This window comes from Marinomonas sp. TW1 (assembly GCF_001625355.1).
In the GTDB taxonomy this organism is placed as follows: Bacteria; Pseudomonadota; Gammaproteobacteria; order Pseudomonadales; family Marinomonadaceae; genus Marinomonas.
In genome coordinates this window covers 1-115,343 of the sequence record NZ_JSEE01000007.1, presented here as the reverse complement: position 1 = coordinate 115,343, position 115,343 = coordinate 1, and the positions used below count along the sequence as shown (strand labels likewise).

Below are 115,343 nucleotides of genomic sequence, written 5' to 3'. Positions count from 1 at the left end.
GGCAGTCAATTACTTACCGAAGAAGTAAGCAATTTCACGAGCAGCTGATTCTACAGAATCAGAACCGTGTACAGCATTCGCATCGATAGAAGTTGCGTAGTCTGCACGCAATGTTCCAGCCGCTGCTTCTTTCGGGTTAGTTGCACCCATTAGTTCACGGTGACGTAGAACCGCACCTTCACCTTCAAGAACAGAAACCACAACAGGGCCAGAGGTCATGAAAGCAACCAAATCTTTGTAGAAAGGACGCTCTTTGTGCTCAGCGTAGAAACCGCCAGCCAATTCGTCGTCAAGTTGAATCATTTTCGCTTCAACAATTTTAAAACCAGCACGCTCAAAACGAGTGTAGATTTCACCGATTACATTTTTAGCAACCGCATCAGGCTTGATGATAGATAGAGTGCGTTCTAACGCCATGGTATAACTCCAAATTAATTTTTTATGGGTGATGACTAATTTGATAAAAGCCATGACCCAGGACTTAAAAGTTTCAGCGCGTGGATTATACGCATCAATTTATGAAAATTGTATGCTCAAACCAAGATATTTTTCGATTTATGGATTTTTTCCGTTTATTAAGCCACTCTAAGCGCCGTTACAGCATTTTTAATCGTTTGAACGGCAAAATCCACCTCTTCTTCCGTGGAAAAACGCCCAACGGATAGACGCAACGAACTGTGCGCCAAATCTTCAGCCAAACCAATGGCACGCAACACATACGAAGGCTCTAAACTGGCTGATGTACAAGCAGACCCAGATGACACCGCAATGTCACTCAAGGACATGAGCAAGACTTCACCGTCTACATCAGCAAAACCCACATTGATCACACCAGCGACTCGCTGCTCAGCATCACCATTTAAATGAACACCTTCCATAGTAGACAAGCCATTCCATAATCGCTCACGCAAGACTTGAATACGCGCACAATCACTTTCCATATCTTGCGCAGCAATACGAAACGCCTCACCCATACCAACAATTTGATGCGTCGCTAAGGTACCAGAGCGCATACCACGCTCATGACCACCACCATGAATTTGTGCTTCCAACTTCACCTTTGGTGAACGTCGGACAAACAAAGCCCCGATGCCTTTTGGCCCATAGGTTTTATGTGCCGTTAATGACATCAAATCCACATTCATAGCATTCACATCAATGGCAATTTTACCTGTGGTTTGCGCGGCATCCACATGAAAAAACACGCCCTTTTCACGAGCCAAGTTTCCTATTGCCGCAATGTCGGTTAAAACCCCTAATTCATTATTACCATGCATTAGAGAGATCAGTATCGTATCTTCTTTGATGGCCGCTGCGACTTGCTCTGGGGAAATGACGCCATGCACGTCTGGCTGCAAATAGGTCACCTCAAAGCCTTCTTTTTCAAGCTGCTGACAAGGATCCAAAACAGCCTTATGCTCAATCATCGAGGTAATAATGTGACGGCCTTTTTGACGGTAAGCATGCGCCACACCCTTCAATGCCAAGTTATTCGCTTCTGTCGCCCCCGAGGTCCAGACAATTTCACGCGCATCAGCATTAATCAGGCTCGCAACCTGTAACCTAGCCTCTTCCACCGCCTCTTCCGCTTTCCAACCAAATAAATGTGAGCGGGAAGCAGGATTACCAAAATTACCATCCTGCGTCAGACAAGCCATCATTTTCTCAGCGACCCTTGGGTCCACTGGTGTCGTTGCTGAATTGTCTAAATATACCGGTATATTCATTTACTCTTCTCCACCACCGACTCAAGCGGCCGCTTGAGCAATCGACTGGATACGCGTCACAATGGAACGCAAGCCATTACCACGGGTTGGGCTTAAGTGACGCTCCAAATCCAACTCTGAGAAATATTGCGCAATATCAAAGTCCAAAATTTCTTGCGGTGTTTTTCGATCAAATGCCGCTAACACTACCCCCAACAAACCACGCACGATAATGGCATCACTATCCACAGCAAAGGTAAGCACTTCGCCTTTTTCAGCATCTTTGTCATTATCAGGCTGAATCCAAACACTACTCTGGCACCCTTTCACCAATCGCTCGGACGTTCGCCATTGCGCATCAAATTCAGGTAAAGATTTCCCAAGATCAATGATGTATTTGTACTTATCTTCCCAATCATCAAAAAAAGAAAGGTCATCAACAATCTCGTCTGTGCTAGGTAAAGACATATATCCTCTCTGTTCATACCCCGAAAAAATGGGGCTTACTAAAAATAAAACGACCTTAATGATACCATTAAAGTCGTTCTAATTTGTGTCAGTCATTAACACCTAGTATTACGAATACCAAGTACGCTTACTAAAAAAACAATCCGGCTTCTAACTGAGCTTCTTCGCTCATCATATCGCGAGACCAAGGTGGATCAAAAACCAGCACGACCTTCACCTCTTTAACATTGGGTACTTTTTCAACGCGATATTTGACGTCACTGACCAATACCGGCCCCATACCACAACCAGGCGCTGTGAGGGTCATGTTGATCGAGACCGATTTACTCGACTGATCCAAGGTTACGTCATAAACCAAACCAAGCGATACCAAACTAATCGGAATTTCTGGATCATACACCGTATCTAATGCTTGCCAAACCTGCTCTTCATTGATGTCAGACGACCCTAAATCGTCAAATTCCAATATCTCTGCTTGTTGGCCAATCGCCTCAGCATCGGTGCCATCAATGCGCAACATATTGCCCTGCCAAGTCACCGTATAATTACCACCGAGACTCTGATTAATGGTAATAAATTGACCTTCTGGAATCACCGTCGGCTCACCACTCGGCACTCGACGAGCGGGACAATCCCGCTGTGTTACGACCATTTTTTGCATGAAACTTAACTCACACTAAAGCTTTCGCCACAGCCACATTCTGCTACAACGTTAGGGTTATTAAATTTCACCACCTGATTAACACCTTCACGAACCAAATCGATCTCGGTACCACTCAACATAGCCATGGATTTAGCATCGACAGCAAGCGTCACATCACCAAACGACAGAACGGTATCTTGCTCTTCTGCTTTTTCAACAATATCCAAAACATAAGCGAAGCCGGTGCAGCCACTTTCTTTGGTACTTAAGCGAATTAAATTACCCGACAAAGCAGCTAACTTCGCTGCAAAATACTTTTCAGCCGCTACAGTCAAAGAAACACTGGTCTCAGGGTCAAATGTAGTTACTGTCATAAAACCTCCTATGCCAACATGCTGCGTACTTTTTTCAACGCAGTAAACAAGGCATCTACTTCCTCTAACGTATTGTAAATCGCAAACGAAGCACGCGCCGTACCAGGAACATTAAAACGCGCCATCAGAGGCTGAGCACAATGATCCCCTGTTCGAACTGCAATACCTTGGCGATCTAATAAAAAGCCGATGTCTGCTGGGTGACCTTGTTCCATCACAAAGCTTAATACGCCAATCTTATTTTTTGCTCGACCAATCACGGTCAAACCGTCAAACTCATCCGCCAGTTTCGTCGCATGAGCCAACAAAGCTTTTTCATGCGCGGCGACAGCTTCTTGATCCAATGCAGAAAACCAACGTATGGCTTCCCCCATGGCAATGGCATCCGCCACATTCGGTGTGCCTGCTTCAAAACGGTAAGGCAAGACATTCCAAGTAGCGTCTTGCAGCGTCACAGTGGAAATCATCTCACCCCCCGTACGCCACACAGGCCAATCGGCTAAGACTGACTCTCGCCCCCACAACACACCGATCCCCATAGGACCATATAATTTATGTGCGGAGAAAGCGTAAAAATCACAACCGATGTCTTGAACATCCGCCCAGCCATGTGCCGCACCTTGCGCCCCATCAATCAATACCAAAGCACCCACGGCTTTGGCTTTAACCGTCATCTCTTTCACCGGATTAATGGTGCCCAGAGCATTAGAAACATGGGGAATCGCGACAAACTTAGTACGCTCATTTAACAGAGACTGATACGCCGCCAAATCCAACTCACCCTCATCCGTAACAGGCACGGTTTTAAAGGTTGCCCCTGAGGCTTTACAAGCCTGCTGCCAAGTCACCAAATTCGCATGGTGGTCCATCCCAGTTGCGATTACCTCATCGCCCGGTTGCAACAACGAAGATAAGCCATTAGCAATGATGTTAATGCCTTCCGTCGTCCCTGTCGTCCAGATAACTTCTTCACGCTTAGGGGCATTCAGAAACGCGGTCACAATATCGCGAGCTTCTTCAAAATGGCGAGTCGCTTCGTCCGCCAGACGATGCGCTCCACGATGAACATTGGCATTGCAAGTGGTGTAATAATTCACCAGAGCATCAATAACACATTGCGGCTTTTGCGTTGTCGCAGCGTTATCAAGGTACACCAAAGGATTCCCATCGATTTCACGCTTTAAAATCGGAAACTCGTCACGAATGGCAGAAACATCAAAACTCATTCTATTCCTCGCTTACTTAACTTCCATTTGCGCAAAACGCTCACGGATAATAGGACGAACCCATTCTGCTAAGGCTTCATTTGGCATCAAATCGATCAATTCATTAATAAAACCAAAATTCAGCATCACTTGTGCTTTTGATTTACTAATGCCACGTGTCTCTAAATAATAAAGCGCCTGCTTATCAATTTCGGCAATGGTTGCACCATGAGCACAACGCACATCGTCAGCGTAAATTTCCAATTCGGGCTTAGTATTGATTTCCGCTTTATTCGACATCAACAAATTGCGGTTATTCAACTCAGCCAAGGTTTTCTGTGCATCACGATGAATATGAATACGGCCGTTAAATACCGCGCGTGCGCGATCTGCCACAATACCGCGCACATTCTCTTCGGTGGTGCCATTTGGCATTGCATGCTCAACCGTCGCATGCAAATCAAACAACTCTTTACCATCCAACAGATACATTGCATTGAGTTTGGCATCGGCAAATTCACCAGCGTGAATAATGTCCGTATCCAAACGAGACAACTCACTACCAAAGCCAACAATCGTACTGTGCATTTTTGACTTATCGCTCAGTTGGAAGTGACTGCCGCCAATGGTGAGATTCGACCCTGTTTGCAATGCAAAACGATAATGCTCTAGAGACGCGTCTGCGGCCACATCGTATTCAACAAATGCCGTACTGAGACTGTCACCCTGCGACTGAACATCTTCAATCACGGCTAACTGAGCACCTTTCTCTAAACGCACTAAAACACGAGTATGAGATTCCGCCCCAGTGCTTAACAAAGAACTGATTCGCAATGGCTCAGCAATCTTAATACCTTCCGCCACGGTAACCAGCAACACGTCTTTCGCGAGAGCATCATTCACCAAACCGAACAAGTGACGCTCCGGCTTAATGTTTGAAAAAGAACGCAACGCTTCCGCTTGTTGCTCTGCGGACAGATCTTGACCAAGCTGCACCGTCAAACCGGTTGGCAAAGTTTTGGCTGACTGTAAGACGTCAAATTGACCATTTACAAACACCAACTCAATCGCAGAGACATTCGGAATCGCTACGGGGGTCAAGCCAGACTCACGATCTAATGCTTTCGCCGAGCTACGTTCAACGGCTCTTAGAGGCGTGTAGCGCCAAGCTTCTGTTTTGCGTGTTGGCCATTGAGTATTCGCCAGAACATCAAGTGCTTGAGCACGCTTTGGTGCGAGCCAGTCTTGATTTTCCTGCCCTCGAGCGATGGCACTTTCTAACCATTCACTCATGCGTTACCCCTCTAACTCATCTTCAGCTGGTTCTGTTTGCAACCAAGCATAACCTTGCGCTTCCAATTCATGAGCCAAAGAAGCATCACCACTTTTCACAATTTTTCCATCTGACAAAACATGCACAAAGTCAGGCTTAATGTAATCTAACAAGCGCTGGTAGTGAGTCACAACAATGAAACTACGCTCCGCTGAACGTTGACTGTTAACGCCTTCTGCGACCACTTGCAATGCATCAATATCCAAACCTGAATCGGTTTCATCCAAGATGCAAAGCTTCGGCTTGAGCAACAACATCTGCATCAGTTCGTTACGTTTTTTCTCACCACCAGAAAAGCCTTCATTGACGCCACGCTTTAGGAATGACACAGGCAAATTAACCTGTTTACAAGCCGCTTTGGCTTCTTTCAGGAACTCCGCCGAAGTCACAGCCTCTTCGCCACGCGCTTCACGTTGAGCGTCAACGGCGGCTTTTAGGAACTCAAGATTGCTAACGCCCGGAATTTCGACTGGGTACTGGAAAGCCAAAAACAATCCAGCGCGAGCACGCTCTTCCGTTTCCATATCAAGCAAATCTGCGCCGTCTAAAGTCACACTGCCACTTTCGACAGAATAACCATCACGACCGGACAACACGTAACCCATGGTACTTTTACCGGCACCATTTGGCCCCATAATGGCATGCACTTCGCCCGGCTTAACCTCAAGGTTAAGGCCTTTAATAATGTTCTTTTCTTCCACGCTGGCGTGTAAATCTTTAATCGTCAATAAATTCGACATGCTAAACAATTCCTTAACCTACAGAGCCTTCAAGGCTAATTTCTAGTAACTTGCCCGCTTCTACGGCAAATTCCATCGGTAATTCTTTAAAGACTTCTTTACAGAAGCCGTTGACGATCATCGAGACCGCTTTCTCTGGATCTAGGCCACGTTGCTGACATAAAAACATTTGCTCATCACTGACCTTAGACGTCGTGGCTTCGTGCTCAACAATGGCAGAAGGGTTGCGACTCTCGACATAAGGGAAAGTATGTGCGCCACATTGATCACCGATCAACAAAGAGTCACATTGAGTAAAGTTACGTGCGCCTTCTGCTCCTGGATTCATTCGAACCAGGCCACGATAGCTGTTATTACTCTTACCGGCTGAAATGCCTTTCGAAATGATGGTCGACTTGGTGTTTTTACCAAGATGAATCATTTTGGTACCGGTATCCGCTTGCTGACGACCTCGCGTCAAAGCAACCGAATAGAATTCACCAATACTGTTATCGCCTTTCAGTACGCAACTAGGGTATTTCCAAGTGACGGCAGAACCCGTTTCAACTTGCGTCCAAGAAATCTTGGCATTGGTATGACAAACACCGCGTTTGGTCACAAAGTTATAAATACCACCTTTGCCTTCTTCATCACCTGGGTACCAGTTCTGAACCGTCGAGTATTTAATTTCTGCATCATCTAATGCAACCAACTCAACCACAGCCGCATGCAACTGATTTTCATCTCGCTGAGGCGCCGTACAACCTTCCAGATAACTCACATGGCTACCTTCATCCGCGATGATCAAGGTACGCTCAAACTGACCGGTATTTTGCTCATTGATACGGAAGTAAGTAGACAATTCCATAGGACAGCGAGTCCCTTTTGGAATGTAAACAAAGGATCCATCTGTAAACACCGCACAGTTAAGCGCCGCGTAATAATTGTCTTTTTTAGGCACCACACTGCCTAGGTATTTTTTCACTAGATCAGGGTGTTTGTGAATGGCTTCCGAGATCGGACAAAAGATCACACCCGCTTCTTCGAGTTTTTCTCGAAAAGTGGTAACAACAGAGACAGAATCAAATACGGCATCAACCGCAACACCGGCCAGCATTTGCTGCTCAATCAACGGAATACCAAGCTTTTCATAGGTTCGCAATAACTCAGGGTCCACCTCGTCTAAAGACTTAGGCTTATCTTTCATACTCTTTGGCGCGGAATAGTACGAGATCGCCTGAAAGTCGATTTTGGGGTAATCCACCAAAGCCCAATCAGGCTCGTCCATTTTTAACCAATCACGAAAAGCACTTAAACGCCATTCGAGCATCCATTCAGGTTCACCTTTCATTTCTGAAATACGACGAATGACATCTTCATCCAATCCTGGCGTAAATGTTTCTGATTCCACATCAGACACAAAACCCGCTTCGTATTCCCGTGCCAGCGCCTTATCTATCTGCTCTGTCATATAAAACTCACTCATTATTGGAACCGACTAAGGGGACATATTCCCAGGAAGGCTCCACACCATTAATTGATTATCTAATCGAGAATAGCCGCACTAATTTTGCTGCTATCAAAGCCAAGCGGTCGACTTTCAAGATTTTGTCGCTCCGCTACTTGGCGCACATCATTTCGGCGCACCAATTGCTCTAAACTAATTTGACTTAAAAAGTCATGTATTTGATCACTCAAGTCACACCACAAATGGTGGGTTAGACAAGTATGGCCACTCTGGCAGTCACTGCGCCCTTTACAGCCTGTCGCATCGACTGACTCATTCACCGCATCCACAATTTGTGCAACGTAAATGTCATCATTAGAACGACTCAAGCGATAACCTCCGCCAGGGCCACGTACACTGATAACCAAAGCCTTCTTACGAAGTTTGGAAAACAATTGCTCAAGATAGGAAAGGGAAATCCCTTGTCGCTCAGAAATATCCGACAAAGAGACCGGCCCTTTGCTCGAATGTAATGCCAGATCTAGCATGGCGGTTACGGCATAGCGACCTTTTGTTGTAAGACGCATAAGCTACCCAATTAATACTTTCTGTGAGCCTAAATAATACACAAAACCAAGTGTTTTGATCAAGTATTTACCCGACTAAAATACTAGGTTATTAACCAACCAACCAAATTTTCGTGCGCATTTTACGTGGACTTGCATAAAAACTAAACCGCAGAATGCATTTTGAGCCGAAAATCATCGACAAACAGTCCCATAAAAAGCCTCCTAATTATCCAAAAATCGCTTAGAATAAATAGAAATCCATTCATCGATAGAAGAGTCATTATGAAAGACAACAACGACAATTCATCAAACAGCGCAGGACAGAAACCCAAAAGCGTCCTTGTACCCTTTCTGCTCTGCTTTATTCTCAGTGTCGGGGCGTCTGGAGGCATCAGTTATTTTCTCGTCAGCTCCTCTAAGGACGATCCAGAACTAGAGAGCACTTTAAGTAAGTACGATGCTCGCATCACCGATGTGCAGAATGCTCAAAAGAAATACAGCCTTCAAATTGATAAAATTGATAAAGACAGCGAAGAACTCAAACTGTATCTTCGACACAGCAGTGCAACCGCCCTAAAAAACATCCTGATTAATCAAGAAGAGAACATTCAGTCTTACCTGAAAGTCATGAAATCGGCTATGAACGATTTATCACGCATCACGCCAGACAGCGCAGATTGGAACAGCCAATACCAATACCGTTTGGACTTGGCCTTGAAAAGCAGTTTAGAAAGAGAAGATTTGTTGCGTTTACTGAAAACGGGCGAGCCCAACGAAAAAGCCTCACAGTAATGAGGCTTTTCTAAGGCAATGAATGAGGATCGTGTCCTTCATTATTGACAGTCTGGTTAAATACTCGCCGCCAAAGTCGTACCTTGCTTGATGGCGCGCTTAGCGTCTAACTCAGATGCCACGCTCGCCCCACCAATCCAATGCATCGGCTTGTTTAATCCTGCTTCCAATAAGCGGTTTGATTCTTGCCCTGCACAAATAACCACATTATCCACTTCTAACACCTGATCTTTGCCGTCTACAGACAAATGTAAGCCCTGGTCATCAATCTTGTGGTATTCACAACTGGACAACAGAGTCGCCCCTTTTTTCACCAACTCAGTGCGATGAATCCAGCCAGTGGTTTTACCTAAATTCGCCCCAACTTTACTCTTCTTACGTTGTAACAGAAAAATTTCTCGTTCAGCAGGTTCAAATTTTGGTGTCATACCTTCAACACCACCACGAGCCCCTAAGCTCATATCCACCCCCCATTGCGACATAAAGTCTTCGATCTTCTGGGTTTTATAGGTTTCAGCATGAATAAGGAATTCCGAAATGTCGAATCCAATACCACCAGCACCAATCACCGCTACTCGCTTACCGACGGGGTGACCATCCATCACATCGAGATAACTCAGCACTTTTGGATGATCGATACCATCAATCCCTGGGGTGCGAGGCAAAATCCCCGTGGCTAACACCACTTCGTCCGCATCAGACTGATTCAGAAAATGCGCATCCACTTTGGTATTCAACTGTAAATTCACCCCAGTTAATGCCACCTGACGCTTAAAATAGCGCAAGGTTTCATAAAACTCGCCTTTACCAGGAATACGCTTGGCAATATTAAACTGCCCTCCAATCTCACTCGCAGCATCGTACAGGGTCACATCATGACCACGCTTAGCCGCCGTTGTAGCAAACGCTAAACCAGCAGGACCAGCCCCTACTACAGCAATGCGTTTCTTTTCTTCTGTAGGCGCAATGATCAATTTGGTTTCATGACACGCACGAGGGTTCACTAAACAGGAGGTTAATTTGTTGGCAAACACATGATCTAAACACGCTTGATTACAACCGATACAAGTATTGATCTCGTCGGCTCTGTTTTCTTGCGCTTTTACTACAAATTCAGGGTCCGCCAAGAAGGGTCGCGCCATCGACACCATATCCGCATCGCCTCGAGCCAACACCTCTTCCGCCACATCTGGCGCATTAATTCGATTGGACGTGACCAAAGGCACATTGAGGGACTGCTTTAATTTCGCCGTCACCCAAGTAAAGGCGGCACGCGGTACTTTTGTCGCTATGGTTGGTACACGTGCTTCATGCCAACCTATTCCAGTACTGATGATACTGGCACCGGCTTTTTCAATCGCTAAACCAAGCTCTACCACTTCTTCTAACGTACTTCCGCCCTCAACAAGATCCAGCATAGACAAACGATAGATGATAATAAATTCTGTACCGACCGCTTCGCGTACACGACGCACAACGTCGACAGGTAAACGAATGCGTTTTTCATATTCACCACCCCACTCATCTTCTCGCTGATTAGTACGGGACGCGATAAACTGGTTCAAAAAGTAACCTTCTGAGCCCATGATCTCCACACCATCGTAACCAGCCTGTTTGGCCAATTTAGCCGCGTTCACAAAGTCATTGATTTGCTTTTCAATGCCTTCATCAGTCATAGCTTCTGGTTTGAAAGGATTGATCGGAGCTTGAATAGCAGATGGCGCCACCAGCTTTGGATTATAGGAATAACGACCAGTATGTAAGATTTGCATACAAATCTTACCGCCTTCTTGATGTACAGCCTTAGTAATGACCTGATGCTCTGCGACATCTTTTTCAGACGCCATGACCGCCGCCCCTGCGTACACAACACCTTCAGCATTTGGCGCAATACCACCTGTCACAATTAAGGCAACACCACCTCGAGCACGCTCTGCATAAAAAGCCGCCATACGCTCAATGCCACCTTTGACCTCTTCTAGACCTAAATGCATTGAGCCCATTAGCACACGGTTTTTTAGTTGAGTAAAACCAAGATCCAAAGGCTGAAATAAATGTGGGTAAGTTGCGTGACTCATAAGCGACTCTCTTATTATTTTGGCTTAAATTTTAACCATTGCAGCTGCCCGCTCGCAATGTTGACACCGTCAAGATAAGTTTTCATTTTGACATTGTCAAGTTAGCCGGATAATAATCACCACATGACAAACTCAAAAAAATATCATCATGGTGATCTCACCAAGTCGTTACTGGATTCCGCTTCCAGTTTAATCAAAGAGCATGGCGTAGAAAGTTTAAGCATGCGCAAACTGGCCGATGTCGTTGGCGTATCACGCACTGCGCCTTACCACCACTTTAAAGATAAAAATGCTCTCTTATGTGCCTTAGCAGAAAAAGGCTTTTACGAGCAGGAAGAACTGCTTTGCCAGCTACTCAAAAAAACGCTACCAACAACAGACCTGTTTAAACAGTATGTACACCTTTACTTAGAATACGCGCAACAGCACAGTGAAACTTATGACCTCATGTATGGACGAGTCATCTGGAAAGCAGGCACTCCGACCGACAGCTTAGTCGCGGCCTCGCGACAAACGTTTAAAACCTGGATTGATTGGGTAGAGACACTGCAACAGGCAAACATCTTACCTGCGGACAACAGCCCCCTAAGAATTGGCCAAACAACTTGGGCCAGCCTGCATGGATTGGCGAGGTTCTATCTAGATGGGATTTACTTAGACAAAGAAGATTTAAGCGGCATGGTCGATCAGATGATCAAAAACCTATGCCGCTCAACTCATTGAACCCTTAAATTTAATTAAGGGCTTGACGAATAAACTTAATGAAACAAACGCGCTTCAAATAAATGAGATTGTTTGAAGCGATCTAGTGTCTTCGCACCAGCTAACACCGCCAGATCCAATACAGGTTCCAATAACACAACACTCATATACGCCACACCAAAGCTGGCAACGGAGCTAAAATTTTCTGCCCCAAAGCCTTGCCCATAAAAAGCCCAGAAAGCGACCCAAGCCACAATACCGCCTTGGTACATAAGGGACAGCTGCAATGTTTGTTTATAAGAAATATCAACATACGCCGTATTAGGTGAAATGATTCGTTTCGCCACCATGGACATAGCAAACAATGGCAACAATAAGGTCGTCATATTCATACCATATTGCGGCAAATCAAACGGCGCAAAAAACACCCCTTGAATCAATAAACCTGATGCCAAACCAATGGCCGCCGCAGCCGGACCAAATATGAGGAATAAGGTCGAGCCCAATATAAAGTGAACTTCTGACACCCCAACGGCCTGATGAGGCAGCACTTCAAAAAAGAATAAAACCAACAAACTGGTCATCAGGCTTCTTCCCAATAGTGAGAACAAACCGGACTGTTTCATTAATTCCACTGCCGACTTGAGGGTTAATCCCGCTGCCGCCAAAGCCGTACCATAACTCAATAACATCTTGGCGCCGTCAACTACGCCCGCTTCAATATGCATGTTTTATCTCCTAATATGCAACACACTCACCCGTATGCGCTAAATCAGTGTCTACTTATATAGACGCTCTCTATGAAGGCCGGTCTCCGGACTTGTTAGCCTATTAATCGATCAACATTCGCGACTCAACTCCTTCCCACCTTCGCAGTGCAATTGAATCTGTTAACCAAAGCGTAAACATACCGTTGCGGGGGCAGCACAGGCTTAGTTTTCACGTACCTGTTTCCCGTTTACTCCGTCGCCAGCTTTTAGGTTGCGACATGACACCTTCATAATCCATTACCCTGACGTACTTCAATTAAGCGACAGAATACGCCAAAAAGACTACTGCCTCTGTCTTCATTAGGCAATTTTAAATCGGTATTATTTTTATTTATGGGAAAACCATGTGATACCCAGCCTAAACAACAACAAGATGTAATTTTTCGTTACCAGTTTGTACTCTGAATCGTCTCTAGATGATCATTCAAGCATCAGAAACAACCACTCATAAAACCTTAACGCTTTGATTTAATTTGTATTTTGAAAAAACATGAAAAAGCGTACAACAAATACATCAATGATATTTCCTTGAGCGGAACCGCCATTCACAAAAAGACACTATTTCATCGCAAATAAAACACTAGAATTTACACTCTATTATTGCGATGAAATTTGCGAGTTAGCATGCCTCATAGGAAAGTGAAGATCACACTGGTTAGTTTGTTGTGCTCATTTGGTTTAGCCTTCTTTTTAGGAGAAGCCGAAAGCAAACGACTATCACAACAAGCCTCCGCCGAACTAACGCAAAATAACGAAAAACAAATCGCCTTCCTAGAGAATTTATTCCATTCCATTTCTCTGGTGCTAAATCAGACATCAGGCCTCTATAAAGGGCAATGCAATACCGACGTTCTAAACTTCATGCGAAAGTCTATTTTTAATATTGATGGTGTGATCGAAGTTGGTATTGTGAAACAAGGTAATAGTAGAGGCACTTTAACCTGCAGCTCATGGGGCGAAAGTGAGATTCAAGTTCGTAATCCTGAGCCTCATGAAGGGTTCAAGTTTTCAGGCCCACACATTTCCAATTTGTATAACGAACAAATTTATGTAATAAAAAAATCAACTCAAGAAATTGAATTCAATGCTTTGATCAAACACTCCTCCATTGATAATTTACTGCAAAACATCAAGATCGATACCCAGCCCAAAGGGATAGAGCTTAAAAATAATGAAGCGGAATTGCCTTCTGAATTCATAAACAATCTTTATTTCAGTTACCAAGACAAACAAGACCTGAGCGCGTCTTCTGTGTTTTATCTTTCTATCTTTGTGTTGTCGTTTTTGTTTTTTCAATTTGTCTCGATTCCTTTTTTAATCTTCTTATCAGACAAAAAAAGGTTAAAACGCAAAATCTATTCCGATACCTTTTTTAATGTCTACCAGCCTATTATTGATTCTCAGAGTGGCTCTATTTTTTCATATGAAATTTTCACTCGCTGTCAAGATCAGGAACACGCTACAGGTATTATTAACAGCATCAAGAAACATAACCTCTACGTCGACCATACCTTGTGGCAGCTGGATAAGCTTTCGACAGAACGCAGCCATTTCCATTGTAAAAACTTTCAAATCAATCTGTCTGCCAAACATCTGGTCAATAGTAAAATGATGGTTTATTTATCTTCCATTGAGGCCGCCGCACGACAAGAAATCATCATTGAAATCACCGAAGACGAGGACTTGTTTCTCAATCGAGAAAAAATCCAAACGACCATAAAAATGCTCAAAGAGCTAGGTTACCGTTTTGCTTTGGACGACTTTGGATCTGGCTTTTCGAACTTCTCTTACATTTTCGAGTTTGACTTCGATTTCATTAAGATCGACAAGAGCATTCTTAAATCAAAAAATGGCGAGTTTTTAGTGCCTTTCATTGAAATCTTCAAAACCCTCAACATCCCCTGCATCATTGAAGGCGTAGAAGACAAAGAAGACCAAGATAGATTAACCAGTCTTGATGTGCGTTATCACCAAGGCTGGTTCTATGGCAAACCGCAAAAAGCCGGTATGGCTTAATAAAAAACCGAATAAGATACAACTTGATAATAGAAAAACACTTCTATTAAGAGGAAAGGATTACTGAGGCGGCCGACGTCCAGACAGAGAACGACGTTCGTTCATTCTCGCTTCTATACGTTTAAGCAAAGACGTACGATGGAAAATAGTACCGCCAATAATGCCAATGGAACTGCCGATAAAAATGTCCAATATCCTGTGCTGCAACAAGATATCAGTCGACATGTCGGCACTGGTGAATTCCGCCATAATCACAGTCAAAGGGGTAATGAAAATCACCGCCGCCGCGTAATTTTTAACGATAAAAACCTCAATTAAAAACTGAAACACAAACATGAAAAAAGCCAAATGCCAGTAATTTGGCTGAATGGAAAAAACACACCAAGCCAACCCCATGCCAATCACAGTGCCTATGATTCGATGTACATTTCGATGCCAAATCATTCGATAGGTCGCCCCTTGCAGAATCGCCGCACAGGAAATAGGTACCCAAAGAGCATTGGCTAACTGCAACCACATGGCAATCAAATAAGACAAGCCGATGAAAAAAGCGACTAAAAACCCTTCCAGTAAAATCGCATTCACTCGAGAATCCGTTTCAAATTGACTGAGGGGAAGATCGTTTGCTCCCGTCATTAAGCTGTAAATAAAAGCAATAATACATGCCATCATACCGCCCAAAGCCACCATTCCGACATTGGCTGGCAGCTTAGCCAAATCAAACGGTAAGTAAATAGCCAATGCCGACACCAAAATAAAGAAGAAACTCCCCGGTGTTGGCAAACAGTAGTATCGAGTGATCACGATGGCGCCGAAGGATAAAATAGCCAAGGCCAAGGCTGCAGTATAAGGATTAAAACTCGACAAAGCCCCCACGCTGAAACACAACATAAAGCCGAATGAACACATTGCCATGGTCACCATACGATGTGCCATACGAGTTTTCGGTAAATATAAAATCACCATGGCGCCCAAACTGGCTAAGGTCGCTATGGCAAACTGCCCTAATGCCGCACCAATAAGAGGAGGAATCCCCACACAAATCGCCGCCACGACCGCAATATGCCAAGGGCGCTTCACGTCACTCCATGAAAACAGACTTCCTACTTGCTCTTTAATTGACTTCAGCAATGAAACACTCCTTTATTGGTCTGACTGAATGAACGGATTAACGATAAATTCGCTCGGCCCACACGCTTAATCCAGATGCCACACTACCAAAATGATCGCCATCCACCACAGGAATACGACCAATTTCAGCTTCAATGGCAGCCCGAATAACAGGGGATTGCGCTGAGCCGCCGGTAATATAGATAAGGTCAGGTTGCTCCCCGGCTTGCTCAATGGCTTCAGTCATTAGAGACAACATTTTCTGCAACGGCGGCGCGATGGATTTGGCCATGGCTTCGCGAGGCAAACTTAACCCCAATTCAGCTTCAATGTAATCCAATGACACTTGATGAGATAACGAACTTGATAAAGCTATTTTAACCTCTTCCGCATTACGAACAATGTGAAAGTTTTGCTTATCTTCTCGCAATCGAGCAAAACGAGAGATCAATTCAGGCTGCTTGGCATCTCGTAACAACTCTTCTATCTGCTGCTGAGTTTGCTGACTATTGAAGGTAGAAATAGCCGACACATCATTGGTAGTCACGGCATTCCAATACAATTGCGTCGGCATTGGCAGACCGGTTTTAAGTCTCGAGTCCATTCCAAACAATGGCATAAAATGCTTACCGGCAATGCGTATGTCTAAATCATTTCCCCCAACACGCTCACCAGTATGAGCCAGAAAATCCTCTTTACGATCGAGTTTTTCAGCATAACTTGGCCCCATTCTCACCATGGCACAATCCGTCGTACCACCACCAATGTCGACCACTAAAACCGTTTTGTCTTGCTCGAGTCTGGTTTCAAAATCTAACCCTGCAGCAATCGGCTCATATAAGAACTCAACGAACTCAAACCCGGCTCGTTTACTGGCCGTTGTCAGAATATCCAGGGCTTGACGATTACTTGCTTCCGCATTGATACCTTGAAAATTAACGGGACGGCCGATGACGGTTCGAGTCAAACGCTGCCCCAATACGGCTTCGGCTTTTCGTTTAACATTCTGCATCATGCACGCCACCACATCCTCAAAGAAATGAATGTGTTCACGACGTAAACCCGACCCGCCTAAAAAAGACTTTGGCGATTTAACAAAATAGCCCTCTTCTGGAAAATCATAATATTCAGCAAAGGCTTTTCGGCCAAAAAACAACACTTGATCGTCCTGCCGGATATCCTCTTCTCGACGCACTCGCTGTGCTCGTAACAGTGCGGCTTGCCTATCATGAAGAAAGGCTTGGCGTTGCGCTTCATCAAGCATATTATGGCCAACGGATTCCGTTATTAAGTCTCGATCGAGTGCGTATAACGTCGATGGCAGAAACGCGTTGTTTTCTTCCAGAGGAAGTAAACGAGCTCCGTTATCTGACATAACACTCATTGCGCAATTAGATGTGCCATAATCGAAACCACAAATCATTTGATAAACCTGACCTTATATTCACTAACGTTTCAAAAACAGCGGACGATAACATAGAGAGAATGGACTGTCAGCTAAGCGGATCCAACAAAAAAATGTGTCAATGACATCATAAGAATAAACCAGACAAGCGCAACGAAAGAATAAAAAACGCACTCAAAGGAACAATGCTGAGACCACCATAAATTTAGTCTTTATGGATAACACACTAACTACCCAGGAGCAGATGATGCACCTTTCACTACAAAGCAAAATCATGTTACAAGCTATACTCGTTGCCGTTATTATTGCAATCGGAGTCGGTGGCGTATCCTTCTACGATTTCACCACCAGCAGTGAAGCTAAAATCAAATCGGAAGCGAGTTCACAGGCGGAATCCATCTCCACATACATTAACGCTTGGTCAGATGATCGTTCAAACACGATGAAGGCCGTCAAACAAAAAATTGAAAGGGCATTAACGGCCAACCCACAAGTAAACGAACAACAAATTCTCGATATATTGCAACAAGCACAAACCAGTTTAAGTTTTGGCATGACCTTTTTAGGGCTTGAAAATGGCGCTATGTATCGACACGATCCCTCCTTAAACAGTGCGGATTACGACCCGCGAGTTCGCAGCTGGTACAAAGACGCCAAGAGCAAAAAATCGGCTTATGTCACCGCACCCTATATTTCTTCGTCAACAAAAAAACTCTCTATGACCTTTGTTGAACCCATCATAGTCAATGGGCAGTTTAAAGGTGCCATTGGTGGGTTGGTATTTTTAGACGACTTATTGAATAAAATCACCGCGTTGAAAGTGCTTGGTAATGGCTATAGCACCTTACTTGATGGCAACGGAAAAATCATTGCGCACCCAGACAAAGCGCTTATTCTAAAAGAAGCCACTGAGTTATCCCCTAATCTAACAGCCAACTTTTTAAATGAGGCCCGACGCACGGCTAAATTCACCAATCTAACGATCCAAAATCAAGAAGTCTTAATGTACGCCAGTAAAATTAAGAACAGCCCTTGGGTATTAGGATTGATGATGGACCAAAAAACCCTAGATGCCCCACTTTACAAACTGGGAATGAACATCCTCTTTGCAGTGGTGATTTTATTGGTGCTGGTGTCTCTCGTCGTGATGCAAATTTCACGCATTTTATTAAAAGACTTACGACGCGTTTCTGAAAGTATGGCGCAAATCGCTCAAGGTAATGGAGACCTTACTCAGCGTTTAACAACCCATTCAAAAGACGAAATTGCAGAACTGGTCAACAACTTCAATCACTTCGTTGCCCTACTACAAACCACCATTTCACACTTAAAAAAAATCGGCGTGGATTTATCTGACCAAGCCAATGCCTCTTATCGTTCATCGCAACAGAGTGCTGAAAAACTGGAAGAGCAACAAGGCAATATTTCCATGGTGGCCACAGCCATCCATGAGATGGCCCAAGCCACACAAGAAATTGCCAGCAATGCCACTAACACAGCCAATAATGCAGATGAAACAGTCAACGCAAGCACTCTAGGACAACAACAAGTCCTGAAAAGCCAAAACAGCATTCGTGCTTTAGCTTCAGACATAGAAGGGGTTGCAGAGGTTATTAATAACTTGAGCCAAAACGCCGATGGTATTAATACCATCCTAACCACCATCTCTGGAATCGCTGAGCAAACCAATTTACTGGCACTAAATGCCGCAATCGAAGCCGCTCGAGCAGGTGAACAGGGTCGAGGATTTGCCGTCGTCGCAGACGAAGTTCGCGTCTTGTCACAACGTACCTACAGCTCCATTGAAGAGATTCAGTCCATGATTGAGGCACTTCAAGGCATTACGAAAGACGCAGTAGGTAAAATCGAATTAAGTCATAACAAAGCGGAAAGCAGTGTATTGGATGTCAATGAAGCAAAAAACAGCCTAGACCAGATCCAACACTCGGTTGCCATGATCAATGATCGTGCAGCACAAATCGCCACCGCAACGGAAGAACAAACCAGTGTTACAGCGGAAGTGAATCAAAACACGGCTGACATTCAACAAAGTGCCACCGAACTGGTCACACTGGCTTCAGACAGTGCGACCCGCGCTGAAGACCTCAAAACACTTTCAGACGACCTAATGAAAAACATTAATCACTTTCGAACCTAATCTTGTTTTTCACTCTTTAAAAATAAAAATGCCTGACAGTTTCGCTGTCAGGCATTTTTTTGATCACCCATCAATTATGTCTAGTAAAATGTTATACCAAAGGTGATACACCAATGACCGCTTTATGTAAGAAGAACACAATGGCAAACCAAGACACCATCGCAAAGACAAACGCCATTAGGTTATATTGCACGCCACCTTCTTCACGTACCACCCCGTTACGACGATCACGACGTCGATAAACAGCAAAACTGACCACAGACCAAACCAATAAACTGCCGAATAAAATGACGTCCGCTAATGTGCCATTACTCATCAAGTGCGCAAAAGCCCACAATTTAACAGCAATTAAAAACGGGTAACCCATTTTAGATTTCAAGCTTGTCTTTGGTATCATCGCCGATCCAAGAGCAAATAAAGCCACTAACATCACTAAGGCGGAAATATGCTGAACAACGATCGGAGGGAACCACAACCAGATAGGCTCAAGACGCATTTTCTGGTAACCCAAAACAATCAACGCTAACGACAACACACTCAACAAAATAAAACGCGTGCGCCACTGCACCAAGCCCGTTTTCTCTAGGTGCATATCACGCCAGTTTGGCGCCACTACACGTATCGAATGAACGCAGATAAAAATCACCAAACCCACAACTAACATCAACATTAAACATGCCCTCTCATTATCCCCACTCGCTATAAAAGCCACCTAGCCTATAGCAAAAAAACGAACAGGATTATAAAGCAGATCACTGAATAAGGATAACGACTAAATTTGCACAAAAATCGCACATTGGCGTTACAGACAGAAAAAACCGCTAAATGACGTTAAAAAGCGATTAAAAGACAACCAGAAAGCTAGAAAATCCTCACTTGTTTGCTAGAATACCGACTTTTTTACAATCGAGCTGGTGCCATGATCAAAACCCCCTACTACCTCATAGACAAAGCGGCTTTATTAAAGAATTTAGAGAAGATTGCCTATGTGCGAGAAAACTCTGGTGCCAAGTCTTTATTAGCGTTGAAATGCTTTGCAACTTGGTCTGTATTTGACCTGATGCAAGAGTATATGGATGGCACCACATCTTCCTCTCTATACGAAGTGACATTGGGCAAAACTCGTTTTCAAGGGGAAACCCATGCCTACAGTGTGGCTTACTCTGATGAGGAAATCGAAGACGTATTGGCACACTCTGACAAAATCATTTTCAACTCGATTGGTCAATTAAATCGCTTTAAAGACATAAGCGAAAACAAGACTCGCGGTTTGCGCGTCAACCCACAAGTCAGTACGTCGGAATTCATCATTGCCGATCCAGCCAGACCCTTCAGTCGTTTAGGGGAATGGGACCCTGAACAAATCAGCAGCGTCATTAATGACATCTCTGGCTTCATGTTCCACAACAACTGTGAAAACGACAGCTTTGAACGTTTTGACGAGATGCTTAATTTGATCGAACAACGCTTTGGTCACCTGATTGCACAAGTGAAGTGGGTGAGCTTAGGCGGCGGCATTCACTTTACAGGGGAAAACTACCCACTTGACCGCTTTTGCCAACGTCTAAAAGCTTTTGCCGAACAGTACGACATTCAAGTCTATCTTGAACCAGGTGAAGCCAGTATTACTAACAGCACAACCCTTGAAGTCACCGTGCTGGACACCTTATTCAATGGCAAAAATTTGGCCATCGTCGACAGTTCCATTGAAGCCCACATGTTGGACTTATTAATCTATCGTGAAAACGCCAAAATGCAGCCTAACGACGGCGAGCATCAGTACATGGTGTGCGGAAAATCCTGTCTTGCAGGTGATATTTTTGGGGAATTCAACTTTACTAAACCTCTTAAGGTGGGAGATCGCTTGTCTTTTCAAGACGCAGCGGGCTACACCATGGTGAAGAAAAACTGGTTTAATGGCGTCAAAATGCCATCCATAGCCATACGCCAACTGGATGGCAGCATCGAACTCGTCAGAGAATTCGACTATCAAGACTTTGAACAGAATCTGTCTTAACTCTACAGACTCAATTTTTGGAGAGAGTGTTACTATGAAAAAAAATGTCCTCATTATTGGTGGCGGAGGCGTGGCGCGCGTCGTCGCTCACAAATGCGCTCAACACAACGACACACTGGGCAATATCGCAATTGCTTCACGTAGCGTTGCGAAATGCGACGATATTGTAGCCAGTGTCCTAGACAAAGGCAGTATGAAAGTCGAAGGCCGCATTCAAGCATTTGCCCTAGACGCTCTAGACGTGCCAGCCACTGTGAAATTGATTCAAGACACCGAATCTCAAATCGTCATCAACGTCGGTTCTGCCTTCATTAATATGTCTGTTTTGGAAGCCTGTATCGAAACCGGTGCCGCTTACCTAGACACGGCGATCCACGAAGAACCTGAAAAAATCTGTGAACAGCCACCTTGGTACGCCAACTACGAATGGCAACGCCGTGAACGTTGTAAAGACAATAGCATTACTGCCATCCTTGGTGTTGGTTTCGATCCAGGTGTCGTCAATGCTTATGCTGCATTGGCCTACAATGACTACTTTGACAGCGTCAGCGATATCGACATCATCGACATTAACGCGGGTAGCCACGGTAAATACTTTGCCACGAACTTTGACCCTGAAATCAACTTCCGTGAATTTACTGGTCGAGTTTACTCTTGGCAAAACCGCCAGTGGCAAGAAAACAAAATGTTTGAAATCAGCCGTACCGATGATCTTCCTGTTGTTGGTCAGCAAACCGCTTACATGACCGGCCACGATGAAGTGCACTCGTTATCACAGAACCTAGACGTACCAAATGTACGTTTCTGGATGGGCTTCGGCGAGCATTACATCAACGTCTTTACGGTATTGAAAAGCTTGGGACTCTTGTCTGAGCAACCAGTAAAAACCGCAGAAGGCCTAGAAGTTGTGCCATTAAAAGTGGTTAAAGCGGTATTGCCAGACCCTTCTTCTTTGGCACCGGAATACACAGGTAAAACCTGCATTGGCGATGTGGTGAAAGGCATCAAGGACGGTGAAGAAAAAGAAGTCTTCATCTACAACGTGGCCGATCACAAAGACGCTTACAACGAAGTGGGCAGCCAAGGTATTTCTTACACCGCTGGTGTGCCACCGGTAGCGGCAGCCATTTTGGTGGCCAACGGTACTTGGGATGCCAAAGAAATGCGCAACGTTGAGCAACTAGACCCGAAACCTTTCCTAGGTTTGTTGAACGACATGGGTCTGCCAACTCGCATTAAAGACGAAAACGGCGACCGCCCTTTTACGCTTTAAGCCTCCCTTATTTCAGGAAAGCTTATCGTTAGCAAATGAACATCCCCAGTGAGTCTTCTCTCTGGGGATTTTTTATGCGTGATGACGGATTAACCAGCTCATTTAGGGATGCGATGCAAAGAGGCTTTCGTCTTTTCCAAAGCTTGCCTTGGCGTCATTTCCCATACCCTCACAAAGGCTTTATAAATCCCCCACAAAAACAGCAAAGGCATGACCAAGGTTTTGAGAAGAAACAGCGCCATCAAGTTTAAAAACATATCCATGGAAGCATTCAATGAATCCACATACCCCAAAATTTTATTCTTTGCGGCCATGGTCACACGGCTAAAACCAGTGGTAAGACTTTCAAAGGTACTCATTGAGTTATTCATGCGCTCTGTTAATGAAATCATTTCATTGGCAACGTCTCGCTCCTGATCAAGCAAACCAGTCAGACGGATACGTTGACGTCGAATCTCATCGTTCAATTGATCTAACTTGGATTGCACGGCTTTAAGCTCAGCTGAGCGATTAAACAAGCTGTTAAAGGTTCCTTCTTCTGTCGCCAACGTCGATTTTTGTTCGCTCAAGGCTGCTTTTTCTTCATCAAGTCTGGATAACGCTTTACGCAGCAAAGACATTTGTTCTAACAGTGCCTCCTGCTTTTGCCTTTCTCTCTGTAAATCAAGAGCCGCCTGCGCCTTTAATTCGGCCGTTAAATCCAAAGATTGATCGAGTTGATCTGGTGCAACCGGAAAGCCTTCCAGCGCCAAATTGTTTTGTTCAATACGCGGTTCTACAAACGCGCTGTCCACCCAACTGCTCGCCAACGCCACTAAGGCAATGGAGAACTTACACAAACAGGCAAATAAGAACACACGATAGATAAAAACCAAGCCACTGAGAGAAAAGTAATAGCAAACTAAGTAGAGCACACCAGACACACTGATAAAGACTTTGAAATACAGAGTTTGGAAGATTTCCACGAGAAATTTTTGAATCAATAACGACGAAATGGCGTACTTCATGATCGTGGAAAAGTCTTCCACCAAATCGTTCAATGGATCCAGCATTTCACCAATCTGAATCGAGCCAACAATGGGAACATTGAGTGTGACGGTCGACAACACAGACACAGTGGCATTGAACAATCTGGCCAAGCCAAAGGACACAGAAGACGTCACTAACGAGGCATTTATGTAGTCTTCGGCGTAACTGTCTACCACTCCGACCCAAGCCAGCACAATCACGACTGACACAAGTAACAAAGCGCGCCATCTTGTAAACCACTGCTCCATACCCTTCCCTTCATATCGTAATTTTTCGATTCAAGATAAGGACATTAGCTTATTTTTTAATCGATTGCGAAGCATGCGTGGGGACTTACGTCTGAACCTATCTCCCAATGCGATGATAAAAATTCGACAGGGAAAGTAGACAAGAGCCGAAGCCGAATATTCGATGACAACACACCGATATTGCACATTGAAGGCATGATCTGCTGACCAAACAACCAAAGAACAGGGCTGACTTCTAGCCCCCCTGTTCATTGTTTTTAGGTGAAGTGGTTTGCTGAGGATAGGTAAAGCGTATAGAAGTTGTGGGGTTGGGAGTTTGACGCCTCAAACACCAGCAGCGTTTACGCTGTCTGAGTGCTTTGACTTGTTAGCATTATTACCTACTACCGGTGACTCTGGGAGTTTATATTTATTTCCTTTTCCTAATATTTTGTAAGAAACTTTATGTACCTTTTCGATAGGTATTTCAATGATGACCGAAGAATTATTGCTCATTAATATCAAAGACTTAGTTGTTCTTAAAAGCATGTAGTAGTCGTCAGAAATACTATCATCTTCCTTGAAGGAAATTGTAACCTTGGAACCACCGCCATAACCAACAAGCCTTAAAAATTCTGAATAATAATTGACGTTAAATAACAGAAAAAATGAAAAGGCATAGAACAGTATTGCCGATGATATTGAAACCCACCACACTGCCTTTTTGCTCCATGTAGTAAGAAGAGCAATCAATATATAAATACCAGCAAAAACACCAATTTTTAATGCATCAGGTTCGCCCTCTACTCTAAAGAAAATATAGAATCCCAGAAAAAAGCCAATCGCCACAATAAATGAAAATAAAATTGCTAGTTTTGATGAAAAGCTTTTTAATTTAGAAATAGCATCGCCATGTTCGAAGCTTGGGATTTTAATCAGTCCCAGTGTGATTTTCCTAATTAAGCTAAGGACTGAATTTACAACCCCAGAAATCTGTCTTAGATAACTCGCTAATTGCACAGCAATTGCTGAAGCAATAAATCTAGAAATCAGAAATATTAGCGCTATAATTACAGTTAAAAAGAGACTTCCAGCTGTGACTGCAGTTTTTAAATAAGGTATCCCCTCTAGTGGGGGTCTTATCCCAAGCTGTATTGCATAGCTGTAGGTTGCATACTCACTTAAGAAACCAATAAGACCTGGGCCTAAAATAATCCCTATAATAGCCCCAAGAATTAGCTTCAGTGGAAGAGCCAATCCAATATATTTTTCCCAGAGTTCTTTGATCAAAGATATTTCCTATCCTGTATGCTAACGCCTCAATAACCGGCGCAGCTATGCTGCGTCCGGCGCCGTAGGCGCGAAGTTGATTGACTTGTTATGTTGTTGTGGCACTTTCTTCCGTCTCTTCATGACTGTTATTACTTTGCGGTACAGCTGGAAAGTCAACTAGACCAACTGAACCAAAAATGGCTTTGCGGCACTTAGTTGCAAATCTTGCATCTTTATTATCTTTTAAATACTTGGCCACTTTAAATAAGTCTGGAGTAAAAACTAGAGCAGTAGAGCTTGTAGTTGAGGCAGAAAGACATTTTTTCGTAAAGGGGTCGGACCTGTCTTCCAATGGAAGTAACCGATAAGCATTACCAAAAAGCACTGGTTTGGCGGGCTCGTCAACATCCTCTCGTTCGAGATCTTCATGGATATTTAGAGCCAGCTGGCGCAACTTATCAATATTTATTGCTTTGTTATCCTTCCCTTCGGCCTCTCCAATTAATCTACCTTCCTTGGATTCAAATACTGCATCAAATTCAGATTCCCCGTCGTCGAATTGAGAGACTTTGAACCCTATTACTTGCAGAGCGTCAAGGATAGCGAACTCCAATGGCTTTCCTTTCTCGAATAATAAATGCCTAAATCGTTCAAGCTCCCTAACCTCATCCATAATGGATTCTTTCTCTGCTTGCACTTCTTCAAGTTTCTTTTCTACTTTTAATAACTTTTGAGCCTCGCCCTGTTCTTTCTCTAGTTTATATGCCGTATCCTTAGCCCAGTCAGGTTCAGGAGTTAGTTCCCCCTGTGAGTTTATAGCCTTACCTAGTGATACTATGCTTTTAATAAACTTCGCAGAAAACTGCAGAGCCTCAGCTGTCCAATCTCCTTCATTTTCTTCGTCTTCCTCTCCAACAAAAAATGATTCAGGATAAAAATCTATATCAGGTAAACATACCAACGCTCCGTTCGAATTTTTCGAACGAATTACAGTACCAACTGTTTTATCTCCGTGCTTGGTAACCAGGCACGGAGTAAATTCACCCTCAAGAATTACGTTGTACGATGAGACGCTAGAAAACTCACTCCAGTATGCAGATATGATTTCAGAGGCTTTTGGGGAAAGTTTTACTTCTTTGCCCTTAGAGATGAAAGGCTTAAGGTTTAGAGGAATTGACTGATAGTTGTCATAGCCTGTTACGATTCGTGTAGTTTTTTGATTTCTGCCTGTGCCTGAGAACTGTTTTTCGCCTGTCGCAATACTTAGTTGTTTGAGTTCACTCAAGAATATAATTACTAGTTTACCGTGATCTACCGCAGACTTAATTTCTCTTCGCCAATGCTCTGACTGGGCCTTGAGTTTGAATGACGCATCATCAGACAAGCACGGCTTTCCTTGGAACATGCTCTCAGCGCTGAAAATGTAATCATTTATATCAAGTTTAAAAAGAATTATGTCCCAATCCAACAATGAAATATCTGAGTCAAATTCACTAAACCCAATGTCTTCATCCGCGAGACCGAACCCAATAGTTAATATATTTTTCTTTGCCATGGATTATCCATATCTATGAGTACAACATAACGCCGCATTCAGCGGCTTGTCCGCTGCAATGCCTTGTTAGTTTTCGTGTTTAGTTACCGCTCGAATTATTTCTGGGATATCGTCATACGTTTCATACCATATAATTGTAACCCCCAGTTCCTTCATAAGTTCCTCGTTAAGAGTATGATGGCGCTCTAAGAACTTATCAGCAGCGTCCGTATTTTGTATGACTTTTGATTTTTTCCCATTTTTATTCTCATAACAAAATTCACCAGAAGAAAGTCTTTTCATAAACGCAAAATGCTTACTTCTTTCAATATTTTTTGAAGATATATCGAGTAGCCGCCTCAAATTCGGATCGGTCATTGATAAGCCAACCATAAGACAATTGCTTTCCCTAAAAGAATTGAGTTGAACTAGATTTGACCAATGGTATGAATCTGAATAAATTTGATGATAACCCTCTTCCGAAAAAACTAAGGTTGAATTATCTAATCCATCATATGCTTTCCGATCTTCCGGCAAGAAACCATGGACATGGTAGACTGGAAGCTCATCGGGGTCATAACTTTCATTATCTGTATAAATGCACCTATGTAATATTGCATTGTTACTTAACTGCCTTTCGAGAAGGTCATCGAAATTGTAAGTAACAACTGATTTCACTTTCGCTCCTGTACGTCTCGGTAAACACATGGAGGCAATTGACTTAATTAATTCAGAATCTATTGGAAACTTATTATTTCTGAGCTTGTAGAGATTCTTTGTTACTGCTTCTATAAATTCTTTTGCTTCACCATCTCCCTTCGACAGCCCTTTTCGGAGATACCTAGCCGCCATTAATGCCGAAGGCTCATCAATACTATTCAGTCTACTGACAAGATCACTAATATCTTTATCTCCCATTGCAACATCATCATCAAACTCCTGTGTAAGATAAGTAACAAACAATGAGTTCAGCAATGTATTCCAATCTGGCATCCCGGCACTACTTGAAACACCTGCGCCTAGAAATAATGAGAATTGACCTTTTTTATAACAGCTTTTAAGGTTTTCAACTATTTCTTCTCTCTCATGCTTCCAGTCTCTAATAGGCTTAGATATAGCTGAAGATAACCTCAGGGCAAAAAGGTTATTTGCAATTTTATTAACTACCTTCCTGTTCTTAGAGGCAACCTTATTTAGCTCTGCTGGCCCCCAAAATGTTACTTTAAAAGGCAGGTTATTTCGGCTTAATTCATCTTCTACGCGAAATAAAAATTTTTCCGATATCGGCTTAGCTGAGACGATGAGAACGTTTTCGAAATTATTCTCGGTATATTCGTTCAAAAGCCTGTATATCGACCTCTCTATAAAATGCCTTACAGGCAGCCTTGCTAGATTAAATTTTATTTCTATTAATGTTGGGCCAACAAACTGATCAAATCCATCAGGTGCAAACGCATCTCCATATTTCATCGAGTCAGTAGCAATCAAAAGTTTCTTTTCTTGACTCTCAATATGATGCTTTAACAAATGCTGGACGAAAGTTTCAAAGGAGTAATAGCTTTTAGGCCCCCCTTCGTCAATACCAGCAATAATGTCATCAATTATCATTAAATTCGCATCCTTTCTAGAAAACTAACATTTTTAATAGTGCGCATGCGCGTTTAGACAATTCCAAAATTTCGCCAAGACCTTTATAAACAACTGAAAAGTAATGTTTTTATTAACCTATTCACAAAATCCAAATCTGGAAAAACGAGCATGCGCGTTATTTTTGCTGGAGATATTCTTATCCATTGATACTAAAAGACTTTTTCTTTTTCTACCAGCGTAAACGTGCAAAACTGTGATTATTTTTTAGACAAAGCGAGCCAATCATTGGCAACCTCAAAAATAAACTTTATCAAAGTATAGTTTTTGATGACTGCTCACAAGGTTACGTCTGATGGCGCTGCGCTGATCAGACCTACGTTTCGTTGTTAGTGGTGAGCCAATTTGAGGCTGCTGGACTAACCCCATCCTAACCTTCCCCTTGAAGACATAAGGGGAAGGAACAGGAGAGTTCGTCATGTGTGAAACGCTTTTAAACGTAAAAAGAGATAATGAGCCTGTCAGCAAAAAATGCTCGACACGTTCCTGAATGTGCGAAAGGATTTAAGCGACTTTTTGGTTACTTTTGTGGCGCTAGACAAAAGTTACCCGCCTAGCAGGGCGGAAAAAAGCTCCCCGACCAAAGCTAATGAGAAGCACATGAACAAACCTCAGGCAAAGATAAAGAAGCTCCCCCAACCAAAGCCAACCAGAGGAAACGAACAAAATACCGGGCAGAGAGAAAAACTAACTGAATACCGGGCAAAGAACAAAGCTGCTAACATAAACGCTCAAAAGTCGACCAAAATAAGGAAAACAAATGAGTCTGATTTGCGAATTGAATGATTTACGACGCTTATATCACCAACGCGTTCCTAAGATGTTTCAAGGCTATTGCGAGTCAGGTTCTTGGACACAACAAACCCTTAAGTTAAATACCTCCGACTTCGATCACATCTTGTTTCGCCAAAGAGTGGCACGAGATCTAGAGCCACGCTCACTCGCCACTCAACTGGTGGGGCATAATGTGAAAATGCCATTGGCCTTAGCCCCAGTCGGTTTATTGGGTATGCAGCATGCTGATGGGGAAATCCTCGCCGCCCAAGCCGCAGAAGAGTTTGGTGTGCCTTTTACCCTATCAACAATGAGCATATGCTCAATAGAAGCCGTCGCCGCCAAAACGCAATCGCCTTTCTGGTTTCAGCTTTACGTGCAGAAAGACCGTGAGTTCACCAAGAAACTGATCGATCGAGCCAAAGCCGCCGGCTGCTCTGCATTGGTCGTAACATTAGATTTGCAAATGATTGGCCGTCGCCATGCCGACCACAGAAACGGCATGACAGCACCGCCGAAATTAACCATTCCAAACTTGCTCGACATTGCCCGCCGCCCTCGTTGGGCAATGAATATGCTAAAAACCAGCAATCGAGGATTTGGTAACATTCAGGGCTGTGCCACCGGCGTGGACGACATGAACGACCTAATGAAATGGACAGCGAGTTCATTTGATACCAAGTTAAGCTGGGAGGACATCTGCTACTTCCGCGACCTATGGCAAGGTCCACTCATCATCAAAGGCATTATGGAAGTGGAAGACGCTAAAGAGTGCGTCAAATTAGGCGCTGATGCGATCGTTGTATCCAATCACGGCGGTCGACAGCTGGACGGCGCTCGTTCTTCTATTAGCACCCTACCTGAAATCGTTGCGGCAGTTGGCGATCAAATTGAAGTCTGGCTAGACAGCGGCATTCGCAGTGGTCAAGACATCATCCGAGCAAAATCCCTCGGCGCGAAAGGTGTGATGGTGGGGCGTCCTATGGTGTATGGCCTTGGTGCTATGGGCAAAGCCGGTGTTACCCGTATGTTAGACATCTTTCACGAGGAAGCCGAACTCACCATGGCCTTCATCGGCCACCGAGACATCGAAAAAGTTTGTCGTGACGACATCGTGTTTCAACATGAAAAATTTCGCCATACAACGTAAGTTATAAGTACAAAACTCGATCAATATCCCCTAACGAAGAAGGCCCAACTTGCTCACAAGTCGGGCCTTCTTTATATGGCAATTCGAAGTCTAGTCAATCTCCATTCTCTTGACGACGGTCTAAACCTTAAAGGCTTGCGCTTTAGCTTGATAATCATGTGTCACTCGAGCAATGTCATCACTCTTACCTGCTAGGTCACTCATTAAGTGAGACAAGGACTCAATGGCTTGGAAGTTTTCACGAATTTTGGCATTAATAGACAGAATCACTTGCTCTTGCGCAATGATTTCATCCGCAATGTCCTTGCTTGAAGAAGACACTTCACCGGCATTTTTCGAGCGCAACATCAACCCCTCAGACATGGTCAAAGCGTGCTCCACATTCACACTGGTTCTGGCTTTACCCGCTTCCATAGAGGAAACCGTCTGGCTGACACTGTAATTTAGACGATTTAATACCGCTTCAATTTGATCTGTCGAATCGCTTGAGCGTTGTGCCAAGGTTCTAACTTCATCGGCCACAACGGCAAAGCCTCGTCCAGATTCCCCAGCCCTAGCGGCTTCGATTGCGGCATTCAATGCCAACAAGTTAGTTTGTTCGGAAATACTTCGAATCGACTCCAGTAATTGAGTGATGGCTCCTACATCTTCCGTTAGAGCTTGCAGATGATTAGCAACTTGGCTGATGTCTTGCTCTAACAACTCAGTGTCTTTCATGATAGTGAGTGCTTTTTCACTGTCTTGTACTGTTTCATTCTCCAACGCACCCACAATGTCAGCAGAAGCACGACTGCTTTCCGCAACATCCTGCATGCTTATTGCCACACTTTCCGTTGACTCTGCAGAATATTGCGAGCGTTGCTTACTTTCATGGGTACTGGTATTCGCTTCATCGGCAGTATCATGAATCGACTTACTGGTACTAACCAAGACTTCTGCGATACGCTGATATTCCACAAACAAACCGGACAAACGATCCAGTAAAGCGTTCAGTGAATGTTCTGCACTGGAAGAAGGCCCAACCACACGAACAGTCAAATCACTAGTCGCTGAAATGGTTTCAATGGCATCGGCGATTTTGTAGTTAGCAGAACTCTCTTTGCTCATCAAATACGCCATGTAAATCAATACACCAGCTTCAGCACCGGCAAACAAGCAATGCACTAACATCAACCACATACTATGATGACCAGCAAACACAGTGATTGGCATATCACCTAACATCACACCGTTCATTTGCACAAACATGAAGCCAATATGGTAAACCGCAGTGGTTAACAAAGCGGCAACAATTGGCTGCCATTTTTGATAAATCAAAAAGATCGCCATGGTGGCAAAAATATGGAAATGCATTTCAACCAAACCCAACTGACTTTGGATCAGCAAGGATGACACGCACATCATGAGCACGGCTGAAAGGATTGAAAAGATCAACTGCCCCTTGAATAGGCTGTAGATTATTTGCGTAGCAAACAACACAAACACGGCGGACGCTAAACTAAAGCCAAGCAGTTGTTGCCCCACCATGCCGCTGATAGCGAGGACGGGGACTTGAACTAACAAGCCACAATAAATAAAAAAATCGTTTTTCAACACTCGATTATGAGTCATTACCATCACCACAACAGCCAGATTAAAAGATATAACTCAATGAATTATATACAAGATTCCTCGATCACGTAATAAATTTCGAAGCTTCCGTATTGAGATACGCTGACGTCGTTACGTAACAAAACACATAAAAATTTCAGTCTGTGCACGAGGTTTCCATGAGCATGAAAAACTTAAACTGTGAATAGGAAACTTTCTACTGAATGGTACAAGCCGTTGTCATTGAATCAATTCTCTTTTCAAAAAAATTTGTTTCCTATTGAAGGCAAGACTAAAACAAAAATGCTTTGATTCGATTTAGATTACTCTTCATAATTTTCTTTTATCTTAAAAAAATAGGGCACATCATAAAATACTAAAAAAACTCAACGATAAGACTTGACACAAAAGCATTTCATAAAAAAGGGTTAATCAAATAGATATTAAAATTTATAAAGCAACATATCCCCTAATAACTTTTTCTGCCATTATTTGAGAAGAATAAATTACTAAAAAGCAGTTTATTTCAATCCTATTTAAGGCTTTTTACGCTTTAGAATATCTATATTTTCATCTGAGATATAAGCGATATTTTGCCCTGAAAGTATGAAAAATAATTTTGCCGTTTCTTCTAATTCTTCAGCGTTATCTACAGCATCCAATAAGTCTTTTCCTGAAACAATTGGCCCATGATTAGCTAATAAAAAAGCACTATTATTCTTCGCCAACTCACCAACACTAACAGCAATCTGTTTGTCTCCTGGATTATAATAAGGAATTAAAGGAAGCTGGCCTACTCGCATGACATAGTATGGAGTAAAAGCTCGCATCACGTTCTCCGAGTCCAAGCCTTTTAAACAAGACAAAGCGGTTAAGTAAGTGGAATGTAGATGAACCACAGCATTGCAGTCAGGACGATTACGGTATAACTCTAAATGAAAAGCGACTTCTTTGGACGGTCTATTACCGGCTAAATGCTCTCCACTCATAGAGACTACAGAAAGGTTATCTGGCTCTAAACGCCCAAAAGAAGCACCTGTTGGCGTAGTAAGGAGTCTATTGTCATCAATTTTAACCGATAAATTGCCTGCGCCCCCCGTAGCATACCCTCTATCAAACATGGATTTTGCCAAGGCAACAACCTGTATTCTTTGTTCTTGTTCTGTCATGTTATTTCGCCTTTCACTCAAGCTAAACTTAAAATTTTTACAACACCTTACGATGCTAACGGTTAGACATTAAGGGATTCTTTATCATACAAATACAATGATGCGGTTTATTCCCTTGGATATTTACTGCATCATTTCTAAGGCTTTTTCAAAGAAAAACTCATCGCCAAAATTTCCAGACTTTAGAGCGATCAATTTTGGAACATCACCCACCATTTCAGTAAGAGGCACGCCCGGAGCAATACTGCCCCCTATTTTTAAGACACTTGGATTAAGTGCTTTAACCACGGCACCAGAAGTTTCGCCACCAGCCACAATAAATTTCTTCACCCCTCTTTGAGAAAGCGCGGCAACCAATTCCGCCATAAAGTTTTCCACTAATTCACTCGCTTCTTCAACGCTCAATAGCTCTTGGGCACGGCGAATATTGTCAGGGGTATCTGTTGCGTAAAACATAAGCGCACCAGCATTACGATTTTTCTCAAACCAAGCCAGAGCGTTTGCTAATGAATTCTGACCAGATTTGAGCTCAAGCGGGGATATTTTCATGGATAAAAAGCTTTCTTTAAATCGCGCAACTTGTTTTTGTGTCATCTCCGAACAGCTGCCCGATAAAACTACGGCTTCGCCTTTTACTTTACTCAGTTCTGCAGAATTGTTTCGGATTTCAAACAAACCTTTATCAACATAGTTTTTAGCAAGACCAACTGATAACCCTGAACCACCAGTTAATAATTTAAGATCCGCACAGGCTTCGCCAATTGTGTGTAGATCCTCATTGGATATAGTGTCAACCACCGCGTAACGATGTTTTTTAGCCAATTCCAAGAAGGCTTTTTTCACATTTTTGGCCCCTTTTGAAATAATCTCAAAAGGCACTAAACCAACAGGACCAGATGACTGAGATGCCATGACACGAAGTAAATTGGCGTCTTTCATAGGGGTTAAAGGGTGATTGCGCATACCACTTTCGCTGAGTAATTCATTGTTAACAAACAAATTTCCTTTGTACACAGTACGGCCATTCACAGGTAATGAAGGACAAAGCACCGTGAAGTCTTCTTGCAAATTATCCAGCAAAGCGTCCGTCACAGGACCTATATTACCTTTATCGGTGGAGTCAAACGTCGAGCAATATTTAAAATAATACTGTTCACAATTAAGTGCTTTTAACCATTCAAGCGCTTCAATAGATTGCGTAACCGCTTGTTGAGATGGAAGTGTTCGTGATTTCAGCGCAATGACTATGGCATCCACATTTGACAAATCAACAGGTTCTGTTGGGACACCGATCAATTGAACGGTTCTCATGCCGGATTGCACTAAAAAGCTTGCTAAATCTGTCGCACCAGTAAAGTCGTCTGCAATGCAACCTAATAAAACGCTCACAATAAACTCCTTATTTATAGACAGTCCTAACAAAAGTAGGAAAATCTAACTTAATTTATTTTATTCCATGCTTGCACATCTTTTTTAACAACCATGCTGGCCGTTTTATCACTAAAATCACTAAAGTGATCTGAGGCTAAGTGCGCATCAAAACTGGCTTTTGTGCTGTAAATTTCATATAGGAAAAAAGGCACCGTTGTTCCGTTTCCTTCTCCTACTGCGACATCAAAAAGATGACACTCACTTTCTTTTGTTAATGAATCCACTGCTTGCTTATTTACCAATGTTGAAAATTCTTCCATATTTTCTTGATAAACAATAAACACCACCGTAATTACATACATCGAAAACCTCAGCCATGAAATAATAAAAAACCATCGCGAAAGGGGTTGAAAGTGAGACAACCCCACACCTTTTTGTTCTATATAAATGTGTATCAAATATACTGTTGCCCTCACTATTTTTTGAATAATGAGATCAGCGATTTTTTACAACTTTGATAAAACGGCATTTTTGTCATAACAATTAAAACGATCACAGAGATCAACGCGATGGAAATAGGACGTTCAATGAATGGCATTAAGCTACCTTCCGACACCATCAATGCTCGACGTAAGTTCTCATCTGCCATTGGTCCTAAAATTACACCGATAACCAGCGGAGAAATGGGGTATTTCATTTCGTCTAAGAAGTAGGCAAATACACCAACAATGACCATGAGGTATAAATTAAAGATATTTAGACCCAACGCGTAAGAACCCAAAATACACATCAAAGTCACGACAGGAAGGAAAATAGACGCAGGAATTTGTAAAACCTTAACCACTTGTTTTGCCAAGAACATGCCGTTTAACCACATGGCGACGGAACACAAAATAAGAATGGCGGTAACTTCTATTAAGAAATCAGGGCTTTCTATAACAATCATAGGGCCCGGTGTAATGCCATGAAGCATCAAAGCCCCTAATAGCATTGCCGCTGGAGGGCTACCAGGAATCCCCAATGTTAATAAAGGTATTAATGCGCCACCAATACAAGCATTGTTAGCCGTTTCAGACGCGATAATGCCTTGAGGCTCACCGGTACCAAAGGTTTCAGGATGCTTAGAAGTATTCTTCGCGGCCCCATAAGAAACCCAACCAGCAATGTCTTCACCAATGCCAGGGACTGCACCAATCCCAATACCGATCATTGAAGAACGAGTGATATTCGTGCGGTTTTTAAACAACGTTTTCCATTCCGGTAAAATACGCCCAAACTGTTTCATTACCCCTAGGCTTTCTTTGTTACGTAACGCTTTAATGACCTGAGGAATACCAAATGCACCAATCAAAACAGGCACGACTTCTAAACCTTGATCAAGGTCTGGCATATCGAATGTAAAGCGAGGGAAGAACTGTAATGGATCACGACCAATTGTCGACAAGCCAAGTCCGATTAAACCTGCAATCCAGCCTTTAATCACTAAATCAGAGCTTGTTAATGTGCCACTAATTATGATGCCAAATAGAGCCAACAAGAAGAATTCAAAAGAGGTAAATTGCAACGCCATTTTTGCCACCATTGGAGCTGCAACAACCAGAACCAAAATACCCAAGAAAGTGCCGATTAATGATGCCGTTGTGGTCAAACCCAAGGCACGACCACCCTCACCTTTTTGAGCCAAAGGAAAGCCATCTAATGCCGTCGCCGCCGCCGCAGCGGTACCAGGAATATTGATTAAAATCGAAGGGTACGATCCGCCATAAATGGCACCGACATATAAGCCCAGTAACGCAATTAGCGCGGTACTAACGTCCATTCCATAGGTCAAGGTTGTTAATAGCGCCACACCCAACGTCGCCGTCAGTCCGGGTAATGCGCCAAAAATAATGCCACAGAACGACGCCCCCATCAGAATCAGTAAATTTGTTGGCGATGATAAAAGAGTCAGTAACGTGTTACCAAAAACACCAAAAGAAGCCATAATTTCCATTACATATCTCTCCACACATCACGGACAACATATTTGAGATCGACCATGGGATTAATGACGATACCTTCCGTTGGTAGAGGAACAAGCATGCCTAATCGGAACATAGGACATACAATAACCGTCACTATGAGTGCCGTTTTCCAACTGATTCGCCATACTTTCATTTGCTTTGACTGTTTAGCCCATTTGAATAAAGTAACCACCATGACACCAATAAACAGCAATGCAGCCCAATCAAACAGAGATCGAGTTTCGTCCGTCAATTCCGTGCTAAACGTCACGGTCGCAAGCAGTACGCATACTACTGACCAAATCATAAAAATACGTTTTTGAAACATCGCATTGTCTGAATAAAATGCAAAAATAAAAACGAAGAGGAAGATAAATGAAGACAGCGCAAAATCCACTAATGGAACAAAACCATAAACTTGCCCTGCAATTAAGGACACTAATACAAAAAAACGCCACCAGCTTGCCGTACTTTCTTTGGCTGTCGCTGTAAGTGCATTCTTTTTAATAAAAATGATGCTCTTGATCAGCATCACAAGACCACATAAAAAAAGAACTGAAAAAATAATAATAGGAAACAGTGCGGGAGACACGTACCAAACGTTCTGTACTCCAGCATAATTACCCGTCAATGGAAAGTTCAGGCTTTCTATCATCGCAAAAGCAGAAATCCCCATTAATACTAATGCCGTTTTCATATCCGAACGACGTAAAGCCATTAACTGTTCAGGCTGCATACAACCACCTCTACACGTCCAAAACAGGACTATTGAACACGAAGAAAAGAGGAATGCTGGCGCATTCCTCTTTTATTTAGACAGTACTAATTTAGTTCAGAGACTTTAGAAATGCCTAGTTTAGAAGGGATAACCTTCGCAGCACCAAGGTCGTGTAGCGTCCATGAGAACAAGGACTCTAAGAAAGCAAATTCTTTGCTTGCTTCTTCACCACTTAGACCTGACAACACGTAGTAATTATCTTCAGCCCATTTATGAATGACTGGGCTTGCCATAGCCATTTGGAAAGCTTTGGTCAACTTAGCTTTCACGTTATCTGGCGCCTTTTGACTAACCGCTAAACCAATTGCCTGCATGATTGGCAAGTGTTTTTCAAGACTCGGAAAAGCGGTAAACGCAGAAGGAATTGTGCCGTAACCATCCAGTTTTTGATCACTTGCAACCAACATAGCCAGAGGTCTTAATTGGCCACCTTTGATAAGTTGCTGCTGCTCAGCTAGAGAAGTAATAACCAGCTCAACTTCACCTGTCATTGCTGCGGTTTGAGCCGGTGCAGAACCTGGATAAGGAATGTAGTTAAATTCAGCGCCCGTACCATTCATTAGAGCCAATAGGTTCAAATGGTGAATTGAACCTGCACCACCCGCACTGGCTTTAACTGAACGAGGGTTCTTTTTCACATCCGCTATCAACTCTTTCAAAGAGGTATATTTTGAATCCGACGCAACAGAGATTAGGTCTGGTGATCCTCCAACAATGAAAGGGTACCAAACGCTCATTTTCTGATTCCACCCACCTTGCACGGCAGAACCCACAACCGATTCAGACAGACCAACTAGCGTGTAACCGTCTGCTCTTTTCTTATTTACATAGCTCATGCCTAACGAACCAGCAACACCACCAGGTCGGTTAGTTACATTGATATTTACATCTAAAGACTTGGCCATTTCAGCAGAAATCATACGGTTAACAACATCCGTACCACCACCAGCGGACCATACAACGACGTTTGTTATATCACGCTCTGGGTAACGGTCAGCCGCTAACGAGCTGCTGGCTAACGTTGTTGCCATAATGCCAGCCGCTAATGTTGTAATGAGTTTTTGCATGTTCATCTCCAATTGATTTTTATTGTTATCGTTAGATAGAAACATCCCCCCTAACTCTCTTAAGGTCGGATTGAAATTAATTTATACATTAATAAATTTATTTTGCAATATTTTTTCAAACTCGTTATTGTTATTCAATCTTCAACACCAAATTAAAATAAGAAATGAGGGTTAGTAATGCACACTTTAGATGACATCGTTTTTTTTGGGGAAAAGCTAAAACGCCCTGAATGTGTACTAACAAATTCAGCCAATAGAATATTTACTTCTAACTGGGACGGTGGTGTTAGTATCATAGAGCCAGATGGTCACCAATGGTCCCTGTTAGCAAAAAACAGCGATTTTGAACTAAAACCTAATGGTATTTGCCTACTAGAAAATGGCGACTTTTTAATCGCTCATCTTGGTAATGAAGCAGGCGGGGTATACCGCTTAAAACAAAACGGTGAACTTACTCCTTTTTTATTAGAGATTGATGATCAACCACTCCCCCCAACTAACTACGTTCATCTAGACTTTCAAGGCAGAATTTGGATAACGGTAAGCACTCGTACCAAACCAAGGGCGGATGCCTACCGATCAGATGTTAACGATGGTTTTGTCATACTCTATGACAAAGGACAAGCTCGCATCGTTGCGGATGAATTGGGCTACACAAACGAGTGCATTGCATCACCAGATGGCCGATTCTTATACGTTAACGAAACCTTTTCCCGTCGCCTGTCACGCTTCGATATTGATGAAGACGGAAATCTCACAAACAAAACGGTGATTGCCACATTTGGCGCTGGGGTTTTCCCTGACGGTTTAGTATTAGATGATGAACACAATTTTTGGATTACCAGTATTGTCAGCAACCAAGTTATTCGCGTATCCAAAGACGGCAAAACTCAAGCAACCATGTTGATCGACGTAGACCAAGCTCATCTCGCTTGGGTAGAAGAAGCATTTAAGAACCACGTTATGGGTCGACCTCATTTAGACAATGTAAACAGTACCCTTTTGCAAAACATCTCCAGCCTAGCCTTTGGTGGAAATGACTTAAATACTCTTTATTTGGGGTGTTTGCTGGGGCATCAAGTAGCATCATTAAAGCAATCTATAAAAGGGTTAGCACCAAGTCACTGGAACTTCAAAGGCCCTAGTAGACCTAACACTAACGCATAAATTTAATCATAGCTAAAAGACTCAACCTACAATAATGAGGTTGAATTCATACTCAAACATCCATGCTATTACAATGAAAAACGCAACTAAAACAGTTAACTAAATTAAGTCGCCGAGGAGAATCAAGTGCAGAAAAAGAAGCTTCGAGTGGTCACTGTCGGAACCGGTTATTTTAGTCAGTTCCACTATGACGCATGGCATCGGATGCAAGATGTGGAAATCGTAGCACTCTACAATCGTAGTAGTACTGGAACGGCTGACACAGCAAACAAGTATTCGATTCCAGCTGTCTATACTAATTTTATTGAAATGCTAGATTCAGAAAAGCCAGACCTTATCGATATTATTACTCCGCCAGAAACGCATACAGAGTTTGTTACAGCTGCAATTGAACGTGGTATCCCTTGTATTTGCCAAAAACCTTTCACCCCTTCTTTTATGCAAGCAGAAGAGTTGACTAAGAAAATTGAAGAAAAAAAAGCCTTGGTTGTAATACATGAAAACTTTCGCTTTCAACCCTGGTACCAAGAAATAAAAAAAATGTTACTCGCGGAAAAATTTGGCCAACTATACCAAGTAACATTTATGATGCGACCGGGAGATGGGCAAGGCAAAGAAGCATATCTAGAAAGACAGCCCTACTTCCAACAAATGGAACGTTTTTTAGTTCATGAGACAGCCATTCACTGGGTTGATGTATTTCGCTACCTCTTAGGCGAAGTAAAAAGCATTTACGCGGACCTATTGAAGCGCAATCCGGTAATTAAAGGGGAAGATTCTGGGATTATTTTGTTTGAATTTGAAGACCAAGTTCGAGCAACATTTGACGGCAATCGTTTAGCTGATCACGCAGCAGAAAGTACGCGCGTAACAATGGGTGAAATGCTTATCGAAGGGAGCAAAGCTTGCTTAAAACTAGAGGGCAGTGGCAAAATAAGCACACGCCAAAAAGGTGATAGCCATTGGACACCTCATGCCTATGCTTTCACAACCAATAATTTTGGTGGCGATTGTGTCTATACTCTTCAAAGGCATGTGGCGGATCATTTACTATATGACTCAGACCTTCAAAATTGCGCACAAGAATACATCCAAAACATAAGAATAGAAGAATGTATCTATCGTTCAGCACAATTAAAACAGAAATTAAATTTATTTTAGAGCATATTACTTAAGAATCGAGCAGTATTAATGTCCATAAAAAAACCAAGAAATAAAGAGTCGTTATCAGACAAAGCTTATAGACAATTAAAAGCTAAAATTCTTGATAATGAGCTTCATGCCGGTCAACAGATGATTGAAGCTGAAGTCTCTGAGCTATTAAAAATGAGCCGAACGCCAACACGTGAAGCTATGTTAAGAATAGCGAATGAAGGGCTAATAGAATTAAAGCCAAGACATGGTATGCGCATCAAGCCCATATCGGTCACTGACATGCAAGAAATATACGAAATACTGACCGGAATTGAAGCCACGGCTGCCGCGCTATGCGCTAAAAAAGGACTAACAGAAAATCAATTAACCTTGATGCGTGATGCAGTAGAAGAAATGGATCAAGCTTTACTAGAAGATGACCTGAAACGCTGGGCCAGCTCGGATGAGCGTTTTCACCGTTATCTAGTTGAATTTAGTAATAATAAGCGCCTCAATGTTTTAGTTGGTAATTTTATTGAACAGTCTCATCGTGCCAGAATGATGACACTAAAATTTCGCCCTAAGCCGACAAACTCAAACAAAGACCATTTGGATCTTATATTAGCAATTGAGGCCCGTGATGCAGAGAAAGCGAGATTGATACATCATAATCACCGCGATGCAAGTGGCAATATGCTTATAGAGCTATTGAAAAAATACGGACTAGATAATATTTAAGACACATTTGACTAAAAAACCTCATTTTTTAGAACAATGAGGTTTTAACTCCTCCTTCCCCCCAGTAAATACTGAGCCAGTTCAAACCATATATTTAGTTAGAAGCCAAAAATAAAACTATAATTCCACATGAAAAAAATAATTCAAATCAAAGTAAATATTAAAAGTGGTATTGTAATGACAGAAAAAACAGTTGTAATTAACACGGCCGTAGAGGCTTGCTGAACAAGCACTTTATGCTCAGCCGCTATAACGCCCAATACAGCGGCACAAGGCATAGCGGCACCCAAAGTTGCAACAATCGTCCATTCACGGTCTACTGAAAACCAACTCATAAATAAGTAAACGATAGATGGCGTAACAATGAGTTTAAGAACGGACATAGAAACCGCTGCAATTGGCTTTTTATTAATGTCTTTACCGTATAGCGCTGTACCAACTATAAACATTGCACAAGGGCCAGCAGCACTGCCTACCCAGTCAAGACTATGAATTAATACACCTGGTAATCTAATCTGAAAAAACGATAGAATCCCCCCTATTAGAATAGACAGTATAAGAGGATTGATAAAAGAACGCTTAAATGCTTGTGTATATGTAATATTATTTAAGCTGTTAGTACTATTAAGTTGTAGCAAGAAGGTTGTCACCGGTAACAAAATAAGCAAATCTAATGTGAGTATTAGTGCAAGAGGGACAGATACCCATTCTCCGATGATCACAGTAAGGACTGGAATAGCAAGAAACCCTACATTTCCATAAACACCACCAAGCCCCAACATTAAGCTGTACTTCATACCTTTCGAAAAACACAAATAACAAATTAATACCGAAACCATCATCACTGTTGTAATGGATAAAAGATATGCAAGCAAAAAACTGGAGTCAACCAGTGCATTATAATCTGTGATTGAAATTTTTCCCAACAGAACGGCAGGTAATGATAAATACAATACAAATCGGGTTAGATATTTCACAAAACCATTAGCAAAACTGAACTTACTTTTAAACAGATATCCGATTAAAACCAAAGAAAAAAAAGGAAGTAATTTTAAAAAAATGTCGATCATAAACACTCCCAGTAAAAAAAACACACCGAAAAATAAAAAAGTTGAAAAAATTCACTCTGAAATAAGTATGTTTTTAATCTTATAAAACATCAGAAATGAAAAATTTCAACCTTAAAAAACTATTTAGATAATTTTTCAGCGATCAACTCACTAATATCATAGAGGCCAGATTGGCCACCTAATTCATATGGAAGCAGACGTCTCGTTTCATAAGCACTCTCAACGGCAAGCTCTAAATTTTTAGCCGCTGTTAGTAATTCAGGTGAGTTTTCTTTATCCGCTAAATATTCCAACATCATAACCCCTGATAAAATCATCGCAGTTGGGTTGGCTTTACCTTGCCCCATAATATCTGGAGCCGAACCATGACATGGTTGAAACACCGCATGAGTATCTCCAATCTCTCCAGAAGGAGCCATCCCCATTCCCCCCATCAAACCAGCGGCAATATCAGATAAGATGTCTCCATATTGATTTTCAGTAGGCATAACATCAAAGACCCAAGGACGACGGACCATATCTAACGCAGCAAAATCAACATATTGATGATTGGCAGTCACATCAGTATGACAACCAGCAACGTCATAAAACCATTGCCTTGCAACATGCTGCGAAGACAACACATTCGCCTTATCAATATGTGTCACTAGATTACGACCTCTACCTTGTTCAGCACGACGTCGAGCCAAATTAAAACTGAAATCATACAATTTTTTACTGGTCGTTTTAGAAATGCGCATCAAATTATGAGCATATTCTTCATCATCCAATTCATGACCTCGTGAAAATGCAAATAGCCCCTCAGTCGATTCTCGAATAATAACAAAATCTAGTGATTTACTACGCTCATCGACAAGTGGTAATGGTAGCCCTGGTAAAGTACGACAAGGACGAACTCCAGCATATAAATTTAATCGTTTACGTAAATCATGCTGTGGCCCTATTTCTGTGCCATCAGGATAACGAATATCAGGATGTCCCATTGCAGATAAAAAAATCGCATCCGCTTTTATTGCTTCTTGAAAATGATCTTCAGGAAAAGATTCTCCCGTATCAGCATAATATTGAGCACCTGCATCTATGTGCTGAAAGTTAATATCTACTCCCTGCTGTCGAGCGGCCTCTTTGACCAATTCTATGGCTGGAGGGGTTACTTCAGTTCCAATTCCATCACCTGGCAATACAGCAACTGTAAATTTTCTCATTGAAATTTCCTTTTATTCTTATATGAATCGTTAGAAAAAATTACGATTTTTAGACTTTAATTTTTAAAGACACAGTAAAGATAAACAAACACAGTGTCAATGTATACATTAAGAAATTTCTTATTGTGGTCTTAATGAGTTTCTTCTACAGTTAGCCAAAATTAAATTTAAATCATTTAAAATCAATACTTTAATAAATTAAAAACAGAATCGACATTAGTCATTTTGTCTAAACCACCGCCACAGAAAGGCTTACGATGAACTTAAAATACTCATAACGGGCCACCCTAGTTTTACTAGACACGCATTAACATTGACATCCAGTTAGACAAGAGGTGTGAAGTTCAAACGTTACCCAGAAGAATTCAGAAGCGAAACGATCAGCTTACTTAAATATGCCCCCTGTCAGATCGGTCCCTTGCAGAGCAGCGGTTGTTAGCGTGAATGCCACCTCGCTAGCAATGGAACCTATGGAAGCCAATGAAGACATCGCGATCTCAGGGATGAGAAAGAAGTTTGTCGTATGTATGGTGTCGCCAAGAGTCAGTGTAATCACAAGGTTAAAAGGCTCAGATTGGCTATTAACATCGTCACTGCCAAAACGGCAAAGTCAGCAAGAGGACGACGACAGATTAAAGGGTCAGTTTCATTACGATGTCGCTAAACGAGAGGAAGTAACATCACCTATGTTAGAAACTATGAAGGTTTTTTGTACGTAGCGGCCGTCATTAAACTATTTTCACGGCACGTTGTTGGCTGATTAATGGACAAAACGATGAATAGGCATCCATGGATCAATATTGTATTGACGGCTATTTGGCAGCAAAAAGTGGGGGATTTAATGTTACAGAGATATTCTACAATCCAATAAAAAACCATTCACATACAAGTGGCGTACCACGGCTAAAATTCGAAGAAACGTTTTTTAGAAGCCTCTACTAATTAGCAAACTCAGATAAATACAGACTGGATTTACCTGAGTTACAAAGTAGACATTAGGAATGAACCACAATCGTTATTTTATGGCAGAATCTTTTTTAACTTCGTTTATAACAGATTAACGCTTGGCCATTCTAAGCCATCATTTTGAGTGGTACGTTAAAAGTATTTTCTGATTTTTAGGTATTTTATTTGCTAAGATCTTCAAGGTTAGCGGTGAATCGTAATAAGAAATCACAAAATACCTTTACCTCTGCTTCATCAAAACCTTTCATAAGAAAGTGGTGCTGATCTAGCGTCGCGGCAAGAAGTTGATCATGCATCTCTCGACCAGAAGAACTTAGAAAAAGACCTCTGCTACGCCCATTAGCATGAAGATCCCCAGAAACAATCAAGCCTCCCTTAGTCAAACGGCTAACACTTCTACTCACTGTGCCTTTGTCGACACCAAAGGTTTTAGACGCTTCAGCCGCCGTTGCTCCTGGTCGAAGAGCCAATAAAAACAGCATTCGCCAATCAACACCACCAAGGCCAAAGAGTTGCTTAAAATAATTAGATGCATCCTCTGTAAACTTACTGGCGGCAAATGACAACAACATAACTGGAGTATGCGAGGGGCTGAGTGTTTTATACGCTTCTTTCGTGTCGTCATCTTCGACATCCACTAAGAAAAAGTCATCAGGTAATAGGGAAAACTCCGTACTCTTCATAAAATCAACTGCAATAGTTTATGTCGTAAATTGATCCACAGCATATGTTAAAAGAGGTAGTAGCTCAAGTCGGTAGATGGGCTTAAGCACAGGGGATTTCTATCAATACGGCAAACTGTTTGCTGATGCATAACCTTCTAAAAATCCGTCAAAGTCATCGTTATTTAACCCTCTTATCGACAAACCTTCAGACAAGCTGTTCAATTTTTTTACTAATTAACCTATTGAAATACTTAATAAATTAAATTTATAAATAAAAAACAATGTTGCATTTGCAACAAATTAGTTGCACGTGCAACATTACTTGTTTATCTTTTAGTCAGTTGTATGCGGATTTCGCTCTTTAGTTGGACAAAATAGTGTCTCGATAAATGACTGCGAACAGTGCATCTAACAACACAATAAAAATAAAAATACATTCTGGAGAAATCTATGCTCGATTTAGGCATGACAATCGGTGGACGACAGGTTGCTGGGCAAACGACCTTTGCCATTTTTAATCCCGCTACAGGAGAAGCCATTGGTTCAGTTGCAAACGCATCAATTGATGAATTAGACCGTGCTGTTTCGGCAGCGAAACTCGCCTACCCTGCATGGTCAGCATTATCCGATGCTGATCGCAAAGCCGCCATTGACAAACTTGCTATTCAATTAGAAACCCACCAACAAAAACTCGCGCAATTAATTACTCAAGAACAAGGCAAACCTTTAGCTGGCCCTGGCTCCAACTTTGAAGCCGGTGCCGCGGTCGCATGGACTCGCTATACAGCCAGCCTGGATATGCCCGTTAAAGTTCTACAAGATACGAATGAAGGCCGTGTCGAATTGCATCGTAAATCTCTGGGCGTGGTTGGCTCCATTACCCCATGGAACTGGCCCTTGATGATAGCCATCTGGCACATCATGCCAGCATTGCGTGCAGGTAATACTGTTGTTATCAAACCCTCCCCTTTCACACCTCTGTCTACCCTGTTAGCCGTACAGGTTATGAATGAGGTTTTACCTGCCGGCGTGCTTAACATCGTCACATCTGACGATCAGGAAGCCAACATTGGCGCCGCTATGGCGCAACACCCAGACATCCGCAAAATTGTCTTCACTGGCTCCACACCAACGGGGGAAAAAATCATGCAAGGTGCTTCAACCACAATGAAGCGCTTGACATTGGAACTAGGTGGTAATGATGCCGGAATCGTTTTACCTGATGTCGATCCGACAGCCATCGCTGAGGGGTTGTTTTGGGGGGCTTTTATCAACTCAGGACAGACATGTGCCTGCATGAAGCGGTTGTATGTTCATGACAGTGTGCACGATGCCGTATGCGAAGCACTGCTAAATCTCGCCAAAACCATACCAATGGGCAATGGCATGGACGATGGCATCTTATTAGGACCACTAACCACAATAAACCAGTATGCAAAAGTGTCTGATTTGGTTGCTCAGGGAGCGGCGTCCGGCAAAGTATTACTCGGCGGGGAGCCAGGTAAAGGACAGTTCTTTAACACCACCATCATTACTGAATTAGACAACCGTAATTCCCTAGTCGCTGAAGAACAGTTTGGCCCAGTTCTGCCTATCATTCGCTACTCAGATACAGACGAAGCTCTTGCTCTGGCCAACGAATTTGATGTTGGCCTTGGCGGCTCAATTTGGTCCTCGGATACTCAAGCAGCGAAATCCTTGGCCATGCGAATGGAATGCGGATCAGTGTGGGTAAATAACCACGGGGCCATTCAACCCAATGCGCCATTTGGTGGCATGAAAAAATCAGGCATTGGTGTCGAATTCGGGGAAGAAGGCCTGTTCGAAAATACCGATATGCAAGTCATCTTTGCATAAGACTCTGACAATTTTTATGTCAGTTGCAGCGCCTTATTAGCAGGCATAAGAAAAAAAGTAATTAAACATCAAATAAAAATAAAACGTGGGATTACAGAATTATGAATATAAAAACAAAAATCAATTTAACCTTCGGATTCAGCACTGTTCTTATGAGCGCCATGTATACAGGAAGTGTCTCGGCCCGCGAACCTAGTGTGTTACCTACCATTCCAGATGGTGCTTCTATTGGTGTTCCAATCGCCGCACCAACGCCAGTCGACGGCCTTTTCTTCAGTAGCCGATCAGGGGTAGCATCTCAGCATTTTTACGATGCCAATGGCGACAAAACCGCCACCACAATAGACCTAAAAGACACTGTTTTTCAGTTTGCGCTGACCCCAGGCAATAAAGTGTTAGGCGGTCAATATAGAGCCTTTTTATCCATTCCCTTTATCGATATCGAAAGTAAAAATATCACAACGCCTATGGGGTTAGCGAACGCGTCAAACTCAGGACTCGGTAGCATAGAAATCCGCCCAATAGACATTTCTTGGGAGGTATCACCTGATATTTATATGAACGCTGGGTTTAGCGCTTATAGCCCAGGAGATTGGAGTGCCACAGAGTTAGTCAATGCTGGGCAAAATTTTTGGTCTTTCTCACCCAGCATTGGCATCAGCTATCTACGCAATGGCTGGAATGCCTCGGCACACCTAATGTATTTCGCTAATGAAGCAAACGAAGATAATGATTATAAATCAGGTGACGAAACACACCTGAATCTAACGGCAATGAAAGACATTGGAGAAGACCTAAGTGTCGGTTTAGTGGGGTTCTTACGCAAGCAGGTTGAAGACGATGAAAACCCTAACAGCGCTTATGGCGGGTTCACCAATGAGAGAGTCGAATCCTCTGGTGCGGGTCTTTCCATCACCAAACAGCTTGGTCCGATCAACCTGAATGCCATGTACACCAAAAGCCTGGAGACAAAAAACTCTGGTGGCGGAGAGCGTATTTGGCTTAATGCCATTATCCCTCTCACCGTATTTGATAGGTAAAAACATACCGCCCTGTCAAAACACACAAAATCTTGTGACGGGGCTTCGTTTCAACCATACAAATTTAACCCTTATTGTGCTGAATCCGCACTATTATGAGAGGCCCATTATGCTAGATCGACCTTATAAACCGTCAGAGTTTCAAAATCTTATCAACGGTGAAGGTGTCTTAGGAGACAGCTCTGAATTATCAGTTATAAACCCGGCCACAGAAACAGCGGTCGTGACAATATTAAGTGCTTCTGCCAAGCAAGTCGATAACGCCGTATTAGCCGCCAAAGCCGCATTTCCAACTTGGAGCGCACTTCAACAGAATGAGCGTAAAGCCGTGTTGGCAAAGATCGCAGAGATCACCAAAGCCAATATGAATGAACTGGCTAACCTACACGCCAGTGAAACGGGAAAGCCGATGGCAGATTCCCTGTTCGAAATTGGCGCTACGGCGGGTTTTTTCGAGTTTCATGCTCATGTACCGACTGATGCTCTCGATCCTACCGATATTCCTAATAGTGATGCGAAAGCCTATCGATTGCCTTTGGGCGTGGTGGCCGCGATCGTGCCTTGGAATTTCCCTATGGCCTTGATGGCGTTCAAAGTTCCCGGCGCTCTCTTGGCTGGCAACACAGTGGTCATAAAACCAGCGCCAACCACACCACTCACCACCCTTTTATGGGCTTCATTAATCAATGAAGCATTACCGAAAGGCGTTATCAATGTAATCGCGGATTCTGGCGATCTTGGGCCCATGTTAAGCGCCCACAAAGACGTTCGTAAGATTTCTTTTACAGGCTCAACAGCGACGGGCAAACACATTATGAAATCCGCTGCCGATGACCTGAAACGCATCACTCTAGAACTAGGCGGGAACGATCCGGCTATTGTTTTAGCGAATGCCGACCTGGATGACATATCAGCCCCTCTGTTTGAAGCTGGCTTTATGAACAATGGTCAAACCTGTTCTGCAGTGAAACGCGTTTATGTTCACCAGAGTAAGCACGATGCTTTAGTAAGAAAGCTGTCTGAAATGGCTGATGCCGCGAAGATTGGTTCTCCATTAGAAGACGGCGTCAAGTTTGGCCCGATTCAAAACCAGCGCCAGTTTGACGTTGTCACAGAGCTGCTAGAGGATGCGGTCAAACAGGGTGCCGTCGTCGAAGCCGGTGGCTATTGCCCTGAAGGCGCAGGTTACTATTTACGCCCTACTGTCCTTTCTGGTGTCAAAGACGGACACAGTATTGTCGATGAAGAGCAATTCGGCCCTGTCCTTCCCATTATTTCATATGACGACATCAACGAAGTTATCAGCACCATTAACTCGTCATCCTTTGGCTTGGGCGCCTCTGTCTGGGGGAGTGACAAGGACGATATCAATGTCGTCGTCAAGCAGATAGAAACCGGCAGCGTTTGGATTAACAAACACTTCCCCGTCGCCCCGAACATACCATTTGGTGGCGCGCGTCAGTCCGGTGTGGGTTCAGAGCTCGGCACCCAAGGCTTATTGGAATTTACGCAGTTAAAAATAGTGTCTTAAGTCATTAGGCAGACGTTCATCTTCTGCCTAACCAATATTTAAAGAAAATAGGTAAACCTTATGAGTATTCATGCCGTTAATACTTTCAAGCATTTTATTCGCACTAAACCGAAAACATTCATTGTCTGGACCCTGTTTTCCATGGCTCTGGCTTTTTATAGTTTTTTAGTTTGGGAAGCCAGTTATAAAATGTTGCCCTATATCCATGATGAACAAGCGGTTCATGACACGGTAACACTCATTGAGGCCGAAGGGGATCTTAGCGTTCCGTATGCTCAGGTCGCAAAAGAAGCCGCGGATGTTTATCCCCTATGGAATAACCTGACCGCCATGGTCACCGGAACCTATTTTGGTTATGGCAGCAATGGTAATTCGACTCAGGTGCTGTATTACAACTCCATGAAGCCCATTGAGAAATCGGCTCTTAGTTACCATATGGTGCTGGGCGGGATTTGTCTTATTTTAGGGATATTGCAATTTACACCGAGTTTTCGAAAGAAATACAGAAAGGCGCACCGCATGGTTGGCGGTGTTTATATTCTTGGTGTCTTTACTATGACTTTCGCCGCGATATATCACATGCTTCATACGGGTATTGAGCACACCTATCAAGGATTTGCGTTCCACATCCAGCTTTGGGCTCTCGCGATCAGTACCATTATTTGCCAAATTCTCGCCATTCATCACATAAAGAAACGCAATATTGCCCTTCACCTTGGTTTTCAGTTATACACCTTTGTGGCCTTTCTCAATGCACCGATTCAACGCTATGACTGGGCTTTCTTAGGCAATATATACCCCAATTTGACACAAGGGGAAGTGAACAACATGGTAAACATGCTGACCTTCTGGCAATGCCTGATGATCGGCTGCATGATATTTGCTTGGAACCGTGCCTCTTCTCCTATGAAAACCAAACCGGTAGAAATCGCTCCTCAGCCAGTCGCTCTAAAAGTCTTCTTGTCTCTGGCAGGTGTGGTGGCCATTTGGACAGTTTTATCAACCTATTTAGGGACGGCTGGTCTTGGTAGCTGGACAGCCGTTCAAGCCATTGTGCCTGCGAGTACCTTAGCCGCTGACGCGATGCTTTATACCAACCACCCTCTATTGACCACTCTCTTTGCCATATTAATGGTCACCGCGATTGCGTCGGGGCTTTGGCTCATGTTACGCAATGAGGCGTCACGTTTGGCTCGTAATCTTTTTTACGTTTCCGCCATTTGGTGCGGTGTGCAACAAGTCATCTGGGGCTTCCAACTGGGCGAACCTTCCATGGCGGTCACCGCTGGTGGTGGCTTCTATATGGTATCTGGGGTGTCGCTGTTGGCATTTGCGGCGCTTGCACTGTACCAACAGGTTCGTGGCCACGAAAATAAATGGCACGAGAGCATGATTTTCGCGGTCAATTTTGCCTTTGCGCCCGCTTTGGTCATTTGGGGACATGCCCTTTGGTATTGGTTGGACGTGATTCCTGAATTCTACCTCAACCGAGGTCACGGCTATGTTCTAGCCGTTGGTATCGCTATTTTGATGCCATCATTTAACGGCTTTATTGAAATGATGACCAGTCGAGAAACGAAATCTCACGCCATTAGCTAAAGCCTTCTAAATCCATATGACTGGCCTGACGATATGGCCAGTCATTTATCTTCGGGAAACACAATCATGCCTCACTTACACTTCAAACACGGGTCTGCTAGCGCCCCAAAAGAACTGCCTCCTGCGACACAAACATTTGATGATAACTTGCGCAATACCAGTAGCAGGTATCCAGATAAAGCCGCTTTGATATTTTACGGTGCCGTCACAACCTATACAGAGCTTGATGCCAAGGTCACGGCGATTGCGGGTTATTTACAATCTATATGCGGTGTTAGTAAAGGCGATCGTGTTGGTGTTTATATGCAAAACTCACCACAATATGTGGCGGCATTTTATGGCATTATTAGAGCGGGCGGTGTCGTTGTCCCCATTAATGCCATGCATCAATCAGACGAGTTAAGCTACATCTGCCAAGACGCGAATATCAGAACACTCTTCTGTGCTCAGGATTTAGTCGATAACCTCTCTGTGTTACTCGCATCCGATACTCTCGATCATGTTATTGCCGCTCATTACGGTACCGAACTGCCACCGTCACCCAGTGTCGACCTTCCACCCATAGTAAACGCGCCGTTCAATGAAAACCTACCTAAGTCGATCATCGATTGGGACTATGTCATAAATGCCAATCAACCACTGGCTCCCATCAAACTGTCCGTAACCGATCCGCTGGCTATTCCTTATACATCAGGTTCAACAGGAAAAGGCAAAGGCTGCTTACATACTCATCTTTCTGCCCAACACGCACTCAGCTGTATTGTTAATTGGTTTTCTTATGACAGCAATGAAGTGCATTTAGGTGCCACTCCCATGTTTCATATTGTTGGGTTGCAAGGCATCATGAACGTCTCCATTGCAACAGGGGCGACGAACGTCATCATGTCTCGTTGGGATCGAACAGCCGCCGCCTATCTCATTGAAAAATACCAAGTGACGACTTGGTGTACCGTCCCCACGGCCGTTATCGATCTGCTCAATACTCCAGAACTGACAGCCGACCACCTGGCGAGTCTTTCCTGTATTTATGGTGGCGGCAGCGCCATGCCGAATGCCATTGCGGAACACTTAAATACACTGACAGGACTGACGTTTATCGAAGTGTATGGCATGACAGAAACCATGGGGCCAGTCACACATAACCCGCTCGACAACCCCAAAGCCGGTAGTGTTGGCATCCCCGTTATGAACACAGACGTTCTGTTATTCGATCCCGAGACCAAGCAACCAGTAGCCCAAGGAGAAGTCGGAGAAATCATCGTGCACGGCCCACAGTTGATGCAAAGCTACTGGCAAAACCCTAACGCGGATAACGACGCTTTTATCATGGTTGATAACCAAAAATACTTAAGAACCGGAGACCTCGCGTTGATGGACGAACAAGGCTATATCCGGATCGTAGACCGCTTGAAGAGAATGATCAATGCGTCTGGGTATAAGGTTTGGCCGGCTGAAGTGGAAGCCCATCTTTATCACCATCCTGCGATTGAAGAGGTTTGTGTGATTGGTTCAAAGGATGATTACAGAGGGGAAAATGTGAAAGCCATTGCCGTCCTAAAACCGAACTCGAAGCTAGACAGCAAAGCGCTTTCTACATGGGCGCAAGAGCACATGGCGGCGTACAAAATCCCACGCATTTTGGAAGTGGTCGATGCACTACCAAAATCGGCGGCAGGCAAGGTGCTTTGGCAAACCTTACAAGCCGATGAAAATGCGAAACACAACACGTTAAGTTAAGGCGACTCGGTCTAACAATCTGACATATCATTTCAAAAGGATGAGATGAAAAAAAGACCTGCGATAATGCAGGTCTTATTCAAAGGCTTGCTAAAGAACTTATACTATTTCAAACAAACCCGCAGCGCCCATACCGCCACCGATACACATAGAGACCACCACGTATTTCACACCTCGGCGTTTGCCTTCAATCAAGGCATGACCGACTAAACGGGAGCCGCTCATACCGTATGGGTGACCTAATGCGATAGCGCCACCGTTGACATTCAGTCGATCAATAGGAATCCCCAGTTTTTCCTGACAATAAAGCACTTGCACAGCAAACGCTTCATTGATCTCCCAAAGGCCAATATCGTCGACTTTCAAACCGGCTCTTTTCAGTAATTTAGGAATAGCAAAAACAGGGCCGATACCCATTTCATCCGGCTCACAACCCGCCACCGCAAAGCCACGAAAAATACCTAACGGGGTTATTCCTCTCTGCTCGGCATAGGTCGAACTGGTTACCACACAGGCGCTTGCACCATCTGAAAACTGACTTGCATTCGCGGCTGTCACCACCCCGTTTGGCATTACCGCGCGAAGGTTCGCGATACTTTCATAGTCTGTGCCCGGGCGTATTCCCTCATCAGCTGAGATAGTAACTGGGCGTTGTTCATACTCCCCCGTTGCCCGATCAAAAACGCCCATTACAGTATCAAAAGGCGCAATTTCATCGGCAAAGCGTCCCTGTGACTGAGCATCAGCCGCTCGGTTTTGACTGAGCACACCATATTGATCCTGCGCTTCTCTTGATATGCCATAGCGATGAGCGACTGTCTCGGCGGTTTGCAACATGCTCCAGTAGACTTCTGGTACTTGTTGCGCCAAGGAATGCTCCTTTAGCAAGGCTAGGTTCGCATCATTCTGAATGAGTGAAATGGATTCTACGCCGCCTGCGACGTACACATCGCCTTCACCCGCCATAATTCGTTGTGCTGAAAAAGCGATACTTTGTAAGCCCGTGGCACAAAAGCGATTAATAGAAACCCCAGAGGTGGTAACAGGACAACCCGCCTTAAGAGCAATCTGGCGGGCTATATTCATCCCCGCCGGTCCCTCAAGAAAAGTAGACCCCATCACCACATCTTCCACTTCTGCCAACTCAATGCCTGCACGTGCAACGGCGTTTGCTACAACATGACCACCCATAGCAACGGGATGAGTCATATTAAATCCACCTCGCCAAGATTTAGTGAGCGCCGTTCTTGCTGTTGAAATTATGACTGAATCTACCATTACAGACCTCCAACGTGATCAAAGTGATGTCCCTGCTGAGCAAGGTCTGAAATGAGTTTGGAAGGGCGCCAAAAATTGGCATCCCCGTTCGCTTCGTTAGCAAACAGCTCCAACTTTTGTTTAACAACCACCAAACCTTTTTGATTCGCGTAATGCATCGGGCCACCTCGTGATGCAGGAAAACCATAACCATGGGTATAAACAACGTCTATATCACTCGCCCTCAGGGCTATACCTTCCTCTAGAATTCTCGCGCCTTCATTCACCAGCGCATAAATACAACGCTCGATAATGTCGTCCTTACTAAACGGGCGAGCAACCACCCCATTCGATTCACGGACATCTTGAATCAATCGATCAATCTCATCATCAGGAATGCCGCCACGTTGACCCGGTACATATTGATACCACCCCTTACCGCTTTTTTGACCTAAGCGGCCAAGCTCACAAACTCGATCAGGAATAGACGAAAACTTCACTTCAGGCTTGTCAATGTAAGTTCGCTTTCTAATGGCCATACCAACATCATTCCCAGCCAGATCCATCATGCGGAATGGCCCCATTGCCATACCCCATTCTTCTAATGCTTGATCCACTTCCCAAGGACTCGCGCCTGACTCCACCATCAGACCAGCGATCCGCAGGTATTCATTGATCATACGGTTACCGATAAAGCCATCACAGACACCAGACACAACAGCGGTTTTCTTAATGCGTTTTGCTAACGTCATAGCGGCAGACAAGACGGCATCAGAGGTAAGATCCGCTCTGACGACTTCGAGTAATTTCATAACATTGGCAGGGCTAAAAAAATGCAGACCGACAACACGTTCAGGATGACGACAAAACTGCGCTATCTGATTAAGGTCTAAAGTGGAGGTATTGGATGCCAAAATAGCATTTTCTCTGACCGTCTCTGACAAGGTACGGAACACAGACTCTTTAATCGACATGTCTTCGAACACGGCTTCAATCGCCAAATCTACGTCACCCATATCGTCATAGGAGAGCGATGGCGTTAATAAATTCAAGCACTTTTTAGACTGCTCATCCGTCAATTTTGACTTAGCCACCAGCTTTTCATAATGACGGTGAATCGTATCAATACCACGTTGCAAAGCGTCCTGCTTTTGCTCCAACAGAACAACAGGGATGCCCGCGCTAAGGAAGTTAATCGCAATACCGGACCCCATGGTTCCAGCACCGACCACCCCTACTTTTTCTATGGCTGGTACGTTCGTCTTATCAACAGACAATCCCGGCACTTTCCAGCATTCACGCTCCGCTTTAAAACCGTAACGCAGCGCCTCAGATTCAGCGGATGACATCCGTTCCCAGAACAGATTTTTCTCCACCTGAAGCCCTTTTTTATAATCCCCCAAGGACGCTTCTATCGCGGTCACCGCAGCCGGTGAAGACGGCGAGCGTCGTACCTGTGGGCGAACTGTATTCGAAACCCATCTCAGGAAAAGATCAGAATTGACCTTATCAACCTTGAGGTCTTGAATTGGAACAATGGACTCACCCTCAGCGAGTTGGTTAGCAAAAGTAATGGCATCCGTTAACACATTATCAGAGAGTCTCGAAACCAATGGCGTTTCTTCTAATGATTTGACTGCACATGGACGACCACCAAGTATCATGGAAACAGCTTTACTCAAGCCAATGGCTCTGGGCAACAACTGAGTCCCACCAGCACCAGGAATCAGCCCCAAATGAATTTCAGGAAACGAAATAACCGCATCCGCTCGAAACACTCGAGCATGACAAGCAAGAGCAAGCTCTAACCCTCCTCCCATGCATTGTTTACCCACGGCAGCCACAACAGGTTTAGGGGAGTTTTGCAGCAGTTCGACCAGCATAGGTAAATTAGGATCACGCCCGGCCTCGCCAGAAAAAAACTCATCTATATCGGCACCACACGAAAACATCTCTTCCGTTCCATACAGAACAATAGCGTCGATGGCGTCAGAAGCATTTGCTTCTTCCAACTTGCTGACAAGGTCTAAACGTAGTTGCAGATTAATACTGTTTAACGGTGGATTGGACAGGTGGATGACGCCTACCCTGCCATTGAGGGAAATATCTTTCAAAGGAGTTACCTCTAATCTAGTTATTATTTTTAAAACGATGCTAAGAAAAGAATTAGCTTGCTGATAAACCGCTATCGATAGAGCCAATAAGTTAAATGATCAACAATTGAACGACTAAACTATATTCACCCATATATGTTGCAGTCGCAACATATATTTAAATATTTATTAAAGGAAAATCTCGGATAGCAACGAAAAGAATATACACAGAAGCTTTATAAGGGTTTTCGAACTTAAATAACTGGGCTTCCCGAGCTTGATAGACAAACAATGCCCTCTTATATTTTTGCACTTGTAGATACCTAAAAAGAAACCCCTAAGTTGCACAAAATAAAAAAAGAAACTAATATGTTTCTATTTACTAAAATAGCAACATATTAGTTTCTTATGATAAATCTACTAAAGCAAATCAAACATCGTCGTTTAGCACTGAAACTCAAGCAAAATGACATGCCAATGCGGATTGGTGTATCTAGGCAGCAATACCAACGACTTGAATCAAAAGGCAACCCAAGACTCGATACGCTTGAACTGATTGCCAAGGGTCTAAATAGCGACGTCATGCTGATTCCAAAAGAAAAGCTGAATGCTGTTTTAGCAGTTCTTGAAAGTAATGATAAAAACACATCTTTACCGCACAAACGGCCTGATCATGCTGATGAACAAAAAAAACTATCGGATGATCCATGGAAAGGACTACTAGAAGACAAGGATGGAGACGAAGATGACAACGGAAATTAATGTTCTTAAGTTGACGTTACATGGCCATCTAGTGGGGTATTTGGCAGGGGCAAAAAATGGACGTAATGTTCTACATTTTGCTGAGAGCTATCAATCTAATATAGCGCGCCCCTCTTTTAGCTTAACCACACATTCAAGTTTTCCTCGTGCTGATAAAATGTTGTCCGAACCATGGGCCACACACCAACGCCTGCACCCTATTTTGTCCAATCTATTGCCTGAAGGTTCATTGCGAGAACTGATCGCTCAAGGGCTCAAAACCCATGTAGATAATGAGTTCCATATTTTGTCTTATCTCGGTATGGATCTACCGGGCGCATTAGTCGCTGAACCGATGGACCCTGAAGATGTGCCTCTACATTTATTCTCATCTCATGGCCAAGTAAAAGCGGTTAAATTCAACAAACTCAGTCAAGAAAACAAGTTTTCCTTGGCTGGTGTTCAAATGAAGTTTTCCATGAAGGAAAAAGACGGACGATACAACTTGTCGCAAGACAATGTACTTGGCGATTGGATTGTGAAAACACCTTCCACTAAACACAAAGAAGTCCCCGCCAACGAGTTCACAGCCATGACTCTCGCGTCCCTCATTGGCGTAGAGATTCCTGAAATAAAATTGGTCGAGATAGACCAGTTAGACAACCTTCCTCAAATCAATCTTCCTGATGAAAAATTGGCCTTCGCTATAAAGCGATTTGATCGACATGACGACCAACGTATTCACATGGAAGACTTTGCTCAAGTTCTGGTGAAGTACCCACATGAAAAATACAATTCAGGCAACTACGAGCAAATAGCAAAAATCCTCTATCAGTTTTCCGGTGATGGTTTAAGTGATGTCCAACAACTTGCCCGTCGTTTACTCGCCAACATCCTATTAGCAAACGGCGACGCACACTTAAAAAACTGGAGCTTACTGTATGCTGATCAAGTCACACCCAGACTTTCGTCTGCTTACGACATACTCACCACTAGCGTTTATATTGAAAACCAACAACATTTCGCCCTTAACCTTGCAAAGACAAAGGCTTGGTACGGTGTCTCCTATAAACACTTTGAACATTGGGCGATAAAATCAGATATCCCATGGCGAGCGATCAAGCCGCATTTAGAGGATGCCATGGAAAAAGCCAGAAGCCTTTGGCCTGAGGCTTTGAACAAACTACCTATGAATGAAGAACACAAACAAAAGCTAAGAGCGCATTGGCAGAGACTTCATGAAGATTTTCGTATTTAATATTCGCCTAGGAAATATGCGATTAAAAAAGAAATAAAATTAAACAATGGCGCGACAAAAGCGGCGCATACGATCACCTACAACCAAACGAACGCCCATCATTCCACGACATTCGTGCGCTAGGCATCATGCTCTATTTTAAAGCCGGTTACCCGAAAGAATACATCATGGCACTGGCTGGCCATGCCACCGAAGACATGACCAACCACTACATAGACGGCCACGAAAAAAAGAAGCACTACAAGTCGTTGCAGGGCGAGACATTACTAAAATAGACATAACAAACATCAACTGGAAAGACCAGCAAATACCGCGAGAACTCGCCAAACTAATCGACGAAGAAGAGAGCTAACCACTCTCTTTTTTTATGCCTGAACGAAAATTCCAGCGATACCACCAAACAATCAAGCACAAAAAACACACCAAAAAACGGAAACGTTTGGAAAATTTAAGGAAAATATACGGAAAAAGAATACAAAAAAAGGGCCTACAAATGAATGTAAGCCCTTGATTTTATTACTAAATTAGGTGGTAGGACTAAGCAGATTCGAACTGCTGACCTCTACCATGTCAAGGTAGCGCTCTAACCAACTGAGCTATAGTCCTAAAAAAGTGTTGGCTATTATACGCAGCACTTTGCGTTTGACAAGCTTTCTTACGTACTTTTTTAGTCTTTTCGTGAATTGCTTTTAGTCTTCAAGAGGAACCAGCAATTCGTGACCGATAACTTCATCAATCAAGTGATACGGCACCTTGTATTTCTTGTCTCGAAATTTCACTAAGGCAAAGTCGTAACACATTTCAATGACGGTGCAGTTAACGATCACACCATTATCAATCACTCGCACTATGTTGTAATTTCTCAAGGTAATGGCCATCTACTCGCCTCTGATTGTAACTGCTTTACTATTCGCCAACGTCTTTCAGTTTTTTCTGTAAGACTCGAATCTGATCACGATAGCCCGCGGCCAATTCAAACTTCAATTCTTCTGACGCCTGCATCATTTCTTTTTGCAGTTGGATCATGGCTTTTCGCACTTGTGCCACGTCATCCATGCTTTCCACTTGATACTCTTTCGCGGTTTCCGCGACTTTCTTGGTCTTATTGCCACGCTTCCCGGCCCCTGGGTTATAAGCGCCTTCTAAGATGTCTTCCACCGATTTGTTAATCCCTGTCGGTATAATGCCGTGCTTCTCATTGTGTGCCTGCTGTTTCTCTCGACGGCGCTCGGTTTCACTGATGGCACGCTCCATAGAACCTGTGATTCGATCCGCGTATAAGATGGCTTTACCGTTTACATTACGTGCAGCACGACCAATGGTCTGGATCAAAGAACGCTCGGAACGTAAGAAACCTTCTTTATCCGCATCTAAAATGGCCACTAAACTCACTTCAGGAATATCCAGACCTTCTCGCAGTAAGTTTATGCCCACCAGCACATCAAACTCACCCAGACGTAAATCTCGAATGATCTCAACTCGTTCCACTGTATCAATGTCAGAATGTAGATAACGGACCCGAACCCCGTGATCATTTAGGTAATCGGTTAGATCCTCTGCCATGCGTTTGGTTAATGTCGTGACCAATACTCGTTCGCCAATCACTGTGCGCTTATTAATTTCTGACAATAAGTCATCCACTTGCGTGGCAACAGGCCGAACTTCCAACTCTGGATCAATCAAGCCTGTCGGACGTACAATTTGCTCGACTACCCAATCCTGATGCTCTTCTTCGTACTTGCCGGGTGTCGCGGACACAAAGATGGTTTGCGGCTTGATTTGCTCCCATTCCTCAAAGCGCATCGGTCGATTGTCTAATGCTGATGGCAAACGGAAACCGTACTCCACCAGGTTTTCTTTGCGAGATCGATCGCCTTTGTACATGGCACCAATTTGCGACACGGTCACGTGGGACTCATCCACCACTAATAAGGCATTTGCTGGCAAATAATCAAACAAGGTCGGTGGTGGCGAGCCTTCTTCTCGACCCGACAAATAACGCGAATAGTTTTCGATACCAGAGCAATACCCCAACTCTTGCATCATTTCCAAATCGTAACGAGTACGTTGTTCTAGACGTTGCAACTCGACCAACTTATTAAGAGATTTAAGCTGTTCAAGACGCTGATCCAGTTCCACCTTGATTCGATCGATTGCACCTTCAATGGTCTCTCTCGGCGTTACATAGTGAGTTTTAGGATAAATCGTCACGCGAGGCACTTTGCGCAACGTTTTATTAGTCAAAGGATCAATAAAGGACAAATTCTCTACTTCATCATCAAACAGTTCAATGCGGATGGCGGTGTCCTCGGAGTCCGCAGGAAAGACTTCAATGACATCCCCGCGCACACGGAAGTTACCACGTTCCAATACTAGGTCATTACGACTGTATTGCAGCTCCGCCAAACGACGCAGTACCGCACGCTGATCAATTCGATCACCACGATCCAGATGCAACATCATTTTTAAATAGGATTGGGGGTCACCCAAACCATAAATCGCCGATACGGTCGCGACGATAATAACGTCTTCCCTTTCCAATAACGCCTTAGTGGCAGACAGACGCATTTGTTCGATATGCTCGTTGACTGAGGCGTCTTTCTCGATAAAAGTATCAGACGCTGCCACATAGGCTTCTGGCTGATAGTAATCATAATAAGAAACAAAATACTCGACGGCGTTGTGAGGAAAAAACTCCTTAAACTCTCCATACAATTGTGCCGCTAAGGTTTTATTGTGCGCCATAATGATGGTCGGGCGCTTCACCTGAGAGATGACATTCGCCACGGTATAAGTTTTACCGGAACCGGTGACCCCTAATAAAGTCTGGTGAGCCAAGCCCGCTTCAACCCCTTGCACCAATTTCTCAATGGCTTTTGGCTGATCACCAGCGGGTGAATAAGATGAGACAACTTGAAACTCTTGCGACACGACTTTGTTCCTAAGCTTAAAAATCAATTCGATAGATTAGCAAAAAATCCCTTCCTCGTCTGGTCTTTCCTCTAACTGGCTTTGATTGATTAAGATCAAACTCCATGTTTTTTTCACAAACCTTCATTATATTAGACTTTACTAATCTAATAGCCAGATATAACATAATGAAATATACTTATAACCTAACGAGGTTTATGATGATGAATACCAAAACGCAATCCGACATTCAAATAGAAGCCTTCTTTGATGAAGCAACCTTCACCGTCTCTTATGTGGTCACGGACTTAGCAACCAAGCGATGTGCTATCATTGACTCTGTATTGGACTATGATCATGCGGCCGGCACCACAGACACTCAGTCTGCCGACGCCATCATTGACTACATCAATCACCACCAACTTCAACTAGATTGGTTGCTCGAAACCCACGTTCACGCCGATCACCTTTCTGCCGCGCCCTACCTGCAAAACACCTTGGGTGGCAAAATTGTCATTGGTGATCAAATTACTCAAGTGCAAGCCACCTTCTCAAAAATCTTAAATGTCGAAGCCGAGTTTCGCCGTGATGGCTCTCAATTCGACTTATTGGTGAATGAGCAAAATACATTGCCTCTCGGGGAAAACAGCATCCGCATTTTGCATACCCCGGGGCACACCCCTGCTTGTTTGACCTATCTCATCGCAGACGCAGCCTTTGTTGGTGACACCTTGTTTATGCCGGACTTTGGAACAGCACGCTGTGATTTCCCGGGGGGTAATGCCAACACCTTATACCGCTCCATCCAAAAGATTTTTGCACTTCCAGATGAAACTCGCCTTTTCATGTGTCACGACTATAAAGCACCAAACCGAGACGTGTATGCATGGGAAACCACAGTAGGTGAGCAAAAAAATCACAATCAGCACATTCATTCTGGTATTTCTGAAGAGGCTTTTTGTGCAATGCGCAACACCAAAGATGCCACCCTCAACATGCCAAGACTGATTTGGCCAAGTGTACAAATCAACATGCGCGCGGGACATTTGCCACCAGAAGAAGAGAACGGTGTGCGCTACATTAAAACCCCCATCAACCTTTAATAAGGAACAGGATGAAAACATTGGATCGCGGCTTACCTGCCATGGCATGGTTAAGACAGTATTCTCGTAAAGACCTTGCTACAGACGGCATGGCCAGTTTCATTGCGACCATCCTGCTGATTCCACAAAGTATGGGCTATGCCATGCTGGCCGGACTTCCTGCTTATTTGGGCCTATATGCCAGCATCTTACCATCCATTATTTATTCGTTACTGGGCACCAGCCGTAGTCTAGCGGTGGGGCCTGTGGCCATCACATCCATGATGACGGCCACCATTATGTTACCGTTGGCGGTACCCGGTAGCGATGCCTACATTAGCTTGGCCATTTTGTTGGCGTTTGTGTCTGGGGTATTTCTAGTACTGATGAGCCTATTAAAAATGGGCTTTTTAACCAACTTATTAAGTCACCCTGTTATATCCGGTTTTATCAGCGCCTCAGCCATCTTGATTGCAGTGGGTCAACTCAAACATCTGTTAGGCATTCAAGCCCATGGAAATAATCTGATTGAACTCACCCAAGACATGTTAAGTCACACTGATGACATCAATTTGCCAACATTCATCATCAGCAGTTTGGTGATTGGGTTATTAGTCTTTTTTAAAAAATATTTAAGTAACATCTTAAAAGCATTGGGGCTCTCGCCCAACATAGCGAATCTACTAAGCAAAGCCGGCCCAGTCTTGGTGGTGGTGCTTGCCACGGTTTGTGTGGCTTTACTGTCGCTGGACCAACAAGGCGTTAAAATCGTTGGTCATATTCAATTAGCCTGGCCCTCAATTGACTTAACCAGTCTAGAAGCAGACACATTATGGGCGTTACTGCCCGGCGCATTTTTAATCAGTGTGGTGGGATTTGTCGGCTCGGTTTCAGTGGCACAATCCTTTGCCGCCAAACGTAAAGAGGACATTCAGCCTAACCAAGAGTTACTTGGCTTAGGCGCAGCGAACATTGCCTCAGCCTTAAGCGGAGCTTTTCCTGTGACTGGCGGTTTTTCTCGTACCGTGGTCAACACCAGTGCTGGTGCAAAAACCCCTATGGCAGGCATTCTGACCGCGTTATTCATGCTGCTTGTGCTGTTCTTTTTAACGCCGCTTTTTTACTATCTACCCAATGCGGTTTTGGCCGCCTGCATTATTGTGGCGATTTTACAACTGGTCGATATAAAAGACTTTATCCGTATTTACCACTTTTCAAAACAAGAAGCCTTGGCCTTAGCGGCGACCTTTCTAGTGGTATTATTTATTGGTATGGAAACCGGCATCATCGTCGGCATTAGTTTGTCGCTATTGTTTTTCCTGTGGCACACCAGTCACCCTCACATTGCCGTGGTTGGTCGTGTTCCAGGCACCGAGCATTTTCGCAATGTACAACGCTATCAGGTCGAAACGACTCCTGACATTGTCACCATCAGGATCGACGAGAACCTTTTCTTTGCCAATGCGAGAGTATTAGAAGACTATGTGTTAAGCCTGATTGCTCAACAAAAAGACGTGAAACACATTGTGCTGATGTGCAGTGCGGTAAACATGATTGATGCCAGTGCGTTAGACAGCTTAGAAACCATTTCCGATCGTCTTAACTCAGCTGGAGTCACACTGCATTTCTCGGAAATCAAAGGGCCAGTGATGGACAAACTCCGCCAATCAACCTTAATAACAAACTTAACAGGACAGATTTTTTTAACGCAACATCAGGCCATACAAGCATTAAGTCATCCTATCGAAGCACAACATCAGGGTGAGTAAGAACACTCACCCTGATGGACATGCTATTGCATCTCTTCTATCGCTTCAGATACTTGGATAAGTGCTCTATTACGCTGCAATAAAGCCTGACCAATGCCTTTTACTTCAACCAATTGATCAACAGACGTAAAGGGCCCATTGGCTTCACGGTATGCCACTATGGCTTCGGCCTTTTTCTGACCGACTCCCGACATAATGGCCGCAAACTGATCTGCGGTACCAATATTAATATCCAAAGGCGAAGCCGCCATAAGCAGAGTCGAAAAACACAAAGAAAGGGTGACTACACAATGAGCAATACTCGAACCGAGTTTTTTTAGTAGGGTTTTCATATAAAGATCCTTTTTAAATTAACACTGGCATCATGCCAATAAAAAACCGCTCCTGATTAGATTTTAATCAGCGAACGGTTTTAGAGTAAAAGCTTTTTAATCGAACTTCAAGATGCGCGGAACGGTCGTTTAAAGCCCTAAACTCTGATTCACTTCCGTTAATACCGCCATCGGATCCGTAGCTTGCGTGATCGGACGCCCAACGACAAGGTAATGACTACCCGCCACCATGGCCTCAGCTGGCGTCATAATGCGTTTCTGATCTCCTTGATCAGAGCCTGCTGGACGAATACCAGGAGTAACCAAAACAAAATCTTTACCCAATTCAGAAGACAACATTTGTGACTCTTGCGCTGAGCAAACCACACCGTCCATTCCAGACGATTTGGCTAATGCCGCCAAGCGTTTCACATGTTGTTCTGGCGTCAGATCAATACCAATTTCACTTAGATCAAACTGATCCATGCTGGTTAATACTGTCACCGCAATCAACAAGGTGTTTTGATCAGGCAGCTGCTGTAAAGCATTGGCAGACGCCTCCATCATTCGACGTCCACCGGATGCGTGCACATTCACCATCCACACCCCAGACTTGGCCGCCACACTCACCGCATTGGCGACGGTATTTGGAATGTCGTGAAATTTTAAATCGAGAAAAATCTCAAAATTTAATTTATGCAACTCTTCTAAAATGGCTGGGCCAGACGTAGTGAATAACTCTTTACCGACTTTAACTCGACATTGGCTCGGGTCAAGTCGCTTTGCCATCTCGATAGATTGCGCCATAGTTGGAAAATCTAGGGCAACTACGATAGGGGATTGGCAGCTCATTTAGTGTCCTCTTATGCAGTGACAAGCTAAGGTGCTTGTCGTGTCTTTCTATTAACTTAGTGGATTAAAAAGCGACGCTATTCGCCTTCTAAACCATGAATGGGTTTCACAACACCCCAGGTTTTGCAGCTCGGGCACTGCCAATGCAGTTGATGACCAGAAAAGCCACACTGGCGACATTGATACTTATGCTTGGCCTGAACTAACTGATCAATCAACTCGTAAAGAACCGATAAATGCTGTTGGTTATACCCTTGAGAGTCGGCTATCTGTAAATTGATCAGCTCTTTAAAGCCTTTGATCGTAGGGTGTTTTCTTAACTGTTCGACCAGAAACATTTCCGCGTATTCACGGTCATTTTCCATATAATGTTCGACCAACGCCATGATCAAGGTAGTGGAAGGCTTCTTCTCATTCTGCTCTTGTAAAAATTTGATGTACCCACCACTGCCCCAGATTTTCTGATAGCATTCTTTTAATTGCGGAATGATCACAGACACAAAATCACTGTCCTGTTCTGCAGCGTGCTTAAGCTCTTTAATGGCATCTCGATAGCGGTTTTGTTTTTTCAATACATCCGCTGCCCCAATGCTGGCACGAACACAACTCGGGTCAACTTCTAGGGCCTGTTTGTACTGCTGGTAAGCAGGCTTCCATTGCTCTTTCTTTTGCAGCTCTTGCGCCATTTCACAATGAAAATGTCCTAAACGTTTTATCTCTTTTTTGGTAGCGGTCTCTTTGACCAACTCAGAGCCAATTTGAATGGCTTTATCCCAACTTTGCTCAAACTCATACAAATCCACTAACAAGGTCAATATTTTCGGTTGGAATTCACTTTTTCTCGCCGTAGAAGCCATATTGAGTAGCAAACGTCCGGCTCGGTCTAATAACCCCGCCGACATAAAATCACTGGCAAGTTCAAGTTGCACCATGCGCATTTCTCGTTGAGAAATTTCAGGACGAGCCAATAGATTCTGGTGAATATTAATGGCTTTTTGGATCTCGCCTTTCTTACGGAACAAGTTGCCAAGGGTTAAATGAATATCAAAGGTTTCTGAATTGACTTCCAAAGAATCAACAAAAGCGTCAATGGCTTCACTGTGCTGATCATTTAATAAATGATTTAAGCCGCGAAAGTAGTCATTAGGAATGGATTTTTTAAGCGGATTGCTTTTTTTAGTCGGCGTTTTACGCCCCATTGTCCAACCGACAAAGAGTGCGATAAATAATACTAGGAACAAGCCGACTTCGGTCAACGCCGCTACTCCTTCCCTACCGACAACTCTTTCGTGATGGATGCTTTTCTAAGGGCATCCACTTCATCACGCGCCTTCTCAAATTTGCGGCTTAACACTCGAATTTGGCGTTCGCTACGTAGGTAAGCAACCGAACTGACCAACAAGGCAATACATGCTCCCACCGTAAACGCCAGAATGATGTAGAGCGCCACACTGAGCTCAGGACCTTGCCAGAAGACCAAATCAAGATGGATAAGTTGTGGATTGCGGATAGCAAAAAATATTCCCACCGCAAGAAAGAACAGCACAAGAACCGTATAGATAACTCTTTTCAGCCATTTAAGCATAAAACAACCTATCGAGAATAGAATGGCGATATTATGCCGTGATAGCTGAAAAATTTCGAGGTATTAGATGTAAATTAGTTGAGTTCGTTCGCCGTTGACTCTGACGATTCATTGACTAACTCACGCAATTCCTTGCCAGGCTTGAAATGAGGGACATACTTGGCGCTTAATTCAACCGATTCACCTGTTTTAGGGTTACGACCGATTCTCGGTGCTCGATAATGCAATGAAAAACTACCGAAACCACGAATCTCAATACGCTCACCATTCGCTAAAGAATCAGACATATGCTCCAACATAGCTTTGATGGCCTGTTCAACCTCTTTAACAGGCAAATGAGATTGCTGATCGATAAGCAGTTCTATCAGCTCAGATTTTGTCATTACCGTCCTCGCGTCTAATATTTGACCAGTATTATGTAAGACTAGCTAAATCTGGAAAGAAAGCAATAAGTTATGGCTTATTACGCAAATTTTTACCCATTTTATTCAATCCTTAAGGCGAATAATAGTTTTTCACTTGGCTCTACAACTAGCATCTGAACAAGCTAGCTTTTATAATAGCGCCCATATTCAACCAGATCGGAAGAAAAATAATGAGCTACAGTAATATTCCAGCGGGTAAAGACGCACCAAACGACATCAATGTCATTATCGAAATTCCAGCGCAAGCAAATCCAGTTAAATACGAAGTCGACAAGGACATGGATGCGCTTATCGTAGACCGTTTTATGACGGCACCTATGTTCTACCCTGCCAACTATGGCTATGTTAACCACACGTTAGCCGACGACGGTGACCCAGTTGATGTATTGGTGATCACACCTTACCCAGTGATAGCAGGTTCTGTTATTCGTTGCCGTCCAGTGGGTGTATTGAACATGTCTGACGAAGCCGGTATGGATGCAAAACTGGTTGCTGTACCACATGAAAAACTCAGCAAAGAATACGGCCACATTCAAGATGTGAACGACATTCCACAATTGCTTCGTGACCAAATCGAACACTTCTTCGAGAACTACAAAAAGCTGGAAGAAGGTAAGTGGGTAAAAGTGGAAGGTTGGGCAAGCGCAGAAGAAGCTCGCAAAGCCATCGTTGAAGGCGTAGAAGCTTACAACGCACAGTAATACAAAGTTTCGCTGGTCGCTCGTTTCTCTTTTATACAAGCGTATCACCAGTAACAGACAATAAAAAACCGATCCATTTGTGATCGGTTTTTTATTGTCTATGAAACAGAACTGTCTATCAGACTGGACAACCTATCAAACACAACCGCCTGATAGGCATACGAGGGGTTACTCTTGTGAATCTAAGTAACGCTCAGCATCCAATGCAGCCATACAGCCCGTTCCAGCAGAGGTAATGGCTTGACGATAAATATGATCACTGACATCACCGGCAGCAAACACACCTTCAACACTGGTTTGTGTCGCATTACCTTGTGTACCAGACTGAACTTTCAAATAGCCGTCTTTCATGTCCAATTGGCCTTGGAAAATATCGGTATTTGGCTTGTGACCAATCGCCACAAACAAACCCGCGACAGCCAAATCTTTCATCTCACCTGTTTGGTTATTCTTAATGCGCACACCAGTAACACCAGTGCCATCACCCAACACTTCATCTAGTTCCGAATGCCATTCAATGTTCACATTGCCATTGGTCGCTTTATCCAACAGTTTATCGGCTAGAATTTTTTCTGAACGGAATTTATCACGACGGTGAATCACAGTAACCGTCTTAGCAATATTCGATAGGTACAGCGCTTCTTCAACGGCTGTGTTACCCCCACCAATCACCGCAACATCTTGATTACGGTAGAAAAAGCCATCACAGGTTGCGCAAGCTGATACGCCTTGTCCCATGAATTTGCTTTCGCTTTCAAGCCCTAGGTATTGAGCACTGGCGCCCGTGGAAATGATCAGAGCATCACAGGTGTAGACGCCACTGTCACCTTCCAAACGGAATGGGCGGTTTTGCAGATCAACTTTGTTAACGTGATCAAAAATAATTTCCGTTTCAAAACGCTCTGCGTGCTTACGCATGCGTTCCATTAGTTCAGGACCTTGCACGCCTTGATCATCACCCGGCCAGTTATCAACTTCGGTCGTCGTGGTCAACTGACCACCCATTTGCATACCCGTGATCATTACAGGATTCAGGTTCGCACGAGCAGCGTATACAGCGGCCGTATAACCAGCAGGTCCTGAACCTAAAATCATTAACTTAGCGTGTTTTACATCGCTCATTTTGTTGCTCCTGTAATTGAATGTTTGCTCGATAGACAGATCTATCAGCGAAATGTTGTGGTGAATTCTACCGAAAAATACAAAAAATGCTTAACAAAAAATCTTCATTAGTGAAATAGGGCTTATCTATGACTTTTCAACCGTCACGCGCGCCTTTTCTGAACAAACATAGCATGCGGGATCTTGTGTTAATTGCATTTCCCGCCAACTCGCCTGAAAACCATCAAACAGCTTCAATGAACCATGTTTTACGACACCAGTCTGACTCACCACTTTTATGGCTTCCAAAGCTTGATAGACACCAAGCAAGCCGACAACCGGCGACAATATACCACTTTCATTACAACTTAATGCTTGGTCAGATAAGGCAGGATATAAACACTCATAACAGGGCGAATCTTGCTGATCATACAAGAAGCTGACCAATTGCCCTTCCCAACGAATCGCGGCGGCACTGATCAAGGGCGTCTTCAATTGCCAACACGCTCTATTAATGGCTTGTCGCGTGGTAAAATTATCGGTGCAATCAAGTACGGCATCCACTTTCGCAATCACGTTTTGCAAGTTTTCATCCGACAACCTTTGTTCAATCGTTTGAAATTCTGTACGGGCATTTTTAGCGCGTAACTGACTCACCGCAGCTGCAACCTTGGTTCGCCCTATCTGGCTTTCTTCATACAGAACTTGGCGCGGCAGATTGCTGTTTTCGATACGATCATCATCCGCCAACAACAAATGCCCAACACCTGATGTTGCCAAATACGTCGCCGCAATGTTTCCCAATCCCCCCAAGCCGACAATCAGCACTTTCGCCTGCTTTAATCTAAGCTGACCTTCAACATCAAAGTCTGCAAGCAATAGTTGACGACTATAACGGTCTAACTCAATTTCGTTCATGTTCACCTTACTTTTCTTATGATTGATTCTGCCCGAGTGGTCAATTTTTTGCTAAAATCCTTTTATTACCCATTCGATGAGCAAACAGCATGAAATTCCCCGGCAGACGTAAACTCAAGCACTACTTTCCAGTATCTCAACCTAAGCCCATCTTACCATCCATTGATGTGCAACCGGACAAAGATACCTACATTGTTGGGTTAGACGAAACCATTGTTGATGTAGTCGCCAATGTATCCGATGAATTTCTATCGCAGTTTAGCATCCACAAAGGGTTATCCAATTTAGTCGACACAGAGACGGCGTCTGCCATCTATCGTGAACTGGCTGCTCAAGGCTGCATTTCGGATCATTTTGCAGGCGGAACCATTGGCAATACCATTCACAATTATTCGGTCCTGGCCGATGATAAGTCTGTGTTGCTAGGCGTCATGTCCGCCAACATCACCCTAGGCTCACCCGCTTATCACTATATTTGTCATACCAGTAGTAAGGTAGACATGAACCATTTACAAGGCGTATCTGGTGACATAGGTCGAGGTATCACCTTAATCACGCCAGATGGTGAACGCACCTTTGCCATTGCGCCAGGTGACATGGATGAGCTTAATGCAGAACACATTCCTGAACACATCATTGCTGGCAGTGCCGCATTAGTCACTTGCGCCTACCCATTACGTCACCAAGGAAAACCCATCAAACAAGCCATGTTGGCGGCTTTAGAGTATGCGCATCAACATCAAGTACCAACGGTTCTCACCCTTGGTACCAAGCATCTAGTAGAAGAAAACAAAGACGAATTACTGGATTTGATCAAACGTCATGTTAATGTCCTAGCTATGAATGAACTTGAAGCCGAGGCATTAACAGGCCTGTCTGACCCTCTGCAAGCGGCCGATCAAATTCTCGAATACGTGGATATTGTATTATTAACAGCCGGACCTGAAGGCATGTATCTATGCGGCCACACGGAGGATGCGGTAAAACGCGAAACCACAAACCCAATTAAATCTGGTCGCCTTGCGGATTTCAATCGCTGGGAATTCAGTCGTCCTATGCTGCGTTCCGCTTGTCAAAATCCCATCAAAGTCTTTTCTCATATCGACCCTTACATGGGTGGGCCTGAAAAAATCCGCAACACCAACGGCGCGGGTGATGGTGCTTTATCCGCTTTACTGCACGATATCTCTGCTAACCATTTCCACAAAGACAGCTTACCGAATTCCAGTAAACACGCAGCACCTTTCCTAGCCTATTCTTCATTCGCTCAGATTTGTAAATATTCGAACCGAGTGAGTTATGAAATTCTTGCGCAAAACGCACCGCGTCTGTCTCGTGGTTTACCCGAGCGAGAAGATAGCCTAGAAGAAGCTTACTGGGAACGCTAATCTAAACAGTGTTACTACAGGTCAACCGAGACAAAAAAAGGCCATGCAATTTTCTGCATGGCCTTTCAATATTGACGGTTAAATTCACCGTGAGTGGTGCTTAACTCATTGCCTCAATGCCCAGCGCCTCATTGCGCTCAAACATGCGATCCAATTCCAGCAAGATAACCAGCTCTTCCTCTTTTTGGTAAACCCCTTGAATAAACATCAAGGCCTCATCATTACCAACACTAGGACTCTGCTCTATCTCACCTTGATACAAATAGAAGACTTCTTGCACGGCATCAACAAGTAGACCAATCTGCTCACCATCATGCTCCACAATAATAATACGAGTATCATCCGTAATGGTGCATTCTGGCAGACTGAAGCGAACACGTGTGTCCACGACTGTGACGACGTTACCACGTAAGTTAACGATACCAAGCACATAAGAAGGCGCACCCGGAACAGGAGCAATTTCGCTGTAACGCAAAACTTCCTTAATCTGCATGACGTTAATGCCGTATGTTTCGTCAATCAGTTTAAAAGTAAGGTATTGAAGCAATTCACCTTTCTTGCTTTCTGTAAGACCTTTACCCGTTTCGTTAATAGGTGCTAATTCAGACATGGCTCATATCCATATTCAATTTAATAAAGAAATACTCTAGAACTCATCATATGCCCTAGCATAGCCAAGTTATGATGAGTCTTCGAGCTAATTTAAGTAACAATTAGTTGTCTTGTTGTATACCAACGATAACCCAGTTACCGCTTGCAGAAGACAGATTTTTCTCTAAATGCCAAATTTCATTTGTTTCAGAGGTTTCATCCCCCTCTTTAATCCATCCTGAGAATTGCAACGAAATCGATGCAGTGGATCCAGAGATTTCACCGCGCACTAATTCCACCATCAAAGAAACGACTTCTGTCACTGGCTTATTATCACCATATTTCGCGCGCTCAGTCACCAACATGTTGTACATCTCAGGGCTGACATAATCTAAGATAGTATCAAAGTTGTTGTCATCCCAAGCTTTTTGTAGCAACACATAATGGTTCTTCGCTTCTGCGACAAACGCTTGCTCATCAAAGCCCGGTGGCAGCTGCATTTCAGGCATACCGCCAAAACCGGACAAGCCAGGCATAGCATTTGGTTGAGCAGGTTGAGACGCACCAGACATATCACGGTACATACCACCAGCTTGCGCCTGCGCTTGAGCCGCTTGACGTTTTGGTGCAATGAAGAACTTGTAAATCAAGAAACCGATCAAGGCAAATAACAAGATATCACCGAACGAAATACCATCAAAAGCACCACTACCTAACAAAGCAGCAAACAAACCACCCGCCAGTAGACCGCCTAACAAACCGCCACCTAGACCGCCTAAAAGACCTTTGCTTTTAGTTGAGCTATTCGTGCCGTTAGTCGCTTTAGAGGTCGAATTAGTCGCACTTTTTTGTTTGGAAATAGAGAAACTTTTACCAAAGCTCTTACTGCCACCAAACTTTTTAGCCTGCACTTCGGCGCTGTAACCGCCCGCGCCGATTGCTAAAATAAACGCCATAAACATGGCAAATGCCGTTGTTTTCACTGTTTTTCTCCGCTTAATTAAAATTCACTAGACCGACTGCGTCGCGCAATTTAACAATACTTTCTCTTGCACGGGTACGAGCTTTCTTCGCTCCAGCCTGTAATACTTCTTCAACAAACGCTGGATTGGCCATTAATTCGTGATATTTTTCACGAGCTTCACCTAATTGACCATTCACAAGCGCAAATAGTTCCTTCTTCGCTTCACCCCAAGCGATACCGTCAACAAACTTTTGGCGCATCTCAGCCGTTTGTTCAGGTGTTGCGAACGCTTGGTAAATATCAAATACCGTTGAATCATTTGGATCTTTCGGCTCACCCGGTTCCAACAAGTTGGTTTTAATCTTGTTAATACCTTTTTGCAGTTTCTTCTCTGTTTCAAACAACGGGATCGTGTTGTTGTAACTCTTACTCATCTTACGACCATCAAGGCCTTTTAGGATCGATCCTTCTTCACCAACCACCGCTTCTGGTAAGACAAAATGTTCACCAAATAAATGGTTAAAGCGGCCGGCAATGTCTCGAGCCATTTCAATGTGTTGAATTTGATCTCGTCCAACCGGCACTTTGTGAGCATTAAAGGCAAGAATGTCTGCCGCCATTAGCACAGGGTAACAAAACAAGCCCATCGTAATGCCGAAGTCTGGGTCTTGTTCGTTGGCTAGGTTTTCGTCTACCGCGCCTTTATAGGCATGCGCACGATTCATCAAACCTTTTGCGGTAACACAAGTCAGTAACCAATTCAGTTCCGTAATTTCTGGAATATCGGATTGACGATAGAAAGTTGCTTTGTCCGTATCCAATCCACAAGCCAGCCAGGTCGCTGCGATTTCCAAACGAGACTGTTTCACACGCTCTGGATCTTGGCATTTGATCAAAGCATGGTAGTCAGCTAGAAAGAAGTAAGATTCCGTATTTTCTTGACGGCTTGCTTCGATCGCAGGACGAATCGCGCCCACATAGTTGCCTAAATGAGGAGTGCCTGTGGTGGTAACACCGGTTAAAACAATTTCTTTCGCCATTATTGTTTACTCTTTTCCTACTTTACAAAGTGTCAAAATGTGCGCTTACCTTATCACAAAACCTTGCTTTAGCACTGCCTGCAATGGAATATTTAATTCAATGTTTTCATACACTTTTTTGCTTTCGTTATTGATGGCGACAAAAGCCACAAAATCAAGTCATGGGCTTATTCCCTTACGAGCCTTTGCCCCATAACGCCTCTAGCAATCCCGAATGACGTTTAATGCGAGACTCCGCCGCCAAACGAATGAGCGAACGACTGCCCCACAAGGTAAACCGTCTCTTTGCTCTGGTAATACCGGTATAAACAAGCTCTTTTGTCAAAACAGGGGATGGCGTCATAGGCAACACCAACGCCACCTCAGAGAATTCAGACCCTTGAGATTTATGGACCGTCATGGCAAACACCACTTCGTATTCATTTAATCGACTCGGCAACAAGCCAACAAACGTCCCATCTGGTTGCATAAACCAAACCCTGAGCCGCTGTTCTTGATCGGCCAAACATATGCCTATGTCACCATTAAACAAGCCTAACGCAGCATCGTTACGAGTCAAAATAATGGCTTTTCCTGGATACCAAAGATGAGGATCTCGCAACAAGCCGCGTTGATAAAAATGTTGCTCCAGATAGGCATTTAGACGCTCAACCCCAAATTCGCCTTGTCGTACCGCTGTCAGAATCTGGTATTGAGAAAACGCTTGATAAACCGTTTTAACCTCACCGCCTTCGCGAACGGCTCGCCAATACTCATCATAGCCTTTCGCTAAACGCACTATGTCAGGTTTAGTTTGATTCTCGTCCGGTGCATGCCATTGCACGTCTTGATAATCTTGATCAAGACATGCCATCACGAGATTCGCCTCCCCCGCGTTCATGGCTTTCGCTAAATGGCCTATACCACTGTCGGCATCAAAACGATAACTTTTACGCAATAAGGTTAATACTCGACTGACCGGTGGCGCCGCCACATTGGCAAAGCGGGTCACCTCTTCTCCCGTACAAGCGAACAAATGATCCGCCCAATTTGGTTGAAAATACGCCCGCTCAATACCAAAGGACAAATCCCCTAACACACTACCGGCTTCGACCGAGGCCAATTGATCTTTGTCACCTAACAAAATCAAACGCGCATGGCGCGGTAAAGCATCAATCAGCTTCGCCATCATCGGCAAATCAACCATGGAGACTTCGTCGACCAACAACACATCCAGATGCAATGGATTATCATGATGATGCTTAAAGCGGCTGCGCCCAAAATCACTTCCTAACAAACGATGTAATGTACATGCCTGCTCTGGAATGGCCTGTTTAATATCCTCACTAAGGGGCAAAGAGGCCTTGGCTCCGGCGATCGATTCGGTCAACCGAGCGGCCGCTTTTCCTGTCGGGGCCGCCAGCTCAATGCGCAACCTTTGACCTTGTTGCTGAGCTTCCGCCACCAGCAAGGCTAATAATTTCGTCACTGTGGTGGTTTTCCCCGTTCCCGGACCACCGCTAATCACCGAAAATGGCAAGCTTGCCGCATTAGCTACCGCCACTTTCTGCCAATCCAGCTCATGGCGATCAGCAGGAAATAACGCGTGAATCAGGGCGTGATCAAATGGCCGAGTTGGTGCCGAAATTTGACCGTTTATATAACCTAATACCGACTGTTCATATTGAAAGTAACGGTAAAGATACAAGCGCGTTCCCGCTAATACCATCGGTTTTTCTGTTATGGCGTGAGCTTGGCTAACAAGCTCTGATTGCCATAACCGCTGACACCACTGCTCAACAGAATGCACACCTGACGTCATCAAGACGTGCTGTAATTCATTCGCCGATATGCCTTCTGGTGGCTGCGACCACACATCGGTCAAGTCCAAACAAATGTGCCCAGCTCCCAAGGCCGCACTGGATAATGCGCCGGCCATTAACACCGCCGCATGAGATTCTCCAGCATGCGTCGCCAACTGCTCAATCCATTGCATATCAATGGCTTTTAATACACCGCGGTTACGCCAATCCGTTAAAAAATAAGGCTCTTCCGCTAGCCTATCCGCATCGGCATGTAACCAATCTAATTGCTTAGAAGAGTCCATATTGTATTGCCTCGTGAGAAGTCGGTTGATCACGGTCGTCACTTTCAACGGTCGATTTACCTTGGAACAAGTCATCCATGGCATTGACATGCGCCAGAGTCAAACGCGTACGGAACACGCCCGTCTCTTTATGTGGTGACATACCGCGCAAAAAGCCATAAACCACGCCGCCAATATGTTGTTCATAATCATAGTTTGGCAGACGTTGCCTTAACAATCGGTGCAGAGCTAAGGTGTAAAGTTGATATTGCAAATCATAGCGATGATCCAGCATCGCATGATTTAATGCCTCTTTGCCGTAGTCGTTAAAGTCTTCGCCCAAATAGTTGGACTTATAATCCAACACGTAATACCGCCCCTGCCACTCAAACAATAGGTCAATAAAGCCCTTCAACATGCCTTTTAGCGGACGATCTTGAATCCTCGGCGCTTGCTTAGACAAAGGGTCATGGGTTCTGGCAATCGCATCCAATTGCAATGCATTCATATGGCTGACCGGCAAGAAAAACTCCATCTCCTTTCGACAAGCCGACACAGGTAATGTGGCCAAGGTCGCTCCCTCAACCAATTCCGTTTGCAAGATGTCGGGCAGCCACTCAGTTAACACCACCTGCCAATCCTGAAAGCCATTACGTTGATAATAAGCCGCCATGTTAGTTTGCTGATTCGTGCGGATCAGATCCGCAAAGCTAGGTTGATCAATCGTCTCAAGTAGCGCTTTCCCTTCAAGCAGATCATGCAAAAACGTACCTGGTGCCGCCCCTCTTGGGAAAGTAAAGCGGTTCGCTTGCGGTTCTGCTGCTGGCTCAGCAAGCGTCTCAGGTAATGGCACTGACATGGCATCTATTGGCTCAACCGTCACCAGTTCATCTAAACCAGGTAAGCTTTCATCACGAATCTCTTTGTCTTCCACTACCAATGACGAATAACTGCCAATCCACCAGTCTCGCTCCACTCTGCCGCTAAACTCACGTGCGTTCGCGGAGTCTAATGGCGCTTGTTGCATTTCAAATCGAGGCAGAACCAAAGGTTCTGATGGTAAATCGACAAGCTTCATTTGTTCAGCAGAATGAGCCTCACACAGTCGCATCAGACTTGGGTATAAATCCCCAGCAGCAAAGGCTTCACCTTCTGACAATAACGCACCGACACCGCTTAAATGCACCTCTAACGACGCCTCTCGACTCTTAGTCGCTTTTTTACCAACCTCCATACAGCCAATAAAACACGCCTCTTTAGAGCGAGTTAGTGCCACATAGGCCAGGCGAATCTCTGCGGCATACAATTCTTCTTTATGTTGTTCAGTTTGCGTCTCATCAGGGTCAATAGCAATCCACAATTGCTGCTGTGCATCATGATAAAGAGCGGACTTTTCCCTATCCTGATACGGTGTCAGAGCAAAAGGCAAATACACAATGGGGTATTCCAACCCTTTACTCTTGTGAATGGTCACAATACGCACCAACTCAGCATCCGTTTCTAAACGAATCTTTTGCTCATCACTGTTGCCATTTGGTGACTGGATAGACAAACGAAGATAGCGCAAGACGCCTTCTTTCGAGTCCAATTCTAAGGACTTTTCCTGAAGTTTTTCAGTAAGGTGTAAGAAATCAGTGAGTCGTCTTTCGCCGTCTACGTGTCGCAGCATGTTGGGGGCTAAGCTCACGTCCTGCATAAAAACGCGCAGCATGGGCAATAAACCCTGTTGCTCCCATAAAATTAAATACCCTTGAAAAGCCTGTACCCACTTTTCGTACACCACATCGTCATGATTCAGGGTGTCCAATTCCAACAAAGACCAATCCACCAAGCTGGTCGCCAACGCCGAACGTAACTTACCTTCTTGGCCATTAGACAGAATCGCCGTTAAGACAATCAACAACTCTCTGGCTTCAACCGTCTCAAACACCGAGCCTTTGTCACTCAAATACACGCTGGCAATGCCACGTTGACGAAGCGCTTCTTTCAACGCATTGGCTTGGCTGAAATTCGTCACCAATAAAGCCACATCCTGAGGCCGCACCCCTTGACCAGATACCGTCGCTTGTTGCTGCTGCCCAGCTAATAAAAGTTCATGCAAGTGGGCGGCACAAGCGTCGGCCATCTGCTCACGATAGTCTTTTGGTGTTACCGGCTCGTCAGATGTTTGATACAAAAATTGTAAGGCCGCTTGTGTTTCACCTTGGCGCAGAAATTGCCCCGTCACCCCGCGGTCTTGTACCGCCACAAACGGAATGCCAGACACACGAAACGGAGAGTCTTGCGTGGTAAACAACCCATTAACAGACTGAATCATGGCGGCGGATGAACGGTAATTGGTGGCCAGTGAGTAAACGGTATCGACCTGCTGTTTGGCCGCCAGATAGGTATAAATATCAGCACCACGAAAGGCATAAATGGCTTGCTTAGGATCACCAATCATAATCAAGCCAAGACTGGTCTGCGTGGGGTTGGCTGGCTGGTAAACCTCAGAAAAAATACGATATTGCACCGCATCTGTATCCTGAAACTCATCGATCAGCGCGATAGGGTAAAGCTGTCGAATCCGCTGCGCTAACTTGCCGCTGTCGTCTTGTGTTAATGCCTGATCTAAGGAGGTTAGCAAGTCTGTAAACGTCAGCGATTGCGTGGCGCGCTTCCATTCAGCCATGCGCTCTTTCACCTGTTGCCACAAGGACACTAACAACACCGCTTTAAGCTTACCAGCTTCAGGAAAAGCTTGTCGCAATTCGGCCACCAGCCCAAAGAAAGAATGCTGCGGTGCCTCCCCTCCTTTGCTGATGCGAGTCGCGTGTTCATTGGCATCGAACTTCTCCAAGCATTTATCCAGTTCAAAATGCCCAGATGTCGCCCATTGCTGCATCGCCGCCAAATCTTTCGCCGGGTCCTTGCGCCAGAAATTACGTTTAATACCACTGTTATCTAATGCATCAATGATCTCTTGTGACTGTTCCAGCCAAGTGTCACGGACAACTTGAATCTGCTGCTGGGCTTTCTGCAATGCCGCTTCCCAATCATAATCTGGCGCCGAGACCTTAGCGTCGGGCTGATTATTCAACAGGTATAAATCACGCAGCAAAGCGTCTGGCGTTGCCCAAATGGGCTTGACCAAAGCCGCTTTGCTGTCACTCATCGGATAAAACACACGCCGCCAAACGTCTTTCACCGCCATTGCAAGTGGCGCTTGCTCGTCCGTTTCGATGGTTTGCTGAAACAGCATACGGCTTTCAAAAGCATTTTGACTGAGCATACGCTGACAAAAACCATGAATGGTAAACACCGCCGCTTCATCCATTTGCTTCTCAGCATAAAGCAGTTTTTCTATCGCATCCGCTTGCTGTTCTGCCGTCATGACATTGAGCCATTGAGACAGAAACACATCGTCACTCTGCTGCAACATTAAGGCTTTACGCGCCCCTCGAATACGAGCTCGAATTCGCGCTTTTAATTCCGCGGTGGCCGCTTCGGTAAAGGTCACCACTAGAATTTGATCGACCGTTAATGGTCGCTCTAAATCCCCTGACTGCCCCGTTGGCACCAATAAACGCAAATACAAGTTGGCAATGGTATAGGTTTTTCCTGTTCCAGCACTGGCTTCAATAAGACGTTTGCCAAACAGAGGAAACGACATGGCATCAAGCGTTTCCGGAATACTTTGTAGGTGATCAATGTCGCTCATTCTGCTTGCTCCAGATGTCGATGCATGGGCAACCAGACCTGCTCACAAAGGCTCACAAAATGAGCTTTGTGTGCCGTTAGATCAGGGAAATAACGTTGCCAATAAGCATCCTCTACTTCACTTGAAGTAAATGCGCTACTGCTTTCTTGATAAGTTTTTAAAGCCTGCTCCCATGCTGCATCCTGGTCTTCTGCGGTTTTACTGGCACAATAGCTTTTGCACCAAGCATCCGCACTTTTTGCCGGAAGTGGCAAAGGCTGAGACAAACCGGATTGCAACAAGGTTGTCAGCTCAAGCAGATGCGCTTGAGCCTCATTAGGCGGCAATATCGCAAACTCATGCTCAAGCAACTTGCCGGTTTTCAACAGATTAATCAGATGATGTTGCCTAGCGGTGCCTTGTGCACACAAGGCCAAATGCTCAATCCAAAAACGCATTTTTTGATTGGCGGATACATCCCCCATACGGTAGGACAAACGCGTGGTGGCCGTCGGCATGTCTAACCAAGTTTGCAAGGTCAAAGCGCCTAATGACAGATGAACCTCTAACGGCGGTAACGTTGCCAAATCGTATCCTTGTAGGACTTGATATAGCTGACGACATTGTTGCTGACTTTGCGCCAAGGATAAACGGCCAAACGCACCGTATGGCATCACGCCAGTCAGTACTAAACGTTGCAAAAAGGTCTGTTCTTCCCCCTTCAACATGGCTTGTAATAAAGCATCTTTTAACTGATAGCCTGTTAAACCATCAAGGGCAAAGGGTTCGTCTTCCAGCTCTTGCTCTTCTTTTAAAGACAAGTAAGCTTTCAGTCGGCGCTGGGTAAAATAACGCGTCGGGTGACTCATAAAACGTACGATTTCATCGAGCGCTAAGGTGGCGGTCCCTTGTTCAAATCTGGCTAAAGGAGAGACGTCTCGCGCAACGTCTTGTTTTTTTGTCATCAAGGCGGGCAGCCAATGCTGGTTAAAACTGTAAAAAGCGGTCGGACTCTTGCTCGTTTGATAATACAGTCGGTTGAACGGCTGCAATGGGTGCTCTGTCACCACTTTATGCAAGAAAGCCTGTTGCGCACTCTCTGGCGTAAGGTCTTGGTCCTCGTCAAAGACACAACTTTGGCTTAAATACTCCAGTAATTCACTCAATAAGATGGATGGATTTTTCTCGCTGTTGTCTTGAATACTGCGACCAACATAGCTTAAATAAAATACCTCTCGGGCAGACATCAAGGCTTCTAGAAAAAGGTATTTATCGTCTTCACGGCGGCTACGGTCACCGCTGCGATAATGGCCAACCATCAAATCAAAGCCCATCGGCGCCACGCTACGAGGATAATCCCCCTCGTTTAATCCCAACACACAGATCACCTTAAACGGCACTGAACGCATTGGCATCAAGGTACAAAAATTAACTCGACCGGCTAGAAATCGTTGACTGCCTTGTGATTCTTGCAGTCTAGGCGCGAGCAATTGCCTGAGCACTAATTGGTCTAAGACCTCATCAAATTGGGCATGCTGCCACTCTGACATTAACGCATCGAGCTGATTCGCCAATAACTCTCGGAAGGTGTCCTGCTCTTCCAGCAAGAAAAAATCGTCCGCCAACGCATACAGTGTTTGCACCCAACCACTCGGCTGCAGTGGTTGTTGTAACGTCTGTTGGGCTTGATGTATCAACGCCAGAAATTCGGCGAGTTTACCTGCTACCGCGGCTTCTAAGCCTTCAACATCGCCATAACTCAAGGTTTCTTGCCAAATATGATCGTGCCCCATGGCATAACCTAACAACATGCGGCGGACCCCATTCAGCCAGGTGTGTGAGACTTGTTTCGGCAGCTTGTGTTGTTCCGCGGTTTGCTCATCCAATCCCCAACGAATGCCCACTTCCACAGACCATTGACGAATTCGATCCAGTTCATGAGCGGACAGGTCAAAGCGAGCCATCACCGCAGGCACTTCTAAGACACTGATCAATTCGGACAAGGTAAAACGGCTTTCGCCCAACCCCAACAGATATAAATACGCTTCAACAATGGGGTTTTCCATGCCACCCGATTGATCAATCAGGGCGAATGGAATGTGCTTACGGCCTTCCGCCTGACCAAACACTGCACGAACAAACGGGCTGTAAGTATTCACATCCGGTAACATGACAATGATGTCTTTTGGCGTCAGCTGTGGATCACGCTCAAACATATCGAGCAATTGGTCGTGAAGCACTTCCACTTCTCGTAATGGACTGTGGCACACATGCACTCGAACACTCTGATCATCGGCGGTGATTGGGTGCCGATAGCGACTGTTACTTAGATGGATATCCGTTTCTTGTTGCGCGCCATAGTTTTCAAGGGTGAGCACATCCTGCTGAACCCATTGCAACAGCCCTGAGCGATCAGCCGTTTGATAGTCTTCAAACACATCCAATTCATCGTTGGCAATGTCTTGCAGTTGCCCGATGTAATCTCGCCCTAAGCGCCCCCAACTAGCAAGTAAAGGGTTAGCATCAAGGTGTAGCGCCTCTAGCCGCAGACCCGGCTTTACATTCTGACGTTTAATTTCACGGCCAAGATAATGCTTATCCACCACATCCCCCCAGTAAAAACGACAGGGATTCTGTAGAAATAAATGCACCTCGATCCAACCTGAATCGGCCAGCACTCGAAGGGACTCTAGGGTATTAGGCGGTAAGGACGACACGCCAAAAATAAAGATTCGCTCCGGTACACCACTTGGGCGTGAGCCAGATGCACAGGCTTCCGTTAGCGCTTCGATTAAATTACCACGGTGATACAGAGAGGCGCCTTGTTGACTGATGTCCGCAACAAGATCGCGCCATAAAATGGCTTGCCAAGGCTGCTCCGAAAAATGCTGCTGTAAAAATGAGTCCTCAACATGATTGGCTTCCCAAGCGGCAATCCAATCAGGTCGATACACCAAGTATTGATCGTAAATATCCGCAATGCTGCTACACAGTTGAAAACGTCGTACCTGGCTGTCATCCTCACTCAGATACCAAGCTAACGCGGCAAACTCAGGCTCAGCCAACCTTGCGTCTAAAATACGCATTAACCGCCACACTAAAAACGGCTTATTAAATTCACTTTGTGACGGAATGTCCGCTAAGGCTTGTTTAAAGGTGTGCCAAACAAAAGTAGAAGGCAAAGGAAACGCTAATCCAGCCGAAATGGAATGAGATTCCGCTAAGCGCATTTTTAACCACTGGGCCATCCCCGGGTTCTGCACCAGAATGTGTTCGTCGTCAAATGGATTTTGCGGTGGCGAAACCGCAAGAATTTTTGCCAGCAATACTGCTAAATCTTCGAGTCTATTGCCAGTGTAAAGCCGAAACATACCGAGTCCTTATACGCCACGTTGCCCAAAACAACTCAAGACAAGAGTATAACAACAAAATCAATCAGGTAGAGACAAAGGAAATAAGTTTGGTGGAGCTAAGCGGGATCGAACCGCTGACCTCTTGCATGCCATGCAAGCGCTCTCCCAGCTGAGCTATAGCCCCACATCACGCCACGGCGTTTTGCAGAAGATATCTTTTTAACAATAAGAAACCTTAAAGGGAAGTGTTTTATGGTGGAGCTAAGCGGGATCGAACCGCTGACCTCTTGCATGCCATGCAAGCGCTCTCCCAGCTGAGCTATAGCCCCACAAAACAGCGCAGAATTCTATGGGTGCGGATGTTCCCTGTCAATGCTTTATGATGAATTTTTAATACTATTCTGAAATTAAAACTTAGAGCCCTCTCATAAAAATTGATATCATCAACAACATCTTAAGACATAACCCTAGAGTAATATATGACCCACTTTCCCACGGTGTTGGATGACTTAATGATGGCTCAACAACCGATTCTCAAACGCAATAAAGAGGTCTTTGGTTATGAACTGTTATTCCGTGGAATGGATGCCCAAAAAGCGCAATTTTCAGATGGTGAATTAGCCACCAGCCAAGTACTGGTTAACCTCTGTATTGGTATTACAAAGTTAGAGTCACAGCTAAGAAAGCCCTTTTTCGTTAACATGACCACGGAACTCATGCTATCGGATGCTTTTTTTCCGATCGACCATGACACGGTTTACATTGAAATCCTAGAAAGTCAGCGGCTAACACCTGAATTTTATCAAGCGATCGAAAAATGGCGAGCGGCAGGCTATCGCTTTGCGCTGGATGATTATCACTTTGAAGCAGACTATGAGGCTTTATTGCCTTGGGTTTCCATTGTCAAAATTGATGTGCTTGCCACGCCACCGGAAAAATACATGACCGAGATTGCTTCACTAAAGCGTCGCGGTATGGTTTTACTGGCAGAAAAAGTAGAAAACGCAGCCATGTTTGAGCTGTGTAAAAAACTCGGCTTTGACCTCTTTCAAGGGTATTTCTTACAACGCCCTGAACTCATCAAAGGTAAAAAAATTGATTCCGCCACTCATGGTGCGATTGAACTGGTGAATGCTCTCCAAAACAAAGACATTAGCATTGATGAGATTTCCCACCTAGTCGCGAAGAACCCCAAACTGTCTTACCAATTACTCCGAATTCTAAACAGCCCTGTTTGCGGTATTACTAAGAAAGTGGTTTCTATAAAAGAAGCGGTTATCTTTCTAGGCTTGGTAAAACTAAAGCGATGGGCATTATTGATCACTTTAACCTCATCGACCTCGCAACCTAATGCTTTGCTAAAAGTGCTATTAACTCGCGCGAGGTGCTGCCAACTTCTAGCGGAAAAGAATCAAGCCTCACTATCGGAGTCTGCTTTTATGGTTGGCCTGATGTCTGGAATAGACGCGGTGTTTAATGTTGAGAAGCAAGTGATATTGGAACAAACGGCTCTGGAGAACGACGCGCTTGCGGCTATTCTTCATCAAGCTGGCGAGTTAGGACACTATTTGACACTCACATTAAGCTGCGAAGAGCAACAATGGCAAAACATCGAAGTACTAAACAAAACGCAACGCTCTGAGTTAAATCAAGCGTTTATTAATGCCATGTTGTGGTCTGAAGAGGTTATGCAGTCAATTTGTTAATTATTTTTCGTTAAACAATTGACAGCCAAAGAAAAAAACATAAAATACGTTTCACCTTTTTCAAGGCCAGTGTGGTGGAATTGGTAGACACGACGGATTCAAAATCCGTTGCCGAAAGGCGTGGCGGTTCGAGTCCGCCTACTGGTACCATTTAGATGAAGCCCTAGCTATTCTTTAGCTAGGGCTTTGTTGTTTCTGGGATTGCCCCTTTTATATCAAGTCGAAAACCTCTTCGTATCTAACTTCTAAAGACGGCCAATCTGCCAAAATCATAACCACCGTTATAAAAACTCCAGCTCCCCTCCTGTTTTTCTGTGTGTGGGGGTAGTGGCGTTGTAAATCTTTTGACTACTCAAAGATGCTACCGAAGCTAAGTTTTAGTCCTACATATGCATGAAGGACTAGGCTGATTTTCCAGCCCTACTCCTTTCTTTTGAGTGAAAAACAAGTCCATGCATTTTGTATATTGATTACATAGACGGCCTAGTAAACATCAATATAAGAACTGCTTGGCTTTGGCCAATTTAACTTTAAGCAATTATAAATTCTTGTAATATGTCTTTGATCGTTACTTGCTGCCACTCCTGAGTAACTATTTTTAGCATCCCAAGTCTCTAAACGAAATGCCAATTCCATTACATCATCTCCACCTACTTTGTCTGAGATATAAGCTATTCCATTTAGGGTGACTCTTAACTGGCGGTCTACTGAATCGTCTTTTGATGCAATAAGACGTTTTACATTATCCAAAGTAAAATCCTGAGGGTTATTTAAATCTAGCTCCATCTTCTCATCCTTTTATCTATATCATTATTGGCTTTCATATAATTATAAATTACGGTCTGTAATTAAACCCTATCAGTTCTATATAAAACCAATAGTTTTTATTTATCAACAATATATCCCAACGCGCCTCCAAGTCCTGTTCCAACAGCAATACCAATTGGGCCAAAACGGGATCCGATTAATGCCCCTGCAGCTGCTCCTTTAATCGCTGACTTTATTTTCTCATTCGACTCCTTTTCATTTCTATTCTCTTCATCGTTAACACAAATCACATTACACTCTTGATCTTTCATTTTATCTCTCATTTGGTTTCATTTTTTAACAACGGGTGCAGAATTCTTTGAGATTAAACCTTCTACACAATTAATATTCTTATCAGCCTTTGGCTTTCAAGCGCTTCACTTCTCGATGAAGTAAAGGAAGAGAGACAAAGTCGAATCTCCTGCTCCCCTCCTGACCATTCAATTTTCTCCTCTACAGTAAATAAACAGTCACTTCGTCAAAACACTCCATGTCTACATAGCTAAGGAAATTACCTTCCCACAACACATAAAATTCCTGAGTATCGTTATTGGTTAAACACGAGTTCATTAGATACCCTTGCAACTGCCCTGCGTCGAAATTAAAGTCCACATCCTTTATAAGCTCTGGATATTGAATGCCGACATACGCAAAGTCTGTTATGTAACTAAGGCAGAAAATGCCTTGTCCGTTCTTAAACAAGCCAATCTCAACAGGATGATATCCACCGGAGCTAGCACTGTAGCTGGTGTCTTTGAAATTGATTGTAAAGCCATCTAATGCAGTAAAATCCTCGATGAGGTTGTCACTACATTGATGGATTAAATCAATCATTCCCTGACTAACAGGCACAGCTAATCCCTCATGATTAAATTTGAGTTTCATAATAGTTCCTTGGTAAATTTTACTTTAGGTAGTGGTACTAAGAAGGGGTATGGGAGTATCTTGCTTGCTAGTTTTTATTAAGAGTCAGAAGTTTTTCTTTGTTTTCCGCGTACTGCTCGCTCAAACGATGAACAAACACGCTTTTATCTGATCTACTTAACAGCCCTATATCTGGATTACGCAACACGGCAGCGAAAAAGCCGCAGTTATTAGCACTGCCTGATTTAAAAACAGGCGTTAATAGAGTGCTTTTAATAGCCTTTCCTTCTTGCTCTTCTAATAAACTAAACACCTCAAGAAGGTCAATCCAGCTTTTAGTATGCAGCCCTCCTCCTTCATTACCTGTCATGCGAATGAATGGTGAATTATTTTGATCGTAAGCTAGTTGGTAAAATATATGGTGATTTTTCTTAGTGTTTAAACCTAATGCTTTCCCATCATTAATAACCACCGTCATAACTTTGTCTTCTGACTTATCGTTAAAGGCAATAATTGGCGAATTATTTTCAACATTTAATTCATTCGTCTCACTATCAAGAGCCGCTTTCTTAGTCTTATGTGACATGTTTATTTCTCCTATTGGTTTAAATTGTAATTGATTTTAAATATCTAGATGGATGGTCTATTGGTGCTAGTAGATAAACACCTGAACCAGAGTCATGAAGGATTGCTAACACTAATAGATGACTATTATTCTCTCCAATTTTTACTACGTATTCGTGATGGTTTTTTATTGCTGTTAGACAGTAGTTGTGTGCCTGATCAAATACGTTGAGTGCTCGATCTCCATCGCAGTGATCTATGTAAACTAAAAAGCAACCTATCTCTTCCCAGCACTCAATAGCATTGAAAACAGACCCAAAGGGCTCTGTCAGGTGCTGTAACAAAGGAACTCTTATCGACTCCTTGATAGGTAAGCTTGTTAGTCGTCTAAGGTCATGAATGATCTCCATTACGTTCTCCGAAAGTAAAAGAGCCCTTACCAAAACGGTAAGGGCTCTTTTGTATTAATAGGTTGATATGAAAAAGCTCTATGCTTGAATCATAGAAGATAAGCTTTGAACTGTTTTACGCTGTGTTGCCTCATTTAACTTGGCGTATCGTAGCGTCGATTCAATGCTCTTATGATTAAGCAATTTTTGAACTGAACTTAGATCGGCACCGTTTGAAATAAGGTTTGATGCAACAGAATGTCTTGCAGTATGAAACACTACTTCTTCTGAATTCTTGATGTTGGCTTGGGTCTTAATAACGTCAAAAGCATGACGTGGTTGATAAATCGGTTTAACACCTCTCTTTCCAGCGAAGATATAAGGGTTTCCAGCATATCGAGGAATCGACTTTATTATCTCAATCATATAATCCGAAAGATAAATGATATGAGGTGTGCCATTCTTCGTTTTTGGAATACGCAATATCCCTTTTTTCAAGTCAATGTCTTGCCATAGTCTTAGACGTAACTCTGTTGCCCGACAACCTGATAAGAACAGTAAAGCAATATAAGCACCGCTGCTTCGGCAGGGGTACTTAAGAGCGGCCTTAATGATCTTCTGAGTTTCATGGATATCACAGTATCGAGTTCTGATATTGTTCTCAGGTAGCAGAGCGACCTTAAGAGCAACATTTGATATACCCAGATAATTTTCAGCAAGCTTCCCCATGGTTTTCAGTAAAGCAAGCGCCCTATTACACGTTGCCGGGGCATAGGAATAATGCGCTTTCGTATCCGAACTCAAATCCAACTGTACTTCTAGTACCTGTTTTGCCGTTAGTTCATCGTAGCGGACTAAATGGATGCTCTTACAAAGCATGAAGCGAGCTTTGTCATCTCGCCATGAAAGCTTTCTTTTTTTGGCTAAAGGTAAATACACCTCATGAAAAAACTGACTTAGCGTTGGAATACTGTGCTTAGACTTCTCTTTTAATCGAGCTTCTTTAGGGTCAACTCCTAAGGCTATTTGACTCTTGTACTGTAACGCTATTTTCCTTGCTATTTGTAAGCTTATATCTGGGAACCTACCGATTGAAATAGACGTCTTTTTTCCATTAATCGTGTAACGTAATAGGAAACGTTTAGAGCCCGATTTTCCACTGAGCAACTTTAGCCCTGTCACTTCAGTATCTGAGAACTCTAACTCTGTTGACCTAGCGAGAGGGTCGTTCGCAGGTAGTGCTTTCAGAAGGGATGTTGTGAATCTAAATTTCTTAAGCATTGATTACTCCTTGATCAGTTCATCAAAGAAATAATATGTACTTAAGGTTGTCATTTGTTACGGCCCTACTCGTTTTTCGTAATTAGAAAACTTTCGAAACCCTTTAGAACAAAGGCTTTCAAGATGGTGTGATAAGAGTATGTAGGGGTATAGAGTTGACTCACCACTTTACAGTGACAAGTTATTAATAGCCTTTGTGTAAATTCAATCCTCCTTTAAGAAGTAAATCATCTTATTCATTACCTCCTCTGAAGAGGAGTAATTATCCCACTTACTATACGTTTTATTATCAACTCTCTTCATTTCATTATGCGTATATTCGCTCACATACTTTATATTGTTATATATTGTACAAAATGGCCCTAGTATATTTTTATTTAAACGATCACCACCTTTCCAAACTATTTCAGCATTGAAGGACTGTTTATATAGTTTTTCTTTTTCCCTACCTACTGAACTGAATCCTTTTATCTTAATTAGAATTCCTTTTAACTCTTCAATGCTATTAAAATTTTTCTTATCAACAACTATATCCAATCTGTCAATTAAACTACCAACAGTCATGATATCAGCTATGCCAATTTCATTTACAACATAAAATACGAAATGGTCATAATAACTTTTATTGCCACCATTCATATAGAAATAATCTGAACTAATAGTTTTATTAGATTTTATAACATAGGACAGTGATTCACTGGTCACTATGTAGTAACTATCGAAATACTCTTTGCTTTTTTCTATATTTATTTCTGCAAGTCTTTCATCACTCCTTATTTTATTAGATTTAGAATCACAAAAATCTTTAATCAATTTATAATGGGTTTTCAACCCGCCATTATTAAACGCTGTATTTTCACCATAAATCAAACGAGCTATTTTAGGGATATTTTTTCGTGAAATTCCTTTATGTTTTGTTAGCTCATTAATTAGTTTTTTATCACGCTTAGTGAGCTCTATTCTTTTATTTGTATTCGACATTACTCTAAGCCTAAAAGTTGACCGTTAACATTAAGAAGAAGGCTGCTCTGGTTCCAATTCCTTAAGCTTCATCAAAGAAACGTAGTAAGAGAGCCTCAATCGAGAAGAAAAAACGAATTCCACTGAGAAAATAAATCGATAAAAAACCATTAAAAGACAACACCTTACGATTTTCAAAAAACAAAGAACGCCTTCATATCAAGACTTCGAGCCATAGACACCTGCTAGTTAAAATCCATCAATATCTCATCTAATCTATAAAACCTAATACGCAGTTAAGGATAAAAAACTATGACTTCCCTCCAATTTACACCTAAAAATGTAGAGATAATAAAACAAAAAATGACATTACTACCCTATGGTTCCGAGAGACATATGGGAACCAACGTACATGCTAGAAAAAACAAACATTCAGTATCATTAATTTTTAGAGCTGACGTGAAATCCACTCGTATAGTTAAGAAAATTGGTGATATATCTGAAGACTTAACAGTATTAAATCAAAGATTATCACGTCTAAGATCAGAGGTTTCATACCTTAGAGGTGAAGCTCCTGCACCTTTAACTCTTAATAGGTTTATCAATACTTATTATATACCCCATAGTGAAACCAATCACCGTGATCATAAAGGGATGCTATCACGCTTAAGAATCCTTTCAACCGAGCTTGAGTATATCTCTGGTAAATTGCTTTCAGACATTAGTAAGTTTGATTGTATCCAAGTCATTAATAGACTTCGTCTTCGAGAGGTATCAGCTAGTACGTTAAATAAATATAGATACGCATTGCAGGCTGTCTTTAGCCTTGCGGTTGAAATGGAATTGATTGACAGGAACCCTGTAGAGAAAATCAAAAAGGAAGTGTTATCTAATACGCAAACACGAGTGTTGCGAGGTAATGAACTCCATCGATTCACCTACTTCTCCAGCTCATATTCCAATCCATACTCTGGTAGTGCTCTTTTGTTCTTGCTGTTTACAGGCATGAGATCAATGGAGGCTTTGACCATGAAATGGACTTATTTATCAGAGGATAAATCCTATGTAGATTTACCTATGACAAAGTCAGGAAAAGCTCGTCGTGTCCACATTAATGAAACAGCGAAACGTGTTCTAGTTCACTTAGAAACGTTAAAGATGAACGAATTTGTCTTTTATTCTCCTAGCAGTAAAGGCCATCTAACCTACCCTCGCAATGCCCTCCAATGGGTATGTACGCAGCTATCCAAGGAGGGTGTCTTAAAAGGGCAGCTTTCTCTACATAGCTTACGCCATACGTTTGCCACTAATTTAATTGAAACTACAGGTTCTCTAAGAGCAACTCAAATAGCTCTAGGCCACAGCAGCAGCTCTGTTACTGAGCGCTACACCCATTTGTCTAATGAACACATTAGCAATTCCGTAAAACAACTCGATTCTACATTTAATTATATGAACTAAGGAGAAAACAATGTCGCCTCTTTTTCTTTCGTTATCAGCTTTTTGTGATCGCTACGACCTGAAGGTGAACTCAGTACGATCAGGATTGAAACGTCAGCCTGAAAGCTGGCCACCATATCTAAAGGTTGGAAACTTCATCCGATTTCGGATAACGGACATACATCAGTGGGAGGAGAAGAATATGAATTAAAGACTTAATTAACACTGTTGAAGATCAGTAAAACTTCACCCTAATAAACAATGAACTTAAATCAATCTTTTAAAGGAAATGAAATATGAACACAAATACAGACATCACTAACACTAACGCTAACACTAACGCTAACGCTAACGCTGAAACCAAAATGCTTCAGGACACTGATGTTAAAGTTAAAATCTCACGTATATCAAATGGTTTTGTAGAAGGAACCCAACAGATAACGAAGGTTTCTGAAATTATAAATTTAATCAATGTTGATGGTAACACCAAAGCATTTGATAAGAATTGTGGGATGGTATTTTATGAAAAAAGCAAATACGCAAATGACATCTTTGATGAAATTAAATCGAGCCTTGGACATTATTCGACCAACAACAAGGATTTTATAACCTTAGAGAATGGTGGGTTTATTCATAAAGAATCCATTCTAAACATTCGTATTATAGAGATGGAAGATGAGCGTGTAATAGTTATTATTGGTCTTAATTCAAGGACATTATTTTCTATGTCCAGCTATGACTATAACAATATTGACAATCTGAAAAATGAAGTATCTGAAGTAGTAACCAACAAGAAGAAAACAGTTAACTGGAATGATTTCCTTATAGACTAATCATTAATTTATCGTGAGGTAAGAGAGGGAAACCTCTCTTTTATTTTGTATATGTATGAAAAATATGATGCGATTTTAAATGAAGATGCGAATTTAAATAGTAATATCCCTAAGCATAAAAAGCCCTCTAAAACTAAGGTTATTCACGATAAGGTTGTCAAAGAGAAGTTTAAAGTTACACCTTGGCCCGAGCTACAAGAAACAATCATTCTAGCGTTTGACACTGAGTATCAATTTAATGAGGCTGAAAGTTGCAATGATGTTCTCTGTTATACCTTTTCAATTTCACATGGAAGCCGATCATGTGATGGCTATATTCCGGTCGGATCGTCTATGCGAAAAGATCGTTTAACCTTTGAAAGATTTGTTATCAAATGCATAGAGCACGCTATAGAGTCTGAGGTACTAACAACGTACCCTAGCCATTTATTTATAGTCGCTCATTTTTTGAAAGCTGATATTTTTAATTTCGATAAGGCTTTTGATGGGGTGGCTGCTCATCTATCTGGCATACGAAAAACAGTCGTTTCTCTCGATTCCGCGTATGGCATTGATGTGGAGTCTATCAAGGCTCAGCGGGTAGACAAAGAGCCATTGAAGGTTCGGACAAAATCTCGTAATACCAAATATATATACATTAAGTGTTACGACACGATGTTACTCACTCCAGCAGGAAAGTCGTTAAGTGAAGTGGGTGAATTGATTGATTTGCCAAAATTAGACATCCCCCCACCTTTTAGTATTGAAAGGATGAAGGAATATCAAGAAAAAGATATTGAAGGTTTTAAGGAATACGCAATAAGAGATGCCGTCATTGCACGCATGTATATAAAGCGTGTCATTGAATTCTGTAGTTTGAATGGTCTTAAAAAACTACCTGTAACGGTCGGGTCGATGGCTGTTAGTCTTTTCAAGACCAATACCCCTGAATCTTTTGATTTAGATTCTGTATTCGGATATCAGGTTAAACGCTATGAAAGATGGAATACTGAAAAGCAGCAAATGCACACCCTGCATCGCCGGATGCCTGAAACAATGCGTTTATTGCAGGAACAGCTTGCGATATCCACTTTTCATGGCGGTAGAAATGAAGCTTTTTGGCTTGGCTTGACCCCTGAGCAAGATTTTAATGATTTTGATATTCCTAGCTGTTACACCGCTGCAATGATAGGTCTTAGAGAAATTGACTACGACTCTTCATACCAAATCAAAGACGCTGAAGGACTTATAGGTGATCAATGTTCTTTAGCCTTAGTTGAGTTCAGCTTTCCTGAAGGAACTCTTTATCCTAGCCTGCCTGTACGAATAGATTCTGGTCTTGTTTACCCTTTGTCAGGTGAAAGCTTTTGCACAGGACATGAACTAGAAGTGGCTATAGCTCAGAATGCCACAATCAAAGTGAAAGAAGGGATGGTGTTTCCTTGGAAGAATGATGACCGAATTTTTGAATCGTATGTATCTAAAGTCAGAGACAAGCGGAATTCATTTGATAAAGGCAGTTTTGACGAACTTCTTTGGAAAGAATTAGGGAATTCACTTTATGGCAAACTTGCTCAGGGGTTAAGAGGTAAAAATGGGTTTGATATAGAAAGTGGCCTTAGTAACCAGTTGCCTTACACGGCGTTAACCAATCCATTTTTTGCTACTTACGTGACAGGATTAGCAAGGGCAATGCTATCTGAGATACTTCACGCTATACCCCGAGAGTATGAGGTGATATCGGTGACAACGGATGGATTCTTAACCAATGCACCTTTAGCGGATATACCTTTAAATGGCTCTATATGTAATCGTTTTAATGATTTATATAGCCGCATTTGTCCTCCTGAAAGTAAGAATGTTTTGCTTGAGCAAAAACATGGCGCACGACAGCTTATTTGCATGAAAACTAGAGGACAAGTGACTGTAAAACCAATGGAAGGCCAAAAAGAGGTGCTTGCTAAGGCTGGTGTACGTCCACCTCAATCATGCTTAGATCATAACCAATACATGATTGACTTTTATCGTAATAGAACCTCTAGCGACACCATTGATGCTTCTCATTTAAGATCTACTCGATCAATGTATCTGGGCAGAAGTGACATGATTATGGAAAAGAAAACTCAGCGTCTTAACTTGGAGTTCGACTTTAAACGAGATATCGATCAAGTAAGTACCTACTCAGCCGATAATTGGGAACATATTGGGGCAACTACCAAGCCCTTTAAAACGGTTCAAGATATCGAGTTTGCCCGAGCATCTTTTACTGGCTTTAGGTCAAATAGGTGTCTTAAGGAAGAGAAAGATGTCGAAGACTTCATGGACTATCTTGCTATGCAAAAAGCACGAAAAGATAAAGCGGTGAAAATTCAATCAGAAGAAAGCTCTGACGGTTTACTCATACGCTTATTTTTACGCTTCTATACAAGATCGCTGCTGGGCTTGGATAGCTCTGTAATGAATTCCAAAGAAATGGCCAAGTGGCTTAATGGTGAGGGATATGCCATTTCACCAGAGCAAGTCAGAAGTGCTAAACGATCAAAGTTGATTGAAGGTGCAGTACCTAGAACTGATAAGAGCATACGCTGCCTCAAGATGCTTTTAGAACGTTTTCCTAATGCTAATCTGGATACCTTGTTTAGTAGTTGAAAACTCATTCGAACGCCATGGAATGGCGTTATAAAAATAGATTCGCAAGTACCATCACTCTTGTACACCCTCTTCATCAACTTGCCTAGAACTAGATTTCCCAGACTTTACTAGGCGCCTATTAGCGTTAAAAACTAGTTAAATAAAAGGTATTTAATGAAGTCAAAATGTTACTCAGAAGAATTTAAAAGAGAAGCGGTTAGACAAGTAACAGGGCATAGTTATTCTGTTGCTGAAGTGGCTCAACGACTCGATACAACCCTCTATAGCTTATACGCTTGGATCAAAAAAGTATGGATATTGATATATTCTACAACCTGATAAAACGACATTCGCATACAGGTAAAATGTCACCTGCCAAGTTCGAAGAAAAGTGTTTTTAAAAGTTCCTACTGTTTAGCAAACTCTGGGAAGTCCAGCCCTGAAAACCGACTAAATAAGCAAATAAAATGATTTGTACTATCTAAGGGTAGAGCCTTCGACCAAGGTCAATCATGGGCAATTAAAATTATGTCACTTTTCTTTGTCTTCTTCTTCGAGACGGTTTAAAATCGTTTTCCTTTATTCTTGGTCTCCTCCACTACACGGTTTACTCATGGCTACAATTTTTTCTTTCTTTTCTGGTTCAGGCTTTCTAGATCTTGGGTTCGAGCACTCAGGTTTCAAGATAGCAATGGTTAATGAATTTCACGAGCCGTTTTTAGAAGCCTATAAGTATTCTCGTAAGCACCTTAAACTTAAGGAGCCTGAGTATGGATACTACTTAAATAGTATTGAAGATTTTGTTGGAAATGGCAAACTAGCACCAGAACTAAAAAATAATGTCCGTACGTCCCAAAATAATGGAGAACTCGTTGGTTTTATTGGAGGCCCCCCTTGCCCGGACTTTTCTATCGGAGGGAAAAATAAGGGTCATGAAGGTGATAATGGCCGACTTACCGAAACATATGTAGATTGTGTTATACAACATAAACCTGATTTTTTCCTGTTTGAAAACGTAAAAGGTTTATGGCGAACGGTTAGGCATCGAAAATTTTATGAAGAAATGAAAAATAAACTCCAGAATGAAGGCTATATTTTAACAGAGAACCTTATCAACTGCATTCAATATGGCGCACCACAAGATAGAGACAGAATTTTACTTTTTGGAATCAAGAAGCATCATGTAATAAATATATTAAATGAAAAGTCTCTCAAATCGATGTTAATTGATGAAGATTTTTTCAACTGGAACAAACGAACTAAATTCACACGCGAAGAGTCGCTTTCTAATAACGACTGGCCAGAAAAAGAACCTTTTGTAGTAGATAGTATAAAACCTAAACCAAAAGGTGTTAAAGCAGAGCTTACCATTGAACATTGGTTCAAAAAAAATAAAGTGCATAAACATATCAATGCATCTCACTATTTTAGGCCCAAATCAGCTCGTTTTACTCAAGTAGAAGAAGGAGATACCAGTAAAAAGTCATTTAAAAGACTTCATCGCTGGAGATATTCTCCAACAGCAGCATATGGAAACAATGAAGTTCACCTGCATCCTTATCAAGCAAGGCGCTTAAGCGTTTCAGAAGCATTAGCTATACAATCCCTTCCTGCTGATTTTGTACTTCCCCCTACTATGACACTGAGTAATATGTTTAAGACTATTGGCAATGGAGTACCTTATTTAGCTGGCCTTGGCGTGGCCAAAACTATCGATGACTTTCTCATTCTACTAAAAAAACGGTAACATCACCTTAAGTTTGACACCCATAATAAGGACTATCAATATATAGGCCAATTAAAGTGGTCCTTATCATCAACCTTTCTTTTTTAAAGTTCCCAAATGGTGTGTGTTATTTTCAGATAAAAACAAGTGTTTTCTATTATTAATATAGCCATACTCAATAAATGGTAAATTTGCTAGTAACGTTTCAGGAACATTACGTCTAGAGCCACTATTCTGCAATGCAGCTTCCACATGCGTGCAGCGGTTTTCTAGTAAAGCGTTATACACGATCCGCATCCTCTTAAATGACTCGTTAAAAATTTTTCCATCAGAGCAAGAGATAGTAATAATTTCTTCTTCTAAATTTATATTGTTTATAGTTATATTAGCTGTTCCAGAAATACTTTTAAGCGTTAGTCCTTGGTAGTTAAATAACAGTAGTGCAACATCTGAATCAAAACTCATATCAACTCTCCTTTATAGTAATTGAACTTTAAATTAAATCAGAAGAGACAATACTCTCCAGAAATGTATGAAAAAACTTAATATTATCAATCCCTTGTATTTTCCTCTGTGATAAAAGGTATAAATCTTCAACAGCTGAATATGAAAGGTATTTAACATTCATTTCATCAAATTGAGGCTGAGCAGCTTTTTTAAATACTTGCTCTCGTATTTCATCTGGCGCCACAATTATATATGTCATGTCTCGTAAATCAGGAGCTTCAAGCATGAAATTCTTCATTCTAGTAAGACCCGACGTAACCCCCGTACTATGCTCAATTTCTAAAATTGCAGGTATTTTCTTTCCATCTTTAGTAAACCAAATGCAATCTATAAGCCTCCCAGCTTCGGGAGCTTTCGGGTACCCCAATAAGGCTGGTATAGTTTCCATACTTTTTACGACTTCATCCATCTCAATCAACTTTTGACCGTTATATTGTATACTGTGGTCATTGCTTGCAACCCATGTAATTAACCCCATAGATGCTGCCGCTTTTATTAAAAGAACTTGAATTTGAGCATGTCGACGATTGAGCTCTATGTCTACTTTTTTACTAGGCCTCGAGTTTAACAATAACGAATCAAAACGCACCTCTCGATCAATCTCAGTGACTACCATATCATTGACTTCTTTAAGAATTATTTTTCCTTTATCGTGAGGATTCGCTGGATCAAAAAGTATATGTTTATGCCCGGCCTTTACTTCTGTGTTTGGCCCTACCTTCTCAAGTCGCCCTGGATAGCATAAATAAAAACACTCTGTATGCAATAAAAGGGACTCCAAAGCCGACCGAGTGTTATAACTTGCACCGAAAATACGATCAATATTTACAGGGTGATTTTCTTTAATTGCGCTGGCTAATCTCCATAGCATTTTTGATGAAATAGTTTGAGAGACCGCATCATCAAAAGACTCACCTTTACTAGGGTTTCTACGCTTTATAGTAACTGGCCCTTCTGGCATTCGAACATCAATAATTCTAATTTCTGTACGTGTTTTGGCATTTGGATAGGTATAAATTGCATTTTTGTCTAATGCATCAAGCACATTTGCTAAATAACTTGCTGTTAATTGAATCATTTTCAAACACCTCACTTCTATTTTGACCGGAACATTAATGATGATATTTCAATAAAAAATCAATGTAAAGCCCAAAAACCAACTTAAACAGCCAGTTATTGCCAAAAATGACCGGAAGTTTATTCTTTTTAAACCTATAAAAATTTTCTAGCTTAAAGAGGTTAACCGATAAAAAAAGAGTGAGGGGGTATGAATATACGGTTCTTCCGAGGAAAAAAAAATTAAACAGTCTTCAAAAAAACTTAATCGTAGCTTTCCTAGGCGGGTACTATATAAGCTCCCCCTCTAAGACTGCTGCCCATTCAAGGACAAACTTTAATGTGCGTATCATGTGGGCTTTAAGATTGGATAAGTTACCTTTACACAGGTAATCAATGCAGTAATCTATCTTTGTAGATATGACTAAATCTCATCTGGTTAGAGGAATTCAAAATCCGTTGCCGAAAGGCGTGGCGGTTCGAGTCCGCCTACTGGTACCATTTAGATGAAGCCCTAGCTATTCTTTAGCTAGGGCTTTGTTGTTTCTAGGCTTATGAATGACGCTTTTGTTGAATATTAAGAGTTAATCAAAAAAGACAGCCGCATTAATTCTTGGCACCTAACCCCTTCAGGTATTGTGTCAATGTCATATTTTGCTTATGAATAGCATATCCCAGTGGTTTATGACCTTGGCGATCCGCTAAGTTGATATCCGCACCTTCCTCAATAAGTAACATAGCAATGTCGGTATGGTTATGCCAAATAGCCAAATGCAGCATACTCACGCCATCAGTACTTCGCCTGTCATCTATGTCTATTGAGCTCTCTTTGATATAAACAGTGGCCAAACCAGGCCTATTATTCTTCAATGCTTGCTCATAGCGATTAATAACGAAATCGATATTATAGTGACCATAATTTCGGTCAGCGGCAACAAGCATATCGTCATATGACGCTCTATCCGTAGCGATAGAGACACGACTCGCAACGGATTCAAAGATCTCTTTATCATCCGTCAGCATTGCAGCCGTCAAAGCCTTAATCCCATCATATTTAGACTTATAATCTATAAAAAGTAAGGCGTACATTTTCGACAAATAACGCTGGCTCATTTCAAAAAATGGTCCATAACCTTGCTCAACCACGTGTGAAAAATACGTTATCGGTTCGCTGTATACGCCATTGGCAACCATAACGTCAACGTAACGATTCCATGCGTTATAAACCTTTTTTCTATCTTCCGCCTTTTGGCTTGCTTGGTATCGGTCTAGATACTTCGACGCGCTCTCTAAATACGCCTCTCCCTGTGTATGCACCAAGAAGTAATCTAAAGGGGTATTATCCGGTAAAGAAGCCACTCTCTGCTGCCTTAGAAAGATGATCGCTTCATGGTCGCCATTAAACGCCAAAGATCTTAAGGTATTAATAGACAGATCATAATATTCATATTCTTCGCTGCTTCGCCAAGCGTTCATCGCACTTTGGCTTAGCCTTTGATCTAGGTTCTTGATCGTGCTACCCGCTTTTTTGGCAGCAAGATAATATTCCGTCGACTTTACGGGATCTTTCTTCGTACCAAACCCGTTGTGATAGATTTCACCTAACGCATACAAACTGCTAGGATGACCTAGATCGGACGCCTTTTTAAAATGCGTTAAAGCATAATCATAGTCCACCATTTCATACTCATCATAGTAATGTAAGGCGGCTAAATTATAGTGAATATATTGATTATCACTGTCTGCTGCAGTCTTTAACAATGTCACCGCTTCTTGGTAGTTTTTATATGGGTACACTTCGTTATTAGAGTACAACCAAATGGCTTTTTTATTTATCGCCCTGACACTGCCATCCTTAATATTTAAGTCTATCCAATAAATAGCTTGATCCCATTTCTTAGATTCAAGATTCTCCATTGCAAGAATCCAAGCAGCGTGCCCAAAGCCAGCCCAGTAGCTTTTTACTGTGTAGTCATAAAATCTCTCTTGTCTCTCTTTCCCGCCAAGTTCATCAAATTGTCGAGAGTATGCCCGACTCAAGCTGTATAACACTTTATAATCATCAGGACGCTCTACAACAGCTTGCTCACAAACAGGCAATGCCTGTCTCCAATCAATATCATCGTATTCCACAAAACCACTCGGCTCTGAGAAGCGTTCATGCGCGGTTAGACTCAAGCAACGGTCATATGGAGAAGCGAAAAGAAGAGGAGAACTCAATAAACATATCGGTAGATATTTTTTCATACGATCGCAGTATCTGAATTATTAGCGGTACAACACAGTGTTATAACCCTATAAGAGAGTCAATTGAAACAGCCACTCTTTAAAACACAATGCCTAAGGTTAGTCGACTATCAGGGAATTTCAATGTGCGTATTCATTTGAGTGATTGCCTTTAAAAAATGGCCTTTCAGCAAGATACTCAAAGCATATTATCCAATCTAGTAGATTTAGCTCACTTTTACCGAGTGCTAAAGATTTAACATTCGATAGTGAAAAATCTAATGGCTTTGACTCTATTTCAGGATGGAACCCCCATGTAAAAAAAGCGCTTATGTCAGACATAAGCGCTTTTTTATTTTTACGCAAAATAAATCACTAAAACTCTTCAAAACCATGCGTCACATAATCGGGCAAATCTTCTTCATTGGGAATTGGTGTTGAATGCCCAGACTCATCGATGGCCACAAATTTAAACAGGCCTTGCGTGACTTTTTCTCTGTGGCCGATGCGCCCTCTTCTCACCCAAGCTTCCACCATGATATTCATAGAAGTGCGACCAACCGATTCTACCTGCGTATAAACGCCCAAAATATCTCCCACTTTCACGGGACGAATAAAACTCATTCCATCTAGAGCGACAGTAACCACCCGCGACTGAGCCCTTTGCCCCGCACAAATTCCCGCTGCGATGTCCATTTGAGAAACCACCCAGCCGCCAAAAATATCACCGGCTGGGTTAGTATCGGCAGGCATGGCTACAGTACGAGTGGTTAAACGACCTTTGGCTTTCACTTCAGAATTCGACATATCGTTTCCTCTCAATGCAACTTATGACATTTGTATTTCAGTCATCACCTTAGTATGGACAGAATTCGCAATAAAACATTGCTCATGGGAGAGATGATGTAAATGCTCAAGCATAGGCAAATCAGGTTTATGATTTCCAAAAAAGCTTACTTTAGGTCGTAATATCACCTCTGTCATGGCCATTTTCCCAGCATCATTTTTTGCTAAAACACCGACAGCATCGTCTCGATATTCATCAATAACAAAGCCTTTTTGGGCCGCAATGGAGAGAAAGAACAACATATGACAACTGGACAAGGACGCCACAAATGCCTCCTCTGGGTCAACATTTTCATCCACAGAATAGTTAGGCACAATGTGCGATGATGACGAAGCAGCAAGGGTTATGCCACCATCAAACTGCCAATAGTGACCACGACTGTATCGATTATCGGTAAAGAGTTCTTCCTTTTGCCTTGTCCAAACGACCTGCGCCGTGTACTTTGCCATATGCTCTCCATTATGGATAAACTGCGACCTATAAAGTGATCTCTGCGTTAACTATCTGCTGATTTAGAATCGCTAACTCTACTAGACTTATGGGTCTGGAAATATAATAACCTTGCATTAAGTCACAGCCTTTAGTGACCAAACGATCGTACAAAAGCTTGCTTTCCACACCTTCTGCCACCACATGATAGTCATAAAAACTCGCAATCGAGATCAGCGAATCAACAATCACATCGTGACCCTGCTCATCCCCTAAATCCGTAATAAAACTTCTGTCTATCTTTATTTCATCGACTGGAAAGTTAATCAGCTGCTGAAACGAAGTGTAACCGGTGCCAAAATCATCTAACGATAAACGACAACCAAGGGCACGTAAATTCTTAATAGTGTTCACACAAACCGCATCAACATCAATTAAAAAAGTTTCTGTAATTTCAATACACAGACGCTCAAAGCGCACACCACTACGCTCGACTAACGCACTAAACCGATCAACAAATGACGTATCCATTAACTCTTGTGAAGACACGTTTATGGACAGAATGACATCGTCTCCCAAAGTGGATGCCGCCAGCTCATTCAAAGCCATATCAATGACCATCGCATCAATCTCTCGCACCAAGCCACGTTCTTCCGCGACGGAAATATAGACCTCTGGCGACATGTTTTTCAAGTCGCCAAAATGACTCCTTAACAAAGCCTCAACGCCAACAATTCTATGTTGAGACGCGCTAAAAATCGGCATATACAAAAGATAAAAAGCGTTTTCCTCAATGGCTTGAATGATTTGTTGCTCAATCGCGCTTTTTTGCTCGGCAAGCTGACTGATTTCATTACTAAACAACTGAATTCTTGCGTCTTTATTTAGAATGGCTTGACTGGCAATTTGCGCTCTGTCTAACACCAGCTGGCTATTATCAGGAACCGGCTTCTCAATCGAGGCACCGATTTTGATGTCCAAACGAAGCTCCCCTAACCCCACTACGGTAATAGGTGATAACAATGAACGAATCAGCTTTTCTTCGTCCTCAGCCGACAACGCCTTGCGCCTTCTAACAAAAACTAACTCGTCATGACTCAGTCGAGCACTAATGTAAAAAAAACTGCGGAAGAATACCGAATGCTTTTGAACGATTTCCTGAAGTAAGGTATTCGACATGGAAAGACCAAAATTACGCACTAAGCTGTTCCAATTTATAATCTTCACGCGATAAAAAATAGCCTGACGCCCTAAGAGTTTTTTATATTTGTGCTCGAATCCATTGAGATTCAAAAGAGTGGAATGCTGATCATGGTAGGCCTGATTTTTAATTTTTTTGGCTTCACGATATCGAAAGACAAAATAAAAACACAAACCAACCACCAGCCAGCTGTAGAACAACATCATGTAAAGCGTATTCTTCTCAAGGTACACGCCCGATATTTTAATATCAGACACCTTAAGCTGGTAAATGTGTTGATCTTGCAAGGGCAAGTCATTCACAAAAAACTCAATACTGTGCACGGTACTTAAATCTTCATGGGAAAGATGAAATGGAATGTTATGCATGTCTTTCCACCAGGTTTCCACTTTAAAGCGAGACAATGGCACCTGAATCAACCCATTCTGATCCACCCGGACAGCATGAAATTTGTAATCTTTCACAAAATCAGGAGAGGCTTTATTTTCATCCAGATAACTCTTCACAAAAACCAGCACACGACCATCAAAATCTTCTGCGGTCGATTCAACATGAAGCTTAAAAGAAAGAGATTCATAGGTGTCTAAAGGGAACCCTCGACCTTCCTCTTTTGGCAATACGAACACCAAACCACACAAGTTTTTTTCTGGCTGGTTCAAAGGCTGGCAAATGACGTGATAACCAATAGTGCTGCCATCTTCAATCGACTGGAGTGAAGAATTTTGCCCTGCAGGCAAAATACGTTCAAAAGCTTTATTGCTTGAGGTCATCAAGTGTATTTGTTTTATGTTCCAATCCGAATTGACAAAGATTAAAAAAACAAGACTTAACACTACGATAAACAAAAACGTAAAGCTAAAAACCCCTCTTAAAGAGAAGAGTTTTTTAGTTTGATCCATTTTTTTACCATCGATAAGTTAATGAGTTAAAGCGAGATTTATTACTATATCTGATTGATATAGAAAAAAGCCAATGTTTCCATTGGCTTTTCAATTATTAAGGTTGCCTTAAGCTGGGCGGCAGAAAGCCCTCTTTGAAGACTTATTTATGGGCCAATGCCGTATGCGTACAATCCCCTTCAATACGGTCTTTTTCCTCTGCTAAGATGTCATCTGTAAACTGCCCCATGAAGCAACAACACACCCCCTCACCTATCATAGTTCTTGGCCCAAACGGATGTCCTATGTGCTTGTATACCCCATGTGAATGCCCATGCGAGTGACCGTGTGAATGCCCATGACTATGGTGAGAATGTCCATGTGAGTGACCGTGTGAATGATCATGCTGATGATCTGATTCAGACAGGCCTTGAGTGTCATCCTGTGGGTCCACAAACTCCGCATGGTGGTGATGAACGTCGACTTCTCCGGCCGCAAGACGGCGCTTAAAAGAGCTCATCAAGGTTTCTTGACCGGTTTCCAAGCCATCTTGTCGTATTTCTTCAACACGATTTACAAAGGCATCAATCACTCTTGGGTGATCATTCAGGTAAGGTGTTTGAATCAATTCAACCCCAGGATGTTCCTTGGCGACTTTATCAACATAACCTTGGATGCGCTTAATCAAGCGTCCAGTAAATAAGAAATAAGGCGCCACAACAATGCGCTTAAACCCCAATTTCAGCAGCTTTTCCAAACCCACACCAACAGAAGGATAAGTCACGCCAGAATACACAGTGTCAGCCCAGCCAAAGCCCATATTTTCATTCACGATACGAGTTAATTTTGCCGCCTCGGCATTAGCTGATGTATCAGAAGTCCCCCGTCCGACAACAACCAACATAGTATCGTATAGATTTTCTGGTGGTTGCTCTGGGTCCAGTCCTAACGACTCATAAATACGAGCTTGAAAGGCTTCAATCATATCGTCCTGTAAGCCCAGTTCACGGCCATAAGTTATCTTCAAACCTGGGTGCTTTTCTTCATAGGTCGTCAACACAGAAGGGATATCATTTTTCGCATGGGTGGCCGCAAACAACATTCCTGGCACCGCGTAAATTTCTTCCACACCCTGCTGAATAAGGCTGTCTAATCCCATATGAATATTAGGAGCCGAAAACTCCAAAAAACCATACTCCACCGGCAAGTCTGGGTAACGGTTTTTCAAACCTTTTGCGACCAAACCAAATTCACGCTCTGCATCTTTGTCACGACTGCCATGACCACAGATCATAATGCCTTGTTTCTTCGGGAGTGTTGTATTGCTCATTACGTCTCTCTTAATAATCAATTTGGATAAGTAATCTTCTGCCCAAGACTACTATCTTTTTTGCTCTTGCTGCTGATCTAAATCAAGCAGCAAAGATTGAATCTCGGCTTTGCAGCCATTGTCGTCTTGCCACATGCCGCGCTGAATGGCCTCTAACAAACGTTCGGCCATTTCTTCTAACGCGTGAGGGTTATTATCACGCATAAAGGCCTGATTGTCTGGGTCTAATAATAGCTGTTGGGTCACTTGTTCATACTGATAATCAGCAACCAAATCCGTTGTCGCATCATAAGCAAACAAATAATCGACCGTCGCCGTCATCTCGAATGCCCCTTTGTAACCGTGTTCTTGCATTGCTTGAATCCATTTAGGATTTAACACTCTTGAACGCACAACCCGATTCAGCTCTTCTTTCAGAGTACGAATTTTGGGCTCACTGGGATTGGAATGATCATTATGATAAACCGTCGGCGCCTGACCTCGAAACTGAGTCACCGCATTCGTCATACCGCCCTGAAACTGATAATAGTCATCCGAGTCTAAAATGTCGTGCTCACGGTTATCTTGATTTTGAACCACAGCCTCCAGTTTGGATAAGCGCTCAATAAACGCTCCTTTGGCTTCTACCCCATCGTGTTTATCACCATCATAAGCATAGCCGCCCCAGTTCACATAAGCGTCGGCAAGATCACTGCGCTCATCCCAGCAACGCTCATCGATTAACCCCTGAAGTCCGGCACCGTATGCGCCCGGTTTACTACCAAACACCCGATAGGACGCTTGTCGCTTAGCACTGTCTGAATCCAGACCCTCGGCCAACAATACGTCTTCACGTTCCGCAATATGACGACGAATCACGTTACCAGTGCCCGGCTCTTCAAAGTCCGCAATGGCCAATACCGCAGCATCGTATAAACGCATGACATTCGCGAAAGCATCACGAAAAAAACCCGACACTCGAAGCGTCACATCCACTCGTGGTCGACCCAGTTGCATACAAGACAAGACTTCAAAATCCATCACTCGATTCGAACCTGGCGCCCAAATTGGACGAACGCCCATCAACGCAAACGCTTGCGCAATGTCATCGCCGCCAGTGCGCATCGTTGCCGTTCCCCATACCGACAACCCCAATTCACTAGGGTAATCGCCGTGCTCTTGTAAATGTCGTTGCAGCAAAGCCTCAGCCGACTTTTGACCAATGGCCCACGCCGCAGGCGATGGAATCGAACGGTTGTCTACCGAGAAAAAATTACGTCCAGTCGGCAAGGTATCCAGTCGACCTCGCGTGGGCGCACCACTTGGTCCTGGTGCAATAAAGCCACCGCACAAACCGGTTAACAAAGCTTGAATCTCTTGCTTAGCACTCTCATGAAGCGCCGTTATCAGCTGGCGCTTCGCATGTTTTAAAAGCTTCGCGGTAATGGGCAAAGACGACAATAACGCTTCTGGATCGGTTGCCTCCAGTAAATATTGCTTTACCAGATCCACTGCCAACAGCTCAAGCCTTTCTTTTGTATCAGCATAGGTTCGCCAATCACTCGAACTGATGGCTTGCAGCCGCTGCGGTTTGTCTCCTAGCCAGATCGAGCGAGTCGCCTGCATCGGATCAAAATCCTCTACGTCCAACGCCAGATCAGCCACCAAAGCATGCAGCAAACCGCGACTATCATCTTGATTGCCTCTTGGTAAACGCAACAAAGCCACCAAGGTATCAGCAAGTTTAGAATGCTCTGGCAACTCACCAAGACGATGCAAACCATGTCGTATTTGCGCTTCTTTGATGTCACACAAATACGCATCCAGTCCCTCTAAAACAGATTCGTCATCCTCTGCATCAATACCGGCCAATTCTTCCAGCAAATGCGTTTGTGTTACCTTCTCCAGTATTTTCTCGCGCAACCAAGTTTCGCGACGAACATCCATGCCCATGGCTTGATAATACTCATCCACCAAATTTTCCAATGCGGCCATCTCGCCATAGGTTTCGGCTCGTGTCATCGGTGGCATCAAGTGATCAATAATCACCGCTTGCGTACGACGCTTAGCTTGCGCCCCTTCTCCAGGATCATTAACAATAAAAGGGTAAAAATGTGGCATCGCACCAAGGGCAATATCCGGCCAACATTGCTCAGACAATGCCGTCCCTTTTCCAGGTAACCATTCCAGGTTGCCGTGTTTACCAACATGCACAAAGGCATCTACTTGATACACATGCCTTAACCAAAAGTAGAAGGCCAAATAACTGTGCGGTGGAATCAAATCAGGATCATGGTAATTCGCCACTAAATCTAAATTAAAACCACGCGCAGGTTGAATGCCCACAAACGTCTCACCCAAGCGGATGCCTGCCAGCATGAGGCGATACTGACCATTTTGAAGACGACACTTGTGATCGTTTTCCGGTGGCCCCCAACGATCCCAAACCGCTTGTTGAGAAGCCAATGGCAAGCGATAGAAATGCTCTAAATAGTCATCTAGGGCTAAGCTTTGCCAGCAGCCTCTTTCATGCAAGCTATTGGGGTTATTGGTGACCGCACCTAATAACGCTTCTATTAAGGCATTACCATTTTCAGGAATAGCGTCAATCGGATAGCCTTGATCTTTTAAGGCATTCAATAAATTGACGGTGGATGCCGGCGTGTCCAAGCCAACCCCATTACCAATTCGGCCATCTTTGGTGGGGTAATTCGCCAACACAAACGCAATGCGTTTATCGGCATTCGCCTTACTTGATAATGTGGCATAGCGATACGCTAACTGAGCAACAAACTCGGCCCTTTCTGAGTGCAGTTGATAACGCACTAAATCAATTTGAGCGGCTTGTTGATAATGACTCAAAGCTTTAAAACTGATGGCTCGAGTAATCACTCGACCATCCATTTCGGGTAACACAATTTGCATCGCCACATCGCGGCTGCGCAAGCCTTGTGTTTGAGCTTGCCAATCCTCTTCCGTGCTGGCAGACAAAATCAGCTGTAAGACAGGAATATTCGCCCCAAACGGAGATTGGAAATCACTTGGGTTAGACGATAAATCAGGACTGGCCGCCCGATTCGCGGCAAACCCTGTGGTATTCAAAATGACCTTGGTTTGGCTTTTTTCAATTAAGGTGTCTAGCAGCTGAATGGCCACATCGTCTTTCAGAGAGTTAACGGCGACGGTTAAAGGTTGCAAGCCTTGTGCTTTGAGTATGTCGATCAAGTCATCAAACACTTGCGTATTACCGCTTTGCAATAACGAACGATAGAAAACCAATAACACCACAGGGCGTCTTATTTCTTCTCTTTGATAATCCGCTTGCCACTCAACATAACTCGCGACATTGCCTTGATGGTAAATCACCGCATTTGGCAGGCTATAGGGCTCAGCCCAACTCATTGGCCTACCAAAAAAGCGCGCGCTAATGAAACGCAAACAAGCCAGAGAGTTGTTTAAACCGCTCTCTCTTAAATAGCGCCAGACACGATGATGGTCTTCATGTTCAACATTGGACGCTTGGCTTAACGCTGAATCTTCAGCATCGTCGCCAGGCACTATAATCAGTACCCGACCCGGTTTGGCTTGGCGCCAGACTTGCAATTGCTGGAAGCCATAAGGCCAATAATGCTCACCACCTAATAACGACACCACCACAACCTTGGCATCTTCGAGCACCTTATGCTCATACAAATCGTAGGCAGCCGGTTTTACCAATTGCATCCAATTGGCCAAACGCACACTTGGCAAGTCAGATTGATGGCCTAGATGATCTAATGCCGCGCCGAGCGCGCCGAGCACAGAGTCGGCAGCGGCTAAGACCACTAAGTCTGCTGGACTCTGCCCTAGGTCGACGATGCCTTCATCGTCAACAAAACCACCCGGTTTAGCCGCTAATAAGTGCAAGAAAACAAACCTTTTACTAGGCGCTTAACGCATCGTTCAACGCGCCTTCAATGGTTTCTTTATCGATGCCTTTACCAATAAAGACCAGTTGCGTCTGACGAATTTCTTCCGCTTGCCACAAACGGTCAAAGTAACGATCCAAACGTCGTCCTACGGCCTGAAAAACCTGACGCATAGGCTTACCATGGACCGCGGCAAAGCCTTTCACACGAAAGATATTATGTTCTTCTATCAACTGTTCTAGTGCTTCTTGCAACAAATCCGAAGACACTTCGCCCAGCTTCACCACGAAAGAATCAAAATGATCGTGAGCGTGATCATGGTGTTCTCCGTGTGCGTGGTGATGATCATGATGATTATGCACGTCTTCAATTCGAGACTCGCTCGCCGCATCAATGCCCAGTAATTTATCTAACTCGGCTTCACCATGCTCAATGTAAACGGTCTTCACTGTACTAGGGACTTCACTCGCAATCACCGCTTGGACTTTCTCTCGTTCAATCTCATCCAATAAATCGTTCTTGCTGACCACCACTAAGTCCGCAGCACTCAACTGATCATCCAAAAGCTCTTGCAAACTAGGATCATGATCCAAACTTTCATCAGCCAGACGCTGTGCTTGTACTTGCTCTTCATTATGAGCAAATCGCCCTGCGGCGACCGCTGGACCGTCCACAACGGTAATAACAGCATCTACCGTGCAATGCTCTTTAATGCCCGGCCAATTAAATGCCTGAACCAAAGGCTTAGGCAAAGCCAAACCACTGGTTTCAATCAGAATATGATCAATGTCATCTCGGCGGGCGACCAACTGCTCCATCACGGGAAGAAACTCTTCTTCCACCGTACAACAGATACAGCCATTTGCTAACTCGTAAAAACCTTCTTCACTGCGTTGACTGTCACTCTGTTCATCATCGCAATCCAATGGGCAGGATCGCAGTAAATCTGAGTCGATATCCAACTCACCAAACTCGTTCACAATGACAGCGATGCGCTTACCCGCTGCTTGTTTTAAAACATTCGACAATAAAGTTGTTTTTCCGCTTCCCAGAAAGCCTGTGACAATCGTTGTGGGGATTTTATTTAATTGCATGTGCCATCCTTTTTATTCTTAGGTCGGTGTATTTTACGAAAAATATGCGCCTGACCCTTGTCATATAAATACGAATCGGCAAAGTCCTCTGTATCGAGAACCTTACCAACCAAAATTAAACTGGTGCGAGTGAATTTTTTCTCTCGAACCTTAGTGACAATATCGGCTAACGTGCCGACCACGTAATCCTGATCGGGCCAGCTGGTTCGATAACACACGGCCACAGGGCAGTCTTCACCATAATAAGGGATGAGCTCTTCGACAATTTTATGAATACGCGTGATACCGAGATGAATGGCCAGAGTCGCACCACTTTGAGCTAAAGCTGGAAGACGCTCCCGTTCAGGAAATGGCGTTTTGCCTTCATAACGAGTCATAATCACAGTTTGTGACACACCAGACAGGGTTAACTCTTTCTTTAACAAAGCAGCAGAAGCAGCCACCGCACTGACACCAGGAATCACTTCATAATCAATACCAAGGTCTTCCAATCGGCGAATTTGCTCACCAATCGCGCCATACAAAGCTGGGTCGCCAGATTGCAAACGAGCCACATCTTTACCTTCTCGAGCCGCTTGCGCTATTACTTCTGTCGTTTCATCGAGATTCATCTCCGCCGTATCATAAATGGCCTCTGCCGAACCACGTACACTGTCAATGACCTGAGTTGGGATCAAAGAACCCGCGTATAGAATTACTTGGCAAGCCGCGATGGTATTCACCGCTTTCACCGTCATCAGATCTGGGTCACCAGGACCAGCGCCAATAAAATACACCGTCATATTGAGTCTCTTAATTACAATTTCTTAGAGTAGCCACGAGGAGTATAGATCCACTCTTTATGACCATTAACAATGTGCTTGCTGTCAGAGTTTCCAACGCTCACCATGGTGAACATATCCACATCCTTAGCCTCTAATTCGCCTAGCGTTATGAATCGAATCATTTCTTCAGGACGGGTTAACTGACGACCTATCATCACAGGTGTGCTAGCCGGTCGATATTGCAGTAAGACATCGCGGGCATGATTCAATTGCCAATCACGCTTTTTCGATACTGGATTATAAAACGAAACAACAAAGTCTCCGGCACCGCAGGCATGCAATCGTTTATCTATGGTTTCCCAAGGGGTTAATAAGTCGGAAAGAGAGATGGTACAAAAGTCATGTCCGAGCATGGCACCAACGCGGCTGGCACCCGCCTGCATCGCAGAAATGCCAGGAATCACTTCAATGTCCACATCCAGCCACTCAGGGTGAGACTCCTTTCCTTGTAACTGCAGATCAAGCAGTTCAAACACCAAGGTCGCCATGGCATAAATACCAATGTCACCACTAGAAATTAACGCCGTTGTTTTACCATCAGCGGCTAATGATAAGGCCAAGCGAGCACGACCAATTTCTTCGCCCAAAGGCAAATCATGAAACTGCTTACCTTCACTTAAGTCGCCCAATAGATTGAGGTAATAACCATAGCCCACCCAATCACTGCATGCTGCAAGTGCACGCGTCGCATTCGGCGTTACTAGGCCCAAGTCTCCTGGGCCCATTCCCATCACAAAAAGTTTGCTCATTTTCACTCTACAAATCACAGTTTTGCCGAACAGGCATGAATAGCGGGTATTGTACACTTAATACCAAAAAGGAGGGATGAAAACAGCAGGATTTAAAATGAAGTATTCTCAGGCAATAGGAATATTAAGACTCTACTTTTAATAACTGACAAGAGAGATGAGTACCATCTTCTAATTCCAGTTCCGCTTCATTTTGATGTGCCCAAAATGTAATGGATTCACCTAAATAACTGGCACCAGAAGCACTCACCGCATGCGTCAGATAGTGGCTTCTGTCCTGCCAAACCACCTCAGCACGGTTACCATGAAAATAAGCCTGTAGAGTTTGTTTCTCACAGCGATAAGAGACCATATTCGTCTGCTCAACTTCTTCTAAGTTAGACTGAACCACTTGATCGAATTCACCAGATGGTTGAGAAGAGCAAGCACTTAAAAAGATCGCGGCACCCAAAATAGCACCATTCGGCAAGACAATTAGTTTACGACAAAACATAATTAAGACTCCATTCTTATAAGTAAGCGATAAAAAGCGTTAATATAAAGAAAAGTTTATAGAAATAAACCAAAGATCCGCCCTCAAATGGTTATTTTTTGTTAATAAAACTTTAAAAATGTGTGATTACGTGAAAAACAAAGGAAACAAGGTAGAAAACCGTCATCTAGCCCTATTAAAGCTTTGACAAAACTCGATTTGAGCAAGTATATTTCATGCATCGGAAGAGATTCCGATTTCGTTCTCGGGGCGGGGTGAAATTCCCCACCGGCGGTAAAGAATGCATTTCTAAGCCCGCGAGCGCCTAATCCACTTTCATTAGTATTGTGATTTAGGGTCAGCAGATCTGGTGAGACTCCAGAGCCGACGGTTATAGTCCGGATGATAGAGAGCGCGTCAGACAAGACCTCTACTGGTATTGCCCTTTGGCAATGTCAAACTCTGGTATGCCGTAATATTACGGTGTGTTTGCCTGCCCGTTCGCCCTGATTCACATTTCGCTTTTATAGGATACAAAAATGAATCAGAGCTCAACGAATCAACATGATTTCAATCCAGCTAACAAACGTATTGCGATCTTACATGCTGCTTGGCATGAAGACATCGTAATGAACTGTGTCAATGCTTTTACGGAAGAGCTAAACGCCCGTGGTTACACAAAAGATTTAATCGATCTTATCTCTGTGCCAGGCGCTTATGAAATCCCACTGCAAGCGAAACTTCTTGCAAAAAGTGGCCAATATGCCGCCATTGCAGGCACAGCACTTGTCGTAGACGGTGGTATTTACCGCCACGACTTTGTCGCTCAAACGGTTTGTAGTGCCCTTATGCAAGTTCAGCTAGAAACAGAAATACCTGTTTTGACCGCCGTACTGACACCACATAACTTCCATGAACACGATGAGCACAAAAACTACTTTAGTCGCCATTTTGTTAAGAAAGGAGCGGAGTTGGCCAATGCTTGTGACCAAGCCATTCGCTTAACCGAGGCCGCTAAACAGCTGGCCTAAATAATGTGTCTTCTATTCCGCTCTATACAAATTAGAGCGGAATATCGCACTACAACAAATAAATAGACAAGAGCGTAATCGCACTGGGTAACGCTTGAATATAAAGAATTTTCTTATTTGCACTGATACCACCATAAAGACCAGCAAGCAAAACACAAAGTAAAAAGAAAACCACCACTGATTGACCGCTCTGGCCTAACCACAACCCCCACAACAGACCCGCTCCAAGAAAGCCATTATACAAACCTTGGTTTGCAGCCAAGACTTTCGTTGAAACAGCAAACTCTTCACTCAAACCAAACGCTCTACGTCCCTTAGGGCTCGTCCAACAAAACATTTCCAAATACAAAATGTAAAAGTGCAACAGCGCAACCGCCGTCACCAGAACCATTGCTAAAGTAGCCATCTACCCTCCTTACGAATGGAATTCACGGCCACTGACTTATTCAGTCGCACTCAGCTTATTCTCAAAATCTTTCAATACCAACCGCAACGCCTCAACAGCCACATCCGTTGGTATTTCATTGGTTTCCAATAATTCGATTAAATCCACCGCCAACTTAACATGGTCCGGTGCTCTGTCTAAGCTCATTTTCTTATCCTTTATAAAGCTTATGATGATTAGGGCAGGTTACTAACGCCCACTTCAACGGTAAAAAATTAATCGCCATAATATGAGACATAGCGGAACACAAGCAACGGTTTTTGTTCCAACTTGAAACGCTTGCTATAAGAACATTTTAAATACACTTTGCGTTTTACTCGCTGAAAACCCAAGCCTTTTATAAAACTCGTGAGCGTCCTTACGCTGAGAATTACACCTCACCCTCAACTCAATATTTTCCGCTTCAGATTCTTTGGCCGCAAACTCAACCAACTTGCGACCGATCCCTTTTTTCCTAGCGTCAGGGGCGACGACTAAACCACCTATTTCATAAAACATGCCTGATGCAACACGGTATGCTTTAAAAACATGTAGCCAACCTAAGATACTATCCGACTCTTCAAACACCCAGACGTTATCACTGCTTGATTGAAGCACACACCTCAGTCTTTCATCTGCAACCTCTTGAGGCGTAGACCCGTAGCCAAGATAGAAAGACAATGAATTAATTGATTTTGAGTCAGCTAAAGTAGCAATCCGAATATTTGACATCAAACTCTCCGTGCTTATAACGCCCCTGTTAAGGCGCAAAATGTTGTTGGCGAAACTTGAGCGCAGCGAAAATAGCCAACAATATTTTGTCGCACTTTAACGGCTTGTTATGTTTGTGGGCTATCACGATTAGCTTCTGTTTGCGGATCTGTTACTAGCCAGTTATTCGCAGAGTTTGCTTCTATTAATTCTTTTACCACCAACTCACCGTAATAGCCCTGACTTACAAATGGGTCTGATTGAACCGTTTCCTTAGCTGACTCTAAACTATCTGACATTATTACTTGAATTGCTGAATCATTGTCCGAAAATGGACCGCATAGCACCAAAACTCCAGACTTCTCTTGGACCTTAAGATAGCTTACATGCTTACTTAAGAGTTCATCGCTGAATAACTGTCTATTTTTCTTAGACAAAATTGCCACATACTTATTCATATACTTCCTTTGAACATAACATTTTTAATAATGCGCATGCGCATTTACGCTGATGGGATATTTTTCAAATCTATGTAACACATTGAAGTGACTTAAGTTTTTTATCATCCCTGAAAAAGCGAGCGATCAAAACAAGCGTACGCGTTTGTAATGTTCACATTGCACGTTATTTCGGTAACGAATTTTCTATCTGTTTGATACTAGTACAGTATTTGATTGGGTAAAAGAACAAAACGGGCTAGGCTAACAAAATAACCGAGTCTTGCAGTTAATGTGATTGGATAGAGGTTGCTGAACTAACCCCATCCCTTCCCCTTAAAGACATAAGGGGAAGGAACAAGAGACTTGGTTTGTCGACAAAACATCATATCGGATAGCTTGAGCCCATCTGATTTATGCATATGACTAGATGAGCAAGATCCCAAGCAGCGTAAGCCGCTGACGACGGCAGTGACGCAAGGCGTCGCTGGTTGGGATCGTGTTGTGTGTGAGGATTTCAGAGGTTGGGATTTCTGAGGATATGATTTAACGATGACCAACATTTACGCCAGACGTAAAAAAGCCCTGACAGGGTAACCTATCAGGGCTTCTTAATTTAAAGCTTGACGACGACCTACTCTCACATGGGATCCCCCACACTACCATCGGCGATGGCGCTTTTCACTGCTGAGTTCGGGATGGGATCAGGTGGTTCAACGCCTCTATGATCGTCAAGCAATTCGGTTTGCGTATCGTTCTGGTATGAGCTGTTTGCTCTGTTAACCAAAACACGCGAATACGTTGCTTGGATCTTTAACAATTCATTTTGAAATAACGTGGATCAAGGTTAAACCGGATCGTATTATGTGTCT

The 115,343-nt window shown here is 43.3% G+C and carries 96 protein-coding genes, 4 tRNA genes, 1 rRNA gene, 1 pseudogene and 2 riboswitches; of the genes and pseudogenes, 30 read left to right on the top strand and 72 right to left on the bottom strand.

Features of this window, described 5'->3' with window-relative positions; all coding sequences use genetic code 11:
• Window positions 1-9: 9 nt before the first annotated feature.
• The 10 genes from ndk to iscR all read right to left on the bottom strand — a co-directional run bounded on the left by ndk (window position 10) and on the right by iscR (window position 8,482).
• Entirely contained in the window at window positions 10-417 is a 408-nt protein-coding gene (gene ndk / locus OA79_RS07995) for a nucleoside-diphosphate kinase (RefSeq protein ID WP_013796955.1), read from the bottom strand.
• Between the two features lie 158 nt (window positions 418-575).
• Complete coding sequence (locus OA79_RS07990; RefSeq protein ID WP_063332700.1) at window positions 576-1,727, bottom strand: IscS subfamily cysteine desulfurase; 1,152 nt, start codon at window positions 1,725-1,727, stop codon at window positions 576-578.
• Between the two features lie 21 nt (window positions 1,728-1,748).
• Window positions 1,749-2,174 carry a SufE family protein gene (locus tag OA79_RS07985; RefSeq protein ID WP_063332699.1) on the bottom strand — a complete coding sequence of 142 codons (426 nt, stop codon included), beginning with the start codon at window positions 2,172-2,174 and terminating at the stop codon, window positions 1,749-1,751.
• Between the two features lie 130 nt (window positions 2,175-2,304).
• Window positions 2,305-2,835, bottom strand: a complete 531-nt coding sequence (gene sufT, locus OA79_RS07980; protein ID WP_063332698.1) for a putative Fe-S cluster assembly protein SufT — start codon at window positions 2,833-2,835, stop codon at window positions 2,305-2,307.
• A gap of 5 nt (window positions 2,836-2,840) precedes the next feature.
• Window positions 2,841-3,191 (bottom strand): HesB/IscA family protein, encoded by a 351-nt coding sequence (locus tag OA79_RS07975; protein WP_063332697.1) that lies wholly within the window; start codon window positions 3,189-3,191, stop codon window positions 2,841-2,843.
• Between the two features lie 8 nt (window positions 3,192-3,199).
• Complete coding sequence (locus tag OA79_RS07970) at window positions 3,200-4,417, bottom strand: aminotransferase class V-fold PLP-dependent enzyme (protein ID WP_063332696.1); 1,218 nt, start codon at window positions 4,415-4,417, stop codon at window positions 3,200-3,202.
• Window positions 4,418-4,429: 12 nt separating this feature from the next.
• A complete protein-coding gene (gene sufD / locus OA79_RS07965) occupies window positions 4,430-5,689 on the bottom strand; it encodes a Fe-S cluster assembly protein SufD (protein ID WP_063332695.1) in 1,260 nt (419 codons plus the stop codon).
• Window positions 5,690-5,692: 3 nt separating this feature from the next.
• Window positions 5,693-6,469 carry a Fe-S cluster assembly ATPase SufC gene (gene sufC, locus OA79_RS07960; RefSeq protein WP_063332694.1) on the bottom strand — a complete coding sequence of 259 codons (777 nt, stop codon included), beginning with the start codon at window positions 6,467-6,469 and terminating at the stop codon, window positions 5,693-5,695.
• A 13-nt stretch (window positions 6,470-6,482) separates the two neighbouring features.
• Window positions 6,483-7,919 (bottom strand): Fe-S cluster assembly protein SufB, encoded by a 1,437-nt coding sequence (sufB, locus tag OA79_RS07955; RefSeq protein WP_063332693.1) that lies wholly within the window; start codon window positions 7,917-7,919, stop codon window positions 6,483-6,485.
• 74 nt (window positions 7,920-7,993) lie between these two features.
• Complete coding sequence (iscR, locus tag OA79_RS07950) at window positions 7,994-8,482, bottom strand: Fe-S cluster assembly transcriptional regulator IscR (RefSeq protein WP_063332692.1); 489 nt, start codon at window positions 8,480-8,482, stop codon at window positions 7,994-7,996.
• A gap of 264 nt (window positions 8,483-8,746) precedes the next feature.
• Between iscR and OA79_RS07945 the strand changes: the two genes are divergently transcribed.
• Window positions 8,747-9,256 (top strand): hypothetical protein, encoded by a 510-nt coding sequence (locus OA79_RS07945; RefSeq protein WP_063332691.1) that lies wholly within the window; start codon window positions 8,747-8,749, stop codon window positions 9,254-9,256.
• 56 nt (window positions 9,257-9,312) lie between these two features.
• Here OA79_RS07945 and OA79_RS07940 read toward each other — a convergent pair whose 3' ends face one another.
• On the bottom strand, window positions 9,313-11,334 hold the full coding sequence (locus OA79_RS07940) for an NADPH-dependent 2,4-dienoyl-CoA reductase (RefSeq protein WP_063332690.1): 2,022 nt from the start codon (window positions 11,332-11,334) through the stop codon (window positions 9,313-9,315).
• Window positions 11,335-11,457: 123 nt separating this feature from the next.
• On the opposite strand from OA79_RS07940, the gene OA79_RS07935 reads away from it, so the two are divergent.
• Window positions 11,458-12,057: a TetR/AcrR family transcriptional regulator gene (locus OA79_RS07935; RefSeq protein WP_063332689.1), complete on the top strand. Its 600-nt coding sequence runs from the start codon at window positions 11,458-11,460 to the stop codon at window positions 12,055-12,057.
• Between the two features lie 35 nt (window positions 12,058-12,092).
• On the opposite strand, the gene OA79_RS07930 is transcribed toward OA79_RS07935, so the two are convergent.
• Entirely contained in the window at window positions 12,093-12,764 is a 672-nt protein-coding gene (locus OA79_RS07930; RefSeq protein WP_063332688.1) for an energy-coupling factor ABC transporter permease, read from the bottom strand.
• A gap of 60 nt (window positions 12,765-12,824) precedes the next feature.
• Window positions 12,825-13,050: riboswitch (cobalamin riboswitch) on the bottom strand.
• A gap of 380 nt (window positions 13,051-13,430) precedes the next feature.
• Here OA79_RS07930 and OA79_RS07925 point away from each other — a divergent pair.
• Window positions 13,431-14,822, top strand: a complete 1,392-nt coding sequence (locus OA79_RS07925; RefSeq protein ID WP_082825418.1) for an EAL domain-containing protein — start codon at window positions 13,431-13,433, stop codon at window positions 14,820-14,822.
• Between the two features lie 60 nt (window positions 14,823-14,882).
• On the opposite strand, the gene OA79_RS07920 is transcribed toward OA79_RS07925, so the two are convergent.
• Together OA79_RS07920 and yegD are read right to left on the bottom strand one after the other, a co-directional pair.
• Window positions 14,883-15,953: an FUSC family protein gene (locus tag OA79_RS07920; protein ID WP_063332686.1), complete on the bottom strand. Its 1,071-nt coding sequence runs from the start codon at window positions 15,951-15,953 to the stop codon at window positions 14,883-14,885.
• 37 nt (window positions 15,954-15,990) lie between these two features.
• Window positions 15,991-17,355 (bottom strand): molecular chaperone, encoded by a 1,365-nt coding sequence (yegD, locus tag OA79_RS07915; RefSeq protein WP_063332685.1) that lies wholly within the window; start codon window positions 17,353-17,355, stop codon window positions 15,991-15,993.
• Between the two features lie 226 nt (window positions 17,356-17,581).
• Here yegD and OA79_RS07910 point away from each other — a divergent pair, with 226 nt between their 5' ends.
• Window positions 17,582-19,495: a methyl-accepting chemotaxis protein gene (locus OA79_RS07910; protein WP_231908830.1), complete on the top strand. Its 1,914-nt coding sequence runs from the start codon at window positions 17,582-17,584 to the stop codon at window positions 19,493-19,495.
• Between the two features lie 91 nt (window positions 19,496-19,586).
• On the opposite strand, the gene OA79_RS07905 is transcribed toward OA79_RS07910, so the two are convergent.
• Window positions 19,587-20,165, bottom strand: a complete 579-nt coding sequence (locus OA79_RS07905; RefSeq protein ID WP_063332683.1) for an NnrU family protein — start codon at window positions 20,163-20,165, stop codon at window positions 19,587-19,589.
• Window positions 20,166-20,414: 249 nt separating this feature from the next.
• On the opposite strand from OA79_RS07905, the gene nspC reads away from it, so the two are divergent.
• Together nspC and OA79_RS07895 are read left to right on the top strand one after the other, a co-directional pair.
• Window positions 20,415-21,512, top strand: a complete 1,098-nt coding sequence (gene nspC, locus OA79_RS07900) for a carboxynorspermidine decarboxylase (protein ID WP_063332682.1) — start codon at window positions 20,415-20,417, stop codon at window positions 21,510-21,512.
• Between the two features lie 34 nt (window positions 21,513-21,546).
• Window positions 21,547-22,785, top strand: a complete 1,239-nt coding sequence (locus OA79_RS07895; protein WP_063332681.1) for a saccharopine dehydrogenase family protein — start codon at window positions 21,547-21,549, stop codon at window positions 22,783-22,785.
• A gap of 98 nt (window positions 22,786-22,883) precedes the next feature.
• Here OA79_RS07895 and OA79_RS07890 read toward each other — a convergent pair whose 3' ends face one another.
• From OA79_RS07890 to OA79_RS07875, 4 genes are all read right to left on the bottom strand, one after another.
• Window positions 22,884-24,062 (bottom strand): hypothetical protein, encoded by a 1,179-nt coding sequence (locus OA79_RS07890; RefSeq protein WP_063332680.1) that lies wholly within the window; start codon window positions 24,060-24,062, stop codon window positions 22,884-22,886.
• A 324-nt stretch (window positions 24,063-24,386) separates the two neighbouring features.
• Window positions 24,387-25,331, bottom strand: coding sequence for a hypothetical protein (locus tag OA79_RS07885; protein ID WP_063332679.1), 945 nt, complete (start codon window positions 25,329-25,331; stop codon window positions 24,387-24,389).
• 88 nt (window positions 25,332-25,419) lie between these two features.
• A complete protein-coding gene (locus OA79_RS07880) occupies window positions 25,420-26,868 on the bottom strand; it encodes a hypothetical protein (RefSeq protein WP_063332678.1) in 1,449 nt (482 codons plus the stop codon).
• A gap of 66 nt (window positions 26,869-26,934) precedes the next feature.
• Complete coding sequence (locus OA79_RS07875) at window positions 26,935-28,455, bottom strand: SIR2 family protein (RefSeq protein ID WP_063332677.1); 1,521 nt, start codon at window positions 28,453-28,455, stop codon at window positions 26,935-26,937.
• A gap of 799 nt (window positions 28,456-29,254) precedes the next feature.
• Here OA79_RS07875 and OA79_RS07865 point away from each other — a divergent pair.
• Complete coding sequence (locus OA79_RS07865) at window positions 29,255-30,418, top strand: alpha-hydroxy acid oxidase (RefSeq protein ID WP_063332675.1); 1,164 nt, start codon at window positions 29,255-29,257, stop codon at window positions 30,416-30,418.
• A 120-nt stretch (window positions 30,419-30,538) separates the two neighbouring features.
• Here the strand turns inward: OA79_RS07865 and OA79_RS07860 are convergent, their stop codons facing one another.
• The 7 genes from OA79_RS07860 to OA79_RS07830 form a co-directional block, all read right to left on the bottom strand.
• Entirely contained in the window at window positions 30,539-32,029 is a 1,491-nt protein-coding gene (locus tag OA79_RS07860; RefSeq protein ID WP_197465373.1) for a methyl-accepting chemotaxis protein, read from the bottom strand.
• A gap of 515 nt (window positions 32,030-32,544) precedes the next feature.
• Entirely contained in the window at window positions 32,545-33,177 is a 633-nt protein-coding gene (otnC, locus tag OA79_RS07855; protein ID WP_063332674.1) for a 3-oxo-tetronate 4-phosphate decarboxylase, read from the bottom strand.
• A gap of 123 nt (window positions 33,178-33,300) precedes the next feature.
• Window positions 33,301-34,566: a 3-oxo-tetronate kinase gene (gene otnK / locus OA79_RS07850; RefSeq protein WP_063332673.1), complete on the bottom strand. Its 1,266-nt coding sequence runs from the start codon at window positions 34,564-34,566 to the stop codon at window positions 33,301-33,303.
• 50 nt (window positions 34,567-34,616) lie between these two features.
• A complete protein-coding gene (locus tag OA79_RS07845) occupies window positions 34,617-34,910 on the bottom strand; it encodes a putative quinol monooxygenase (RefSeq protein WP_063332672.1) in 294 nt (97 codons plus the stop codon).
• A 113-nt stretch (window positions 34,911-35,023) separates the two neighbouring features.
• Window positions 35,024-36,541 (bottom strand): tripartite tricarboxylate transporter permease, encoded by a 1,518-nt coding sequence (locus OA79_RS07840; protein WP_197465372.1) that lies wholly within the window; start codon window positions 36,539-36,541, stop codon window positions 35,024-35,026.
• Window positions 36,541-37,287: a tripartite tricarboxylate transporter TctB family protein gene (locus OA79_RS07835; RefSeq protein WP_063332671.1), complete on the bottom strand. Its 747-nt coding sequence runs from the start codon at window positions 37,285-37,287 to the stop codon at window positions 36,541-36,543. Before OA79_RS07835 ends, OA79_RS07840 begins: the two co-directional genes overlap by 1 nt.
• Window positions 37,288-37,373: 86 nt before the next feature.
• The gene (locus OA79_RS07830; RefSeq protein ID WP_063332781.1) at window positions 37,374-38,396 is read right to left on the bottom strand and encodes a tripartite tricarboxylate transporter substrate binding protein; all 1,023 of its coding nucleotides are present in this window, start codon (window positions 38,394-38,396) and stop codon (window positions 37,374-37,376) included.
• A 177-nt stretch (window positions 38,397-38,573) separates the two neighbouring features.
• Between OA79_RS07830 and OA79_RS07825 the strand changes: the two genes are divergently transcribed.
• The 3 genes from OA79_RS07825 (at window position 38,574) to OA79_RS07815 (ending at window position 41,435) form a co-directional block, all read left to right on the top strand.
• Complete coding sequence (locus tag OA79_RS07825; RefSeq protein WP_063332670.1) at window positions 38,574-39,563, top strand: SMP-30/gluconolactonase/LRE family protein; 990 nt, start codon at window positions 38,574-38,576, stop codon at window positions 39,561-39,563.
• A gap of 126 nt (window positions 39,564-39,689) precedes the next feature.
• Window positions 39,690-40,724: a Gfo/Idh/MocA family protein gene (locus tag OA79_RS07820; protein WP_063332669.1), complete on the top strand. Its 1,035-nt coding sequence runs from the start codon at window positions 39,690-39,692 to the stop codon at window positions 40,722-40,724.
• Window positions 40,725-40,754: 30 nt separating this feature from the next.
• On the top strand, window positions 40,755-41,435 hold the full coding sequence (locus tag OA79_RS07815) for a GntR family transcriptional regulator (RefSeq protein ID WP_063332668.1): 681 nt from the start codon (window positions 40,755-40,757) through the stop codon (window positions 41,433-41,435).
• A gap of 143 nt (window positions 41,436-41,578) precedes the next feature.
• Here OA79_RS07815 and OA79_RS07810 read toward each other — a convergent pair whose 3' ends face one another.
• The 3 genes from OA79_RS07810 to OA79_RS07795 form a co-directional block, all read right to left on the bottom strand.
• On the bottom strand, window positions 41,579-42,505 hold the full coding sequence (locus tag OA79_RS07810; RefSeq protein WP_063332667.1) for an AEC family transporter: 927 nt from the start codon (window positions 42,503-42,505) through the stop codon (window positions 41,579-41,581).
• Between the two features lie 119 nt (window positions 42,506-42,624).
• Window positions 42,625-43,710, bottom strand: coding sequence for an isocitrate/isopropylmalate dehydrogenase family protein (locus tag OA79_RS07805; RefSeq protein WP_063332666.1), 1,086 nt, complete (start codon window positions 43,708-43,710; stop codon window positions 42,625-42,627).
• Window positions 43,711-44,837: 1,127 nt separating this feature from the next.
• On the bottom strand, window positions 44,838-45,359 hold the full coding sequence (locus OA79_RS07795) for a MarR family winged helix-turn-helix transcriptional regulator (protein WP_063332664.1): 522 nt from the start codon (window positions 45,357-45,359) through the stop codon (window positions 44,838-44,840).
• Window positions 45,360-45,791: 432 nt separating this feature from the next.
• Between OA79_RS07795 and OA79_RS07790 the strand changes: the two genes are divergently transcribed.
• The 5 genes from OA79_RS07790 (at window position 45,792) to OA79_RS07770 (ending at window position 53,105) form a co-directional block, all read left to right on the top strand.
• Entirely contained in the window at window positions 45,792-47,198 is a 1,407-nt protein-coding gene (locus OA79_RS07790) for an aldehyde dehydrogenase family protein (RefSeq protein WP_063332663.1), read from the top strand.
• Between the two features lie 101 nt (window positions 47,199-47,299).
• Entirely contained in the window at window positions 47,300-48,238 is a 939-nt protein-coding gene (locus OA79_RS07785) for a SphA family protein (protein ID WP_082825416.1), read from the top strand.
• A gap of 109 nt (window positions 48,239-48,347) precedes the next feature.
• Window positions 48,348-49,769 (top strand): aldehyde dehydrogenase family protein, encoded by a 1,422-nt coding sequence (locus OA79_RS07780; protein ID WP_063332661.1) that lies wholly within the window; start codon window positions 48,348-48,350, stop codon window positions 49,767-49,769.
• A gap of 60 nt (window positions 49,770-49,829) precedes the next feature.
• Complete coding sequence (locus OA79_RS07775) at window positions 49,830-51,368, top strand: DUF2306 domain-containing protein (RefSeq protein ID WP_063332660.1); 1,539 nt, start codon at window positions 49,830-49,832, stop codon at window positions 51,366-51,368.
• A 66-nt stretch (window positions 51,369-51,434) separates the two neighbouring features.
• Entirely contained in the window at window positions 51,435-53,105 is a 1,671-nt protein-coding gene (locus OA79_RS07770; protein ID WP_063332780.1) for an AMP-binding protein, read from the top strand.
• A gap of 99 nt (window positions 53,106-53,204) precedes the next feature.
• Here the strand turns inward: OA79_RS07770 and OA79_RS07765 are convergent, their stop codons facing one another.
• The gene (locus OA79_RS07765; RefSeq protein ID WP_063332659.1) at window positions 53,205-54,383 is read right to left on the bottom strand and encodes an acetyl-CoA C-acyltransferase; all 1,179 of its coding nucleotides are present in this window, start codon (window positions 54,381-54,383) and stop codon (window positions 53,205-53,207) included.
• A complete protein-coding gene (locus tag OA79_RS07760) occupies window positions 54,383-56,476 on the bottom strand; it encodes a 3-hydroxyacyl-CoA dehydrogenase NAD-binding domain-containing protein (RefSeq protein ID WP_197465371.1) in 2,094 nt (697 codons plus the stop codon). Before OA79_RS07760 ends, OA79_RS07765 begins: the two co-directional genes overlap by 1 nt.
• A 387-nt stretch (window positions 56,477-56,863) precedes the next feature.
• On the opposite strand from OA79_RS07760, the gene OA79_RS07755 reads away from it, so the two are divergent.
• From OA79_RS07755 to OA79_RS18345, 3 genes are all read left to right on the top strand, one after another.
• Entirely contained in the window at window positions 56,864-57,217 is a 354-nt protein-coding gene (locus OA79_RS07755) for a helix-turn-helix transcriptional regulator (protein ID WP_063332658.1), read from the top strand.
• Window positions 57,201-58,454, top strand: a complete 1,254-nt coding sequence (locus OA79_RS07750) for a type II toxin-antitoxin system HipA family toxin (protein WP_063332657.1) — start codon at window positions 57,201-57,203, stop codon at window positions 58,452-58,454. Before OA79_RS07755 ends, OA79_RS07750 begins: the two co-directional genes overlap by 17 nt.
• A gap of 128 nt (window positions 58,455-58,582) precedes the next feature.
• Window positions 58,583-58,729, top strand: coding sequence for a hypothetical protein (locus tag OA79_RS18345; RefSeq protein WP_197465369.1), 147 nt, complete (start codon window positions 58,583-58,585; stop codon window positions 58,727-58,729).
• A 254-nt stretch (window positions 58,730-58,983) separates the two neighbouring features.
• Here OA79_RS18345 and OA79_RS07745 read toward each other — a convergent pair.
• From OA79_RS07745 to uvrB, 3 genes are all read right to left on the bottom strand, one after another.
• Window positions 58,984-59,060 (bottom strand) — tRNA-Val (locus tag OA79_RS07745).
• Window positions 59,061-59,143: 83 nt separating this feature from the next.
• Window positions 59,144-59,332 carry a hypothetical protein gene (locus OA79_RS07740; protein WP_063332656.1) on the bottom strand — a complete coding sequence of 63 codons (189 nt, stop codon included), beginning with the start codon at window positions 59,330-59,332 and terminating at the stop codon, window positions 59,144-59,146.
• A gap of 28 nt (window positions 59,333-59,360) precedes the next feature.
• On the bottom strand, window positions 59,361-61,385 hold the full coding sequence (gene uvrB, locus OA79_RS07735; protein WP_156486232.1) for an excinuclease ABC subunit UvrB: 2,025 nt from the start codon (window positions 61,383-61,385) through the stop codon (window positions 59,361-59,363).
• A gap of 200 nt (window positions 61,386-61,585) precedes the next feature.
• Here uvrB and OA79_RS07730 point away from each other — a divergent pair, with 200 nt between their 5' ends.
• Window positions 61,586-62,467 carry an MBL fold metallo-hydrolase gene (locus OA79_RS07730; protein ID WP_082825414.1) on the top strand — a complete coding sequence of 294 codons (882 nt, stop codon included), beginning with the start codon at window positions 61,586-61,588 and terminating at the stop codon, window positions 62,465-62,467.
• Between the two features lie 11 nt (window positions 62,468-62,478).
• A complete protein-coding gene (locus OA79_RS07725) occupies window positions 62,479-64,215 on the top strand; it encodes a SulP family inorganic anion transporter (protein ID WP_063332654.1) in 1,737 nt (578 codons plus the stop codon).
• A gap of 23 nt (window positions 64,216-64,238) precedes the next feature.
• Here OA79_RS07725 and OA79_RS07720 read toward each other — a convergent pair whose 3' ends face one another.
• The 5 genes from OA79_RS07720 to ihfB form a co-directional block, all read right to left on the bottom strand.
• The gene (locus OA79_RS07720) at window positions 64,239-64,547 is read right to left on the bottom strand and encodes a ComEA family DNA-binding protein (RefSeq protein ID WP_063332653.1); all 309 of its coding nucleotides are present in this window, start codon (window positions 64,545-64,547) and stop codon (window positions 64,239-64,241) included.
• Between the two features lie 129 nt (window positions 64,548-64,676).
• Window positions 64,677-65,378: an orotidine-5'-phosphate decarboxylase gene (gene pyrF / locus OA79_RS07715; protein WP_063332652.1), complete on the bottom strand. Its 702-nt coding sequence runs from the start codon at window positions 65,376-65,378 to the stop codon at window positions 64,677-64,679.
• 77 nt (window positions 65,379-65,455) lie between these two features.
• On the bottom strand, window positions 65,456-66,634 hold the full coding sequence (lapB, locus tag OA79_RS07710; RefSeq protein ID WP_063332651.1) for a lipopolysaccharide assembly protein LapB: 1,179 nt from the start codon (window positions 66,632-66,634) through the stop codon (window positions 65,456-65,458).
• Window positions 66,635-66,639: 5 nt separating this feature from the next.
• Entirely contained in the window at window positions 66,640-66,963 is a 324-nt protein-coding gene (locus OA79_RS07705; protein WP_063332650.1) for a LapA family protein, read from the bottom strand.
• A gap of 74 nt (window positions 66,964-67,037) precedes the next feature.
• Window positions 67,038-67,346, bottom strand: coding sequence for an integration host factor subunit beta (gene ihfB, locus OA79_RS07700; RefSeq protein ID WP_013797052.1), 309 nt, complete (start codon window positions 67,344-67,346; stop codon window positions 67,038-67,040).
• 212 nt (window positions 67,347-67,558) lie between these two features.
• Here ihfB and ppa point away from each other — a divergent pair, with 212 nt between their 5' ends.
• Complete coding sequence (gene ppa / locus OA79_RS07695; RefSeq protein ID WP_063332649.1) at window positions 67,559-68,089, top strand: inorganic diphosphatase; 531 nt, start codon at window positions 67,559-67,561, stop codon at window positions 68,087-68,089.
• Window positions 68,090-68,257: 168 nt separating this feature from the next.
• On the opposite strand, the gene trxB is transcribed toward ppa, so the two are convergent.
• Together trxB and OA79_RS07685 are read right to left on the bottom strand one after the other, a co-directional pair.
• Window positions 68,258-69,211 (bottom strand): thioredoxin-disulfide reductase, encoded by a 954-nt coding sequence (gene trxB, locus OA79_RS07690; protein ID WP_063332648.1) that lies wholly within the window; start codon window positions 69,209-69,211, stop codon window positions 68,258-68,260.
• Window positions 69,212-69,337: 126 nt separating this feature from the next.
• Window positions 69,338-70,108: a HesA/MoeB/ThiF family protein gene (locus OA79_RS07685; protein ID WP_063332647.1), complete on the bottom strand. Its 771-nt coding sequence runs from the start codon at window positions 70,106-70,108 to the stop codon at window positions 69,338-69,340.
• 89 nt (window positions 70,109-70,197) lie between these two features.
• Between OA79_RS07685 and OA79_RS07680 the strand changes: the two genes are divergently transcribed.
• The gene (locus tag OA79_RS07680) at window positions 70,198-71,496 is read left to right on the top strand and encodes an inosine/guanosine kinase (RefSeq protein WP_063332646.1); all 1,299 of its coding nucleotides are present in this window, start codon (window positions 70,198-70,200) and stop codon (window positions 71,494-71,496) included.
• A 100-nt stretch (window positions 71,497-71,596) separates the two neighbouring features.
• Here OA79_RS07680 and OA79_RS07675 read toward each other — a convergent pair whose 3' ends face one another.
• From OA79_RS07675 to OA79_RS07640, 8 genes are all read right to left on the bottom strand, one after another.
• A complete protein-coding gene (locus OA79_RS07675; RefSeq protein WP_231908829.1) occupies window positions 71,597-72,106 on the bottom strand; it encodes a chemotaxis protein CheW in 510 nt (169 codons plus the stop codon).
• 103 nt (window positions 72,107-72,209) lie between these two features.
• The gene (locus tag OA79_RS07670) at window positions 72,210-73,070 is read right to left on the bottom strand and encodes a Tim44 domain-containing protein (protein ID WP_063332645.1); all 861 of its coding nucleotides are present in this window, start codon (window positions 73,068-73,070) and stop codon (window positions 72,210-72,212) included.
• 13 nt (window positions 73,071-73,083) lie between these two features.
• Window positions 73,084-74,091, bottom strand: coding sequence for a tryptophan--tRNA ligase (locus OA79_RS07665; protein ID WP_063332644.1), 1,008 nt, complete (start codon window positions 74,089-74,091; stop codon window positions 73,084-73,086).
• Between the two features lie 175 nt (window positions 74,092-74,266).
• Window positions 74,267-76,177: an exodeoxyribonuclease V subunit alpha gene (gene recD / locus OA79_RS07660; protein ID WP_082825413.1), complete on the bottom strand. Its 1,911-nt coding sequence runs from the start codon at window positions 76,175-76,177 to the stop codon at window positions 74,267-74,269.
• Complete coding sequence (gene recB, locus OA79_RS07655) at window positions 76,164-79,856, bottom strand: exodeoxyribonuclease V subunit beta (protein WP_063332643.1); 3,693 nt, start codon at window positions 79,854-79,856, stop codon at window positions 76,164-76,166. The genes recD and recB overlap by 14 nt, the downstream gene beginning before the upstream one ends.
• Entirely contained in the window at window positions 79,853-83,206 is a 3,354-nt protein-coding gene (gene recC, locus OA79_RS07650) for an exodeoxyribonuclease V subunit gamma (RefSeq protein ID WP_063332642.1), read from the bottom strand. Before recC ends, recB begins: the two co-directional genes overlap by 4 nt.
• A 90-nt stretch (window positions 83,207-83,296) precedes the next feature.
• Window positions 83,297-83,372 (bottom strand) — tRNA-Ala (locus OA79_RS07645).
• A gap of 69 nt (window positions 83,373-83,441) precedes the next feature.
• Window positions 83,442-83,517: transfer RNA gene (locus OA79_RS07640), tRNA-Ala, on the bottom strand.
• Window positions 83,518-83,667: 150 nt separating this feature from the next.
• Here OA79_RS07640 and OA79_RS07635 point away from each other — a divergent pair.
• The gene (locus OA79_RS07635; protein ID WP_063332641.1) at window positions 83,668-84,894 is read left to right on the top strand and encodes an EAL and HDOD domain-containing protein; all 1,227 of its coding nucleotides are present in this window, start codon (window positions 83,668-83,670) and stop codon (window positions 84,892-84,894) included.
• A 65-nt stretch (window positions 84,895-84,959) separates the two neighbouring features.
• Window positions 84,960-85,044, top strand: a tRNA-Leu gene (locus OA79_RS07630).
• Between the two features lie 333 nt (window positions 85,045-85,377).
• On the opposite strand, the gene OA79_RS07625 is transcribed toward OA79_RS07630, so the two are convergent.
• The 6 genes from OA79_RS07625 to OA79_RS07595 all read right to left on the bottom strand — a co-directional run bounded on the left by OA79_RS07625 (window position 85,378) and on the right by OA79_RS07595 (window position 89,780).
• Window positions 85,378-85,680, bottom strand: coding sequence for a hypothetical protein (locus OA79_RS07625; protein ID WP_063332640.1), 303 nt, complete (start codon window positions 85,678-85,680; stop codon window positions 85,378-85,380).
• Between the two features lie 98 nt (window positions 85,681-85,778).
• Window positions 85,779-85,973, bottom strand: coding sequence for a hypothetical protein (locus OA79_RS07620; protein ID WP_063332639.1), 195 nt, complete (start codon window positions 85,971-85,973; stop codon window positions 85,779-85,781).
• Window positions 85,974-86,154: 181 nt separating this feature from the next.
• A complete protein-coding gene (locus OA79_RS07615; protein WP_063332638.1) occupies window positions 86,155-86,586 on the bottom strand; it encodes a DUF2787 family protein in 432 nt (143 codons plus the stop codon).
• Between the two features lie 67 nt (window positions 86,587-86,653).
• Window positions 86,654-87,151, bottom strand: a complete 498-nt coding sequence (locus OA79_RS07610; protein ID WP_063332637.1) for a hypothetical protein — start codon at window positions 87,149-87,151, stop codon at window positions 86,654-86,656.
• A 466-nt stretch (window positions 87,152-87,617) separates the two neighbouring features.
• Window positions 87,618-88,799 carry a site-specific integrase gene (locus tag OA79_RS07600; RefSeq protein ID WP_063332635.1) on the bottom strand — a complete coding sequence of 394 codons (1,182 nt, stop codon included), beginning with the start codon at window positions 88,797-88,799 and terminating at the stop codon, window positions 87,618-87,620.
• A 204-nt stretch (window positions 88,800-89,003) separates the two neighbouring features.
• On the bottom strand, window positions 89,004-89,780 hold the full coding sequence (locus OA79_RS07595) for a hypothetical protein (RefSeq protein WP_063332634.1): 777 nt from the start codon (window positions 89,778-89,780) through the stop codon (window positions 89,004-89,006).
• A gap of 291 nt (window positions 89,781-90,071) precedes the next feature.
• Between OA79_RS07595 and OA79_RS07590 the strand changes: the two genes are divergently transcribed.
• From OA79_RS07590 to OA79_RS07570, 5 genes and pseudogenes are all read left to right on the top strand, one after another.
• Window positions 90,072-91,220: a tyrosine-type recombinase/integrase gene (locus OA79_RS07590; protein ID WP_063332633.1), complete on the top strand. Its 1,149-nt coding sequence runs from the start codon at window positions 90,072-90,074 to the stop codon at window positions 91,218-91,220.
• A gap of 275 nt (window positions 91,221-91,495) precedes the next feature.
• On the top strand, window positions 91,496-92,032 hold the full coding sequence (locus tag OA79_RS07580) for a hypothetical protein (RefSeq protein WP_063332631.1): 537 nt from the start codon (window positions 91,496-91,498) through the stop codon (window positions 92,030-92,032).
• Between the two features lie 51 nt (window positions 92,033-92,083).
• Window positions 92,084-94,660, top strand: a complete 2,577-nt coding sequence (locus OA79_RS07575) for a DNA polymerase (protein WP_063332630.1) — start codon at window positions 92,084-92,086, stop codon at window positions 94,658-94,660.
• 156 nt (window positions 94,661-94,816) lie between these two features.
• A pseudogene (locus tag OA79_RS18055) lies at window positions 94,817-94,951 on the top strand (transposase); the annotation flags it as partial.
• A gap of 304 nt (window positions 94,952-95,255) precedes the next feature.
• Window positions 95,256-96,389 (top strand): DNA cytosine methyltransferase, encoded by a 1,134-nt coding sequence (locus OA79_RS07570; protein ID WP_063332629.1) that lies wholly within the window; start codon window positions 95,256-95,258, stop codon window positions 96,387-96,389.
• A 69-nt stretch (window positions 96,390-96,458) separates the two neighbouring features.
• Here OA79_RS07570 and OA79_RS07565 read toward each other — a convergent pair whose 3' ends face one another.
• The 12 genes from OA79_RS07565 to OA79_RS07505 all read right to left on the bottom strand — a co-directional run bounded on the left by OA79_RS07565 (window position 96,459) and on the right by OA79_RS07505 (window position 111,889).
• A complete protein-coding gene (locus OA79_RS07565) occupies window positions 96,459-96,833 on the bottom strand; it encodes a hypothetical protein (protein WP_063332628.1) in 375 nt (124 codons plus the stop codon).
• A 28-nt stretch (window positions 96,834-96,861) separates the two neighbouring features.
• Window positions 96,862-97,953, bottom strand: a complete 1,092-nt coding sequence (locus OA79_RS07560; RefSeq protein ID WP_063332627.1) for a hypothetical protein — start codon at window positions 97,951-97,953, stop codon at window positions 96,862-96,864.
• Between the two features lie 584 nt (window positions 97,954-98,537).
• The gene (locus OA79_RS07550) at window positions 98,538-100,178 is read right to left on the bottom strand and encodes an ankyrin repeat domain-containing protein (RefSeq protein ID WP_082825411.1); all 1,641 of its coding nucleotides are present in this window, start codon (window positions 100,176-100,178) and stop codon (window positions 98,538-98,540) included.
• Window positions 100,179-100,532: 354 nt separating this feature from the next.
• Window positions 100,533-100,964: an acyl-CoA thioesterase gene (locus OA79_RS07545; protein WP_063332625.1), complete on the bottom strand. Its 432-nt coding sequence runs from the start codon at window positions 100,962-100,964 to the stop codon at window positions 100,533-100,535.
• Between the two features lie 21 nt (window positions 100,965-100,985).
• On the bottom strand, window positions 100,986-101,453 hold the full coding sequence (locus OA79_RS07540; protein ID WP_063332624.1) for an OsmC family protein: 468 nt from the start codon (window positions 101,451-101,453) through the stop codon (window positions 100,986-100,988).
• 28 nt (window positions 101,454-101,481) lie between these two features.
• Window positions 101,482-103,404, bottom strand: coding sequence for an EAL domain-containing protein (locus OA79_RS07535; RefSeq protein WP_231908837.1), 1,923 nt, complete (start codon window positions 103,402-103,404; stop codon window positions 101,482-101,484).
• A 271-nt stretch (window positions 103,405-103,675) separates the two neighbouring features.
• The gene (locus tag OA79_RS07530) at window positions 103,676-104,842 is read right to left on the bottom strand and encodes a sirohydrochlorin chelatase (protein WP_063332622.1); all 1,167 of its coding nucleotides are present in this window, start codon (window positions 104,840-104,842) and stop codon (window positions 103,676-103,678) included.
• Between the two features lie 51 nt (window positions 104,843-104,893).
• Window positions 104,894-108,727, bottom strand: a complete 3,834-nt coding sequence (gene cobN, locus OA79_RS07525) for a cobaltochelatase subunit CobN (protein WP_063332621.1) — start codon at window positions 108,725-108,727, stop codon at window positions 104,894-104,896.
• A 16-nt stretch (window positions 108,728-108,743) separates the two neighbouring features.
• Entirely contained in the window at window positions 108,744-109,823 is a 1,080-nt protein-coding gene (gene cobW, locus OA79_RS07520; protein WP_063332620.1) for a cobalamin biosynthesis protein CobW, read from the bottom strand.
• Complete coding sequence (gene cobM / locus OA79_RS07515; RefSeq protein ID WP_063332619.1) at window positions 109,814-110,605, bottom strand: precorrin-4 C(11)-methyltransferase; 792 nt, start codon at window positions 110,603-110,605, stop codon at window positions 109,814-109,816. The genes cobW and cobM overlap by 10 nt, the downstream gene beginning before the upstream one ends.
• A gap of 14 nt (window positions 110,606-110,619) precedes the next feature.
• The gene (gene cobJ, locus OA79_RS07510; protein WP_063332618.1) at window positions 110,620-111,396 is read right to left on the bottom strand and encodes a precorrin-3B C(17)-methyltransferase; all 777 of its coding nucleotides are present in this window, start codon (window positions 111,394-111,396) and stop codon (window positions 110,620-110,622) included.
• Window positions 111,397-111,520: 124 nt separating this feature from the next.
• Window positions 111,521-111,889 carry an MliC family protein gene (locus tag OA79_RS07505; RefSeq protein ID WP_063332617.1) on the bottom strand — a complete coding sequence of 123 codons (369 nt, stop codon included), beginning with the start codon at window positions 111,887-111,889 and terminating at the stop codon, window positions 111,521-111,523.
• A 236-nt stretch (window positions 111,890-112,125) separates the two neighbouring features.
• Window positions 112,126-112,286: riboswitch (FMN riboswitch) on the top strand.
• Between the two features lie 121 nt (window positions 112,287-112,407).
• On the opposite strand from OA79_RS07505, the gene OA79_RS07500 reads away from it, so the two are divergent.
• Window positions 112,408-112,899 (top strand): 6,7-dimethyl-8-ribityllumazine synthase, encoded by a 492-nt coding sequence (locus OA79_RS07500; protein ID WP_063332616.1) that lies wholly within the window; start codon window positions 112,408-112,410, stop codon window positions 112,897-112,899.
• Between the two features lie 49 nt (window positions 112,900-112,948).
• Here OA79_RS07500 and OA79_RS07495 read toward each other — a convergent pair whose 3' ends face one another.
• The 5 genes from OA79_RS07495 to rrf form a co-directional block, all read right to left on the bottom strand.
• Window positions 112,949-113,305, bottom strand: coding sequence for a DUF1304 domain-containing protein (locus OA79_RS07495; protein ID WP_063332615.1), 357 nt, complete (start codon window positions 113,303-113,305; stop codon window positions 112,949-112,951).
• Between the two features lie 36 nt (window positions 113,306-113,341).
• Complete coding sequence (locus OA79_RS18050) at window positions 113,342-113,491, bottom strand: DUF2496 domain-containing protein (RefSeq protein ID WP_082825410.1); 150 nt, start codon at window positions 113,489-113,491, stop codon at window positions 113,342-113,344.
• Window positions 113,492-113,626: 135 nt separating this feature from the next.
• Window positions 113,627-114,055, bottom strand: coding sequence for a GNAT family N-acetyltransferase (locus OA79_RS07490; protein ID WP_063332614.1), 429 nt, complete (start codon window positions 114,053-114,055; stop codon window positions 113,627-113,629).
• Between the two features lie 107 nt (window positions 114,056-114,162).
• Entirely contained in the window at window positions 114,163-114,492 is a 330-nt protein-coding gene (locus OA79_RS07485; protein WP_063332613.1) for a YciI family protein, read from the bottom strand.
• A gap of 600 nt (window positions 114,493-115,092) precedes the next feature.
• Window positions 115,093-115,207: ribosomal RNA gene (rrf, locus tag OA79_RS07480) — 5S ribosomal RNA — on the bottom strand.
• Between the last annotated feature and the right edge of the window lie 136 nt (window positions 115,208-115,343).

Coding starts and splice junctions, on each gene's coding strand:
- OA79_RS07940 (WP_063332690.1), bottom strand. CDS start 11,334: ATGAGTCACGCAACTTACCCACATTTATTTCAGCCTTTGGATCTTGGT.
- OA79_RS07830 (WP_063332781.1), bottom strand. CDS start 38,396: ATGCAAAAACTCATTACAACATTAGCGGCTGGCATTATGGCAACAACG.
- OA79_RS07945 (WP_063332691.1), top strand. CDS start 8,747: ATGAAAGACAACAACGACAATTCATCAAACAGCGCAGGACAGAAACCC.
- OA79_RS07845 (WP_063332672.1), bottom strand. CDS start 34,910: ATGTATGTAATTACGGTGGTGTTTATTGTTTATCAAGAAAATATGGAA.
- recD (WP_082825413.1), bottom strand. CDS start 76,177: ATGGACTCTTCTAAGCAATTAGATTGGTTACATGCCGATGCGGATAGG.
- OA79_RS07765 (WP_063332659.1), bottom strand. CDS start 54,383: ATGGTAGATTCAGTCATAATTTCAACAGCAAGAACGGCGCTCACTAAA.
- OA79_RS07540 (WP_063332624.1), bottom strand. CDS start 101,453: ATGGCAAAGTACACGGCGCAGGTCGTTTGGACAAGGCAAAAGGAAGAA.
- OA79_RS07545 (WP_063332625.1), bottom strand. CDS start 100,964: ATGTCGAATTCTGAAGTGAAAGCCAAAGGTCGTTTAACCACTCGTACT.
- OA79_RS07550 (WP_082825411.1), bottom strand. CDS start 100,178: ATGAAAAAATATCTACCGATATGTTTATTGAGTTCTCCTCTTCTTTTC.
- sufT (WP_063332698.1), bottom strand. CDS start 2,835: ATGCAAAAAATGGTCGTAACACAGCGGGATTGTCCCGCTCGTCGAGTG.
- OA79_RS07750 (WP_063332657.1), top strand. CDS start 57,201: ATGACAACGGAAATTAATGTTCTTAAGTTGACGTTACATGGCCATCTA.
- OA79_RS18345 (WP_197465369.1), top strand. CDS start 58,583: ATGCTCTATTTTAAAGCCGGTTACCCGAAAGAATACATCATGGCACTG.
- OA79_RS07530 (WP_063332622.1), bottom strand. CDS start 104,842: ATGAGCAATACAACACTCCCGAAGAAACAAGGCATTATGATCTGTGGT.
- OA79_RS07730 (WP_082825414.1), top strand. CDS start 61,586: ATGATGAATACCAAAACGCAATCCGACATTCAAATAGAAGCCTTCTTT.
- OA79_RS07905 (WP_063332683.1), bottom strand. CDS start 20,165: ATGTTGATGTTAGTTGTGGGTTTGGTGATTTTTATCTGCGTTCATTCG.
- OA79_RS07565 (WP_063332628.1), bottom strand. CDS start 96,833: ATGAGTTTTGATTCAGATGTTGCACTACTGTTATTTAACTACCAAGGA.
- OA79_RS07825 (WP_063332670.1), top strand. CDS start 38,574: ATGCACACTTTAGATGACATCGTTTTTTTTGGGGAAAAGCTAAAACGC.
- OA79_RS07720 (WP_063332653.1), bottom strand. CDS start 64,547: ATGAAAACCCTACTAAAAAAACTCGGTTCGAGTATTGCTCATTGTGTA.
- ndk (WP_013796955.1), bottom strand. CDS start 417: ATGGCGTTAGAACGCACTCTATCTATCATCAAGCCTGATGCGGTTGCT.
- OA79_RS07570 (WP_063332629.1), top strand. CDS start 95,256: ATGGCTACAATTTTTTCTTTCTTTTCTGGTTCAGGCTTTCTAGATCTT.
- OA79_RS07755 (WP_063332658.1), top strand. CDS start 56,864: ATGATAAATCTACTAAAGCAAATCAAACATCGTCGTTTAGCACTGAAA.
- OA79_RS07560 (WP_063332627.1), bottom strand. CDS start 97,953: ATGATTCAATTAACAGCAAGTTATTTAGCAAATGTGCTTGATGCATTA.
- OA79_RS07490 (WP_063332614.1), bottom strand. CDS start 114,055: ATGTCAAATATTCGGATTGCTACTTTAGCTGACTCAAAATCAATTAAT.
- nspC (WP_063332682.1), top strand. CDS start 20,415: ATGATCAAAACCCCCTACTACCTCATAGACAAAGCGGCTTTATTAAAG.
- OA79_RS07840 (WP_197465372.1), bottom strand. CDS start 36,541: ATGGAAATTATGGCTTCTTTTGGTGTTTTTGGTAACACGTTACTGACT.
- OA79_RS07835 (WP_063332671.1), bottom strand. CDS start 37,287: ATGCAGCCTGAACAGTTAATGGCTTTACGTCGTTCGGATATGAAAACG.
- OA79_RS18050 (WP_082825410.1), bottom strand. CDS start 113,491: ATGAGCTTAGACAGAGCACCGGACCATGTTAAGTTGGCGGTGGATTTA.
- sufC (WP_063332694.1), bottom strand. CDS start 6,469: ATGTCGAATTTATTGACGATTAAAGATTTACACGCCAGCGTGGAAGAA.
- sufB (WP_063332693.1), bottom strand. CDS start 7,919: ATGACAGAGCAGATAGATAAGGCGCTGGCACGGGAATACGAAGCGGGT.
- OA79_RS07930 (WP_063332688.1), bottom strand. CDS start 12,764: ATGCATATTGAAGCGGGCGTAGTTGACGGCGCCAAGATGTTATTGAGT.
- OA79_RS07500 (WP_063332616.1), top strand. CDS start 112,408: ATGAATCAGAGCTCAACGAATCAACATGATTTCAATCCAGCTAACAAA.
- OA79_RS07625 (WP_063332640.1), bottom strand. CDS start 85,680: ATGGAGCTAGATTTAAATAACCCTCAGGATTTTACTTTGGATAATGTA.
- OA79_RS07895 (WP_063332681.1), top strand. CDS start 21,547: ATGAAAAAAAATGTCCTCATTATTGGTGGCGGAGGCGTGGCGCGCGTC.
- OA79_RS07880 (WP_063332678.1), bottom strand. CDS start 26,868: ATGGCAAAGAAAAATATATTAACTATTGGGTTCGGTCTCGCGGATGAA.
- OA79_RS07815 (WP_063332668.1), top strand. CDS start 40,755: ATGTCCATAAAAAAACCAAGAAATAAAGAGTCGTTATCAGACAAAGCT.
- OA79_RS07580 (WP_063332631.1), top strand. CDS start 91,496: ATGAACACAAATACAGACATCACTAACACTAACGCTAACACTAACGCT.
- OA79_RS07790 (WP_063332663.1), top strand. CDS start 45,792: ATGCTCGATTTAGGCATGACAATCGGTGGACGACAGGTTGCTGGGCAA.
- OA79_RS07775 (WP_063332660.1), top strand. CDS start 49,830: ATGAGTATTCATGCCGTTAATACTTTCAAGCATTTTATTCGCACTAAA.
- cobJ (WP_063332618.1), bottom strand. CDS start 111,396: ATGAGCAAACTTTTTGTGATGGGAATGGGCCCAGGAGACTTGGGCCTA.
- OA79_RS07780 (WP_063332661.1), top strand. CDS start 48,348: ATGCTAGATCGACCTTATAAACCGTCAGAGTTTCAAAATCTTATCAAC.
- yegD (WP_063332685.1), bottom strand. CDS start 17,355: ATGATTTGTGGTTTCGATTATGGCACATCTAATTGCGCAATGAGTGTT.
- OA79_RS07865 (WP_063332675.1), top strand. CDS start 29,255: ATGAGTCTGATTTGCGAATTGAATGATTTACGACGCTTATATCACCAA.
- OA79_RS07990 (WP_063332700.1), bottom strand. CDS start 1,727: ATGAATATACCGGTATATTTAGACAATTCAGCAACGACACCAGTGGAC.
- cobM (WP_063332619.1), bottom strand. CDS start 110,605: ATGACGGTGTATTTTATTGGCGCTGGTCCTGGTGACCCAGATCTGATG.
- OA79_RS07875 (WP_063332677.1), bottom strand. CDS start 28,455: ATGATAATTGATGACATTATTGCTGGTATTGACGAAGGGGGGCCTAAA.
- OA79_RS07770 (WP_063332780.1), top strand. CDS start 51,435: ATGCCTCACTTACACTTCAAACACGGGTCTGCTAGCGCCCCAAAAGAA.
- OA79_RS07615 (WP_063332638.1), bottom strand. CDS start 86,586: ATGAAACTCAAATTTAATCATGAGGGATTAGCTGTGCCTGTTAGTCAG.
- cobW (WP_063332620.1), bottom strand. CDS start 109,823: ATGCAATTAAATAAAATCCCCACAACGATTGTCACAGGCTTTCTGGGA.
- OA79_RS07595 (WP_063332634.1), bottom strand. CDS start 89,780: ATGTCGAATACAAATAAAAGAATAGAGCTCACTAAGCGTGATAAAAAA.
- ihfB (WP_013797052.1), bottom strand. CDS start 67,346: ATGACAAAATCTGAGCTGATAGAACTGCTTATCGATCAGCAATCTCAT.
- OA79_RS07810 (WP_063332667.1), bottom strand. CDS start 42,505: ATGATCGACATTTTTTTAAAATTACTTCCTTTTTTTTCTTTGGTTTTA.
- OA79_RS07665 (WP_063332644.1), bottom strand. CDS start 74,091: ATGGCGAAAGAAATTGTTTTAACCGGTGTTACCACCACAGGCACTCCT.
- otnC (WP_063332674.1), bottom strand. CDS start 33,177: ATGACAGAACAAGAACAAAGAATACAGGTTGTTGCCTTGGCAAAATCC.
- OA79_RS07675 (WP_231908829.1), bottom strand. CDS start 72,106: ATGTCTGAATTAGCACCTATTAACGAAACGGGTAAAGGTCTTACAGAA.
- OA79_RS07795 (WP_063332664.1), bottom strand. CDS start 45,359: ATGAAGAGTACGGAGTTTTCCCTATTACCTGATGACTTTTTCTTAGTG.
- OA79_RS07680 (WP_063332646.1), top strand. CDS start 70,198: ATGAAATTCCCCGGCAGACGTAAACTCAAGCACTACTTTCCAGTATCT.
- OA79_RS07610 (WP_063332637.1), bottom strand. CDS start 87,151: ATGTCACATAAGACTAAGAAAGCGGCTCTTGATAGTGAGACGAATGAA.
- OA79_RS07970 (WP_063332696.1), bottom strand. CDS start 4,417: ATGAGTTTTGATGTTTCTGCCATTCGTGACGAGTTTCCGATTTTAAAG.
- OA79_RS07890 (WP_063332680.1), bottom strand. CDS start 24,062: ATGGAGCAGTGGTTTACAAGATGGCGCGCTTTGTTACTTGTGTCAGTC.
- OA79_RS07860 (WP_197465373.1), bottom strand. CDS start 32,029: ATGACTCATAATCGAGTGTTGAAAAACGATTTTTTTATTTATTGTGGC.
- OA79_RS07685 (WP_063332647.1), bottom strand. CDS start 70,108: ATGAACGAAATTGAGTTAGACCGTTATAGTCGTCAACTATTGCTTGCA.
- OA79_RS07495 (WP_063332615.1), bottom strand. CDS start 113,305: ATGGCTACTTTAGCAATGGTTCTGGTGACGGCGGTTGCGCTGTTGCAC.
- OA79_RS07575 (WP_063332630.1), top strand. CDS start 92,084: ATGTATGAAAAATATGATGCGATTTTAAATGAAGATGCGAATTTAAAT.
- trxB (WP_063332648.1), bottom strand. CDS start 69,211: ATGAGCGATGTAAAACACGCTAAGTTAATGATTTTAGGTTCAGGACCT.
- OA79_RS07505 (WP_063332617.1), bottom strand. CDS start 111,889: ATGTTTTGTCGTAAACTAATTGTCTTGCCGAATGGTGCTATTTTGGGT.
- OA79_RS07985 (WP_063332699.1), bottom strand. CDS start 2,174: ATGTCTTTACCTAGCACAGACGAGATTGTTGATGACCTTTCTTTTTTT.
- OA79_RS07485 (WP_063332613.1), bottom strand. CDS start 114,492: ATGAATAAGTATGTGGCAATTTTGTCTAAGAAAAATAGACAGTTATTC.
- OA79_RS07805 (WP_063332666.1), bottom strand. CDS start 43,710: ATGAGAAAATTTACAGTTGCTGTATTGCCAGGTGATGGAATTGGAACT.
- OA79_RS07925 (WP_082825418.1), top strand. CDS start 13,431: ATGCCTCATAGGAAAGTGAAGATCACACTGGTTAGTTTGTTGTGCTCA.
- recB (WP_063332643.1), bottom strand. CDS start 79,856: ATGAGCGACATTGATCACCTACAAAGTATTCCGGAAACGCTTGATGCC.
- iscR (WP_063332692.1), bottom strand. CDS start 8,482: ATGCGTCTTACAACAAAAGGTCGCTATGCCGTAACCGCCATGCTAGAT.
- OA79_RS07910 (WP_231908830.1), top strand. CDS start 17,582: ATGATGCACCTTTCACTACAAAGCAAAATCATGTTACAAGCTATACTC.
- OA79_RS07935 (WP_063332689.1), top strand. CDS start 11,458: ATGACAAACTCAAAAAAATATCATCATGGTGATCTCACCAAGTCGTTA.
- OA79_RS07535 (WP_231908837.1), bottom strand. CDS start 103,404: ATGACCTCAAGCAATAAAGCTTTTGAACGTATTTTGCCTGCAGGGCAA.
- OA79_RS07590 (WP_063332633.1), top strand. CDS start 90,072: ATGACTTCCCTCCAATTTACACCTAAAAATGTAGAGATAATAAAACAA.
- OA79_RS07725 (WP_063332654.1), top strand. CDS start 62,479: ATGAAAACATTGGATCGCGGCTTACCTGCCATGGCATGGTTAAGACAG.
- OA79_RS07620 (WP_063332639.1), bottom strand. CDS start 85,973: ATGAAAGATCAAGAGTGTAATGTGATTTGTGTTAACGATGAAGAGAAT.
- OA79_RS07635 (WP_063332641.1), top strand. CDS start 83,668: ATGACCCACTTTCCCACGGTGTTGGATGACTTAATGATGGCTCAACAA.
- OA79_RS07600 (WP_063332635.1), bottom strand. CDS start 88,799: ATGCTTAAGAAATTTAGATTCACAACATCCCTTCTGAAAGCACTACCT.
- sufD (WP_063332695.1), bottom strand. CDS start 5,689: ATGAGTGAATGGTTAGAAAGTGCCATCGCTCGAGGGCAGGAAAATCAA.
- OA79_RS07785 (WP_082825416.1), top strand. CDS start 47,300: ATGAATATAAAAACAAAAATCAATTTAACCTTCGGATTCAGCACTGTT.
- OA79_RS07975 (WP_063332697.1), bottom strand. CDS start 3,191: ATGACAGTAACTACATTTGACCCTGAGACCAGTGTTTCTTTGACTGTA.
- OA79_RS07705 (WP_063332650.1), bottom strand. CDS start 66,963: ATGCTTAAATGGCTGAAAAGAGTTATCTATACGGTTCTTGTGCTGTTC.
- ppa (WP_063332649.1), top strand. CDS start 67,559: ATGAGCTACAGTAATATTCCAGCGGGTAAAGACGCACCAAACGACATC.
- recC (WP_063332642.1), bottom strand. CDS start 83,206: ATGTTTCGGCTTTACACTGGCAATAGACTCGAAGATTTAGCAGTATTG.
- OA79_RS07740 (WP_063332656.1), bottom strand. CDS start 59,332: ATGGCCATTACCTTGAGAAATTACAACATAGTGCGAGTGATTGATAAT.
- pyrF (WP_063332652.1), bottom strand. CDS start 65,378: ATGAGCTGCCAATCCCCTATCGTAGTTGCCCTAGATTTTCCAACTATG.